Raw genomic sequence first — 111712 nt, 5'->3', positions numbered from 1 at the left:
CGGCACCGCGATCGGCCTGGCCATCCGCGGTTTTCGGCCGGTGTGCGAGATCCAGTTCGACGGGTTCATCTTCCCCGGTTTCGACCAGATCGTCTCGCAGTTGGCGAAGATGCATTTCCGCAGCCAGGGCAAGGTGAAGGTGCCCGTGGTGATCCGGGTTCCCTTCGGCGGCGGCATCGGCGCGGTCGAGCACCACTCCGAGTCCCCCGAGTCGCTGTTCGCGCACGTCGGCGGGCTGAAGGTGGTGTCCTGCTCCAATCCCGCGGACGCCTACTGGATGCTGCAGCAGGCCATCGAGTGCGACGATCCGGTGCTGTTCTTCGAGCCGAAGCGCCGGTACTGGGAAAAGGCCGAGCTGGATCCGACGATCGAGCCGGCTCCTCTGTTCACCTCCAAGGTGCAGCGCACGGGGTCCGCGGTCACGCTGGCCACCTACGGTCCCATGGTGCGCACGTGCCTGGACGCGGCCAAGGCAGCCGAGGAGGAGGGGCGCGACCTGGAGATCGTCGACCTGCGTTCCCTGTCGCCGCTGGACCTCGACCCGGTGTTCGATTCCGTGCGCCGCACGGGACGGCTCGTCGTCGTCAGCGAGTCGCCGCCGGAGTCCTCGGTCACCTCCGAGGTCGCCACCCGCGTGCAGCAGGAGTGCTTCTACTCGCTGGAGGCGCCGGTACTGCGGGTGAACGGGTTCGACACTCCCTACCCGCCGAGCAAGCTCGAGGACGGATTCCTGCCCGACCTCGATCGGGTACTCGAGGCCGTCGACCGTTCACTGGCCTATTGAGAGTCCACGGATTGGCTTGCGTAGGGATCGGGTAGGGGAACCCCCGGCGGTGCCGATTGCGTGCGTGGGAAGAAAGCGGCCGGTGCCGCTTACCCGAGGACCGATGTGACCAAGCAGATGGCTCTACCAATCCGCGCGACCACCAAAGGGAAACGTCGATGTCGCAACTCAAGCATTTCCCCCTGCCGGATGTCGGTGAGGGGCTGACCGAGGCCGAGATCCTGAACTGGCGCGTGCAGCCCGGTGACACGGTGACGCTGAACCAGACCATCGTGGAGATCGAGACGGCGAAAGCCGCCGTGGAGCTGCCCTGCCCGTACGCGGGCACGATCAGCGAGCTGCTCGCAGAGCAGGGACAGACCGTGGAGGTCGGTACGCCGATCGTGGCGATCGATCTCGATTCGGAAGGGGCCGCGGTGGCCGCTGCCGAGGAGCCGGCTGCCTCGGCCGAGAGCACGCAGAACGCGAAGGAGGGTGCGGACGGAGAAGTCGCCAACCTGGTCGGCTACGGTCCGCGCGCCTCGAGTTCGAAGCGCCGCCCCCGCAAGAGCGCGGCCGCGTCGAGCGCCGTGCCGCCCCAGCAGCCCGCGCGGAGTGCGGTGGATTCGGCGGCGTTGCCCGGCTCCCGGGTCGGCGAGCGGGAAGCGCAGGTGCGGGCGGCCGCGCCTGCGGCGGTCAACGGCTCCACAACGCAGCGCAACGGGACCGCTGCTCCCGGCGGCCACGTGCCCCTGGCCAAGCCGCCGGTGCGCAAGCTCGCCAAGGACCTCGGTGTCGACCTGCGGTCGCTGGCGGGTTCCGGTGCGGACGGCATCGTCACGCGCGAGGACGTCGAACGCGCCGCGGGCGGTGGACAGCCACTCGGTGGCGCACCGGCCGCGGGCGGTGCGGACGGGGCAGCCCGCGAACGGCGGGTGCCGATCAAGGGTGTGCGCAAGGCGACCGCGCAGGCCATGGTGGACAGCGCGTTCACGGCTCCCCACGTCACCGAATTCCTCACGGTCGACGTGACGCCGATGATGGAGTTCCGCGAGCGGCTGAAGTCCCACCCCGAGTTCCGGGGGGCGAAGGTGACGCCGCTGGCCGTGCTGGCCAAGGCCCTGTGTCTGGCCGTGCGGCGGACTCCGGACGTCAACGCGGCGTGGGACGAGCAGGCGGGCGAGATCGTCTACAAGGACTACGTGCACCTGGGCATCGCGGCAGCCACGCCGCGTGGTCTGGTGGTGCCCAAGGTTCGCGATGCCGATCAGCTGTCGCTGCGCGAACTCGCCGAGTCGCTGGAAGCCCTGACGGCGACCGCGCGGGACGGCAAGACTCCGCCGGAGGACATGACCAACGGCACCATCACCATCACCAACGTCGGTGTGTTCGGTGTGGACACCGGGACGCCGATCCTCAACCCCGGGGAGTCGGCGATCCTCGCCTTCGGTGCGATTCGCGAGATGCCGTGGGTGGTCGACGGGCAGGTGGTGCCACGCCAGGTCTGCCAACTCGCGCTGAGCTTCGACCACCGCGTGGTCGACGGCCAGCAGGGATCGCAGTTCCTGGCCGACGTCGGAGCACTCGTGTCCGATCCGGGCATGGCCCTGACGTACTGAGGTCGTGTCGACCGGGAGTGAACGGAACTTTCGTCTCCTCCACGGGGATGAAAGTTCCGTTCACTCGCATCGGGTCCACTGCCGCCGGAACTCGGTGACGCCACATGGATGCCAGGGCAGTGCTGTGTCCGGAGCTGTTCGCCAAGAGAGTCCTGAAGTGTTCACCAATACTGTCCGAATCTGTTAACCAGGCTCTTCCGAATTTGTTAGTCTGCCCCTGTGGACAGCAAGTACGTGCCTCGCTTGGCAGACCGCTTCATCGCTGACCTGCTGGCTGACTTTCCTGCGCTTCTGCTTGAGGGCCCACGTGCAAGCGGCAAGACAACGACAGCAGCACGTCACGCACGGAGCGTGGTGCATCTGGATGATCCCCGTGAGGCCGACGTGGTCCGGGCCGACCCGGAGGCGGTACTGACGCGCCGTGCGGAACCCGTCCTGATCGACGAGTGGCAGTTGGTTCCGTCGGTGCTCTGGGCGATCAAGCGCGCTGTCGATGCCGACTACCGTCCGGGGCGCTTCATCGTGACCGGTTCGGTCCACGGTCGAACGGAAGGACCCACCTGGCCCGGGGTCGGGCGATTGATGCCGGTGTCGATGGCGGGTATGACAGTGCGGGAGGTCGCCGGCGAAGACCTGGATCGACCTTCCTTGCTGGAGCGATTCGCTCAGGACGGCATCAACGGATTGCAGGTTCCCACAAGTACGCCCGACCTCGCCGAGTATGTCGAGCTGGCTGTGCGAGGTGGCTTCCCCGAAGCTGTTCGTGCTACCTCGGCACGGAGCCGACACCGGTGGATGACCGCGTACCTGGGCTACTTGTTCGATCGTGAGATCGAGCAGTTGGAAGGGCGGCGTGACCCGACGAAGTTGCGGCGTTTCTTCGAGGCGTACGCGCTCAATACCTCGGGGATCGTCCCATACCTGACATTGGCCGAGGCAGCGGAAATCACCAGGCAAACAGCGGAGGTCTACGAGGGCGCGCTCACCGACCTGTTTCTGGTGGAAACGGTACCTGCCTGGAGCACGAATCGGCTGAAGCGGCTGGTGAAATCACCCAAGCGTTATGTTGTCGATCCGGGCCTCGTCGCCGGGGCGCTGCGGCTGAACACCGCCGGGGTTCTCCGCGATGGTGAGGTGCTCGGCCGCTTACTGGATACCTTCGTCTACTCTCAGCTGCGAGCGGAGACACAATTCGACCAGGAAGCGCCCCGCCTGTTCCATCTCCGCCAGGAGAAGGGCGCCCGTGAAGTTGATCTGATCGCCGAGTTTCCGATGAACAAGATCATCGGCATTGAAGTCAAGGCGACTGCCACCCCGGGGCAAGGTGCCGCCAAGCACCTGCGGTGGTTGCGGGATGAACTCGGTGACCAGTTTCTCGGAGGCATCGTGTTTCACACGAGCCCATATCTGTACCAGCTGGACGACAAGATTGTCGCCGCGCCGATCTGCACTCTCTGGGGCTGATGCTCAGCAGCCGAGCGGGAGTGAACGGAACTTTCGTCTCCTCCACGGGGGTGAAAGTTCCGTTCACCCGCATCGGGTCTACTGCCGCCGGAACTCGGTGACGCCCCGGCCCGGCCGCCACAGCCGGATCAGCAGGTGATCGCCGTCGACGGCGGTGTGCACCACCTCGTCGAGATCGAGCCGGAACAGGTGGAAGTCACCCGGCGGTGGCCCGGTGGCCTCGCGGAAAGCGTCGAGCTCGTCGGCCTCGGTCACCTCGACGGCACGGGCGGTGACCTTCGCGTCCCCACCGTCCATCGAGGCGTCGGTGGGGTGGGCGTGCACCGCGCAGCGGCCGTCGCGCTGCAGATCGCGTGCCTTGAGGGCGCCCCACATCGAACCGATGGTCAGCTCCGGTCCGTGGAACTGCACCTCGGTCCCGCTGACCCGGGGTGATCCGTCGCGGCGCAGGGTCGCCAGCACGTGATGCGTGTGAGCCTCGAAGCGGGCTCGTGCCGAACTCGCGAGGTCGGGAGCTTGTTCGGTGAACTGCTGCCATGTCGCCATGGCGGCAGCTTGGCACCGACCCCTGACACGGTTCCGCGAGCAGCGCGAGAATCAGTCTTCCCTGCGGCGACGTCCTCCGCGCGAAGGGGTCTGCGTCCCCGACGTTTCTCCGGAAGATTCCTCCTGCGCGGTGGAGGTGGCCGAAGGTGTGGAGGCCGCTGTGCTCGCCTCGGTGTCCTCTCCGGCGGCTGCGCCTTCCTCGGAGGTCGCCTCCGCGGAACTCACGGCCTCGCCTGTCTCGGTGCCTTCGAAGGCGGACAGGTCCTTCGGGAATCCGAAGTCGTGTGCCTCGAAGTCGTGCACGTCGATCTCGGGCAGCTCCAACTCCTGGTGAAGCTCACCGAAGATCGGGGTATCGGGGTCGGTTGTGGCCTTGCTCACCGCTTCGCTCTCCCATTCGCTCTCGAAGCCGTGTCCGAAGACACCGGTCCACTCGGGTATCCGGTGTTCCTGACGCCTGTACCCACACACCCGCGCATGAAACTCCCCCGGCGCGGGACCCATACGGTACGTGCGGTCCGTGACGACCGCACGACGGACGGGAAGTGCCGGAACGGTGCTCTCAGCAGTCAGGTGCCCGTTTTGACCCGTTCGGGTGTGGTGCATCCGAACGTCGGGATCCTGTGCTCCTGGAACAGTGCGCCCTTCGAGGAAAACACGGAAGTCCTTCACGTGATTCCGTGGCAAACAACACGCAATGCCCCGGACACCCCGCAGACACTCGAAGGCGAACAGTGGCGATCCGGTGATCCCGCTCACCACGAGGGCAAGCGGTGCGATTCGGCGCTCTCGCTCACTCAGGCGATGTGCCGCCCGGAGACGGCCCTGGCCACCACCAACTGCTGAATCTGCTCGGTGCCCTCGAAGATGTCGTAGATCTTGGCGTCGCGGTGCATCCGCTCGACCGGGAACTCCCGGGTGTAGCCGTTGCCGCCGAGGATCTGAATGGCCCGTTCGGTGGCCCACGTCGCCACCCGGCCCGCCTTGAGCTTCGACATCGAGCCCTCACCGGCGGTGAACGGTTCCTCGCTGCGGCCCATCCACGCTGCTCGCCACACCAGCAGGCGGGCGGCGTCGATCTCCATTTTCATGTCGGCGAGGGTGAACGCGATCGACTGGTTGTCGATGATCGGGCGCCCGAAGGTCTCCCGCTGCCGGGCGTACTCCAGCGCCTCCTCGTAGGCCGCCCGCGCGATACCGATGGCCTGCGCCCCGACGGTCGGGCGGGAGAGCTCGAAGGTGCGCATCGCGGCCTGGCCGCTGGCCTTGCCGCCCTCGCGGGCCCGGGCGATCCGCTCATCCAGCTTGTCCTTGCCGCCCAGCAGGCACCGGCCGGGGATCCGGACGTTGTCGAGAAACACATCGGCGGTGTGCGAGGCGCGCAGCCCGTGCTTGTGGATCTTGCTCGGTGCCGACAGTCCCGGGGTGCCGGGCGGAACGACGAAGGCGGCCTGTCCGCGGGAACCGAGTTCGGGATCCACGACGGCCTGCACCACGTGGATGTTGGCGATGCCGCCGTTGGTCGCCCAGGCCTTCTGGCCGTTGAGGACCCACTCGTCGGTGGCTTCGTCGTAGACCGCGCGGGTGCGCATGGCCGAGACGTCGGAGCCGGCTTCCGGCTCCGAGGAGCAGAACGCGGCGACCTTCGGCTCGTCGACATCGCCGTAGCACTCGGGTACCCACTCGGCGAGCTGATCGGGCGTGCCCGCGGAGAAGATCCCGGCCACGGCGAGGGTCGTGCCGAAGATCGACATCCCGATGCCGCCGTCCCCCCGGAAGAGCTCCTCGTTGGCGATCGGCAGCGACAGGCCTGTTTCGTCGGCCCAGAAGGCGGCCAACGTCTCGAAGCCGTACAGCCCGATCTTGGCGGCCTCCTGGATGATCGGCCACGGCGTTTCCTCGCGCTCGTCCCACTCGCGCGCAGCCGGCCGGATGACCTTGTCGGCGAAGCCGCGCACCCAGTCGCGCAGCTCCTGCTGCTCCTCGTTCAGCTCCAGGGAGAAACTCATGGCCGTCCTTCGGGGGTCGGTCGGTCGGTGTGGCCGGTGGGCGAGTTCACGCCTTCGGGATCTGGAAGAGTTTGGTGAGTCCGGCGGCGAAGCCGACATCCCCGGCGACCTTGAGCTTGCCGGTCATGAACAGCGTCGGGGCGGAGGCGTTGCCGGAGGCGAGTTTGAGGAACTCCACCGGGCCCAGCGTGATCGTGGCGCGTGGCTCGTGCTCGGGTTGCTTGCCGACCGTGCAGGTGCCGCCGGACAGCACGCACTCGTAGCGGAGATGATCGTGCTCGTCGGTGCCGATGCGCCAGCGCACCACGGCCTCGGTCGAACGTGCCTTGTCGGACTTGTAGTGTTCGCCCATGCGCCGGAACACCTCGTCGAGGACGTTCTCGCGCAGTTCCGGGCGCGCCATCACGGCTTCGATCTGTGCGGTCGAGGCCCGGGAGATCAGGCGGGCGAACTGTTCCGCGCCGAGTGAGCTCAGGTCCACCCCGCCTCCGTCGGTGGCCGCTTCGGAAGCGGCTTCGAGCAGGGTGACGAACTCCTCCCGGCTCACTTTCTTCGGGTCGGTCGTACCGAGTGCGGTGATCGGGTCGGAATCCGTCATGACCATCCTCCATTACCTACTGGCGAGTAAGAATACGTTTCGGTAGGTAATGGCGGCAAGACACACGCGCGATCTCTCTGTTCTACTGTGCGAGCGTGCACCATGCGAGAGGTGAGCGGCCACCAGAGGAGCGGCCACCGGACGAACAGCCGCCGAGCGAGCGCTCCGAGCGCCCGAAACCCAAGTCCAGGCGGCTCCCCCGCTCGGTACGGGAGCGTCAGATCCTGGACGCGGCCGTACGGGTCTTCGCCGAGCACGGTTTCCACCAGGCCGCGATGGACGAGATTTCCGAGGCCGCCGGGATCTCCAAACCGATGATCTATGCCTATCTCGGAGCGAAGGACGAACTGTTCGTCGCCTGCATCCGGCGGGAGGCGAGCCGGCTCATCGAGGCCATCGGCGAGGCGGTGGACGAGAGTCTGGCCACCGACGAGCAACTGTGGCGCGGGCTGCGGGCTTTTTTCGAGTACGTCAGCGACAACCGGGCGAGCTGGACGGTCCTGCACCGGCAGGCGAACATCCAGGGGGAGCCCTTCTCCGGAGAGCTCGCCGAGTGGCGCGACCGTGCCGTGGCCCTGATCGCGTCTCTGCTCACGCGTGCCACCGCGGCAGCCGAGCAGCCGGTGCAGACCGAGCAGATGGAGCCGTTCGCCGCCGCGCTGGTCGGTGCGGGGGAGTCGATGATGGACTGGTGGCTCGATCACCCCGAGCACACCGCCGACGGCCTGTCGCGACGGCTGATGAACCTGGTGTGGATGGGCTTCGGTGACATGCTCCACGGGCATCGTTGGAAGCCCTCGTAGGCAGGTCGTCGCCGAGAGGATTCCGATGGTCGCCGAGCCATCGACAAAAACACGTCCGAGCAAGACCGACCTGACGAAAGACACCGAGGAGACGACATTGCGGATCACCCACTTCGGACACTCCTGCGTCCTGCTGGAGACCGATTCGGCACGGATGCTGATCGACCCCGGCACCTTCTCCACCGACTTCGAGGGCACCCGGGAACTGGATGCGGTGCTGATCACCCACCAGCACCCCGATCACCTGGACGTCGAACGTCTCCCGGAGCTGCTCGGGAACAACCCGGGTGCGCGCCTCATCGCCGACCCCGCCTCGGCGGCAACTCTCACCGAGGCCGACCTGACCGTCGAGGCCGTCCACGCGGGGGACGCGCTGGAACTGGGAGGCACGTCGGTCGACGTCGTCGGTGGTGAGCACGCGGTCATCCACCCGGACATCCCGCTCGTGGCCAATGCCGGATACGTGGTCGACGGAGGCGCTTTCTACCACCCGGGAGACGCGTTCCACGTGCCCGAACAGCGGATCGACGTGCTGGGGCTGCCGACCGGGGCCCCGTGGCTGAAGCTGTCCGAAGCGGTGGACTTCCTGCGTGCAGTGGCTCCCCGGGTCACCGTCCCGATCCACGAGGCGGTGCTGGCGATGCCGCAGATGCACTACCGCATGTTCGAGCAGCTCCGCCCGCAGGACACGACGATCACCGTGCTGACCAAGAGCGAGCCCGCCACCGTGTGAGGCCGTGCACGAACCGATCAGGCATCCGGAGTGGGCCAATCGGCGAGATCGCGGCCGGTGATCCGCGTGTAGGCCTCGAGATAGCGGGCGCGGGTGGCGGCCACCACCTCCTCGGGAAGCTCCGGCGGAGGCAGATCGGAAGCCCGGTCCCATCCGGATGCGGGCGAGGTCAGCCAATCGCGCACGTATTGCTTGTCGAAGGACTCCTGGGTGCGGCCGACCACATGGTCGTCGGCGGGCCAGTACCGGGAGGAGTCGGGAGTGAGGACCTCGTCGCCGAGGACGAGCGTGCCCGCGGCCGAGATACCGAACTCGAACTTCGTGTCGGCGAGGATCACCCCGCGGTCCTCGGCGTGCTCGGCAGCGCGTCGGTAGAGCTGCAGCGTTCTCTCGCGCAGTTGCTCCGCGCGCTGCCTGCCCACGGTGCGGGCCACGGCCTCGAAACTCACGTTCTCGTCGTGCTCACCCAGTTCCGCCTTCGTCGCGGGGGTGAAGATCGGCTCCGGTAGCCGCGACGCCTCGGTGAGTCCGTCGGGCAGTTCCACACCGCACACCGTGCCGGTGCGGCGGTACTCGGCGAGCCCGGAGCCGGTGAGATATCCGCGCGCCACACATTCCACCGGCAGCATCTCCAGCCTGCGCACCAGCAGTGCGCGACCGCGCACCTCGCCGGGGATGCGCGGGTCGTCGGCGGAGACCAGATGATGGTCGGAGTCGGAGAGCAGTTCGAACCAGAACACGCTCATCGCCGTCAGCACGCGGCCCTTGTCCGGGATCGGAGTGCTCAGCACGTGGTCGTAGGCGGAGATCCGGTCGGAGGCGACCATCAGCAGGTGATCGTCGTCCACGGCATACAGCTGCCGGATCTTGCCCGCGGCGATGCAGGGGTAGTCGGCGAGGGTGGACACGCAGCGAGTATCCCGCACCGGACGAGCCCGCTCGTACGGCGGGTCCTTCGGGTGCGCCGCTCGACGGTGATCCCGGACCGAGCGGAAATCGCCGATCAAGCACCACACCCGGTCGCGATCACAGGATCGCCGACGGCGAGTAGGCGGCGGCCTGGGGGTACCGTGCCGTGACGCGGGAGATCTCGGCGACGACGTCGCGGACCTGGTCGGCGGCCGCGCCGGTGAAGTCGAGCCGGTCGGCCAGCAGTTCCCCGAGTTGATCCCGGCCCAGCGGCAGACGCTCGTCGGCGGCGAGCCGATCGAGAAGATCATTGCGCTCGATGCCCCGTTCCCGCATGTCCAGCGCGACCGCGACGGCATTCTCCTTGATCGCCTCGTGCGCCGTCTCGCGCCCGACTCCCGTTCGTACGGCGGCCATCAGCACCTTCGTCGTCGCCAGGAACGGCAGGTAGCGGTCGAGTTCACGGGCCACGATCGCGGGGAAGGCCCCGAACTCGTCGAGCACCGTCAGGAAGGTCTCGAACAGCCCGTCGAAGGCGAAGAACGCGTCCGGCAGGGCGACCCGGCGCACCACCGAGCACGACACGTCCCCCTCGTTCCACTGGTCCCCGGCGAGTTCGCCGGTCATGGACACGTAGCCGCGCAGCACGACCGCGAGGCCGTTGACGCGCTCGCAGGAGCGGGTGTTCATCTTGTGCGGCATCGCGCTGGAGCCGACCTGGCCGGGTTTGAACCCCTCGGTCACCAGCTCCTGCCCGGCCATCAGCCGGATGGTCTTGGCCATGCTGGAGGGTGCGGCGGCGAGCTGGGACAGCGTGGTGAGGACCTCGAAATCCATCGAGCGCGGATACACCTGGCCGACGCTGGTCAGTGTCCTGCCGAAGCCGAGGTGTCCGGCCACGCGGCGTTCGAGTTCGGCGAGCTTGTCCGCGTCGCCGTCGAACAGGTCGAGCGCGTCCTGCGCGGTGCCGACCGGGCCCTTGACACCCCGCAGGGGATAGCGGGTGAGCAGCTCCTCCAGCCGGTGGAAGGCCACCAGCAGTTCGTCGGCGGCGGTGGCGAAACGTTTGCCCAGGGTGGTGGCCTGCGCCGCGACATTGTGGGAGCGCCCGGCCATGACGAGTTCACCGTGTTCGCCGGCCAGTTGCCCGAGGCGGGCGAGGACGGCGACCGTGCGGTCGCGCACGTGTTCCAGACTGCGGCGCACCTGCAGCTGTTCGACGTTCTCGGTCAGGTCGCGCGAGGTCATGCCCTTGTGCACGTGCTCGTGCCCGGCCAGTGCGTTGAACTCCTCGATGCGTGCCTTCACGTCGTGCCGGGTCCGGCGCTCGCGTTCGGCGATGGAATCGAGGTCCACCTGCTCCAGCACCCGTTCGTAGTCGGTCAGGGCCTGCTCGGGCACCTCGATGCCGAGGTCGGACTGCGCACGCAGCACGGCCAACCACAACCGGCGCTCCAGGACGACCTTGTGCTGTGGTGACCACAACTCGACCAGCTCGGGCGAGGCATAGCGGGAGGCGAGGGCGTCGGGAATGTTGGGCTTGACCGTCACGAGCAGCCAGGATACTTGCGTGACCGGACGCACGACGAGCCGCGCTCGATACGAACGCGGCTCGCCGTGGTCGGGAAGGGAGTCCGGGGATGGTTACTCGGTCAGGGTGAAAGCCGGGTCGGTGACCAGTTCGGTGAGCTGTTCGTCGGTGAGAGCGGTTTCCCGGCGCAGTTTGCTCGGATCGAGCTGCTGCGGGTTGAAGGTGTAGGCGGAGGCTTGCACGACGGCGCCGTTGGTGCGGAAGTGGCGGACCGTCCGCACGAGCGCTCCCCGCGGTCCCTCGTCGGGGGCGGCCAGCGAGCTCACCAGCGTCGACCCGTCCTCCTGCGAAATCACCCGGCATTGCCGCCGTGTGAGCTCATCGCCGGAGTCGGGTGCACAGATCCGGGAAGGGGACTCCGAGACCGTGCCCGGTGCGTGAATGCTCACCATGGTCGAAGTCGGGCCGACCTCGTCGGTGAATCCCACGGTGATCTCCAGTCTGCGGGTTTTGTCCGTTTCCGGCTTCCCGCGGACCGGGATGGAGGAGTGCACCACGTGCACGTCGTCCATGTTCGGGGCCACCTCGGCCACGGCCTTTCCGGCGTGCTGAGCGAGCGACTTCTCGTGAGGGCCGAGCTTCTTCTCCGGGTAGTTGATCTCGGCGCCCGACTCCTTCTCCGGCTCGGCCGGGTCCATGCCGGGGAGGGGAAGGTCCTCGTCCTTCGACGGAGACGTCTCGACCACCGGTGCGGCAGGTGTCACCGAACGCTGGTCGTAGGCGCCCAGCGCCCCGGGTATCGTGGCGACCCCGGCGAGGACCACCAGGGTCGCCAGGCCGGTGCCGACCATCGCACGCCGTTTGCGCTGCTCCCGGCCGGCCTTGTCGACCACCTGGTCGGGGTCGAATCCCAACGGTGGTTCGCCACCGACGGCATCCCGCATGCCCTCGCGCAGTGTCCGCTCGTCCATCACGCTGTCCCTTCCGCACCGACACCGACGTAGTCGGGATCGTGCTGTGCGATCACGCCCCGCAGGTTCTGCAACCCGCGTGAGGCCTGGCTTTTGACCGTGCCCTCGGAGCACCTCAGTGCCGCCGCCACTTCGGCGGTCGGGAGGTCTTCCCAGTAGCGCAAGACGAGCACCGCCCGCTGTCGTGGCGGGACCTCGGCCAGTGCGCGCAGAACGAGGTTCCGTGTCCGCGCACGCTGGCCTGCTACGGCAGGGTCGGATTCGGAGTCACCGGTGTCCGGAACCACTCCGTCCCGGCTCTCCGCGCGGCGCCAGGGTTTGCGCCGTTCGTCGAGCCACGTTCGCATCAGGGTCTTGCGTGCGTAGGCTTCCTGCGTCTTCTCGTCCACGCGTCTCCAAGCCCGGTAGAGCTTGGTGAGCGTGGTCTGAACGAGATCCTCGGCCAGATGCCAGTCGCCGCACAGCAGGTACGCCGAGCGACGCAATGCCGCAGCCTGGTCCCTCGCGAACACACGGAACGATTCCTCGTGTTGGGTCCGCATCGATGGGTGCTCCTTTCCGCGCTACCACCCCCTACTACGCGGACGTGATCGGCGAGGTTGCCCGGCTCGAGTGGTTGCGCGGACGATCTCCTGCGTGCGGCTGCCCGAGAGGGCGATGCGGAAGTCGCGCCGTCGGTCCGGCGGGGAATTCGGTCCGGCGGGGAGTTCAACCCAGCCGGGAGTGCAGTACCCGGCGAGCCGTGGCGCGCGGGTCGGGGTCGCTTTCGATCAGTGCGTTGACCACCGCGCCGTCGACCAGCATGATCAGTTCGAGCAGGTGCTGCCTGCCGATGTCCACCCCGAAGTGCGCGAGGATCTCGGTGAGCAGGTCGTGCAACCGGGCGGAGAGTTCCCGCATCAACGGCGCCAGGTACGGGCGGCGCGGGGAGCCGACCAGCCGTTCGTAACGCAGCAGCACCTGATCGAGCCCACCGTCTCTGGAGCGGGTGCCCAGCAGCAGGTCCAGCATCAGCTCGATCATCGAGTCGGCGTTGTGGTGCTCTTCGGTAAGCTCGGCGAGCCGCCGGCGTCCCGCTTCGAGTTCCGCCTGTGCCGCGTGCTCGACGGCTGCGGAGATCAGCTCGTCGAGGGAGTTGAAGTAGTAGGTGGTGGAGGCGAGAGGCAATGCCGCACGTTCGGCCACGGCCCGATGCCGGATCGCCTCGAAGCCCCCTTCCGCCAACAGCTGCGCGGCTGCCTCCACCAGTGCCTGCCTGCGTCGCTCACCTTTCGGTGTGCTGGCCGCCGTCATGAGTGCCGGTCCTCTTCGCGTGTTCGCTCTCGACGAGCTCAGTGCCCCGTCCCTGCCAGGTTCAGCCCGATCACCCCGGCCACGATGAGCACCAAGGACACGAGCTTGAGCACCGAGACGCTCTCACCGAGCCAGACCATGCCGATCGCGGCTGTCAGGGCGGCACCGATGCCGGTCCACACCGCATAAGCGGGCCCTGCGGGCAGGACCCGCATCGCCCATGCCAGCCCGGAAAAGCTCATCGCCGCGAGCACGAGGAACCACAGGCTGGGAACGAGCTTGCTGAAGCCCGCGGAGAGCTTCAGGGCGATGGCCCAGCCCGCTTCGAGCACCCCGGAGACCATCAGCACGATCCACGCCATGCGCGATGCCGCCTTCCCGCACGTTCGCTCTCGCCTTACCACTTATTGGGACGACCGTACCAATAAAGGGATGTGCGGCTTGGCGTGCGTGGCGGTGCGGGCGGCGGAACCCCCGGTGGGGTCGAGCGGCCACGGGCCGTTTCCCGGCAGGCGGTCACCGACCACAGCGCCTGCTCGCGATGAGAACGATCCTCAGAAGCGGTCGGCGAGGTGATCCGCGATCGCAGGCAACCGGTCGGCGTAGGGAGCGGCCGAGGACCCGGAGTCGGGGCTGCTGCGCACCATCAGAATGTGCCCGCCGTCCACCTCGTCGGTGACCTGCCGGGTGCCGTCGGGCCGCCGATGCTCGCCGGACCTGCGCTGCTCCGGCGGTACGGACTCGGCAGGAGCCAGGAGCACGGTGACATTGCCCGCCGTCGCGCCCTGCCGCACCTGGAAGGAAGCGGTCCGCGATCCCGTGGGACAGCTGGTCGCGGCCACCGGTGTCGTCGCCCGGGTGGCCTCGGGCAGCTGCTGCGCCAGTGCGTCCGCCAGCTCCCGATCCGGAGGACCGCAGCTGCCCTGCCCGGTCAGGGGCCCTCCGAGCACGGTCGGCCCGGTGCCATTCGGGCCCGTGCGCGGGGGCTGCTCCTGCGACGGCTGCCGGACTCCCCCCGGTGTCGGACCGGCCTGCGTGCTCTCGTCGGGAGTGAACATTCCCGTGCCCGCGCCGAGTCCTCCCACCAGAACCGCGGCGACGGCCAGGGAGCTCCCGGCAGTGGCCATGCGCCTGCGAGCCGTCACGCGGCGCGCTCCTCGGGAGATGTCCTGCTCGTCGAAGGAGGCCGGAGGGGCGGCGCGGGCCGCGTCGCGGAACAGCTCTTCGAGCTCCCGCTCGTTCACTTGCCTGCACCTCCTCCCGATGTCGGGCGCACATGATCGAATTCGTCACCGAGAGCTTCCCGCAGCGTTTCCAGCCCTCGGGCGGACTGGCTTTTCACATTCCCCTCGCTGCACTTCATGATCTCGGCAACCCCCGCTACGTCGAGTCCCTCCAGATACCGCAGCACCAGCACGGCGCGCTGCTTCGGCGGGACCTTCCGCAGGCCCGCCATCAACGTGCGCCGCGTGGCCACGGATGTCGCCACGTCCTCGGAGTCGGAAGGAGTGTCCGGCAGGACCTCGACGGCACGCTCGCGCCGCCAGGGCCTGCGGGACTCGTCGATGACCGCCCGCGTCAAGGTGCGACGGACGTAGGCATCCAGGGATCCCTTGTCCCGCACCTTGCGCCACCGGCGGTGCAACGCGATGAACGCCGTCTGGGCGAGATCATCCGCGCGGTGCCAGTCACCGCACATCATGTACGCCATCCGACGCACCGCCTCTCGCCGAGCCGCGAAGTACTCCGCGAACTCCTGTTCTTCGCGCTCGTCCACGCGGAACTCTCCGCTCCTTGTGTGCTTGCACTTGCTTGGACGGCTCGTCCCCGCCTCACGGTTGCATGTCGCATCGAGGAGATTCGCATCACCCCCTTCGCGCGTTGGCCGGACACGGTTTTTCGAAACCGGATATATATGATGTGATCTGATTGTGACCAAACTGGCGCCGATCGACCTTCGTTCCGACACGGTCACGCGTCCCGACGAGCGGATGGCCACGGCCATGGCCGCAGCCGAGGTCGGTGATGACGTGCTGGACCGCGATCCCACCATGCGCGAGCTGGAGACCAGGGCAGCCAGACTGCTCGGTACCGCCGACGCACTGTGGGTCCCCAGCGGAACGATGGGAAACCTGATCGCGCTGGCGCTGCACCTGCAGCGCGGTGACCGGTTTCTGGCACCGCGCGGCTCGCACGTGCTGACCCACGAGCTCGGCTCCGCCGCATGGCTGGCGGGAGGCATGCCCGAGCCGCTGTCCTGGGATGCGGGTCCGGGCAGACCCCCCGCCGATACCGTACGGAACTACGCCGGTGCGGGCTCGCGCTTCGATGCCCTGCGTACGACACTGCTGTGCCTGGAAAACACCCACAACGGCGCGGGCGGTGTGGTCGTTCCTCCGCACGAGCACGCGCAGCTCGCCGCGGCGGCCCGCGACGGCGGGCTGCGCGTGCATCTCGACGGTGCTCGAATCTGGAACGCCGCCGTCGCCCTCGGTGTGCCCCCTGCCGCGCTGACCGTGGGTGTGGACACGGTGCAGGCCTGCCTGAGCAAGGGACTCGGGGCGCCGGTCGGCTCGGTCGTCGCAGGCAGCGACGAGTTCATCACCGAAGCACGCCGGATGCGCAAGATGCTCGGCGGTGGAGTGCGCCAGGGCGGCGTGCTGGCCGCGGCCGGGCTCGTCGCACTCGACCGTATCGACGCGCTGGCCGCCGACCACGGCAATGCGACCAGGTTGGCCGAAGGACTCACCGAGCTCGGCTGGGACGTCACCCCTCCGCACACGAACATCGTCCTGGCGTCGGTCCCGGACGTGCGCCTGACGTTGGCACGTCTGGAGGATGCAGGCGTGCTCGCGGTGCCGATGGAGGGACAACTGCGCTTCGTCACGCACCGCAACGTCGGCAAGGCCGACATCGAGGAAGTCCTGCGCAGGATCGGCAGCAATCAGCAGTGAAACGGCGCGTGCCGAGCGGGCACGGCGGTGTCCGCTGCTGTCCACAGTGACGGAATCCGGCGCCGATGAACCCCTGTCTGCTTCGGTTCCCGGGGAACCTCGGGGTTGTGACGAGGGGGGACGGTCGACGTTCAGACGGCGGGCAGGGCGACCTCGCCTCGGGCGGCGCGCAGGGCGATGTCGGTGCGGTAGTGCGCGCCGGGCAGGTGCACGCCGTCGACCCGCCGGTAAACCTCCTCGCGGGCCGCTGCCAGGTCCGGACCACCCGCCACGACCGAGAGCACGCGCCCGCCTGCCGACAGCACGGTGCCGTCCTCCCGGCGCCTGGTGCCGGAATGCAGGACGCCCGGGGCATCGCCGCCGGTGATCACCTCGTCCACGCGCGGTCGTCCCGGATATCCCTCGGCGGCCAACACCACGGTCACCGCGGAGCCGGAGTCCCACTCCGGTGCCGGATGGGTGGCGAGTTCCCCGCGTGCGGTCGCATCGAGCAGCGATCCCAGCGGTGTGCGCAGCAACGACAGCACCGCCTGCGTCTCCGGGTCCCCGAACCGACAGTTGAATTCGACCACCTGCGGGCCGCTGGAGGTCAGCGCCAGGCCCGCGTAGAGCAGTCCGGAGAACGGTGTGCCCCGGCGGGCCATCTCGTCGACGGTCGGCTGCACGATCGTGCGCACGACGTCGTCGACCAGACTGTCCGGTGCCCAGGGCAGCGGGGCATAGGCGCCCATGCCACCGGTGTTCGGCCCGGTATCGCCGTTGCCGACGCGCTTGAAGTCCTGCGCGGGCAACAGCGGTACGACGGTCGCCCCGTCGACCAGGCAGAACAGGGAGGCTTCCGGGCCGTCCAGGAAGCTTTCGAGCAGTACCGGGTGGCCCTCCTCGAGCAGTTTGAGCGCGTGCGCCCTGGCCTGGTCGAAGTCGCCGGTGACCAGGACGCCCTTGCCGCCGGCCAGGCCGTCGTCCTTGACCACCCAGGTGGGGCCGAACCGCACCAGCGCCGCATCCAGCTTCGCCGGGTTGTCCACGGTCTCGCCGTGTGCGGTGGGCACGCCGGCCGCGTGCATCACATCCTTGGCGAACGACTTGGAGCCCTCGATGCGGGCGGCGGCCCTCGAAGGGCCGAAACAGGCGATACCCGCGGCCCTGACGGCATCGGCAGCACCGGTGACCAGCGGTGCCTCTGGGCCGAGGACCACCAGATCGGCACGCCAGTCCGTGGCCAGCCCGGCCACCTCATCGGGTTCGGAGACGTTCACACCGTAGGACTCGGCCAGGGCCGCGGTGCCCGCGTTACCGGGGGCGCAGGCCAGGGCGGTCACCGACGGGTCGTGGGACAGCGCCAGCACGATCGCGTGCTCCCTGCCGCCGCCACCAATCACGAGGATGCGCACGGCCAGCAGCGTAAATCCTCCGCCGGTGGCGGGTGGGTCCCGCCCCCGTCCCGTGCGCACCGGTCAGGGGCTCGGAACACGACCCGACAACGTTCGCCCGGGATGTCGACGGGATCTTCACCGACCACCCCGACCGGCCGTCCTCGCGCGGCAGGAGTGGAGCCGGAGCTCCCGGAACTCGGCCTGCCGCCGGGATGCGAGCGAGCTACGCCGGGTTGAGCACGAGCACGGCGCCCAGGGCGATGACGACGACGTGGACGATGCGGCTGAAGCGCTCGGCGGGGATGCGCCGGTGCAGCATCGTCCCCAGCGCGGTCGCGGCGAGGATGGTCGGCAGAGCCAGTCCGTAGAGGCCGAACAGGTCCGGTGTCCACAGCCCACCCAGCCCCTGACCTGTGACCACGAGGACGCCGGAAACCAGAAAGTGGGCCTGGAGAGTGCCGCGAAACCGGTGCGGGTCCCATTGGCGCAGCGTGCCGTAGACGACCACGGGTACGCCGTTGAAGTTGTAGGCGCTGCCCAGGGCTCCGGCGGCGAAGCCGAACGGCAGTGCCCACCCCGGTCGGGACAGCCGTGACGGTCCCGGCCGGGCCAGCGAGCAACCGCCGTAGGCGACGAGGAACACCCCGAGGGTCGTGCCGACCACGGTCGCCGGGGCGAGCGTGACCAGCGCCAGGCCGACGGGGATGCCGGCCACGGTCGCGCAGGCGAGTCGCGCGAGCACCGGCCGGTCCACGTGCCGCCATCCCGTGATCACGGCGAGCAGGGCCACGGTCAGCCCGGTCAGTCCGATCAGGGAAATCGCGGTGTGCAGGCCGATCGGCAGCAGTGCCAGCAGAGGCATGCCCACCACGGCCTCACCGAATCCGAACGTGGCCCGCACCATCGAGGCCACGAACACCGCGGCCACGACCAGCACCACCGTGCCCGGCGTCATGAGCGGGTTCCCTCGCCCCGACACAACATCGGTGGCCTCTGCGCGCTCGGACCGGTCGCCGGGCAAGCGGCGCCGACCGCTTCCTTCTCACGCACGCAACCGCCACCCGCGTACAAGGCCGGCCAGCCCACACATCATCCGGTCATGGTGTGGCGAACAATGGTCTGGTCCCTGCCGGGGCCGACACCGATGGCCGAGATCCGCGATTCGGCCAGTTCCTCCAGACGCTGGATGTAGGCACGTGCGTTCGGCGGCAGATCCTCGAACGAGCGGGCCCCGCTGATGTCCTCCCGCCATCCCGGCATCTCCTCGTACACCGGCACGGCGTGGTGCACCCCGGTCTGCGTCATCGGCATGTCCGACACGCGCATCCCGTCGATGTCGTAGGCGACGCAGACCGGGATGGTCTCCAGACCGGACAGCACATCCAGCTTCGTCAGGAAGTAGTCGGTGATGCCGTTGACATGGGTCGCGTACCGGGCGATCACCGCGTCGAACCAGCCGGTACGGCGGTTCCTGCCGGTGTTGACGCCGACCTCACCACCGACCTGGCGCAGGTTCTCACCCGCCGCGTCGGTCAGTTCGGTCGGGAACGGGCCCGCCCCCACGCGCGTGGTGTAGGCCTTGAGGATGCCGATCACCGCGTTGATCCGTGTCGGACCGATGCCCGAGCCGGCGCACGCCCCGCCCGAGGTCGGGTTCGAGGAGGTCACGAAGGGGTAGGTGCCGTGGTCGACGTCGAGCAGGGTGCCCTGGGAACCTTCCAGCAGCACCGTTTCCTCCCGCGCCAGTGCCCGGTTGAGCATGGTCTTGGTCTCGGCGATCCGCCCGGCGAACTTCTCGCTCTGGGCCAGCACCGTGTCCACGACCTCGCCGGGATCCATGGCCCGGCGGTTGTAGACCTTGACCAGCACCTGGTTCTTGTACTCCAGGGCGGCCTCCACCTTCTGGCGCAGGATCTTCTCGTCGAGCACGTCCTGCGCACGAACTCCGACCCTGGCGACCTTGTCCTGGTAGCAGGGGCCGATCCCGCGCCCGGTGGTGCCGATCTGCTTCTTGCCCAGGTAGCGCTCCGTCACTCGATCGATGGCCACGTGGTACGGCATGACCAGATGCGCGTCGGCGGACAGGGAGAGCTTGCTGGTGTCGACGCCGCGGGCTTCGAGCCCGTCGAGCTCCTCGAGCAGAGCTTCCGGGTTGACGACCACGCCGTTGCCGATGACGTTGTGGACTTGCGGGCTGAGGATGCCGGAGGGGAGCAACTTCAGCGCGAAGTCCTGCCCGTCCGGCAGCACCACGGTGTGACCTGCATTGTTGCCGCCCTGGTAGCGAACGACCCACTGGGCTTGCTCGCCGAGCAAGTCGGTCGCCTTACCCTTGCCCTCGTCGCCCCACTGGGCTCCGATCAGCACGATCGCCGGCATGTGAAACTCCAACCTGTCACTGGAGGTGGTCGCCTGTCTCGGGTCGGGGTGAAAGCTCGGCAGGAGCAGGTCGTTGCCGCGGCCGTGCTTCGCCACGAGCCCCCGGAGTCCACGCTTCCACGCGACGCCTACGCCGAGCGAACAGGGTAAACCAGGAGCCGAACGTGACGACGATCGCACTGTCCTGCGGAAACATCGACCGCGCAACACGTCCCGACACCGGCGGTGTGCGGTGGGTCGATCTGCCCGCCACACCGGACCGGGCGGACGTCGACCCCCTGTTGGCCGAGACGTCCGAACGGCTGGTGGTGCACGGTACCGACGCCGATCTGGCGGCCGTCGTGGTGCGCTTGCTGCGCAAGAATCGGCTGCAGGAGCTCACCGTGGGGTATGTGCCCGCGACGACGTCGCCGGCGAGCCGACTGTGGGGCATCCCGGCAGGGGCTTTCTCGCTCGCACTGCAGGGGCGAGCGCGTCCGGCACCGCTGATTCGGGACGACAACGGCGGGGTCCTCGTCGCCTCCGGGGTGATCGAGCCGATCACAGGACAAGCATACTGCGACGACCAGCGAATCCTGAACGGTCCCGCGCTCGGCCTGGAGGTTTCCCCCGATCCGGACGCCGAGCCGTTGCCCGAGCCCACCGCCGACCCGATCGCGACCGAGCCCGCACCCGTGATGGACGGGCTTCGAGCCACCGTCGTGCGCAGGTGGCTCCTGCTGCGGCAGAGCCGGGAGTCGGCCTACGGCCGTGCGACGCAGGTGAGCTTCCAGGAGGCCCGGGTGGTCTCCGACGGGGTCGCCCACCCACGCCCGATGCGCAAGTGGGCGTGGTACCGCCACACGCAGGACCTGCTGCTCGTGCGGCCGTAGCCGGCACGGAGCTCCCACGTGGCGCCCGGCGGTGTCCTTCCCGGCCGGTGCGCGCAGGGCGTGCCGGAACCATCCGGGACGGAAATCCCTAGCCCGCCTCGTCCTTCTCGTCCTCCTCGTCGTGGGAGTGCAGCGGGGGGAGGGCGGCGTTGGCTTCGGAGCGGCTCAATCCCGTCGCCTGCAGCAGATCCACCGTGATCGAGCGCACCTGCAGGACCACCACCTGCATGGAGAAGTCGGACTCCCCGAGCATCTCCACGGTGGATCGGCGTGCCACGGAACGGGCGGCCTCCCGTGCCTGCAACGGGTCCGTGCCGCCGGCGAGCTCGTCGCGCAGCAGCGTCACCGCCCCCGCCAGCTCCTCCAGCAGCGCAGGCAGTGGACGGGGGACCGGCTCGTCGTCGCGCAGTGCGGCCAGTGCCCGCCGCGCCAGCACACGGGTGTTGCGCAACGCCCGGTCGAGCGGGGTCGACGCGATCTGGTAAAGCTGCAGTTCGCCACGCCGGTGCCAGCGGATCGGCGCGAACCGGGCGATCTCCTGGCCGCTCTGGAGCGCCGAGCGGAACTCCTCCACCGAACGGTGGCTCTGGCGTGCCCGGGCGAGCACATCCGAGGCCAGGTCCACGTCCTCGCTCGAGATCGCGCCCGCGACACCGCGCAGCGCGTCGGCGAGTGCCCCCAGCACCACCCGGCCGTGCCGGTGTGCCAGGGCCAGCGGGTTCTGGGGAAGCAGCGCCGCGACGACGAAACCGACCAGGCCACCGACCGCCGCATCGACCATCCTGTCCAGTCCTCCCGCGGTGCTCGGAGGCAACAGGGTGGCCACGAGCACCGCCGAGGAGGCGGCCTGCATGACGATCACACCACCGCTGTCCAGCAACACCGCGGCGCTCATCGCCAGGGACACGACCAGTGCGATCTGCCAGGGACCGGTGCCGATGGCCGAGATCAGCACATCACCGACGCCGACTCCGATACTGACGCCGACCACCAGCTCCAGCGAACGGCGCATTCGCTGCCCCAGCGACACCCCGAGCGCGATGACCCCGGCGATCGGGGCGAAGAACGGCTGCGGGTGCCCGATCGCGTATCGGGCCAACGCCCACGCGATGCCTGCGGACACGGCGCACTGCAGGATCGGGATACCGGTTCGCATCAGTCGGCGCACACGGCGGGCGAGTTCCTGGCGCAATCGGTGCACGCCGATATTGTCCTTCACGCGAAAGGAGGCACCCGGCGGAGGATGCCGGACGCCTCCTTGCGCCTGCTTCGGGCGAAACCGCCTTCCCGCGATCTCCGCGTGATGCGGCATTCACGTTCGCGGAAGGGCTCTCAGGCCAGGCCGGTGGCTTCCACCGCGGCGGGGTCGCTGTCGGCCAGCAACTGGTGGCAGCGGTCGTACTCGTCGTCCTCACCGATGGCCAGCGCGGCCTTGGCCAGCACCGCGACGGCTCGCAGCACGCCCTGGTTCGGGCGGTGGTTCCACGGCACCGGACCGAACCCCTTCCAGCCGGATTTGCGCAGCGCATCGAGACCCCGGTGGTATCCGGTGCGGGCATAGGCGTAGGCGGCGACGACCTCGCCCGATTCCAGCGCCAGCTCACCGAGCCGAGCCCACGCGGCGCTGAACGTGGGGTGGCGGGCGGCGACCTCGGTGGCGTTGGTGCCCGCGTCCAGTTCGGCCTGTGCCTCGGTGTCCTCCGGTAGCCGGGTCTCGGGGGGTTCGAGCAGGTTCCCGTGCGTCATGGCCCCATCCTGCCAGGGCGGGAATCGGTTGCCGCACCGGTGCCGCGGGCCGGTCTCCGCGGCCGAACACGGCCTTTCGACGGTGCCGGGCCGTCTCGCGCGCACCACCCGGCACCGCCTGCGGCACGGTCAGCCCGCGAGCATCCGCCCGGCCGACTTCAGGGTCTCGCAGCCGTGCGCCACCCGAGCGGACATGGACTGCTCGGCGGCCTTGAGGTAGCTGCGCGGGTCGTAGACCTTCTTGTTGCCGACCTCCTCGTCGACCTTGAGCACGCCGTCGTAGTTTTTGAACATGTGATCGGCGATCGGCCGGGTGAAGGCGTACTGGGTGTCGGTGTCGATGTTCATCTTGACCACGCCGTAGGAGACCGCTTCGTGGATCTCGGACAGCAGCGAGCCGGAACCACCGTGGAAGACCAGATCGAAGGGCTTGGAGCCCGCAGGCAGGCCCAACTTCTCGGAGGCGACCTCCTGGCCCTGCTTGAGGATCTCCGGGCGGAGCTTGACGTTGCCCGGCTTGTACACCCCGTGCACGTTGCCGAACGTCGCGGCCAGCATGTACCGACCCCGCTCGCCGGCGCCGAGCGCTTCGACGGTGTGCTCGTAGTCGCCGGGCGCGGTGTAGAGCTTCTCGTTGATGTCGTTGGACACCCCGTCCTCTTCACCGCCGACGACACCGACCTCCAGCTCCAGGATCTGCTTGGCTTCGGCAGTGGCTTTCAGCAGCTCTTCGGCGATCCGCAGGTTCTCGTGCAGCTCGACGGCCGAACCGTCCCACATGTGGGACTGGAACAGCGGGTTCTCACCGCGGCCGACCCGTTCGCGGCTGATCTCGATCAGCGGCCGGACGAATCCGTCGAGCTTGTCGGCCGGACAGTGGTCGGTGTGCAGCGCGATATTGACCGGGTACTTGGCCGCGACCACGTGGGCGTACTCGGCCAGTGCCGTCGCACCGGTGACCATGTCCTTGACCTTGGTGCCGGAGGCGAATTCCGAACCACCGGTCGAGACCTGGACGATGCCGTCACTCTCGGCCTCGGCGAAACCGCGCAGCGCCGCGTTGAGCGTCTCCGACGAGGTCACGTTGATGGCCGGGTAGGCGAACTCGCCCGCCTTGGCGGTGTCGAGCATCTCCGCGTAGATCTCGGGGGTCGCGATGGGCATCGGTCGTCCTCCTCGGGGTGGAGTGGTGTGGCGGTGACGAGGGAAGCGCACACCGATCCCCGGCCCGCGCGGGGAGAGCGCGGGCCGGAAGCCTCACTGCGTGGCTCGTTCGTCCTTCGTTCGTGCACAGTGAAGGCACGGATCGTGGCGGATGCCAGCCGCTGTCGTGATCCTCACAGAAATGCGATCGGCACAAGCGCCACACGGCGATCGATCCCCGGTGATCAGCTCGCTCGATCGGGCGGGTCTCAGCCGACCCAGCTACCGGTCACGGGGTTCCACTCGCGGACGGTGGTCTCCGCGATGACCTCGGCCTCCGCATAGGGATCCGCGGCGAGTACCTCGCGCAACTCCACGGCGTCGGCCACCTCGTAGATCAGCATCGCGCCCCGCTCGTCGGCGTAGGGTCCCGCAGCCAGCAGGATGCCCCGGTCGGCCAACGCCTTGGAGTACTCCCGATGGGCCGGCCGGACCTCCATGCGGCGCTCCTGGTTGTCGTTGTAGACCAGATCGACCACGAATCTCGCCATCTCGGAGAGCCTTTCGTCCCGCTGTGCTGATCGAATCACCGGGCGACAACACCGGCGGACGATCATGTTGATCAATTACAGTGTGATTCCGGACGCTACCCGGTATGGCGACACGGGCCACCACGGCCGGTACCTTCCACGATGTGGGCAGGGACGGAACAGCAGACATCGAACGTTCGGTCGAGCAGACGCTCGGGCACCTGCGCGCGCTCGACCCCCCCGTCGCCGAGACGGCGAACCAGCCACTGACCCTGGAGGACCTCTACCGCGATCAGCGCATGCGCATGGTGCGCCTGGCGATCCTGCTCGTGGACGATCCCGCGACCGCCGAGGACGTCGTCCAGGAAGCGTTCACGGGCCTGTACCGCAACTGGTCCGGCTTGCGGGACGCGAAAGCCGCGGTCGGGTACCTGCGCACGGCCGTGGTCAACGGCAGTCGTTCGATCCTGCGACGGCGCAAGACCGCCCGCGAATACCAGCCACCGCACCAGCCCGACGCCCGTTCGGCCGAGTCGCTGGCGATGCTCACCGCCGAACACCAGGCCATCGTGGCGGCGCTGAGCGAGCTTCCCGCCCGACAGCGGGAAGTGCTGGTGCTGCGGTACTACGGCGACCTGTCGGAAGCCGAGATCTCCGAAGCCACCGGCATTTCGAAGGGCACCGTGAAGTCCACCGCCAGCCGTGCACTGGAAGCACTGCAGAAGATCATGCGGGGCAGTTGAAGGCCGCAGGCACAGCGCCGGCCTCGTCCCGGCGAGGCGCGGCCCGCGTCGCGGCTCGCCGAATCCCGTGGCGGATGATTGCCCCGTGACCGCCTACACCGCTCCCGCCGGTCCCGGCGCCGCCGGGGCACTCACCCTGACGGGCGGGCACCTCGTCACCCCTCGAGGCCCCGTCGACGGGTGGGTGCACATCTCGGACGGGATCGTCATCGAGATCGGCACGGGCAGTCCCCCGGACACTCCCGCGACCGACGTCGGTGGCCACTGGATCGTGCCGGGATTCGTCGACATCCACTGCCACGGCGGCGGGGGCGGCTCCTTCACCAGCCCCGACCCGCATCAGGTGCGGGCGGCGGTGGCCACGCATCGCGCGCACGGCACCACGACGATGCTGGCAAGCCTGGTCACGGCCTCTGTGCCCGACCTGGTGAGCCAGATCGGCGCACTGCGGGAGCAGGTCAGCGACGGGTTGCTCGCGGGCATCCACCTGGAGGGGCCCTTCCTGTCGGCCGCGCGTTGCGGAGCCCACGATCCCTCCCTGCTGCGGCCGCCGGACCGACGGGCCATCGACCGGATCCTGACGGCCGGGCGGGGCACGGTCCGGATGATGACACTGGCTCCCGAACTGGACGGGGCGATACCGGCCGTCGGACACCTCACCGACCACGGTGTTCTCGCCGCCGTCGGCCACACCGACGCCGTGCTCGAGCAGGTGATTCCCGCTGTCGAGGCGGGTGCGACCGTGGCGACCCACCTGTTCAACGGGATGCCACCGCTGCACCACCGCGCCCCCGGACCCGTCGGAGCACTCCTGGCCGACGAGCGCGTCACGATCGAACTGATCTGCGACCTCGTCCACCTGCACCCGACTGCCGCGAGGCTGGCCGCCCAGCAGGCCGGAGCGGGACGCACGGTCGCGATCACCGACGCGATCAGCGCTACCGCTGCCGGGGACGGAACCTACGAACTCGGCCCCCTCGCCGTCACCGTCACCGAGGGTGCACCGAGGCTGGCCGACGGCTCTCTGGCAGGGAGCACGCTGACCATGGACGCGGCACTGCGCAACCTCGTGACCGGATGCGGGTTGCCGATCACCGAGGCGGTCCTGGCCTGTTCCACGACACCGGCCGCCCTGCTCGGGTTGTCCGGCAGCGTCGGTGCGCTGCAGCCCGGCCTGGCCGCCGACCTGGTGGTGCTGGACGCGGACCTGCGGCCACGACGGATCATGAAAGACGGTTCCTGGGTTCCCGGCACGGGCGGGTGAACGCCGAGTCCGTGCGGAACCGGCACGGCGGGCGACGACCTCCGCGAGCGGTGGACTGCACCGCCGAGGGCGTCCGGTCCACAACGAGACACCCTCTAGCCTGGCAGCGTGAGCGATCCCACCGGTGACGACCCCGAACGGCAGCTGTCCTCGGCGCTGCGCGCGCAGGCGGCGGGCAACACCGGCCCGGGCGCCGAAGCGGGCGCCACTTCCTCGGGCGGCGCCCCGCCCCCGCGGCCGGCACGGCTTCCCGTCCTGCGGCTGCTGCTGTCCGCGTTGGTGCTCGGCCTGGTCGCGGGCGCCCTCGCGGGGATCGTCTCCCTGCTGTGAGCTCTCCCGCGCAACCCGTGCACGAACACCCGCGGATGCCCGGCGAGGTGGGCCTCAGCGGGTGTGCGTGATCCGCACGGTGTCGGAATCGCTGTTCGTGCCCTGTCCGCGGCCGGCCAGATGCTCCGCCACGAGCAGCACCGCCACCACGGCCACGCCGAGCAGGAAGTACAGCACCGAGCCCGTCACGCTCCCGGCCGGGGCAAGCAGCTCGCGGTCAGTGCCCTGCCACGGCCACAATGCGCGCAGGCAACCCGCCATCAGCCCGGTCATCACCACGAGCGTCATCCGGCGGCGGTGCTCCAGCAGCCACTGCAGCACCTTGACGAACAGGGCGAGACCGATCACGGCACCGAGTCCGAAAGTCGCGATGTAGCCGAGGTCCCTGTCGTTGAGCGCGGAAATCGTCGGCTCGTACAACCCCAGCGTCAACAGGAAGAAGGAACCGGAAACCCCCGGAAGCACCAGCGCGCACACCGCCACCGCAGCTGCGAGTGCGACCACCACCGGGTTCGGTGCGATCGAGGTCGGTGGCAGGCCGGTGAGCACGAACGCCAGCGCGGCCATCGCCGCCGCGATCCCCACGTCGAGCAGTCGCCACGGCCACTCGATCATCGAAATGGGCACCCACAGCGAGGCGAACACCAAACCGAAGAACATCGCGCGCGACTGCGTCGGGTAGTGGGTGAGCACCGGCTCCAGCAGTTTGGCCGCCACCAGTGCCGCGCACACCAGGCCGACCAGCAACGGCAGCACCACACCCCAGCGCACACGGCGCAGCTCCGCCCCGGCCCGGGAGAACCCGGCACCGCGCGGAACGTCGGTCACGGTCAGCTTCACCGCGCTGACCACGTGCCCCGCGGAATCGATCAACGCTTCGTAAACGCCGGTGACGAGGGCGACGGTCCCGCCGCTGACACCGGGGATGGTCTCGGCGGTACCGATGAGGCCACCACGGACCGCATTCGCTGCATACGTGCGCACTGACTTGGCCATGACCTGCATTTCTCGTTCGACAAGCGGACTGTGCTCACCGGTACGGGGCACCGCTGCTGAGCATCCTCATGATGCCATCACCGCAGACCCTGTGGACGGGCACACCACCGGTCCGGATGCTCACCAGGCTTCGTCGAGCCGGGCATGCTGGGCCACCCAGGTGTGCATCACGACCCCGGCCGCCACGCCGGCGTTGATCGAGCGGGTCGAACCGAACTGGGCGATGGAGACCACCAGGTCGGCGACGCGGTGGGAGTCCGTTCCCAGTCCCGGCCCCTCCTGGCCGAACAGCAGCATGCAGTCGCGCGGCAACGCCGTCCGCTCGAGCGGCTGCGATCCCGGCGTGTTGTCCACCCCGACGACCGCCAGGCCGTGCTCGACGGCGTAGGCGCGAAGCCCGTCCAGATCGGGGTGGTGGTGCACGTGCTGGTAGCGATCGGTCACCATCGCGCCGCGTCGGTTCCACCGCCGCCGCCCCACGATGTGCACCGCGCTGGCGGCGAAAGCGTTCGCCGTGCGCACCACCGTGCCGATGTTGTGGTCGTGCTGGAAGTTCTCGATCGCCACGTGAAAGCCGTGCCGTCGGGTGTCCAGGTCCGCCACGATCGCGCTGCGGCGCCAGTACCGGTACTGGTCGACGACGTTGCGCCGGTCGCCGTGCTCGAGCAGTTCGGGATCATAGCGATCGTCGTCCGGCCACGGCCCCTCCCACGGGCCGACACCGACACTCGTGCCCCACTCCGTGGGGCCGGGTTCCGCGCTCACCGTGGCTCAGGCCAGGCCGAGGTCGGCCAGATCGAGCAGGGAGCGGTACGGCAGCCCGGCAGCCTCGATCGCCTCGCGGGCACCGGTATCGCGATCGACGACGGTGGCCACGCCCGCGACCTGCGCCCCCTCGGCATGCAGCGCCTCCACGGCGGTCAGCACGCTGCCTCCCGTCGTCGAGGTGTCCTCCACGGCCAGCACGCGCCGACCGGTCACCTCCGGCCCCTCGATCCGGCGCTGCATGCCGTGCGTCTTGGTGTCCTTGCGGACGACGAAAGCGTCCAGCGGCGCACCGGAGGCGTGCAGCATCGCGGCCGCGACCGGATCGGCCCCCAGCGTCAGCCCGCCGACAGCGCCGTAATCCCAATCCGCCGTGAGCCGGCGCAGCAACGTCCCGATCAGCGGCGCCGCCGTGTGATGCAGCGTCGCCCGCCGCAGGTCGACGTAGTAGTCGGCCTCCTTGCCGGAGGAAAGCATCACCCGCCCGTGCACCACGGTGAGCTCCCGCACCAAACGCGCCAGCTCGTCGCGCTGCGCGCCGTCAATCCGCGTTTCATCGGCCTGGTCCACGGGCGGCCAGCATACCGCTCACCAGCGGCGCCGGTTGCGGCCCTGCCTCGCGCCGCGGTGCGGCCCGTCAACGGATCCGGACACAGCCGGGGGCAGAAGTGGCGCCCGCTCAGGCCTTCTCGCCGGCGACCGCCACCTCATCGGGCACCCGAAGCGGACCGGATCCGCGCCGTTCGGACAGCAGCAAGCCCGCCGCCAGGACACACGCCACGGCACCGACGGCGAAAGGTGCCTGCGAGGAACCGAACCACGCCGCCGCATGACCGACCAGCGTCGCCGCCAAGGCACCACCGAACCAGCGGCAGAAGTTGTACCCCGCGCTGGCCACCGCGCGCGGGGCTGAACTCACACTCATCGCGGTCCCCGTGAACAGGGTGTTCAGCAGCCCCGAAGCCAGCCCGCTGGCGATCACACACACGACCACCACCGCCTTGGAATCGATGGTCATCAGCCCGAGCAGCGCCGCGTAGGCCAGCACCGCCAGCACCGTGCCGCAACGCTCGCCGAAGCGGGCGGCCAGCTTCGGCGCCAGCGTCACTCCCGCAACGGCCACGCACAGACCCCACCCGAAGAACACCAGGCCGACCGCGATCGCCCCGTACTCCAGGACGAACGGAGACCATGCCAGCACTGTGAAGAACGCCGCCGTGTACAGCGCCGAACCGAGCGAGGTCCGCAGCAGACCACCGTGCCGCAACGCACGCAACGGGTCGGTGAGCCGCACCGGCGGCCTGCGCTCCCCGCTGTCCGACGGGAGGAACCCGACCGCCAGGACGAGCGCGGCGGCCATGAGCACCGCCGTTCCGGCGAACGGGCCGCGCCAGGACAGATTCCCCAGCAGCGCGCCCAGCAGTGGCCCCATCGACAGGCCGAGTCCCAGCGCCGCCTCGTACAGCAGGATCGCCGCCTGCTGGCCACCACTGGCCGCCCCCACGATCACCGACAGCGCCGTGGCGATGAAGAAGGCGTTTCCGAGTCCCCACACCGCCCGCAGCGCGATCAGTTGGCCGATGGTGCTCGCCAGTGCGCACGCCACGGTCGCCAGCACGATCAGCACGAGCCCGGTCACCACGGTGCGCTTGGCGCCGAATCGCGCGCTGAACGCGCCCGTGATCAGCATCGCCACGACCTGCACACCGAGGTAGGACGAGAACAGCTGGGTCACCTGTTCCGGGCGGGCATTCAGGGAATCGGCGATGGACAGCAGGATCGGATCGACCAGGCCGATGCCCATGAAGGCGATCACCGCGGCGAACGCGGTGATCCACACGGCCTTCGGCTGGCCCTTGAACACGTCCAGCAACCGGACGCCGCCTGTGGCGCTCATCGGTGGCCATCCCTCGTTTCACCGGAAACCTATTCGTTAGCCACACTAAAGGAATGACGAGTGGGGCGCCACATCACGATGAGCAGGCTCACCGCATCCGCACCCCGCACCGAACCGGATGGCCGGCGCACCACACACCGGGCGGAGCCCCGCCCTCTCAGAACCGGCCGCTGCCCATGGACTCCAGCACCGGATGCAGCTCGCGGGCCCAGTCGATGCTGTGCACCGTGCCGTAGTCCACCCGCAGCATGTTGATCAGATCCCGGCCGCCGCCGAGCAACCCGGCCTTCTTGTCGGCCTCCAGCACCACATCCATCCCGTGCTCGTCGGCGACGAAACTCACCTCGAGCTGGTTGAGACGCCGATAATGCGGCGAACCGGAAAACTCGATCTCCTGGTAGAACGGCAGCCGCTGCCGGGTCCCACGCAGCTGCCCCGCCTCCACATCCGCCTTGTGGAACCGGAACCCGAGCCGCTCCACCGCCTCCAGCAGGACGTGCTGGGCAGGCAACGCCCCCACACCGATCGGATCCGTATCCGTGGCGTCGACCGCACCTCGGATGTCCAACGTGGTCCGCACCGAGACCACAGAACCCCGCAAGGGGTGGTCCCGATCATGCGTGATCGGCGTTTCCCACGGCACCGGAAGGCTGAACGGCAACTCGGCGATCCGGCCCGACTCCAGCTCGACACCACCCGCCACCTGAACCCGGTGGAAACCACGCATCGCCTCGACCTCGTCATCGCCGACCTCGTGCTCCACCCGCGTCACCAGCTCGACGAACACCCCGCCGATCTCCTGCGCGACCTCACCGCCCCGCAAACGGACCACACCCTGGACCACACCACCGGGCTGCACCCCGGGCGTGTGCAGCTCCGTCTCGACCTCGGCGCCACCCACACCGACCGCTGCCAGCAATTTCTTGAACATGCCACCACTCTGCCGCCCGAGCGGCCCCGGCGGCGTGCACCACACCAAACCGAGACGCGATCGTGAACATGCCGACGCGATGCCTGCACACCGCGTGCTCGTACCGAGCCACACGGCGACACAACTCCTACGATGAGCCCGTGGAACAGCCAACCGCACACGTACGAGCCGTGATCTTCGACCTCGACGGCGTTCTCGTCGACTCCGAACACCTCTGGGACCGGATGCGACGCGACGTCGTCGCCGAAAACGGCGGCGAATGGGCCGAGGGAGCCACCGAAGCCATGATGGGCATGAGCACCCCCGAGTGGGCCCGCTACCTCGTGGAGCAACTCGGCGTCCAGCTCACCCCGGAGCGCACCGCCGAAGCCGTCATCGACCGGATGGCCCAGTTCTACGCCGACCAGCCGCCCGTCCTGCCCCATGCCGTGGAAGCCGTGCGCATCATCGCCGGTGACTTCCCCATCGCCATCGCCAGCTCGGCACCACCCCGGATCATCCGAGCCTTCCTCGACGTCACCGGACTCGGCGATACCGTGCGCTGCACGGTCTCCAGCGAGGAAGTCGGCGCGGGCAAACCCGCCCCCGACGTCTACCTCCGAGCAGCCCACGGCCTCGGCCTACCCGCACAGGAGTGTGCGGCCGTGGAGGACTCCGGCAGCGGACTGCGTGCCGCCGCGGCCGCGGAGACCACCGTCATCGCCGTGCCCAACCCGCATTTCCCACCGGGCGAGCAGGATCGGCAGCAGGCACACCGCGTGCTCGACGACATCGCCGAACTGCCCGGCGCGCTCCGCGACCTCGCCGCCACAGGCTGACACGTTCGAAGCCGGCAACTTCTCGAAGCGATGGTTGCGCCCGCTGTGATGTGTTCGTGCTCCCGTCTCAGGTGCCGCGAACCTTCTCGAGCGACCGCCGCGCCACACTCGCGACCCTGGAGTCCGGATGCTGCCCGGCAATCACCTCCAGGACACTGCTCGCACGGGAATGCGGCACCCGGGCGATCTGCTCGAGCAGTGCGATCTGATCCGTCGTCGCTGACTCCCGGAGCTCCGACAGGAACGCCTCCACGTCCTCCTCCGCCGCCACCGACATACTGTCCAGCGCGAACATCACCGCATCACCGGGCTGAACCGCCACCTCGCCGTCCGCCACCCGCTCCTGCAGCCACATCCTCACCGCCGGGCCCGCAATGGTGTCCGCGCACAGCTGCCGAACCGCGTGCACACCATCGGAATCCGCGTGCTCCAGCACCGACAGCGCACCCAGCCGCACGAGAGGATCATCCACCGTGCGCAGCAACGCCGTCAGCTCGGCGCAGGCAGCCTGCCGTCCGCGCGCCTCGAACCACGCAGAGATCACCCGCTCACCGGTCCGCGGGGAGCAATCCTGAACCGCCAGCACCATTACCTCCGCCGAGTGCCGAGCCATGTCGTCCACAGTGGGCACCACGAAACCCAGGGCTTCCAGGTGGTGGCGAGCACACTCCCGCCCGAACGGCATCAACTCGACCACCGTGTGATCCGGTTCGGTGTCCTGCGGCACGGCGGAGCCGATCAGCGCGGCCGTCTCACCACGGTCGTCCACGGACGTGCGAACCACTCCGAGCGATTCCCACTGCCGAAGTATCCGCCGCAGCACGTCCCGCAGAGCAGCGCGCTCACCGGTACCGATCTCGACCGCTTCCTGCCCCTCCTCGTTCAACAGGGACTCGGCCGTCAGGGAAACCAGAAGTTCCAGCGGGAGCGGATCGACCCGAGAATGAAGCACGTGCAGCGTGCCCTGCACGAGATGCAGGAACACCGACTCGCCCACCGCGAGCTGCTCGAGCTCCTCGAATTCCTCGAGGAAGACGTCCTCGAGCAGCAGAAAGGACTCCCAGAGCCGCTTGCACAGCACTCCGGGCCGTTCGAGCAGAGGACCGCTGATCCGGGTGCGGACCAACCGTTCGCCGGTGTTGCGAACGAGATGGGCGCGGGTGGCCCACTCGAGCAGCATCCCCACCTGGAACCCGTCGTCGGCCACCCCGAGATCCGCCGCCAGCTCGTCGAGCTCCGAGCCCGCGACCTCACCCGTAGCCGCGAGCTTGCGACCCCGACCGACCCAGTCGAGCAGCCCGCGCATCCACGCCACCACCTGCGCTCCGGAAACGTCGGTGTCCTCCCCGCCGAGGTCGGGCACGGGAGGCAGCCAGTACGCGGGCTGCGGCAACGGTTCGAGCTGCTCCCGGGCCTCGACGGCCTCGACGAGCTCCTCGTCGACCTCCACGGCACCGCTGTCGACCGCCGCGAAGAACCGCTCCACTGCGCTGTCGTCGTCCGTGTCGACGCCGTGCTCGGCCATCGTCTCCGACCAGAACTTCGCCGAGCCCCACTCGACCGGGTTCGCCATCGACTCCAGGTACTCGGGAGTGGCGCGGTCGACGACCGCGTGCAACTCGGACACCGGACAGTGGCCGGAGGTGGGCAGATCGGTCTCGGCGAGGAAGTCGACCCACCGGTGCAGGAGCCCGGGAACCGCCGACCAGTCGTCGAGGATCAACTTCCGGGGCGCCGTCTCGGTCAGGAACCGCTCCAGATCCCGCGCGGACCAGCGCGCGATCAGGCCGTCCCGGACGAGCTTGTCGTCGAGCAGTACCGTGAGCAGCACACGGTCGTCGGCACCGTCCTCGCCGGCGGCCTTGTCGCCGGACCGGGCGCCGAATCGCTCGATCAGTGCTTCCTTCGCCGAGTGGTACTGCTCGATCTCACCGTGGATGAAGACGGTACGCATGGGTCCTGCCCTTCTCCGGCCGGAATGCTCGGACGCCGTCACCCTAGGCGCACCACCGGCCACAGCCGTCGACCGCGCGCCTCGTCCCGCGCGTGTCGGCAATGGAAAGGTGCGTGGGTTGGCTCGGGCGGCGGTGCCGGCTGCATACGTGGAAAGAAGGAGGCTCACGCCGCTTGCCGGGCAACCGCAAACAGCCGGTCGGCCGACCCCGACCCGTACACCCTCTTTTATTCCTGGGCCATGTCGACGAAGCGGCTGTAGTGCAACTGGTGTGCCACGGTCACCGTGGACGTCGGCCCGGCACGGTGCTTGGCCAGGATCAGGTCCGCCTCGCCCATGCGCGGATCGTCCCGCTCGAACGCGTCCGGCCGGTGAATGAGCACCACCATATCGGCATCCTGCTCGAGGGAATTATGCATAACTATACCGTTGGCTGTAAAGTTATGCGTCTCGTCGACGGTGGCATCGTAGACCGGCTGCTCGCCGAGGCTCGTGATCTCCACGATCTCGTCCCAGAAGACATCGCTTGTGGCCAGCGTTTCCAGCTCGGCATCATCGAGGACTGCTGCGGCCTTGGCCAGACGAGAGCGGCTGGGAGAATGCTTCCACATGACCGAACCGCAGAACTTCGTTTCCATGTGAGAGGCGAACTCGCGATGTGTCATCGAGCGATCCGACACCAGTGTGCGAACTCGTTCCCAGACCTCCTTGGGAACAGTGTCGCGATTCGTGTTTCCGATGATGGGAAGCAGCTTCTCGGCTACGACGTCAGCCTGAATTGAACGCATGCCGTAGACCCCTGATTCCTTCAGGAATTTCAGCTGGTTCTCGGCGCCGTAGACCAGAACGTGGTAGGAGTCTCGATAACCGGATTTTCGCACGCGCTTGATCCGTGCGAAAACGTCGATTCGAAGTAGTAGTCGACTGAGGTCGTCTGCGAGACGCCTGCTTGTGGTGGTGTAGTAGATCCGTCCTTGGCCGTACTTCTCGTCCCAGCGCACCGACCCGTCCGTGGCCCAGAGGTGACGCAGGAACAGGGCGATCTGCTCGCGTGGCAGGGAGAAGACGCGCTCGGGAATGAACTTCTCGTAACTGCGCAGACCGAACAGACCCATCTCCTCGAGCCACGCGGCGATGGGGTTGCGCTTGCCGTGCGTGAGCCGGTATGGCGCGGGCAGGCGCAGGGTGGTGACCTTGGCGGCCGCGTACTCGTCCCGAACCGGCGTGATCCCGAAGTGCTCCGCCGCTTCGGTGACAGCTTCGAGGTTGGCCTCGTCGATGCTGGCGTAGCGGATCGGCTGGCGTTTGACGAACGAGCCGTCGCCGATGAGGTGCGCGAGCATGATGATCTCCGGTTCCGGCATCGGCTCGACACCGAGCGGTTCCGGGACACTGCGCGGCACGGCGACGCGGTCGCCCACGTCGAGCTCACCCAGTGGCAGCCAGTCGTGGATGGTCAGCATCGGATGGTTCGCGGTGGCCTCGATCTCGCGGCCGGAGGCAAGCCGGACCTTGAAGACCTCTTTGACCCCGCTGGAGAAGACGTTGGTGATGGGACGGGGAACCATGCGCATCCGCTCGTCCAGGGACCACACGATCGGGCGTTGGCCGGTCTCCATGAGTTCACCAAAAGTGACCTCGGCGCCGGTGTCCGCCCGCAGCAGGCGGGTTCCGCTGGTCAGACACCCCGACTCGCGGAGGTCGGAGAGCTGGGGGCGGCGGTCGTTGCGCTGTTCCGGGCCGCGGTTGAGCTGGGAGATCGCCACGACCGGAATATCGAGTTCCTTGGCCAGCAACTTGAGATTCCGGGAGAACTCCGAGACTTCCTGCTGGCGGGACTCGACCTTCTTGCCGGAGGTCATCAGCTGCATGTAGTCGACGACGATGAGACCGATGTCGTTGCGCTGCTTGAGACGTCGCGCCTTCGCGCGGATCTCCATCATCGTCAGGTTCGGCGAGTCGTCCACGAACAGTGGTGCCTCGCTGATCTCGCTCATGCGCCGGGCGAGCCGGGTCCAGTCGTCGTCGGTCATGCGTCCGCCGCGCATGTCGCCCAGCCGGATGCGGGCCTCGGCCGACAGCATGCGCATGACGATCTCGGTGCGCCCCATCTCCAGCGAGAAGATGACGCTGCCCAGGCCCTGCTTGATCGACGCGGCCCGGGCGAAGTCCAGCCCGAGGGTGGAGTTGTGGGTGGGGATCATCGACCGGCTCGCCAGGTAAAGCCGGTCGCCGGCGTCCACCTCGACGCAGCGCACCGGCACGCTGTCCACCTGCCGGACGTGGTCGATGGTGCGGGTCGGGACATGCGCCCCGGCAGGCCGGTTGTGCTTGTGCAGCCGGTTCTTCTCCGCGAGCCGGAAGACCTCGTCGGTTCCGCTGTCGAAGACCAGCACCGAGGTGTCGAAGTCGGTGTCGCCGGTCGCGGTGTCCTCGCCGGTGCCGTCCCGGGCGGGGACGGCGGTGCACGGATAGCCGAGGCCGAGTACCAGTTCCCGCGCGCGTACGGAGATCGGTTCGCTGACGGTCAGCCGGATCGTGCCGTCGTCGGCCACCGTGCCCCGTGCGTCCAGCAGGCCTGCGAGCAGGGCGCGGCGCTGCTCGGAGCTGCCGCGCAGGTATTCCTCGGGCAGGTGGTGGTCCTGCCAGGCTCCCAGTGCGGCGAGTTGCTCGGTGATCTCACCGTGGAACAGCGGCTGGTCCGTGGCGGGGGCGAGCCCGTCGAGTTCCAGGTTGACCACGAGGTCGGTGCGCTCGGTACGCAGGTTCCCGTCGGCCGGGTTCCCCGCAGCCAGCCACACTCCCAGCGTGTAGGGCGAGACGGGGTGGTGCCGCCGGGGAAGCTGCAGGTCACCGTGCGCGGGTATCGCGAGGCGCGCGTGCGGGAGGTCGGCGAGCTGTTGGGTGGTCAACACGCGGCCGTCGGCGAGGCGCCACTGGTGGTCGGCATCGGCGACGATGACGGTGCCGTCGGAGAACTCGATCTCGTGGCAGACCCGGTCGTGCAGCACCTCGGTGGCCGAGACCACGGTGGTGGGGGCGCCGTCCGCGCCGAGCAGCCGGTCGCCCGCCGTGACCTCGCCCATCGTGGTCCAGCCGTGGGGGGTGGGCAGCGGGGTGTCCAGCGCCAGCGCCTTGCCGACGCCGGGGCGGGCGGCGACGATGACCATCTGGCCCGGGTGCAGGCCGTTGGTGACCGCGTCGAGATCGTTGAAGCCGGTGGCGATGCCCTGGGACTCCCCTCCGCGGGAGGCGATGGCGTCGATCTCGTCCATCGTCGGCTGCAGGAGGTCTTCCAGGGCCGCGTAGTCCTCGCTGGTGCGGCGTTCGGTGACGTCGTAGATGGCGGCCTGCGCGCGGTCCACGACCTCCTCGATCGCCGCCCCTTCGGCGCCGTTGTAGCCGAACTGCACGATCCGCGTGCCCGCCTCGACGAGGCGGCGGAGTACGGCCTTCTCGGCGACGATCTCGGCGTAGTAGCCGGCGTTGGCCGCAGTGGGCACGGTGGCGATGAGGGTGTGCAGGTAGGGCGCGCCGCCGACGCGTGTCAGCTCGTTGCGGCGCTCCAGTTCCGCGGAGACGGTGACCGGGTCGGCGGGTTCGCCGCGGCCGTAGAGGTCGAGGACGCAGTCGAAGATGGCCTGGTGCGCGGGTCGGTAGAAGTCGTTGGGACGCACCGCCTCGACCACGTCGGCGATCGCGTCCTTGCTCAGCATCATGCCGCCGAGGACCGATTGTTCGGCGGCCAGGTCCTGTGGTGGTTGCCGGTCGAAGGTTCCGTTGTGGCCCGAGTGCCCGTCGCCGTTCGGCGAGGAGCCGGCTCCGCGTTCGTCGGTCAGCGCCACTGGTTGTTGCCACCTCCTGGACGCAGTGGTTGCGAGCCGTGCCGGTTTCGGGCTCGAACCCGTGCTGCGACACTTTCTTGCCCGCGTGCCGTCACGGTGCTCACGCCGATGCGGGTTCGCCGATCACGGAAACGTCTCGCGCGGGCCTGCGAGCGGGAAGCTAGACCACCCGGATAGAGCAGGCAAACACGGCTGTGGACAACTTGGGGACAGGCTGTGGACAGGTTGGGGACAACCTGGGGAATTCATCCACCGAGGACGGCACTACTTGGGGACAAGCTGGGGATAATGATCGAAGCTCAACTCAACAGCGCAGGTCAAAGCCTGTGGATAAACTGTGGAAGAAATTCCTGGGCATATCCCGGCGTGTCTCACCGTGTCCACTTCTTCGGCGTGTCGGGCATTGCGCCCGAACCGGAGGCCGAGAAGTGGTGTGCCGACGAATGAGTGAGGAGACTCTGGAGCGGTCCCCACGCGGATGGCCGATCCCGGCGGTTCCGCGCGAGCCGTCAGCAGTACTGCCGCGCGGAACCGCCGGGAAGCGTCCTCAGCTTGCGGACCTGATCTCGAGGTCGAACGAGGCTTGCACGTCCGGGTGCAGGCGCACCGACACCGAGTGCTTGCCCAGCGACTTGATGTGCCCCTTGAGGTCCACCGCTCGCTTGTCCAGGGCCGGTCCTCCGGCCTGGCGCACGGCGCTGACCACGTCGGACTCGCTGATCGAACCGAACAGCTTGCCCTTCTTGGAGACCTTCTTGGACAGCTGCACCGACTCGAGGTTCTGCAGCTGCTCCTTGAGTTCGCGGGCGTGCTCCAGGTCCCGGACCCTGCGGTTTTCCTGGGCCCGACGGATCGCGTGCACCTGCTTCTCGGCGCCCTTGGTGGCCACGATCGCCAGGTTGCGGGGAAGCAGGTAGTTCCGCGCGTAGCCGTCCCGAACCTCGACGATGTCGCCCGAGGAGCCGAGACCGCTCACGTCCGCAGTCAGAATGATCTTCACGGCGTGTTTCCTTTCTTGACGGTCGCGGTGGTCAGCGGGCGGTCGAGGTGTAGGGCAGCAGTGCCATCTCGCGGGCGTTCTTGACCGCGGTGGCCACGTCCCGCTGGTGCTGGCTGCAGTTGCCCGTCACGCGACGGGCACGGATCTTGCCGCGGTCGGAGATGTACTTCCGCAGCAGCGTGGTGTCTTTGAAGTCGATGCTTTGCGCGGACGTGTCCTTGCAGAACGCGCAGACCTTCTTCTTCGGCTTGCGCACAGGCGCCTTGGCCATGGTGCTCCTCCTGAGCGAAAACTTCGGATAAGTCGCGTGTGTGTGAGCTGCGGCCGCTAGAAGGGCGGCTCGTCGCTGAATCCACCGGAGCCGGCAGGCGGAGCGGACCCCCACGGGTCGTTGGCCGGAGCGGCGGCTCCGCCGGCCGAGCCGCCACCACCGCGGCTGACCTTGTTCACCTTGGCGGTCGCATACCGCAGGGAGGGGCCGACCTCGTCGGCCTCCATCTCGACGACGGTGCGCTTCTCGCCTTCCTTCGTCTCGAAGGAACGCTGGCGCAGTCGCCCCTGGACGACCACCCGCATGCCGCGAGTGAGGGTTTCGGCCACGTTCTCCGCGGCCTGCCGCCAGATGTTGCAGCGCATGAACAGCGCCTCGCCGTCCTTCCACTCGCCGGACTGGCGGTCGAAGAACCGGGGTGTGGAGGCCACCGTGAAGTTCGCCACCGCGGCTCCGGAAGGAGTGAAGCGCAGTTCCGGATCGGCGGTCAGATTGCCGACCACCGTGATTACCGTTTCACCAGCCATCGCCTGCGGACTCCCTGTCGTTGGTACGGGTCAACCGGATACTGATCGGATCCTGTGTCGACCGCCCCGGGCAATCAGGCGGATGCGGATGCCTGGGTGCGGCTGGCCCTGGCGGCGGCCCGGGCCGCGCGAGCTTCCTTGCGGGGCTCGTGAAGCCTGCGCAGAACCTTGGTCCGCAGGACCGACTCGTTGAGATTGAGCTGGCGGTCCAGTTCCTGCACGGAGGCGGACTCGCTGTTGATGTCCACGACGACGTAGATGCCCTCGGAACGCTTGTTGATCTCGTAGGCCAGCCGACGGCGGCCCCAGACATCGAGCTTCTCGATGCTGCCCCCGTCGTTGCGGATGACCTTGAGGAAGTTTTCCAGGGACGAAGCGATATTGCGCTCGTCCAGGCTCGGGTCGAGGATGACCATGAGCTCGTAATGACGCATGAAGACCACTCACCTCCTGTGGACTCACGGCCGCGGACTCTCCGCGGCAGGAGGGTCGTCACGTCGACGAACCGGTTCAGGTTAGCAAGCCGACCACCGGCGATCCCGATGCGGGGTGCGTCGGGCCGCGTCGGCGGGCCGGTCTCGTCCGCCCGCTCCGCGCCGGGACGCCGCCCGGCGAACCGCCGCACGTCCCGGCGACGGGATCACGGGCGTCGCAATACCCAGGTGCGCACGAGTGCCGAAGTCGCACCGGCCAGCGCGATCGCGGCGATGAGCACGGGCAGTGCGACGCGCTCGCGCTTGTCGGTGGGCAGCGCTTCGGCACTGCCCGCGGCCCGTACCTGCTCCTGACGGGTCTTCTTCCGGCTGTCCTGTTCGGAGGTTGCGAGCAGGTCCCCGACCTGGGGGGAGGAGCCGGGCGGCTGCCCGAACCGGGTTTGTGACCAGGGTGGCAGCGAACCGGGGATGTAGGCGTAGTCCGAGGGGACCATGCTGCGTGCGGCCGGGGGCGCGGTGGTGCCCGACTTCGGCGCCGTGGGCGTCGAACCCGCCGGGGGCGGCTCCGAGGTCGGGTGGTCGCTGCTCGCGGGCGGTTGCTGCGACGTGGTCCGTGGCTGCGCGGATGTCGTCGTCGGTGCGGAGTCGCGATCCGGTTCCGGTGACGACGACGGGGACGGGGACGGTTCGGGCTTGTCCTGCCCGGGCACCTCGACGCCGGTCAGACAACCGAGAGAAGCCAGGTTGCGCACGTGCTGGTTGACCTCGTCGGCCCGGTCACCGAGCGTGGACAGCTTCGAGATCCGAGGTGCCAGCGCGTCGGCCAGTTGCGCGCCCGAGAAGGTCTGCTCCTCGTCGGTGACCGTGCCCAGCGAGACGGGAGCGGCGTTCAGGAACTCGTTCTTGGTCCGCTCCGCACGGTCGAACTGCAGCGGAAACACCAGCAGTGTGGCTTGCTGCACCTTCGCGTCGAGTGCTTTCGGGCTTGCCACGATGGGTTGGCCGAACGAGTCGCTGGAGGCCTGCTCGGTGCAGGTGTCCACGGTTACGGGGTCGGCGGCCGCGGCTTGGCCCGTTCCGGCGAGGCCGCCTGCGGTGACCGCCGCGCCCACCACGCCGGCTGCGGCGGCCCGGCGGAGTGCGCCCGGCCTGACGAGCGGGTTGCGCGGCCGTTCGTGGTCGTGCTGTGTGCAAGCCGCCTTCGAGGTGGCTGTGGCACCGTTGCCGGTGTGCCTGCTCGTCCGTGCGTCTCTCCCGTCGTGCATGGGCACTCCTTCCGCCGGTGAACACACGCCGTCGCACAATACAACGCGAGAACCCTTCAGGGGTGACGCCGTTCACCGAAGCAGGCCAGTGTCGTGCCGGTGGTGCCGGGCGTGCGGCGGGGAGTTCGGAATCACGTCTAGAGTTGATCCCCATGCGTATCGGGGCTCATGTGCGCGATGACGATCCACTCGCGGCCGCGGCCGAGCGTGGTGCGGAGGTCGTGCAGTTCTTCCTGTCCGACCCGCAGGGCTGGAAGGCTCCGCAGCCGCACCCGCAGGCTCACCAGCTCCGTGATTGCGACCTCGCAGTGTTCGTGCACTCGCCGTATGTCATCAACGTGGCGTCGCTGAACAACCGGGTCAGGATCCCGTCCCGCAAGGCCGTGGTGCAGCAGGCGGCGGCAGCAGCGGAGGTCGGGGCCGAGGGGGTGGTCGTGCACGGTGGGCACGTCACCAAGAACGATGATCCCGCCGAGGGGATCGCGAACTGGCGCAAGCTGTTCGAACGCCAGGCCGCCGAGGGCGGTTTCGCGGTGCCGATACTGATCGAGAACACGGCGGGCGGCGCGAACGCGATGGCGCGCAGTTTCGACGATCTGGCCCGGCTGTGGGACGCGGTCGGTGAGTTCGGGGCGGGGTTTTGCCTGGATACCTGCCACGCGCACGCGGCGGGCGAGGACCTGGTCGATGTCGTCGATCGGGTCCGGGCGATCACCGGCCGGATCGATCTGGTGCATCTCAACGATTCGCGCGACGCTTTCGGCTCGTGGCGTGATCGTCACACCAATATCGGCGCCGGACACATCGATCCGCAGGTGCTGCGTGCCGTGTGCGCCGACGCGGGCGCGCCGGTGGTCGTCGAGACACCCGGGGACGGGCAGGCCGACGACATCGCCTTCCTGCGCGGGCAGGACTCGGGCGGGAATTCCTCTGCATGACCGGGCCGGTCGAGGGGCGCGAGCAGACGCGGAAGCTCTCCGCGATGCGGTGGCGGGGCGGTTCGGGGCGCCGGGGGACGGTGGCGGGCCTGGTGCTGTTGTGCCTGCTGACCGGTGTGGTGCTGCTGGCCGGATATGCGAACAAGGCCCGTTGCACGGGGCCCGAGTTCAACGAGTGGGGGCGTTCGGTTCCGGCCTTTCAGGAACGCGCCTACGGCCACGTCTGCTACTCGGACATTCAGAAGCTGTGGATCGGCCGGGAGGTCGATCGTCACATGTTCCCGTACGTGCACGGGGGGATCACCGAGGACGGTGATCTCTACGGCGGTGTGGTGGAGTACCCGGTGCTGACCGGGATGCTGATGTGGCTCGGGGCGATGTTCGTCGACACCGATGCCGGCTTCCTGGCCGCGTCGGCGTTGTTGCTGGCGCCGTTCGGGGTGGCGACCGCGTGGTGGCTGGGCCGGTTGAGCGGCAGGCGGGCGCTGTTGTGGGCACTGGGGCCACCACTGGTGCTGTATGCCTTCCACAACTGGGATCTGGCCCCGGTCGCGTGCTCGGTGGCGGCGGTGTTCGTGATGCACCGGAGCAGCGGCCGCTCCTTGCGCGGGCGGGCGGTGCTTGCGGCCGTGCTGCTGGGGCTGGGGGCTGCTTTCAAGGTCTACCCGGGCATGTTCGTGCTGCCGCTGCTGCTGTACGTGCTCACCGGCGGGCGCGGTGGCGGGGAACTGCCCGACGGGGTGCGGCGGTTCGACGTCCGGGGGGCGCTGGGGGTGGCCGGTGCTTCGATCGCCACGGTGGTGGCGGTGAATCTGCCGTTCGCCCTGGCCGGGTTCGAGGGGTGGCTGGCCTCGTTCGAGTTCCAGTCCCGGCGCCGGGTGGATCTGAGCACGAACTCGATCTGGTATTGGGGTTTCCGGCCCTACAGTGACACCGAGACGTTCCAGCAGATCATCGGGGTGGTCTCACCGCTGCTGATACTCGTGTCGTTCGCGCTGGCGTGCCTGCTGGGGTGGCGGCGGCGTGCACGCACGGGGACGTTTCCGTGGATCCAGGTGTGTGCGGCGATGCTGTGCGGTTTCCTGCTGCTGCACAAGGTGCATTCGCCGCAGTACGCGCTGTGGCTGCTGCCGTTCTTCGTGCTGGTGTCGGTGCGCTGGGGGTGGATCGCGGCGTATCTGATGGCGGATGCGGCGATGGGGATCGGCATCTTCCGCTGGATGTATCTGATCTCGGTGGGCGAGCCGCGCGGTATCCACGACGGTTTCGCCGCGCAGGCGGTGATGATCGGCGTGTGGGGTCGGGCGGCGCTGCTGGTGGGGCTGTTCGTGGCATTCCTGAACGCGCGCTCCACGGTGGATGAGGACGAGGAGTCGTCCTCGTCGCGTGATCGCCCCCTTGTCGGTGGCCGCCCTGCGGTGTCATCGGAGCAGTGATGGGCGGGTGAACTCCGCTCCTACCCGTTCGGGCCTTCGGAGACCAGCCGGGCGTAGCGCACCCCGGCCGCCAGCAGCACCAGACCCGTGCACAGGAACGCCACCACCCTGGCGAACCCGTCCAGCGTGGCGAGGTCGAACAGGAACAACTTGGCCAGGGACACCGCCAGCAGCACCGTGCCCGCCCTCCGCAGGGCCGGTACGCGAATCCCGCGCAGCAGCAGCACGATCACTCCCAGCACCCAGCTCAGCGTGATCAGGACGTGCCCGGTGACGAACCCGGTGTGGTCCTCCCGCATCAGCAGGACCAGCGCCATCGTGGCGCTCGACGTCCCGTACAGCAGGACGATCCCGGCGATCGCCCACCATGGACGCGTACCCGGCAGTCCGGCGAGCACGCCGAGACGGGACGCTGCCACCGGGATCGCCACGGCGGCGGCCGTGGTCAGCAGACCGGCCAACACGCCGGAAACACCGTTCGCGCTCGACAATCCGAGCAGGATGGTCGGCGGGATGTCGTGCCACTGCGCCAGGCAGAAACCGATGAGGGCGTAGCACAACGCCCCGAGCAGCACCCCGCTGCTACGCAGCCACCGCGCCCCCAGCGTCAGCAGCAGTGCCTCGCAGAGCAGCGCGGTCGCCCACACCGACGAGTCGAGAAACGTCATCGTGGCCTGCATCGCGGCGACCGCCCCGAGTGCGCCTGCTGCCGCCCCGAAGCGCGAGGGCAACAGCAGTTGGGAAGCGAGGAGGAACCGGGCCCCACCCCAGAGCGCGAGCAGCAGCGCGGCCACACCGGTGGCCAGGAAACCGGCTGCGATGCGTTCCAGCAGTGGCGCGGCGAGCAGCGCGGGCGCCGGGGAAGCCACCAGCACCCCGACCGCGGTGCCGTCGTGCGGTCGTACCCGGGCCGTGATCGTGGCGAGCACCACGCCGAACATCGCGGCAACACCCACGGCGGTCACGATGGCGGTGTGGTCCGAGGGAGGCAGCAGGGGCAGTGCGTCGGCGATCGAAGCCCACGCATCGGCGACCAGGGCGGCCACCACGGTCGGGAGGGCGGCTGCCACGGTCAGTCGGCTCCAGCCGTGCCGCAGCTGCACCGGTGTGGCAGCGACCTGCAACAGCACGAGGAATCCGATCAGTACTGCGCCCGGCCACCGGGTGATCAGGGGGGAGCACACGGCACACCCCAGCACGACACCCACTGCCAGGGGCTGGGCTTGCCACCGGTCGGCGAGCAGCAACCCGCCTGCGGCGATCACCAGTCCGGCGCCCAATCCGCCTGCCACCGGCAGGTATCCGTACAGCGCCGTGGCGGCCACGGTATCCAGGTACAGCACGGCGAATCCCGTCGCCGCCAGCGCATATCCCCCTGACCGGCCCAAGGGGCGGCGATGTACCCGGTATCCGATTCCGACCAGCACCGTCCCCAGCACGGCTCCGCCGGTGACCCGGAATGCCGGACTGAGCCAGCCGCGCTGGACCGCGAGCACCAGCAGGAACACCACGCCGACAAGCGTCACCGCACCACCGACCCAGGCAAGCACCCGGCCTGCCGCCCACCGTTGATCGGGACTGTGCGGCGGTGGAATCTCCTCGTGATCGGCCCCCCTTTCGACCGTCTCCTGTGGTTCCGCGGGCTCCTGCGGTGTCGGTCCCTGCGGTTCCGGGGCCGTGGTCCGATGCGGCTGCGCCTGTTGCCGGGCGGCCCGAGCGCGCAACGTGTCACTCAGGTCGGTCAGCCGCCGACCCATGTCGGCGAGCTCGTCGGCCACGAGTGCTTCGTCGCGATCCGGCTGAGACATGGCACCAGGCTGGGACGCGCTCCCGACCGCCCGGAATGGTGGAAATACTCAGATTCGCCCATCGACCGCCCGGCACGGGCCCACTGTCAGCAGTTCGTCGTCACGGTGCGGTCGACGGCGACGGTCTCGCCGGAGGTGATGCGGATGCGCACCTCGGAATTGTTGGGCAGGGAGATGCCGCTGCTGACGAGTCCGCCGGATCCGACGGATCCGGTGCTCTTGGTCTCGCCGTTGGCGGTGACGGTGTAGGGCACGTTCGAGGAGCCCGCGGCCGCCCGGAGGGTGTATCGCACCGTCGGAATGCTGCTCGGGTCCGTGCCGAGCTGTCCGGTCAGTACCGGGAAAGCGGATACGAGCTCCGACAGGTCCCGGCACTGCACCTCGCCCAGTTCGACACGGAGCGGCGCCGTGCCGGGAGACGTCGTGTCGGGCGGTGCCGTACCGGACACCGATGCGGCCTGCGCTACGGGGACGGCAGCCAGCGCTGCCAGACTCGTGGCCGCCGCGATCGTGACTCGGCGAAGCCCCATGCTTACCTCCTCGGGAACGACTGCGTCCCCGAGAAGCTAAGGCTCCGATCGTGGTCGCGCTGCGCTTGTGCGGTCTCTTCCCTCCAACGAGCGAAGCCGGGTAATACGAATCGGTCGGATGTGCCCTCGAGGAACCCGCCGTGCGGGTCGTCGTCGCCGGCGGCGCGAACCGTGTCCCGCGCGGGGCGCAGAATCTCGGACACGACGAGCACGCACAGCGCGATCACCACGAGGTCGCGGGCGACCACGGCGCCGAGGAACCATCCCTCGGGTAGGCCCTTGTTGGCCGTGCCCAGGTAGTAGTACATGCGCGGCGCCCACACGGCCGCGTCGACGATCATCCAGCACACCAGCAGTCGCCACCTCGGCAGCGCCAGCACGGCCAGCGGGACCAGCCACAGCGAGTACTGCGGGCTCCAAACCTTGTTGGTCAGCAGGAACACCGCCACGACCAAAAAGCACAGTTGCGTCAGGCGGGGGCGCCTCGGTGCGGCCAGTGCCAGCCAGGCAATGCCGGCACAGGCCAGCAGGAACAGCGTGAGGCTGACCGTGTTGAGCACGGTGGGTGTCTCCTGTGGACCGAGGGGCCCGTCGAACCCGGCCCAGCCGGTGAAGTGCGCCACCACGTTGTACAGCGAGTCCGGATCGGCAGGCCGCTCGCTGTTGAGCCGGAAGAACTCTTTCCAGCCTCTCGGGTACAGCAGCAGGATCGGCAGGTTCACCGCCAGCCATGTGCCCAGCGCGGCGAGGAACGCGCGGAACCCTGCGGCGAGCCTGCCGGAGCGCAGGCACAGCACGAGAAGGGGCCCGAGCAGGAACAGCGGGAAGAGCTTCGTCGCGCCGCCGAGACCGAGCAGCACACCGGCCAGGGCGGGTCTGCGCCGTGCCCACGCGAGCAGCCCCGTGGTGGCGAACGCGGTGGCCAGCGCGTCGAAATTGGTGAAGGCATGCACGAAAACCAACGGTGAGAGCGCTGCGAGTGCGACGTCCCACACGCGTCTGCGGGACAGCCGGGTCAGTGCCCAGATCGTGGTCAGCCATGCGGCGGCGAGCCAGAACGCGGTGATGTCGAAGTAGACGACGGAGCCGACCTCTCCGGGCAACCATCCCAGGTGCGCCAGGGTCATCCAGCCGTCGGTGATCTTGGCATTGACCCACTGGAACAGGCCGGTGAGCACCGGATATTCCATGTAGCGAACCTGCGCATCGGGGGTGCCCGCGTCCTGCACCCACGACGTCTTGTACGGGAAGGCCCCGTCGGGCGCGAGATCACCCATCCCGTAGCGGGGGATGATGTCGGTGTAGCACATCGTCGTGTACTGGCGGCTGCCGCTCCAGTCGAGCTGCTCCCCCTGTGAGGTTTCGTGGGTGTGCAGGCACGGCGCCTTGAACAGCCAACCTGCCGCGAGCGTGAGCACCGCCAGCAGGAGGATCACGCGCAGCGGCGTCCAGAACCACTGGCGCCCCACCTGTGCGTGCCGTCCCAGGCGCCCTCCGAAGGGACGACTCAGGCGGTGCGCCAGGGGCTCGGTCCAGGTCGGTGCGACGCGCTCGGTGGGACCGAGCGAGCCATGGTCCACCATGGCCGGGTTCGAACCGGTGCTGCCGTGGTGAGTCCGGGTGGTGGTGCTGGAGTCCGGCATCCCGTTCGCAGGGGTGCCGTGCTCGTGTGGTTCCGGCGAGGGGGGCACGGGGCGGATGGTACGGCGCGCACGTCACCGGATGGTGGCAGGCCGTGCGTCTCGGGAACCGTCATGCACGCTCCCGAGACGCACGGCGTCCGCTCAGTACTCGTTCGTGGGAGTGGGACTGGGCCGTACCGCTTGCCGCTCGGGTCTGCGCTGCTCGTTGTACTCCTCGTTGCGATCCGAGTCCGGGCGCTGCTCGGACGAGCGGCTGGGATCCTCGTATCGGCAGGGAGGGCCGAACAGGCCGCCGCAGTTCTCGCCCGGGCCCCGGCCGGGTGGGTATGCCGGCCGCGTGTCGGACATCATCCCGCTGCGGGTCGGTGGCAGCGAGAATGTCGGGGACGTCGGCGCGGTGGGCGGTTGTGACGATGTCGACGGCTGCGTCGGTGTCGGCGGCGGTGTCCGGAACTGCCCGATCGGTTCGGGTTGCGGGAACTGCTCGACCGGCAGTCCCCTGTGGTAGCTGTTCATGAACTTCTGCCAGATCGCTCCGGGCAGTTCCGCACCGAAGACGTCACTGCCGTTGCTGTCCAGCAGCGGCGCCTGACCGTCCTTGTTGTTGGCGCCCATCGCCACGGCGGCTGACAGCTGCGGGGTGTAGCCCACCATCCACGCCTTGGAGTTGTGCCCGGTGTCACGGAGCTGGTGTGTACCGGTCTTGGAGGCGACCGGGCGCCCCTGGTCCAGGGCGCGGTTGGAGTGCGGGGCGACCTTGAGCATGCTCTCGGTGACGTTGGCCGCCAGGTTCTTGCTCTCCTGCGCGCTGTTCGAGAAGGCGGACTCGGGGTCCGAACCGAAGTTCTCGACGACCTCGCCCTCGCCGTCGAGGACCTTGGCGACGAATCGCGGTTCGGCGCGCTTGCCGTCGGCCAGCGCGCCGTAGGCGTTGGCCATGTTGAGCGGGCTGACCGGGTAGGCCCCCAGGGCGATCCCGGCTTGGACCACGCCGTCCGAGTTCGCCAGCGTCGGCTTGCCGTTGGTCTTGCGGGGAATCCCCGCCTCGTAGGCGGCTTCGGCGACCTTGCTCGCTCCGAACTGCTCGAGCATCCTGACGAAGGCGGTGTTGACCGACTTCGTCGTGGCTTCCCGGACACCGCAGTGCTTCGGCCTGTCGCACCGCACGCCCTCGGCGTTGACGTACTTGGTGCCCATGATCGTCTGCGGGGAGGAGCCGTCGTAGGTCTCGCCGAGGCCCTTGCCCTGCTTGAGACCTGCCAGCGTGACGAACGGCTTGAACGACGAGCCCGGTTCCTGCGGGGTGTTCGCCCAGTCGATACCGACGACGTCGCTGCCGTAGTACGCCCGGACCGCGCCGCTCTCGGGGTCGGTGGCCACCAGGGCGGGATTGATGTTGTCCGGCTGGCCCTCCATCACCGTGTTGACCGCATCGATCGCCGCCTGCTGGGCCTTCGGGTCGATGGTGGTCACCACCTGCAGGCCCTGACTGCTCAGCTCGCTGCGGGTGTAGCCTGCTTTCTCCAGTTCGAGCAGCACCTGCTCCTTGATGAGCAGCTGGTTGGCGGTGACCCCTTTGCCGCGCCAGGCGAAGCGTGGCTCGGTGGTCGGCATCTGCAGGGTCTGCTGCTGCTGCTTGGTGATCCAGCCGTTGTCGGCCATCTGCCCGACGACGTAGTCCCACCGGGCCTGGGCCTGATCCGGGTTGATGCGGGGGTCGTTGCCCTTGGGCAACTGCACCATGCCCGCCAGTACGGCGGACTCGGCCGCGTTGAGGTCCTTCGGCAACTTGTCGAAGTACGCGTCGGCGGCGTTGTGGATTCCGTGGGCGCCGCGTCCGTAGTAGGCGGTGTTGAGGTAGGCCTTGAGGATCGTGTCCTTGCTGTACTGGTTGGTCAGCTTGAAGGCGCGGACGACCTCGGTGAACTTGCGCCGCAGTGTGTGATCGTCCTTGCCGGTGCTGAGCTTGACGTACTGCTGCGTGATGGTGGAGCCGCCACCCTGCCCGCCGGTGAGCTGCTTCCACGCCGCGCGCGCGATTCCCAGCGGGGAAAAGCCCGGATTGCTGTAGAAGTTCGCGGACTCGGCGGCCAGCGTGGCGTTGCGCATGTCCTTCGACACCTTGCCGAGGTCCTCGATCAGGACACGAGTCGCACCGTCCGCCTCGGAAAACTTGTTGATCAGGGAGCCGTCGTTGTACTTGAGTGCGAGGCTCGTGTTGTATTCGCGCGCGACCTTCGCCGGAGATTTGACATCGATCTGGAAGTAGAGGACGACGAACGCCACGGTGGGCAGGAGAAACATCAGAGCCGCGCCCACGTAGCAGGTGCGGCGGATCCGACGCCAGATCCTCGCGCGCCGGGCCTTGCGTGCGCGGGCAGCGCTCATCTCGTCGTCCGGGGAGCCGTCGTCATCCGGATCCCCGTCGTCGTAGCCGTCGACATAGCCGTAGTCCTCATCGGAGTAGCCGTCGCCGTAGTGGTCCTGGTCCCCGTCGTGGTGGTCGCTGCTGTAGTAGTCGTAGGCACCCTGCTCCGAGCGATGGGTGAGCAGCTCCGACGCGCGGTCCGCCGGTCCCATGGCCTGTGTGGCCGCACCTGCACCCGCCGCTGCGGTCCCGCCGGCGACGATACCCGTGACGCCCATGCCGGCCGGGCCACCACGCTCATGGGACGTGGGTGCCTCGGCCCCCGTCGCGGGGAGGTGGTCGGTCGGCCGCTCGTCGCGAACACCGCCCGGGTGCCGGGCGGTGAGCTGCGGGCCTCCGGGAGGTGGCTGTGGCGGTGGGGGCCCTTGGGGTGTTTGCCGTGTGGGCTGCTCACCCGGCGGCGGCCCCTGGGGCGGGCGGCCCGCCGGGGGTGGCTGCGGAGCTTGGCTGCCGGGCGCAGAGGGTGAGCCGAGCACGGTCGGCGATTCGGGATGTCTTCCCCCGTCCCCTCCGGCATCCCGCCCTGCCAGCCGGTCTCCGAGCGAGGAAGCATCCCTCGGCTCGTCGTCGAAGGACGCGCTCCGGGCGCTCGTCTGCCCCTGGGGAGGTTCCGCGCCCGGCTGTGCCGGGCCTTGTGGGACGGCCCGATGCTGCGTGGTCTGCTGGTTCGCCCCGTCGGGGCCCGGGAATCCACGCTGGTCGGGCGAGGATCGGTGGCCCTGCGGGGCGGACTCGCCCGGCCATTGTGCGTTCGGATCCGAGGGGGGCCGGCCCTGTTGCCCGGGCCGGCCGTACTGCGGGCGTGGTGATCCGGCCGCGCCGGGAGCACCTTCCTCGCCCGGCCACTGCGGCCCTCCGGAAGAGGCCTGCGGCGGTGGTTGCGGTGGCCGTCCTTGTGCTGGAGGCGGTGCTGCCTGCGGGGGCTGAGGTGGGTACGGAGGTTGACCCTGGGGTGGCTGTCCCTGTGGGGGGTGACCCTGCGGGGGCTGAACCCGCCCCTGCGGTGGTCCCTGCGGGGGCTGCCCCGGTGCGGGATGTCCTTCCTGCGGTCGGGGTGTGCCGGGGGGCTGCTGGGGAGGTTCCTGCAGCCGTCCCCGGGAGCCGGGGTGCGGATTCTGCGGGTTCCCGTGAGGCGGGGGCGGAGGTGATGCGGGGCGCTCGCCGGGGTGATCGGGGTTCGGGTTGTCACCGGTGTTGTGCCACGGGTGGCGGCCGTCGGATCGGTCGTCACGCTCGTCGTTCACGAGTGGTCCTCCAGGACAGGCGTCAACGGACGCCGTGCGGTGCACTTACGTCGGCCGGTTGTCCGCCTCCGGTGCCGTCGGTTCCGCTGGTTCACTCGGCCGCGGTCCTGCGGCCGCGCCGTCGGCCATCGCGGCCGCCGGTTCCCAGGACGTACGACAACACCAGATGGTTCCAGCTACATGTTCGGCAAACCTCGACGACGAAAACGTTGAACTCTTCGAACATGGTGGCCATGCGCTCGAGTTCCTCGGGACTGCGGGCCGAGTTCGAAGCATGCTTGAGCTCGTCCCCGAAGACCCAGGAAACCTGAGTCAGCCGCTCCTTGCGGCAGACCGGACAGGTCACGTCACTGGGTTCACCATGAAACTTTGCCGCCTGCAGCAGGTACGGGTCGGCATCGCAGACCTCCATCACCCCGACTCGGCCAGCGTGAACCTGCGCGAGCAGCGACCTGCGCCGCAACGCGTAATCCACTACCTGCCGTTGGGTCCGCACGACCACAGGGTACGTGCCGAACGCGGATGCTCCAGGACCCGTTCAGGTCATAACCACCACTGCTGTTCGCGATTGTTGCGCGGGACACGTTCGTGAGCTCGATATCGGACCGTCGATCGACTCGTCGATATATCGAGGCGATATAATCCCGGGCCGGGTACGGGTACGCCTGCGCGGATGGCCGCAAGGAGGTGCGCATGCTGGAGCTCGCAGTGCTCGGTCTCCTGCACGAAGCATCGATGCATGGCTACGAACTGCGTAAACGGCTGCACGAAGCACTCGGGACGATCCGTGCCTTCTCCTGCGGCAGCCTGTATCCGACATTGCGGCGACTGTTGCGGGCCGGGCTGATCGAGGAGGAAACGGACGGGCAGAGCCGGGGGCGGCGGTCCCGCCGCGTGTACCGCATCACGGCAGGCGGGCGAGCTCGGTTCCGTGAGCTGGTCGAGGACTGCGGTCCGCAGGTGTGCCAGGATGACGCGTTCGGGGTGCGGCTGGCCTTCTTCTCCCTCACCCCGGCACACATCCGCCTGCGGATCCTGGAGAGCCGCAGGCGGCGAGTCGAGCAGCGGCTCGAGGGACTGCGCGCGGCGCTGTCCGGTACGGGTGAGCGGTTGGACTGCTACACGCGGGCGCTGCACCGCCTGGGGCTGGACAACAGCGAGCGTGAGGTCGTCTGGCTGGACGAACTGATCGAGTACGAATGGGCCGAGCAGGCTGCCTTGTGCGGTGGCCACTCGCGGGGGGTTCGCCCGCAGCGGGACCAGCGGCCACACTGAATGCATACAGGGATGCAAGCGAGACAGGAATCGAGAAGGAGGCCTGCGGGAATGGGCGGAGAACGTCGCGGCGAGGGCACCACGTCGAAGGAGGTCCGGGTAGCGGTCGTCGGCGTGGGCAACTGTGCCGCATCGCTGGTGCAGGGAGTGCAGTACTACGCCGATACCGATTCGGACAGCCGTGTACCGGGTCTGATGCACGTCGACTTCGGTGGTTACCACATCGGTTCCCTGAAGTTCGTCGCCGCATTCGACGTGGATGCCAAGAAGGTCGGACGCGATCTGTCCGAAGCCGTCGTGGCCAGTGAGAACAACACCACGAAGATCACGGACGTCCCTCCGCTGGGGGTCACCGTGCAGCGCGGGCACACCCTGGACGGGCTCGGTCAGTACTACCGGGAGACCATCGAGCAGTCCGACGAGCAACCGGTCGACGTGGCTCGTGCGCTGGCCGAGGCCGAAGCCGACGTGCTGGTGTCCTACCTTCCGGTGGGTTCGGAAGAAGCGGACAAGTTCTACGCCCAGGCCGCGATCGACGCGGGTGTGGCGTTCGTCAACGCGCTGCCGGTGTTCATCGCCTCCGACCCCGAGTGGGCGCGCAGGTTCACCGAGGCCGGAGTGCCGATCATCGGCGACGACATCAAGTCGCAGGTCGGCGCGACGATCACGCACCGGGTGCTGGCCAAGTTGTTCGAGGACCGTGGGGTGCACCTGGACCGCACGATGCAGCTCAACGTGGGCGGCAACATGGATTTTTTGAACATGAAGGAGCCCGAGCGGCTGGACTCGAAGAAGACGTCCAAGACCCAGTCGGTGACCTCCCAGGTGGATCGGGATCTCGGCAAGCGCAACGTGCACATCGGACCGTCGGACTACGTGCCGTGGCTGGACGACCGCAAGTGGGCCTACATCCGGCTGGAGGGGCGCGCGTTCGGTGACGTTCCGCTGAACCTGGAGTACAAGCTGGAGGTGTGGGACTCGCCGAACTCGGCGGGCATCATCATCGACGCGATCCGCGCGGCGAAGATCGCCGCCGATCGCGGCCTCGGCGGACCGATCCTGTCGGCGTCGTCGTACTTCATGAAGTCGCCACCGGAGCAGCACTCCGACTCCGATGCCTACCAAGCCGTCGAGGACTTCATCGCGGGTCACTGAGCAGCGGCTGCTGTGGGCGGACGGAACTTCCGACCACGTCCCTGCGCGCGGGAGTTCCGTCCGCCCACAGCCTCATCGTTTCTCCGGTGGGGTGGAGCGCTGTTGCATCGCGGCGTACGCGTACTGCAGGAAGTCCGCACAGGCCACGGTGGCATAGATGGTGCTCACCGCGCGGGTGAGGCCGGGGACGAACACGTGCCCCGTGAACATCCCGGACGCCACCCACGGGGCCAGGCAGAACGGGCACGAGACCAGCTCTCCCAGCGAGTGCTCCATTCCCGACGCCCGGACCTCCTCGTGCAGCTCGGAGGGCGCCGAGGCGCCCTCGAACCTGGTGAACGGCATCCGCAGCGGACTGGTGATCGGGTCCTTGGCCAGCGACCTGCTGATCTTGTGCGTGGCCAGCGCCATGAGTGCCAGCTCACCCGCTCCGAGCCGTGGCGACGGCCTGCCCGTGGCACGAGCCATCCCCGCCACGCCGGACGCGCCGGCCAGGTAGACGGCAAGGCCGGCCGAATAGCCGGCGATCGGTCGTGATGCGTCTCCGCTGTACTCGGCGCGCTGCTCGGCGAACCATTCGCGGAAAGCCCGTGTCCCCCGGCGCAGTAGCCTCACCATGCGTCTCCTTTCGGTGTCCGACGGTAATAACCCTCGGAAGTGTGCGACCTGTCTGTTTCCGCAGATGCTGTCGCTCAAACGACCCCGGCTCGCGGGGTTCTTTCCGAGGTGCGCGGTCCTTCGGGGCGTGGGACTGTGAAGGCGACCGGCGCGCGTGAGTCGCCTTTCGTGGCGTGACTCGTGGGGCTTTTTCGGCCGCCGGTCGCTTTGTTCTCGACAGTGGGCGCACACCGGTACCGCTCGCGCCGATGGCGTATTCGGTCGTCGTCGGCCGGGTACCGGGCCGGGCGCCGCCGGTGACTCGTCGAAAGGAGTTGCGCACATGGCCGACGATTCCCAGGATCTGATCAAGGTCCGCGAGGTGACCGATATCCATTCCAACTGGAGCGAGCACGGCAGCGGTGAGCCGGGCAAGTTCTCGTTCCAGCTCATTCTCGACGACGGTGCCGAGGAGGCGGTCATCCGGCCGTCGGCGAAATCCGCCAAGGTCCTCGTCGGCGAATTCACGGCCGGAAAGAGTTTCTACTACGACACCGACCGCGAGGTGCTCCTCCTGCGTGACTTGGAGTAGCTCGGCAGGGCGCTGCCCGGCCCGCAGCGCCCTGCGAGGCCCCCCTCGTCTCCGAAGCAGGCGGGAAGCGGGCCCGCCGCTGCCGACGCGGCCCGCTTCCCGCACTCGAGGTCACGCCTGCAGGTCGACGGTGACCTTGATGTCCTCGCCCTCCTGTTCCAGGGCATCGGTCCAGCGCTCCAGCGGGACCTGTCGTGAGAGCAAGCGGCGCAGCCAACCGTGGTCGGCGGCGGCCAGCGTCTGCACGGCCTGCCGGTAGTGTCCCAGGTTGGCGTTGACGCTGCCCACGACCACGTCGTTGTCCATCACCAGTTCGTCGTTGATCGCGCCTGCGGGCACCGAAAGCGTCCGGTGCTGCCCGGAGATGCCGGTCAGCACGGTGATCGCGTTGCGCGCGGTGCGCCGCAGCACGTCGAACACGACACTGCCTGCCCCTGTCGCCTCGATCACGAGGTCCGGTTCGAAGTCCAGATCATCCAGCGAGGTGTGATACCGCGCCCCCAGGTCGCGCACGAGCTCCGGTTTGGGGCCCTCGGTCACCCGGTCCAGCACGTGCACCTCCAGTCCCCGCTGGATGCCGATCAGCGCGGCCAGCAGTCCGATCGCGCCCGCTCCCGTGACCAGGACCCGCTGGGGTGCGAAGTAGGTGCGCTTGCCGATCACCTCGGCCTGTTCCCAAGCCTTGGCCACGATCGAGGTCGGCTCGGTCAGCACTCCCAGCTCGGCGAGGTCGGCATCGACCGGGATGGCGAATCGCGGCTCGATGGTCCAGCGTTGCGAGCCGAACCCGTCGAGTTCCTTGATGCCGCGCTCGGTGAACCGGCCGTTGAGGCAGAAATCCCACTGGCCGGCCGCGCACGCAGGACACGGTTCCGGGTCGGGGCGCCGTACCACTCCCACGACGTAGTCGCCCTCGTGGAAGCCGCTGATCGCCGGGGCATGCAGGACCCGCCCCAGCGATTCGTGGAACAGCACCATGCGGTCCTGCCCGGGCGGGAGTGCGTTGTGGGACTGCTCGATGACGCCCCGGTCGGTGCCACACATCCCGACGAGCAGGCCCTCGACGAGCAGTTCACCCGGTTGGGGTGTCGGGTCGGGCAGCTCGGTGACGGTCGAGAGTTCGGGCTTGCCCGGAACGACGGTCGCGGCTTTCACACCAGCCCCCCTTCGTGGCGTTGGCTGTGTTCGGTCCGAGTGTGCCCGCCGTAGAGCATCGCCGCCGAGTTGACCAGGCCGAGATGAGTGAAGGCCTGCGGGAAGTTGCCCGTGAAGTGCCCATTGGGGATGTCGTATTCCTCGGCGTAGAGCCCCACGTCGTTGGACAGTTCGAGCAGCTTGTCGAACATCTGCTCGGCCTCCTGACGTCTGCCGCACAGCACCAGCGCGTCGACCATCCAGAACGAGCAGGCCAGGAAGGACCCTTCACGGCCGGTGAGCCCGTCGACGGAGTGGGTTTCCCTACCGGTGGTGTAGCGGTCGATGAACACGTCGTGCTGCAGACCCTGCTCCACCGCGCGGACGGTGTTGCGGACCCGCTCGTCGTCCCCGGGAAGGAAACCCACCGCCGGGATCAGCAGCGTGGCCGCATCCAGCATGGTCCCGCCGTAATACTGGGTGAACGTCCCGAGCCGCTCGTTGTAGCCGTGCTCCAGCACCTCGGCGTGCACGGTGTCGCGCAGTTCCCGCCAGCGCTCGACCGGTCCCGGCAGGTCGTGCTCCTCGACGGCGCGTACGGCGCGGTCGAACGCGACCCAGATCATCACACGCGAGTGCGTGAAGTGCCGGGCCGGTCCGCGCACCTCCCACAGCCCCTTGTCGGGTTCCTGCCAGATCGTCTCCAGGTAGTTGAGCATCTTGCTCTGCATCTCCCAGGAGGCCTGGCTTTCGGTCATCCCGTGCTCCCGTGCGATGTGCAGCGCGTCCATGACCTCGCCGAACATGTCGAGCTGGCGCTGATTGAAAGCCGCGTTGCCGACCCGGACCGGTTTCGCGCCCAGGTAGCCGGGCAACCAGTCCGGTTCCCACTCCAGCAGGTGCCGCTCTCCCCGAACGCCGTACATGATCTGCGTGTCGGCCGGGTCCCCTGCCACCGCCCGGATCAGCCAGCGCCGCCAGGCCAAGGCCTCGTCGGAGCAGCCGAAGTTGTCCAGCGCCAGCAGCACCAGTGTCGCGTCGCGGATCCAGCAGTAGCGGTAGTCCCAGTTGCGATTGCCTTCCAGCGATTCCGGCAACGACGTCGTCGGGGCGGCGATGATGCCGCCGCTCGGTGCGTAGGTCAGGGCTTTGAGCGTGGCCAGTGAGCGGAAGAGCGCTTCCTTGTGCGGGCCGTGGTAGGTGATGTGCTTGGTCCAGTCGTGCCAGAAGTCCTCGCTGTCCTGGGTCTCCTGCACCGGGTCCATCGGAGGGGGAAGGTTCTCGTGATCGGGCGCCCACTGCAGCACCCAGGAGTACCAGTCCCCCTCGTGGACCGTGAGCGTCATTTCGTGAGCTCGCTCGTCCTCCTTGCCCCGGGGCAGTCGGTCTCCTCGGAGCACCACCGTGTGCGGTCCGGCGATGGCAAGCAGGTACTCGTCCGGGACGGGGTGCTCTTCCCGGATGTGGCGCAGCCAGGGAATGGAGTGGCCGTAGGCGAACCGCATGACCCAGCGCATGCGGACCTCGACCTCTCCGGAGACACCTTCGAGCAGCCGAACCACACAGGGTTCGTCCTCCTGGTTCTTCTCGTGCGGCGGCATGCTGTCGACCAGGCGGACGACACCGTCCGCGGTGTGGAACTCGGTTTCCAGAACCAGTGAGTTCTCCCGGTATTGCCGTCGCACATGCTGAATCGGCGAGGTCGGGATGATCTGCCAGTGCCCGTGATGGTCGTTGCCGAGCAGCCGGGTGAAGCAGGACGGCGAGTCGAATCGCGGCAGGCACAGCCAGTCGATCGAGCCGTCCTTGCCGACGAGTGCACTGGTGCGCATGTCCGACAGCAGCGCGTAGTCCTCGATCGGCCCCGGTTCGGTGCGCTCCTGCAGTCCTGGGCCGGTGTGCTCGTGATCGTCACTCACATCGTCGAGGCTATGCACTCTCGGCGGCCACAGCTACCTGGTGGAGTGAAGGTGGTGTGCGATTTCGCGGGGAAACGCAGCCGAGCTCAGCCGCGGGAGGCGGCGGTCTCCATGATCACACTGTGCGGAATCACAGCACGCAGCCCCTCGTCGAGATTCAAACCGAGGTCGAGTCCGTCCAGCAACTCCGGCAGTGCACTACCGGGCACCGTGCGATATCCCGGCCAGCCCTCCGGCACCCGTGCCACCGAGGTGCAGGCGGGTACGAGTCGGCTTCCGTCGGTCATCTCCGCCGCGTAGATCGCGTCGTCGTCGGTCTCCGGCGCATACAGCAGCAGGTCGGAGTCCAGCACGGCCGGCGGCAGGTCCGCTTCCGGCGCTTCTCCGGTGGCGACGCGCTGCAGCACCCGCTCCAACTCGTTGGTCGGTTCCGGCATCGTGATCGACTGTTCCGAGGGCTCGTACTCGTCGTTGTGGTGGAATTCCTCGTCGATCTCGCCCTCGGAGTCGATGCGGTAGGCGCCGACGACGCCTTCCGGGGGGATGTTCTCCCCGGACTCCTGGTAACCCGGGTCGACGATGTAGAGCCAGCTGTCCGGGGTCTGCCGGGCCTGCTCCCGCATCTCCTCGGTGATCGGTGGTCCCGGTGGGCGTTCCGGTTGTTGTGACATGGGGCGAACTCCGTTCGGTGTCGACATCAATGTGGATGTACCCGTTCAGGGTGCCATTTTCGGCCTCGCTCCGGCCGGTTCGGCCTCGCTCCGGCCGGTTCGGCCTCGCTCCGGCCGGACGTCTCGATGCTGCAACGGCTCGGTGCCGGTTGTCGCTCTGCGGATGCCGATACCGGAGCGGTGGGGGCAGACTGGGGACTCGGGGAGAGTCGGCGGGTGGGGAGGTGATCGACATGGTCGGTCAGCGAGAAGCACTGCGACTGTTCGGATGTGGGGCGTTCGATCCGTGGGGCCATCGACTCGGCATCGTCGGGCAGATCTTTTTGGACGCCGAGACCGAGCAACCGGCGTGGATCGTGGTGCAGAGCGGATTGTTCGGCACGAACGAGAGGTTCGTCCCCCTGGAGGGGGCGGCGTTCGACGGGGACACGCTGACTGTCGCGGTGCACCGGGAGGCCGTGCGCCGGGCTCCGCACGTCCCCCTGGACCAGGGGGACCTGCCGCTGGAAGAGGTACAGGCGCTGTACCGGCACTACGGCATCGAACCCGGGGGCGGCCCTGCGGAGATCCGTGATGGGGAGTCCGGGACGGGATCGAAGTACGCCGATTCATTTCTGCTGCGCCTGCGCAGGCGGGTCGCTGCGACCTGAGTGCCTGTCTTTGATCTGGTTCTTTCGCTCGGGTGATCAGCCTGAGCAGGGTGACCCGCTCCGGCGTATTCGATCGGAATGCCCGCAGGTGGGCATCAGCAAGGCAGCTGGCCACGTGGCGGAGAAGTGGCTACTCGATGTGGCCTGCAACGCCGCAAGGCGCCGCCTGAGACGACGGTTCAGGCACCACCTGACCAAGTTCCAAGACGGGCTCTGTCTGAGGGACGGAGGAGGGCGCGGTTCTTGGCCGTGCTGGGCGAGCGTCGGACGTTCCCGACGAACGTCCCGCAGGAGAGTTCCCACGAAAGTGGGTTCCGGAGTCCTCGCGCATTGGCTACTTTCCGTTCCGCGGGCGTGCGGTGCTCGTCCGCGTGCCTTCAGGGAGGTGTGCCGCGTTGTCCGCTGACACGGAAGTGGCCGAAGCAACTCGGTCGGCAGCACAGTCGGTGGAGTCCCGGGGGACGCCCGCCGGGGTCGACGTGCTCGGGCAACCCCGGCGGGGGCGGGACACAACCCGGCATGCACTTGCCTCCGTCGCCCGCGTCGCCCGGACACAGGCAGGCGAGAACGATCTGCTGCAGATCGTGCACGGGGCCGAGCGAGTGGGTCGGGTCGCCTACAAGTTGCAGCGCAACGCCTCGGTCATGGTGCGCGGGGTGGTCAAACCACCCTATGCCGCCACCGACTCGCTGGACTCCCTCGAGTGCTTCAAGCTCTCCGAAGGCGTCGGGTATCGGGTGCTCTACGACCGTTCGGCGCTGGCCCGACCACCGCAGCTCGACGTCACCTCCCGGCTGGTCTCGTTCGGTGAGCAGGCACGGGTGGTCCATGCGGCGCCCACCAAGCTGCTGGTGGTCGACGACATGGTGGCACTGCTGCCTCTGATCGCCGACGAGCAGTCCGTGGACAGCGCCGTGGTGATCCGCAGTTCGGCGATGCTGACCGCCGTGCTGCGGATCTTCGACGATCTGTGGCGATTCGCGGCGCCGTTGCGTTCGGAACCGGAAGCGCTTCAGGGCGATGTCGCCCCGTCCGAGGAGGAACGCTGGATCCTGTCACTGCTGGCCTCGGGGGCAACCGACGCCACGATCGGCAGAATGATGGGGTTCAGTGCCCGTACGGCACACCGCCGGGTGCGCGAGTTGATCACCCGTATGGGAGTGGAGACCCGTTTCCAGGCAGGGGTGCAAGCAGCCAAACTCGGCTGGCTGTGAACACGAGTGCATGGGCTGATGTGCATAGTGGGTCCGGTGGCGGAACCTCCGGCGTCGCCTCGCTGCTGGATCCGGAACATCGAGCAGTTACCACGCCACGTTCCGGCTGTCCTCGCGAGGCTGTGCGGCGAGAACCCGCGGCGGTACCGGCTGCCTGGAGGGTGGGAAAGCGCTGGTGCCGCTCACCCGGCAATGAGGGTGTGGGGAGTGCCTGCTCATGCGGCGCGACTCGTAGGCTGCGGCCATGCCTTCCCGCCGTTCCGTGGACCCGCGTGAATTTCGCGAATCCGTCGCGGTGGTGTTGCCGTGGCTGGACGGTGCTGCTTCGGAACCGTCGCGAGGCGAGCTTGCGGTGGCCGTGCGGCTGAGCCTGCGAACCCTGGAACAGCTCGCACCGGGCCGCAGCGTCGAGGTGCGTGTGCCACCGATGGCTGCCGTGCAGTGTGTCGGCGGGCCGCAGCACACCCGAGGGACACCACCGAACGTCGTGGAGACCGACTCGCGCACCTGGCTGCTCCTGGTCGCAGGGAGGCTGAGCTGGGCCGAGGCGTTGGATGAGGGCAGGGTCGAGGCCTCGGGATCCCGTGCGGACCTGTCGCCCTGGTTGCCCCTGCTCGGGCTCCCGTGACCGGCCGGCGGCCGTGCTGTGCCGCGACGACCTCGGCCTCCGCCGAGCACCGCGGTGATGGCTTCACCGGCGGGTGAGAGTTGTCCCACCGGTGCAGGCGGCGGTTTCCCGCGGAACGCCGTTTATACTGAGGTGTAACTTGAGACTCCGTCCTCAGGGAGTTTTCGGTGGTCACCGACCCGTCTGATCCGGGAAATACCGATGCGGCCGCTCCGGCCGATCCGACCGAGCAGGACACACCCCGTGAAGAATGCGGTGTTTTCGGTGTGTGGGCACCCGGCGAGGAAGTCGCCAAACTGACCTTCTACGGCCTGTTCGCGCTGCAGCACCGAGGTCAGGAAGCCGCGGGCATCTCCGTCGGCGACGGCTCGCAGGTGCTGGTCTACAAGGATCTCGGCCTGGTCAGCCAGGTCTTCGACGAGCAGGTCCTGGCCTCACTGCGCGGCGGTGTCGCCGTCGGTCACACCCGCTACTCCACCACCGGCGGGGGGACGTGGGAGAACGCGCAGCCGACCTTTCGCACCACGGCACAGGGCAGCGGCCTGGCGCTCGGCCACAACGGCAACCTGGTCAACACCGCCGAGTTGCGGGATCGAGTGGTGGCCGAAGGCGCCGATGTCGTGTCGACGAACACCTCCTCGCCCGCCAACGGGTGCGACAGCGCCACCACCGACTCCGACCTGGTGTGTGCGCTGCTGGCCACACACGCCGTGGACAAGGGCATCGAACAGGCGGCGCTGGAGCTGCTGCCCACCCTGCGCGGCGCGTATTCGATGGTCTTCTCCGACGAGTCCACCCTCTACGCCGCGCGGGACCCGTACGGGGTGCGCCCGCTGGTGCTCGGCCGTCTCGAACGCGGCTGGGTGGTGGCCAGCGAAACCGCCGCGCTGGACATCGTCGGCGCGTCCTTCGTCCGGGAAATCGAGCCGGGGGAACTGCTCGCGATCGATTCCGCGGGGCTGCGCTCGGCGCGTTTCGCGAACCCGACTCCGAAGGGCTGCATCTTCGAGTACGTCTACCTCGCCCGCCCCGACACGACCATCGCGGGCCGATCGGTGCACAGCACGCGGGTGGACATCGGGCGCAGGCTGGCCGCCGAGTATCCCGCCGAGGCGGACCTGGTGATCCCGGTACCGGAGTCGGGGACTCCCGCCGCCATCGGCTACGCCCAGGAATCCGGCATCTCCTACGGCAACGGCCTGGTCAAGAACGCCTACGTGGGCCGCACCTTCATCGAGCCCTCCCAGACCATCCGCCAGCTCGGCATCAGGTTGAAGCTGAATCCGCTGCGCGAGGTCATCCGGGGCAAGCGCCTGGTCGTGGTCGACGATTCCATCGTGCGCGGCAACACCCAGCGCGCACTGGTGCGGATGTTGCGCGAGGCGGGAGCGCTGGAGGTGCACGTACGGATCGCTTCCCCGCCGGTGCGCTGGCCGTGCTACTACGGCATCGATTTCGCCTCGCGTGCGGAGTTGATCGCCAATGGTCTCGACATGGACGGGGTGCGGCGTTCGATCGGTGCCGACTCGCTCGGTTACATCTCGCTCGACAGCCTGATCGCCGCCTCCGAGCAGCCCCGCAACAGGGTGTGCGCGGCTTGTTTCGACGGCGAGTACCCGATTCCGGTTCCGGAGGAGGACCGGCTCGGCAAGTACGTGCTCGAAGACCCGGGCGAGGGCGCCGAGAGCGCCGCCGCAGGTCCCGCCGAAACCGTTCTGCCCAGCGGGTACGGTGCCGAGGATGCTGTCGGCCGCCCCTGAGACCCGTCGTGACGTCCCGCCGGGCGAAGTCGGTCTCCAGTCCTGCTCGTCATTCCAATGATCCCTCCGCCCGCGTACTGTGGTTCGCGCCACATGCACACAGGAGTACGGATCGCCATCCTCGCATCAGATGTGGAGTCAGTCGTGTCCGAAGACCTGCTTGCAGGGTCGAGTGCCAATACCGACCAGACCGAGCAGTCACCGTCGACCTATGCCGATACCGGGGTCAGTATCGAGGCGGGCGACGAAGCCGTGGACCGGATGCGCCCGTGGGCGCAGCGGGCCACCCGGCCGGAGGTGCTCGGCTCACTCGGGGGGTTCGCCGGGTTGTTCCAGCTCAAGCTGGACCGGTGGTCGGAGCCCGTGCTCGCCTCGTCCACCGACGGGGTGGGCACCAAGCTCGCGATCGCTCAGGCGCTCGATGTGCACGACACGGTGGGCATCGACCTGGTGGCCATGGTTGTCGACGACCTCGTGGTCTGTGGCGCGGAGCCACTGTTCCTGCAGGACTACATCGCCACCGGCCAGGTCGCCCCGGAACGGGTCTCCGACCTGGTCAAGGGAATCTCCGAGGGGTGCGTGCAGGCGGGATGCGCCCTGCTGGGCGGGGAGACCGCCGAGCATCCGGGAATGATGGCCTCGGACGAGTACGACATCTCGGCCACCGGAGTCGGCGTGGTCGAGGCGGACGCGATGCTCGGCCCGGAGAAGGTCCGCCCCGGTGACGTCGTGATCGGCATGGGGTCCACCGGCCTGCACTCCAATGGCTACTCGCTTGCGCGGCACGTGCTGCTGGACGTCGCACGGATGCCGCTGTCCGGGCATGTCGAGGAATTCGGCCGCACGCTCGGTGAGGAACTGCTGGAACCCACGCGGGTCTACGCCAAGGACTGCCTGGCCCTGGCCGCCGAAACCGAGGTGCGCACGTTCGCACACGTCACCGGCGGTGGGCTGGCGGGAAACCTGGAACGCGTCATCCCGCAGGGCCTCACGGCCGTGCTCGACCGCGCCACCTGGACACCGGCCCCGGTGTTCCGGCTGATCGCCCAGCGTGGCCGCGTCGAGGCCGCCGAGATGGAACGCACCTTCAACATGGGTATCGGCATGGTCGCGGTGGTCACCGCCGAGGATGTCGACCGCGCCCTGGCGGTGCTCACGGCTCGTCATGTTCCCGCGTGGGTGCTGGGCGAAGTCGCCAAGCAGCCCACGGTGGCCGAAGCCGGGGAAGACCAGCGTGTCGTCCTCCACGGGGACCATCCGAGGTTCTGAGTGCCTCGAATATTGCGGGCACCCGGGACTTCCCGGTTTCGGTGCCGATGAATACGAGTGGCACGGCCGGTTTCCCGGCCGTGCCACTCTGCATTGTTCGAGTATCCGGTACGCGACCCGCAGGTACGTACCACTGTCTCACGCCCTGTCCGGGCGCCGCGGTGACCGTGTAGCTCGTCAACTCACCCGCTGACTTCGCCGGGTTTGGCACAGCGCCACCGGTGGCACAGATGACCGAGTGAGCTTCTCGGTTGCGCTCACTCGGTCACCCGTCACTCACCGTCGGTGGTCGTCGTACCCGTCGTCGTCGTATGGGTCGTCGCGGTCCTGTTCATACCACTCTCCCTTGACATCGGAGGAGAGCTCGCGCTCCAGAGCCTCGACGTCCATGCTGGGGGAGTTGTACTTAAGCTCGCGGGCCACCTTCGTCTGCTTGGCCTTAGCCCGGCCGCGCCCCATGGCTCGACCCCCTCGCGCAGGTTGCGGGGCGGCCAGGGGAATGGCGGCCCCGCATGATCTCGACAACTTTTCCTGTAACTACCGTACCGTGCCGATGCGGTTCTATGCGACGTGGTAGCGATAGTGGTCGAACATGCCGTGGGTGACGTTGACCCCATATCCTCTCGTGCGCGCCGTGAGGTGGCGTTTGCGCACGCGGCCGACCCGTGGCACGGGTAGCGCGGCCCACATTCCGCGAGCATGGGACCATGCTCGCTGTGCCTGAGCCGTTCGTCGCCTACATGAGGGTGTACGAACCCTTGCCGTCTTTCGAATCCCCCGTACGTGAGCAGTTGGCCGAGGCACTGGACCGAGGCCCGGTCGACCCGCTCGAAGTGGGGACTCGTGAGCAGAACTTGTGGTTGCGTACACAGGTGTCCACACGTCCGCATCTGCTCCCCGGCGAGGCAGCCGGAGGAGGCTCCCAGCAGCAGGAAGAGGTCCTCGCTCTGCGTTCGGAGGACGTGCCCACCGGGCCCGCGTCCTCCGTCGGCCCGGACCCGCTCGTCTGCCCGCTCGACCTGCGTGGCCGCTCGGCGGCGGCACTGGTCGGGTTCATCGGGGCCGCCGAGGTGCCGTTGCGTACCGCGGCACTGACCCTGCCGGAGGAGACCGCGAAGTCCCGCGCCTCGGCGGTGGTCAGTGAGCTCTCCCACAGCGCGGTCCATGTGCTCTCGTCGACCTGGACCGTGCCACTGCCGTGGTTCGCCGTGGTCGACCCGGAACAGCGCCGGATCCAGGCGGACTCCGCCGGGCGCGTCGAGCGGGTGTTCTGGAGGGCTCCGATGGCCGACGCACGCCGCCGCGTGGCCCGGGCGCACACGGTCACGCGGGAGTCGCTGGGAGAGGAAGGACCGCCCAGGATCCTCCGGGAAACGGCACGCTGGCTGGAGCGGTTCCACCCGCACTCGGCGGTGGAGCTCGACTACGGTGGCCTGGTGCAGATGCTCTCCGACGAGGACCTGGAAGCCGACACCTCGGCCGAGGACGTGCACGCGATCGTGGATGCGATGGAAGAGGGCCGCACCACCGAGGTCGGGGAGCGATACGAGGCTCTGCGGGAGTTCTGGTCAGAGTGCGCCGCCCACGAGCGCTACAACTGAGTACCTCGCCGTGCGGAGTCCGTTCGTGCGGTGACCTGTGCAGATGGTGGGTGTGTCCCCGGTGGGATCAGCCGAAGGCGCCGGGGAGCAGCCGTACCGTGCCGACGGGCTTGCCGCCGCCGAGCAGCGGCTCCTCGGCCAGCGCGGTGAGCCACTCGTCGTCCACGCCTCCGGCGTTGCCCGGCCCGAAGGCGCGGAGAGCACCGACCGCGACCGGTACCCGTGCCCGTGCCGCGCCGTCGGAAATCTTGATCGCCACCGCGTGCCCGTCCGGCAATGCCATCGCGAGGACGCCTTCGGCTCCCGACTTCGACAGCAGCCCGGGCACCGCCTGCATCAGCCGGGTGTCCTCGCGTTCGGTGCCTGCGACCAGCCACGGGTGGGCACGCATGGCATCGGCCACCCGTCGTTGCGGGGATCCGCTCGGGACGAGATTCGCGAACGAGCGCGCGAGCCCGGTCAGCGAGATCGACAGCAGCGGAGCACCGCAGCCGTCGACACCGGTTGCCACGATCGGCTCCCCGGCGAGTTCGGCGATCGTATTGTGCAGGGTGACCTGCAACGGGTGCTTCGGGTCGAGGTAGTCCTCGACGGCCCACCCGCGCTGCACGCAGGTCGCCAGCATCGCGGCATGCTTGCCGGAGCAGTTCATCGTGATGCGCTGCTTGCCGGACCGCTCGGCGGCCCGTTCGTCCCGCTCGGTTTCCCGCAGCGGCCAGTCCGTCGGGCACTGCAGGGCAGCCTCGGTCAGACCGTGGCGCTGCAGGAGATCGCGGATGCGCAGCAGATGTGCCGGTTCACCGCTGTGGGAGGCGGCCGCCACCGCCAGGTCCGCGTCCTCGGGCAGGTCGAGCCCCGCCCGCAGCATTCCGGCGGCCTGGGCGGGTTTGTTCGACGACCGCGGATACATCGGGGTGGTCACGTCTCCGGCGGAGTAGCGCACGGAACCGTCCGGGCCGAGCACGACCACCGAGCCGTGATGCACGCCCTCGCGAAGGCCGTTGCGAACCAGTTCCACCAGCGGAATCGGACTCGTCGGGATGGTCACTGCCGCTCTCGCTCCGCAGCCAGCAACTCGTCGACGGAGGCGTTGCCTTCCCGGTAGCGGCGTGCGATCTCCGCATCGAGCCGGTCCATCACCGCCTGCACCTCACGGCGCCGCTGCGACACCGAGTCTTCCTCAGCGGTGTACGCGCGCAGCGCGTCCTGCAGTGTGGCAGCGGACAGCGACATCACGTCGGAGAGGTCGACGTCGGACACGAGCGCCTCCGCATACCTGCGATGCGCTTCGGCGCGAGAGGGTTCGGTCGTCTGGTAGCGGCCCGAACCGGCCGCGGGACCGACCGCGTTGTCGGACAGGATCGCCACCAACTCCTCCACGACGCTCGCGGAACCGTTCTCGGCGCGCCTGCGCTGCTCGGCAAGGACGATGTCGATGCGAGCGTGCAGAATCCGGCGCAGATACGACAGGTCGGTCTCCTCCTGCCGTGCCTCGTCCCGCAGTTGTCGCACCTCGTCGAGTTCGCAGTGCTCGATCTCACTGGTGTAATCCGGGGACAGGACCCTGTCGATACGGCGGCGTCCACCCGGGCGGACTTCGATCACACTTCCATCTTCGTGCACGTTGGGGGGCCTCGCCAAGCCTCTCGTCGGTCTTTCGGAAGGAATTTGTGCCCTGTGCCTTGCCCGGGTGCTCCCGAGGACGGGCCCCGTTGCCGGGGGCACCCGCACCGAGGGAACAAGACCCGGGCGGGCTTGTTGTGCCTACGTGAGGCCGAGAGCCTCGCGTGCTTGCGCGGGTGGCAGGGGCGGGCGCTGGGCGATCTTGGCCACACCCGCGGCTCGGGCGGCCAACTGGGTGTTGTCCCGCACCTCGACACCGTCGGAGTACGCCAGCGTGTCGGCCATCCCGACGCGGACATGGCCTCCCGCGGCGATCGTGGCGAGCATGATCGGCAGGCTCGTCTCCCCCACGCCGGTGGCCGAGAAGGTCGCGCCCTGCGGCAGCTCGGCCAGTGCCGCGGACAGGGTGCCGATATCGCCGGGCATCCCGTTCGAGCCGCCGAAGATGAGGACCGCATGCACGGGGTCCTCACCCTGCAGATGCCGCAACGTGGCCAGGTGACTGAGGTCGCGCGCCTCGTAATGCACCTCCAGGCCGCGCGTACGGGCGCCTGCACGCAGGTCGGCGACGAAGTCACCCGGTGCGTCGAGCGGGCAGGTGAGCACGTCGGCACCGGAGTCGAGCAGCGTCTCCAGTGCCTCGGAGCGGGCGTAGGCGGCGACTCGCACGATCAGGCCGGTACGAGCGTGTACGGCGGCCACGACATCCGGCAGGGCGGTGTCGTGGCGCGGCTGCAGGTCGAGCACGGCCGCGCCGACCCGCTCGCAGTCCGCTGCCGCGCCGGCCACTTCCTCGGCGCTGACCGGCAGGCCCGCCACTTCGGACTTGGCGTGCGCGCCGGTCGGAGCGACCGTGATGACGGTGCCCGCGTGCGAGCCGAACCGCGCTGCGGATGTGCTGGACGGCGCTGTCATGCCCCGCATCCTGGCACACCCGATCGTGGCTACCTGAGTGAGTGCCAACGCCGCAAGGCGCCAAATGAGGCACCGGTTCAGCAACCACCTACGCAGGTCCTCAAAACACTCCTAGTGCCCGCGAACGCGTTGCGCGGCAATCCTGCCCGGCGGCTCGCCGGTGTCCGGCGGCACCGAGTCGGGATCCACCGAGGCCGCGACGGCGCGCTCCTGCTCGGAATCCCCGGCGATGAGGTCGACGTCGACCGGGGCGCTGCGCTTGAGCAGTGCCAGGGCCACCGGGCCCAGCTCGTGATGCAGGACGACACTGCCCACACGCCCGACCTTGCGGTCGCCGTGCCACACGGGGTCGCCGGTTTCGGGCCGGACCTCGACCGATCCGTCCAGGTGCAGCAGGATCATCCGGCGTGGCGGTTTGCCCACGTTGTGCACCTTGGCCACGGTCTCCTGACCCCGGTAGCAGCCCTTCGCCACGTGCGCGGCGAGATGGATCCAGCCGAGCTCGTGCGGGATCGCTCGCTCGTCGGTGTCGAACCCGACCCGGGGACGCAGCGCCTCCACCCGCAGTGCCTCGTAGGCCAGCGTGCCCGCCGGGCGTGCTCCGCTGTCGGTCAGCAGTTTCCACCAGTCGACCAGGGAAGCACGCGGCACCAGCAGGTCGGCGGTGAACAGGCCGCGGAACGGCAGGTACCGGACGATGCCGCCGCCGGGCAATCCGGCCACACCGTAGGGCTCCGCCGGGATGCCGGACACGCCCGCCTTCTCCAGGGCCGCCGCGGCTTCGGGACCGGCGACGGTGAGCACGGCGAGGTCGCCGGTGGCGTCCCGAACCTCCACCTTCGACCAGAAACGCATGGCATCGAGGTACTCCAGCAGGGACTGCCTGCCGTCGGTGCCCATGCTCGGCAGGGCGCTGGTGGCCTGCGCACCCGCATCGGTGTCCAGGTAGACGGTGCCGCCGTGATGCGCCAGGAGCATGTGGCTGTCGATGCGCCCCTGGCTGTCCAATACCAGCGCCTCGGTGCCGCGATCCTCACCGAGCTCGGTCAGATGCTGCGAGAGCACGAGGTGCAGCCAGCTCAGCCGTTCGTCGCCCGTCACCGCGATCACGTCGCGGTGCGAGCGGTCCACGACCACTGCCGACCGGGTCGCCGAACGTTGCTCGGAAAACGGGTCGCCGAAGTGCCACGGCACCCCGGCATCCGCGGAATCCTCCGGTGCGGCGACCGCTCCTGGTAGCTCGAGCAGTGGTGAGTTCATGTCGGCTCCTTGCCGTCTGCGGTGGCAGGCGGATCGGCAGTGCCCGCGTCGGTCTCGCGGCAGTCCCGGCAGGTACCGGACAGCGCGAGATGGCTGGCATCGAGCGCGAAACCGCGCTGCTCGTCGAGTGATCGGGCGAGACCGTCGAGCATTTCGCAGGGGACCTCGTCGATCCCGCCGCATCGATGGCACACCAGGTGTACGTGCTCGTGCTCTTCCACGGAGTACGTGGGGGCGCCGTGCCCGAGGTGGGTGTGGCGCACCAGACCCAGCTCCTCCAGAAGATCCAGGGCACGGTAGACGGTCGTGATGTTGACGGTGGGCGCTGTGTGCTGGATTCGGCGACACACCTGCTCCGGGGTGGCGTGGTCCATCTCCCGCACCGCATCCAGCACCAGCTGTCGCTGCGGAGTCATCCGCATGCCACGTCTGTGCAGGGTGCTGCGCAGCGCCGTCTGATCAGTCCGCGCCGGATTGCTCACTGCCTGCTCCTGTGCTCGCTCGACCCGGGTGGGGACCCTTCGGATGCCTGCCTGCTCGGCCCCTTCGATCGTAGGACGTCACAGGGCCGGTCGGTGCGGCGCGGTAGTACCGGAGGCGGCTTGCGGCGGTGCGCATCCGCGCACTCTAGGCTGCGGGTATGCGCGTACTGGCTCTGCTCGACGGGACCCTGGCCGATCCGGACACGCCACTGCTGCACGCCGACGATCTGGGTGTTCAGCGTGGCGACGGTGTTTTCGAAACGGTCCTGGTCGTCGACGGTCATGCCCGCGAGTTGGTCCCCCACCTCGACCGCCTCGAGCGGTCTGCTCACCTGATGGACCTGTCCCTGCCCGGGCGGGCGAGCTGGCAACGCGCGGTGGACGCGGTGATCGGCGCCTGGCCGTGGGGAACCGACCCCGAGATGGTGCTCAAGCTCGTCTGCACGCGCGGTGTGGAGGGGCGTGACGACGCACCCACCGGTTTCGCGATGGGTCGGCAGATGTCGAGTGAGATACTGCGCAAACGCGCGAACGGGGTTTCGGCGATCACGCTCGAACGTGGCCACGCCCCCGACCTGAAGGACCGCGCTCCCTGGCTGCTGCTGTCGGCGAAGACGCTGTCGTATGCGGTGAACATGGCCGCTCTGCGGGAGGCCGAGCGGCGCGGTGCGGACGAGGTGGTTTTCACCGCCACCGATGGGTCGGTGCTGGAGGGGCCGACGTCCAACGTCGTGCTCGCACGCGGAAACACCCTGCTGACCACACCACCTGCTTCGGGAGTTCTGCCCGGGACCACCCAGGGCGCCTTGTTCCGCGCCGCCGAGCGGGCCGGGTGGCGGACCCGGGTGGAACCGTTCCCGGCCACCGAGCTGTTCCACGCCGACGGTGTGTGGCTGGCTTCCAGCATCCGGCTGGTCACCCAGGTGCACACTCTCGACGGAGCTCAGCTGAAAGCCGACGCCGATCTGCATGCCGAGATCACCGGGCTTTACGAGTCGCAGTACTGAGAGGCTGCGTGGTGCGACACGGCCGCCTGCTGAGCCGTGTCGGTCCCACCTGCTTGATCGTGATGTGCCTGCTCGGAGCAGCGAGGTGACGCCGGAGGTTCCGCCACAGGCACCGGCGCGCAAACCAACCCGGTCGATCTCCTTATCCGACCACGCGCTCCAGCTTCGCCGACAGGCGTGGCTGCATCTCGTGCTCGGAGGTCGCACGCTCTTCCACGTAGGCCAGTGAGCCCTCCACGACGCCGTAGAGGCGGCTCGCTGCGGTCACGTCCTCGGCGGTCGGGGTGCGGAGCACGGCATCGGTCGACAGTTCCCAGGTGGTCTGGTTCTTCGGCTTGCCGAAAAACATCTCCGCGACACCGGTGGAATGCGTGAGCAGCAACTCGATGGTGTCGTCCGGCTGCGGTCGCCACCAGCCGGTCTCACGGAAGGCGGGTTCCACGATCGAACCTCCCGGACCGTCGAGCTTCCATGCGCGACTGGAGTAGGTCAGGAACGGTCGACCATCGTGGGAGAAGGTGACCTCCTGCAGGAAGCGGTACGTCTCGTCCAGGGACGGGTGGTTGGCCTCGCCCTCACCGCGCCACACACCGACCAGCGGCAGCAACGCGAGGCAGGCGCTGTTGAGCTCGGGCCCCATCCGCAGATTGGCGGTGTCGCCGGTCCCCGGCAGATCGTCGAACTCGGGGATGTTGCGTCCCCGGGTCTTCTCGGCACGTTCGGCGGCGGCACGCACCGCCGCGTCACCGCTGCCGGGCTGGGGGCCGCCTTCCGGCTGGTTGGGTGTCGCAGTCATCGCCGTCGAGGTTACCTGCTGGTTCCGTGCCGTCGTCACACGAGCATCAGTCTTGGTGCAGGCGGTAGACCACGTAGAAGGCGAACCAGATGGTGGCCAGGGCTGCGAGGCCGACCAGACTGACCAGACCGTAGTGCAAGAAGTCGATGAGTTCCACGCGCCAAGGATAACCACCGAGGTCGCCGCGTGGGGTGTGGCGTCGGACATGTTCGGGTGGGAGCAGGCAGGCGCAGCGCGCAACGTCGAAAGGGGCCGGCGCCCTCGGGCACCGGCCCCTTCGTGGGAGAAACTACTCCGCTACCGACTGCGCGGATCGGAGCCGACTCCAATCCGCGCAACCTACTTAAGCGACGGCGACATCCACCGGATGTACCCCGGGCCCGGAGGCCGCGACGTCGGACTGGCCGCTGCCGTCGCGATGCAAGGCACGCACGGTCCACGTTCCCTCGCCGGCGTAGAACCGGAAGTCGCCCTCGGCGGAGGAAACCACCTCGGCGGTGAACTCCCCGGACGAATCCAGCAGCCGCACGAACGCGTTGCCGACCGGCTGCTCGCCGGAGCGCACCCTGCCCGCGACGATGACCTGGTCGGTGTCCTCCGAGACAGCGGTCGCCGTCTGCTCGGGTGCTCCGCATCCGCTCATGGTCAGGCCTCCTGCTGCTCGCTCGGGTTTTCGATCGGCACACCCACCAGCGAGCCGTACTCGGTCCACGATCCGTCGTAGTTCTTCACGTTGCTGTGGCCGAGCAGCTCACGCAGCACGAACCAGGTGTGCGAGGAGCGCTCGCCGATCCGGCAGTAGGCGATGGTGTCCTTCGAGTCGTCCAGTCCGGCCTCGCCGTAGATCTTGCGCAGCTCGTCGTCGGACTTGAAGGTGCCGTCCTCGTTGGCGGCCTTGCTCCACGGCACGTTGATCGCCGAGGGGATGTGGCCGCCTCGCTGCGCGGACTCCTGCGGCAGATGCGCCGGAGCCACCAGCTTGCCGGAGAACTCGTCGGGCGAGCGGACGTCGACGAGGTTCTGGTTGTCGATCGCGTCGACGACCTCGTCGCGGAAAGCACGGATCGACCGATCCGGCTCCTGGGCCACGTACTTCGTCGCCGAGCGGCTCGGCTCTTCCTTGGTCAGCTCCCGACCGTCGAGCTCCCACTTCTTGCGGCCACCGTCGAGCAGCCGGACATCGGAATGTCCGTAGAGCTTGAAGTACCAGTAGGCGTAGGCGGCGAACCAGTTGTTGTTGCCGCCGTAGAGGATCACCGTGTCGTCGTTGCCGATGCCCTTGGCCGACAGCAGTTCGCTGAAGCCGGTCCGGTCGACGAAGTCGCGACGCACGTGATCCTGCAGTTCGTTGCGCCAGTCCAGCTTGACGGCCCCCGGGATGTGACCGTTGTCGTAGGCGGTGGTGTCCTCGTCCACCTCGGCGAACACCACACCATCGGTGTTGAGGTTCTGTTCGGCCCAGTCGGTGGAGACCAGGACCTCGTCACGGCTCATCGTGCGACTCCTTCTCGTGTGTTCTCGGATCTCGGTGTCATCGGATGCCGGATGCGGCGGGAGCGAACCGCCGGATCACCAGATACATCCGGCAACCGAGGCAGAAACCGAAAGCGGCGTTGAGCAGGGCGGCGACCAGCGCGAAAGCATTGGCCACGACGCCCAGCGCGGTCCATTCGGCCGCGTATCCCACCGTGGCCACCAGCGCGAAGACGAATCCGACCCCCTGGGAGAAGCGCACCGGAGCGGGAGCCTCCTGCTCCCCTTCGGGGACCGGTGCCAACCGAGGCTGCACCGCCCGCTGGTAAACGTGGCCCCACGGGTTCAGTTTGAGCCCGATGAAGGCGCACAGCGCGAACAGTGCGGTCTGTGCGGCCAGGATACGCCAACTCCCCGTGATCAGGCCCAAAGCGAGAATCACACTGGTGATCCAGGCGGTGAAGCGGATGCCCCGAGGGTCGAGTGTTGCGGCGGACATGAGGATGCTCCTGACCATCAGCTCAATCGGATTGGGCTGCCGAGTCCGTCAGGCGGTGAAGTGTGCGCCTCGCGAGGGTGTGACCGTGCGCGCGTCCGGCATGGGTCTACCGCCGTTGGTCAGTGCCTGCGACACAGGCTGCTGCCCACACGGCACAGGTCCACAGCGCGCCTTCGGGTCAGCAGTACATGCACGTCACGCAGAATAGCGTCCGGGACTGCTCGTCGGAAAGATCGTTCACTGTGTGGGATGACGAAGTGGCCGCCGGAACACCCACCTGCTCTCGGTCCGAGTCGGATGCCGGATGTGGAGCTTTCGGCGGGTTCAGCTCACATGGGGCCGGAGCGCCTCGGAGAGTTCACCTTGTCGGGGGACGCCGCTGAAGCGGAAAAGCTCACGACCGGCGGCGTCGAGCGCCAGCGTGGTGGGGGTGGTGTGCACGCCCAGCGGTGTCGACCACTCGGGATGGTGGGTGAGGTCCACTTCGATGTGCTGCACCCCGTCGGTGTGTCCGGCGAAGTGCGTCAGCAGGGAGCGCGTGTGGCGGCACGGTGCGCAGAAGGTGGTGGACAGTTGCAGCAATGTCACCCGCGTCGCCTCGTCGGCTTCCTCGGTGAGGCGCTTGCGGAGTCCTTCGGGAAGCTGATCGGTCACTGATTCCTCAACGTCGGCGGTAGCGGTCCTGTTCCGCACCCGGATCCGGCCCTGCCGGGCGCGCCAGGCGAAGCCCAGACACAGCGCGGCGGCCACCGTCGCCAACAGGGTCCACCAGCCGGGTGTCACGGGGTGCTCAGTCCCTGGGCGTTGATCGTGACATTTTTCGTGGTCCCCTCGACGACGAGTGCCCCCCGCTCGGCGCGGACGGCCGTCGGGGTCACGGTGAACGGCAGCTTGCCGGGATCGAGGGTGGTGGTGAACCGCTTGAGCACCGACTCCTCGAAGACATCCGGTAGCGGGATCGGGCCGAAGGCGCTGTTGTCGAGTTCCAGTTTGCGTGGAGCGATCCGCAGTTTCCCGTCGACCAGGGACAGGACCGCGATCACCTGCACGTGATTGTCGGTGCCCGCGATGTTGACCGTGCCGTCCAGCTTGATGATCGTGTTGCGCTGGCCCGCCGGATCCCCGGGGGAACTGCCGGTCTCCCCCGAACTCGCACCCCGGTCGGGATTTTTCGAGGATTGCCGGCCGGTGTCGGTGAGCGCCTTTCTCGAGGCGGGGTTGATGTTCAGGTTCTCGACACCGATGAACCGGCCGATGTCGGAATCCTTCAACCGGATCCGACCGACGAGCTTGTCGACGGTGAGTTTCTCGGCGGTTCCCGCCAGGATCTCGGACGTGGAAACTCGGGCATGATGCAGGTTGGCCTGCACGCCGACCTCGGTAAATTCGCCGACCTGCACGCCCTTCGCCCGGATCTGCACGTTGCGGAAGTCACCTGCGATGGCCTGGGTGAGAAACGGGAATCCGTTGATCCGCACGGCAGGGGCCTTGGCCAGGTCGAGCTGGGTCCGCATCTTCTGCGACACCTGGTACTCGGCGACGGCCGCAGCACCGAAGTCCGCCGCGACCAGCAGGCCGAGCATGATCACGAGAGTGATGGCGAGCTTTTTCACCGGGAAGGTCCGTTTCACCGACAAGGGGTCCGTTCTTCGCGGGGATGGCCGGCTCGCCGAGCGCTCCGGGTGAGCGGCGATCGGGCCCACACTGTACCGACCGCCGGGGGCGCTGCGGTCGGGCGGCGCGGAACCGGCGTGCGAGGACGCCGGTCGACCACCGTTTCGAGATCGCACGGCACCGTGTGTACCGGCCGGGTGGGACACAGGTACGCAACATCCGGCTCACCTCGGTTCACACATGTGATTCCCGCTGCTTTCCCCGGAAACACCCACCACGTTTCCGCTATATTGCCCTGTATCAGCCAGGCAACGGAGCCGCCGAGTCGTTCGAGCACTGCCCGACAGTTGCCCGAACGTCCCTGTCCACCCGTACACATTCCAGGTGCGCGCGTGCCCGCCCGGCCCACGCTCCGCTACGGAGGCCTTTCATGAGCTCCGAGATTCTGTTCTTGACTGCCGACGAGGACTGTACCGCGGCGCTGCCTGCTCTGACCCTGCTGCCGCACCGGGTGCGCGTGCTCAAACCGGACCCGTCGGTGATGCTCGGCGTGGGGCCGCACGATGCCGTCCTCGTCGACGCCCGCACCGACCTGGCCGGGGCACGTGATCTGTGTCGCCTGCTGTCGGCGAGCGACTCCGGCGCTCCGGTGATCGCGGTCGTCAACGAGGGCGGCCTGATTGCGGTGAACGACCAGTGGGGCGTGGACGAGCTCCTGCTGCCCACTTCCGGGCCGGCCGAGGTGGAGGCAAGGCTGCGACTGCTGCTGTCCCGCAGTCGCGCCGGGGACACGACAGGCGGTGAGTCACTGACCGTGGGCGACCTCGTGATCGAGGAGGCGACCTACACCGCCAGGCTGAAGGGACGCGCGCTGGAACTCACCTACAAGGAGTTCGAGCTGCTGAAGTACCTCGCGCAACACGCGGGGCGGGTGTTCACCCGCGTACAGTTGCTCCAGGAGGTGTGGGGCTACGACTTCTTCGGGGGGACCCGCACGGTCGACGTGCACATCCGGCGCCTGCGCGCCAAGCTCGGCCCGGAATACGACGCGATGATCGGAACCGTGCGCAACGTCGGCTACAAGTTCGTGGTCCCCTCGCGCGGCGGCAGGGGTTCGTCCCTGCGGGCTCCCGCCGGTGAGGCCCCGGTCGACGAAACCCCGGTCGACGAGCGGGACACCGGGAACGCGGGCGCCGTCGAACCGATCGATGCCTCCCTTCGCCGGTGAGCGCTCGACAGTTCCGGATCGCCGTGGTGGTCGGGCAACCGACGGAGAGCGAACACCGGTAACGTCGGTGCCGTGGTGCAGCTGACGTGGCGCAACGGGTTGGACGAGAGTGAAGCGGCCGAGGTGACGGCGCTGCTGTCCGAGGCAGCCGACGCCGACGGCGTGGCTCCCGCGGGCGAGCACGTGCTCCTGCGGTTGCAGGCGCACCGGGGAGTGGTCGAACAGATCGAGCCGGTGCAGGCCGATGTGGGTGGCTCGGAGCATTTCGTGGTGCGCGGTACCGATGGTGCCCTGGTCGGCTACGCGCATCTGGACACGGCGGGCGAGACGTCGGGTGACGCGCTGGTCGCCGAACTGGCGGTGCACCCGCAGCACCGCAGGCGGGGCATCGGGGCAACGCTGATCGAGGCGCTGCTGGAGCGCGCGGAGTTGCCCGCCGACCCGGATGCGCGGTCCCGGGACACCGAGGACGAGCCGGCCGGGGCGGCGTCCGCCCGCCTGCTGATCTGGTCACACGGCCAGCACCCGGGGGCATTGCGACTGGCCGAGCGGTTCGGTTTCGCTCGCTCCCGCGAGCTGTGGCGCATGGGTCGGGAACTGGCCGGGGCGGAACTCCCGCAGGAGTCGCTCGCCGACGGTGTGTCGATCCGTGCTTTCCGGGTGGGGCAGGACGAAGCTGCCGTGGTGCGGGTCAATCACCGCGCGTTCCGGTGGCATCCGGAACAGGGCGACATGACCGAGCGGGACCTTCGCGACAAGCAGCAGCAGGACTGGTTCGACCCGGCGGGTTTCCTGCTGGCCGTGGACGACTCGGACGAGCTGCTGGGGTTCCACTGGACGAAGATCCATCCGGACGGCACCGGTGAGGTGTACGTCGTCGGGGTGGATCCCGCCGCGCGCGGCAGCGGATTGGGACGGTCGCTCACGGCTGCCGGGTTGCGTCACCTGCAGGAAGCCGGATGTCGCCAGGTCATGCTGTACGTGGAGGGGGACAACGGCCCGGCGATCAGCGTGTACGAACGTCTGGGTTTCCAGCGCTGGGACAGCGACGTGCAGTTCGGTCGCTGACTCGTCCGCCGTGGATCACGGTACGCAGACGGAGGAGTTACGGGCGGGTGGATGATCACCCGGCAAGATGTGTTCCTGCTTACTCAGCGTGCCGTGTTCATCTGCTGTTCACTTCCATGGAGATCCCCATCAACCGGAGTTCCTTACCGTTTCGGGACGAGCGGCACACGCCGCGATCCCCACCTGGCTCCCGAGTGGAGGAACGACGTGAAGATCAAGCGGCACAGAGCTGCGCTCGGCTTGCTTGCAGCGAGCACTCTCACCCTCACCGCGTGCGGGACGGACCAAAACGTCTCCTCGGCCGAGATGAACCCCGCGTTGAAGAACCTGAAGGTCGAGTGCGGGACGCAGCCCGTGGTGGCCGAGGGATCGTCCGCGCAGAAGAACGCCATGGACATCTTCGCCCGCGCCTACGGGCTGAAGTGCCAGGGACAGCAGCTCAACTACACCGCGTCGGGGTCCGGCAAGGGAGTCGCGGCGTTCACCGCCGGCCAGGTCCAGTTCGCCGGTTCCGACGAGCCGCTCAGCAAGGAAGCCGGTGAGGTCGCCGCGGCGCAGGAGCGCTGCAAGGGCAACCCGGCGTGGAACCTCCCGATGGTCTTCGGCCCCGTTGCGGTGACCTACAACCTTCCGGGCGTCGAGAACCTGGTACTCACCCCCGAGGCGATCGCCAAGATCTACCAGGGCGAGATCACCAAGTGGAACGATCCGGCGATCGCCGAGCTCAACCCGAACGCCCAGCTACCCGCCATCGACATCGTCCCGTTCTACCGCTCGGACGAGTCCGGTACCTCGGCCAACTTCCAGAAGTACCTGGCCACCGCGACCGACGGCCTGTGGACCGGTGAGGGCAAGACGTTCCGCCCCGGCCCCGGAGTCGGCCAGGGGCGCTCGGGCACCGACGGCGTGACCTCCTCGGTCGAGCAGACCAAGGGCGGCATCACCTACGCCGCCTGGGCCTTCCCGAAGAACGCGGGTCTGGGGATCGCCTCGATCGACAGCGGCAGCGGGCCGGTCGCGCTGACCAGCGAGTCGGTCGGCAAGGCCATCGACGGTGCCAAGATCAAAGGGCAGGGCAACGATCTGCGGTTGAACCTGGAATCGATCTACGGCAACAGCCAACCCGGTGTGTACCCGCTCGTGCTCGCCACCTACGAGATCGTGTGCTCGAAGGGGTACTCCCCGGAGGTCGCCAAGGGAGTCAAGGCCGCACTGAAGGTCGCCGCCAACGCCGACCCCGAGGAGCTGGAGCAGGCGGGATACGTGGCACTCCCCCCGAAGTTCAAGAGCAGGGTCGTCAGTGCGATCGAGGACATCGAGGCGTGACGGTGAACGCGCAGGGTGTTGCCGGACACGACACACCTCTCGGGTCTCGACGGAACAATGTCACCGCACAGCACCGGAAGTGAGAGGCTGCCAGCAGCAGTGACCGACTCTACGAAGCCCGAGCAACGTTCCGAGGGCACCGGCACCGCCGGTGCCCTCCGGGGCGTTCCGGAGGAAGCCCCCGGCCCGGAGAATCCCACTCCCGAATCCCCGTCGGACAAGTCCGTGGTTCGGCTCGGCGATCGCATCTTTCGCTCGGTCGCCACCGGCTCCGGCATCTTCGTCATCGCGACGATCGCCGCGATCGGGATTTTCCTGCTCATTCGCGCGATTCCCTCGCTGCAGGCCAACGAAGTCAGCTTCCTGTTCAGCAGGGAATGGCAGACCGGCGATCCGAGCAACCTGCGCTTCGGGATCCTCGACCTGGCCTGGATCACCGTCGCGAGTTCGCTGGTGGCGCTGATCCTGGCAATGCCGATCGCCTGCGGTATCGCCCTGTTCCTCACCCAGTACGCGCCGCGTGTACTCGCCCGCCCGTTCGCCTACCTCGTGGACCTGCTCGCTGCGGTCCCCTCGGTGGTCTACGGGTTGTGGGGGGCACTGGTCCTGGCTCCCGTGATCAGCCCGTTCGCCGTCTGGTTGAACAACAACCTCGGCTGGATTCCGATCTTCGCCGACGGCAACGTCCCCGCGGGTAGCGGAGCCAACGTGTTCACCGCGGGCATCGTGCTGGCGGTGATGATCCTGCCGATCATCACCGGGGTGACCCGTGAGGTCTTCGCTCGCACCCCCACCGCGCACATCGAAGGCGCGCTCGCGCTGGGTGCGACCAAGTGGGAGGTCGTGCGCACCACCGTGTGGCCCTTCGGGCGCAACGGTTTCATCGGTGGCTCGATGCTGGGGCTCGGCCGTGCGCTCGGTGAAACGGTGGCGCTGACGATCATCCTCAGCTACACCTACACCCCCCCGAACTACAGCATCTTCGACGCCGGTGCCACGTTCGCCTCGCGGATCGCGCTGGGTTCGGCGGAGTTCAACAACAACCTGTCGGTCGGTGCCTACATCGCGGCCGGCCTGGTGCTGTTCATCGTCACGTTCGCCGTGAACGCGCTGGCCCGCTGGATCGAGAGCAGCAGCGGTAAGGGGAAAGAATGAGAACGGACACCGCTGACGTCGAGCAGCCCGCCGCCGACCCGGCATTCCAGTACCTCAGCCTCGGGCGGAAGCTGAAGAACAACGCCGCGACGGTCGTGTTCACCGCGGCGTTCCTGATCGCGGTCGTCCCGCTGCTGTGGGTCCTGGTCACCCTTCTGCAACGGGGCCTGCCCCCGCTGCTGAACGCGGACTGGTGGAACCACTCGTTCTACGGCCTGCTGCCCTCCGACTTCGGCGGCGGCATCTACCACGCACTGGTCGGCACCATCGAGCAGGCGCTGGTGTGCGCGCTCTTCTCGGTGCCGCTGGGCGTCACCGTCGGAATCTTCCTGATCGAATACGGGCAGAATTCCCGGCTGGCCAAGACCGCCACGTTCATGGTCGACATTCTCAGCGGACTGCCCTCGATCGTGGCCGGCCTGTTCATCTACGCGCTGTGGATCACCACGTTCGGTTTCGACCGCAGCGGTTTCGCGGTGTCGCTGTCCCTGGTCCTGCTGATGCTGCCGCTGGTCGTGCGGACCACCGAGACGATGCTGCGCATCGTGCCGGACGAGCTCCGGGAGGCCTCCTACGCACTGGGTGTGCCGAAGTGGAAGACGATCCTCAAGGTCGTGTTGCCGACGGCACTGTCCGGCATCGTCACCGGGGTGATGCTCGGCCTGGCCAGGATCATGGGCGAGACGGCTCCCCTGCTGATCCTGGTCGGATACTCCCGTGCGATCAATTTCAACCTCTTCGAGGGCCCGATGGCCTCGCTGCCGTTGACCGTGTACACGGCGCGCAAGACCTCCACGGAAGCCGGGGAGTACCGAATGTGGGGTGCGGCGCTGACCCTGGTGCTGCTCATCATGCTGATCAATCTCCTGGCAACGCTGATCTCCAAGTTTTTCGCCGTCAAGACCAAGTAGGGCGGTATTCGAACCATGGCCAAACGACTCGACATCAAGGACCTGAACCTGCACTACGGCAAGTTCCATGCCGTCGAGGACGTGACCCTGCAGGTACAAGCCCGCAGTGTCACCTCCTTCATCGGACCCTCCGGGTGCGGCAAGTCCACCGTTCTGCGAGCTCTGAACCGCATGCACGAGGTCATCGCAGGTGCTCGCGTGGACGGCAAGGTGTTGCTCGACGGCGAGGACATCTACGCGCCCAGCGTGGATCCCGTGCAGGTCCGGCGCACCATCGGCATGGTCTTCCAGCGGGCCAACCCGTTCCCCACCATGTCCATCCGGGACAACGTGGTGGCCGGTCTCAAACTGACCGGGGAGAAGAACAAGAAGAAACTGGACGAGATCACCGAGCGGTCCTTGCGCAGCGCGAACCTCTGGGAGGAGGTCAAGGACCGCCTGCACAAGCCCGGTGGCAGCCTCTCCGGTGGGCAGCAACAGCGGTTGTGCATCGCGCGGGCGACCGCGGTGCAGCCCGATGTGCTGCTCATGGACGAGCCCTGCTCGGCACTCGACCCGATCTCGACGCTGGCGATCGAGGACCTCATCGCCGAACTCAAGAAGGACTACACGATCGTCATCGTCACACACAACATGCAGCAGGCGGCGCGGGTGAGCGATCAGACGGCGTTTTTCAACCTGCGTGCCGTCGGTGAGCCCGGGCAGCTGGTCGAGATCGAGGAAACCGGGAAACTCTTCTCGAATCCGAATCAGAAGGCCACCGAGGACTACATTTCCGGCCGCTTCGGGTAGGAGAGCGTTGCTGATTCCGTGCGGGTTGCGTGCGTGGCAGAAAGCGGTTGACGCTGCTTGACCGCGGCCTCCTCGTTAATTGCTCCACTGGTCGGCGATGGTGGAGATGAGGGCGTTGGAATCCTTGGGAGGCAGCGCCGCGGCGCACACGCTCTCGAAGACCGACAGGTACGGCCGGGTCTCGGCAAGGTCGTCCAGGAATCGCGAGTTGACCGAGTCCCCGACGTGCACGACCTGCGGATCGGCCGGGTCCGGAAACGAGAAGACCGCCACCCGATCACCCATCAGCGGATGCGCACCGGCAGTGAACGGCAGCACCTGCAGCGTCACGTTCCGCCGGTAGCCCATGAGCACGAGATGCTCCAGTTGCGCGCGCATCACCGCAGGACCACCCACTGCCCGGCGCAGCGCCGACTCGTCGAGCACCGCCCACAGCTCGAGCGGGTGTTCGCCGAGCAACCGCTGTTGTCGCTTCGAGATCACGGTGAGGCGCTCGTCGATTCCGCCCCCATCGAGCCCGGGATCCTCGGCTCCGAGGAGCGCCCCGCTGTACTCGGCGGTCTGCAGCAGCTCCGGGACGGGATCGGCACCGAAGCAGCTCACTGCCGTGGCCGCCGTCTCCAGACCGAGGTATGTCTCGAACCCGGCGCGCTGTGCGGTGCTCGGATACTCCTGCCACCAGCCGCGTTGTTTGGAGCCCTGGGCCAGTTCGATCAGACTGCTCGCCTGATCGGTGTCGGCCCCGTAGAACTCGGCCATCAACCGCACATCGGAGGTTCGCACCGGCACCCGGCCGAGCTCGATCTGGCTGACCTTGCCCTGGGAGCAGTCCAGATACGCAGCCACCTCGCGATGGGTGCGCCCGGCCGTCTCCCGTAACCGGCGCAGCGCACTGCCGAGGCGCCTGCGATGTACCGTCGGACTCTCAGGCACCCCGCCCCCTCCTCCGGTGGCAGAGTCGCCGGTGCGGGGCCGATCATCGCCGGACGGCGGGGGCGAGCCGGGCACGCGGATACGGTGGCGCACTCGCCGTAGCGTGCCACAGGAGATCAGCGGTATCGAGCAGTGACACCGGTTATCAAGGACACCGGCCGTGAACAGTGTGCTCGCGGGTGTCCTCGGCCGTGGGGTCGGCCACGGCCGGTCTCTCAGTTGTTGTTGCTGCCGGGCATGGAGCCGGTCACGATGTAGACGATCCTCCGGGCCACGGATACGGCATGGTCGGCGAAGCGCTCGTAGAAGCGACCCAGCAGAGTGATGTCGACGGCCGCGGAAACCCCGTGCTCCCACTCCGGGCTCATCACGACGCTGAACAGGTGACGATGCAGATCGTCCATCTCGTCGTCGTCGTCTTCGAGCCCCCGGGCCTCCTGCACGTCCTGCGTGCGCATGACGTGATTGACACGATTGGACAGCTTGACGGCGACCTGGCCCATCCGGGAGAAGTACGACTTGACGTCGTCCGGCAGTACCGGCTGCGGATGCCTGCGACGGGCGGCCTTGGCGACGTGCAGCGCCAGATCTCCCATGCGTTCCAGGTCCTCGGCGGCGTGAATGGTCGAGATCACGGTACGCAGGTCTCCGGCCACGGGCGCCTGCAGCGCGAGCAGTCCGAAGGCGTGCTCCTCGCAGCGCGAGCGCGCCTCGTCCACCTGCATGTCCTCGTCGATCACCTGCTCGGCCAGGGAAAGATCGGCTTCCAGGAGCGCCTGGGTAGCATGCTCCATCGCGGTGCCGACCATCGTCGACATCGAGGCGAGTTCATCGGCAAGCTTGCCGAGCTGTTCCTGGTAAACCTCACGCATGGGTGCCAGCTTACTTCCCGACGGAATACGGCAGGGTGCACGGTGGTAAACCCACAGTGAACGTGCACGGTTGCATCCGTGATTCGGCTCACTCGGAAGTGTGATATCGCGGCGGAACGCAGCATCAACCGTGGGCCCGCGCCGGAGATCGGCTCAGCCGCAGACGTCCTTGCCCGCATTGACCGTCGCGAGATTGTCCGGCACATCCGGTGTTCCCGTCTCCGGTTCCCGCACCGTTTCCTCGTAGCCGGTGCCCAGTTCCAGCCTGAGCACCTCACCGGCGGAAGCATCCTCGACGAGAGTGGCACCGGGGATCGAGGTGGCCAGTATGCGAGCGGCTTCGGCATTGTCCGCCGAGTGCCGGATGACGGTGCGCTCCACCGTCTGTTCCATGTCGCCGACACCCGTCACGGTATAGCCGACCTGCTGCAGTTTGTCCCTGGTGCGCCCGGCCAGGCCGGCCCGATCGGTCGTGTTGAACACCTTGATGGCGACATCCGGTGGTTGGGTGGCCTGTGCCGGGAACACTCGAAGTGCGCCACTCCCGGCCGAAGCAGCCAGGGCGGGAGCGGTCGACGCGGCCTCGTCGGAGAGAGAGTCCTGTGTCATCGGATCGGTGCCGGCACTCCGCGCGCTGGAGGCGGTTTCGGATTGCTCCGTTCCGGAATCCTGCTGGTGCGGCGCGATCGGAGTGTCCTCGATGATCGCCCGGAACAGGGCGTCGGCGTCGGATTCGCGGAGTTCCTCGTTGCCGTTCTCATTGGCTTCCCCGGTCGTGGGCACGGTGATGAACGTGACCTTGCCGGGTTCGAGCCCCTGCAGGGATCGCCCGAGTCCGATGAGCTGGTCGGTGCCGATGTTCTCGCCGAAGGTGTTGGAGGTGACCGCGTTGACGAAATCGGTGAGTTTGCCCGGATCGAGCAGCACCTGAGCCGACATGGCCTTGCGCAGCAGCGCGGACAGGAACAGTTGCTGGCGTTCCATTCGGCCGTAGTCGGCGGTCGGATCACCCGCGACGTGGCGGGCACGCACATACTGGAGCGCTTGCTGCCCGTTCAGCGTATGACGCCCGGCTTCCGGCAGGATCGTGCCCAGGACACTGTCGACGATCGGCATCGTGCTGCAGATACGCACTCCACCCACTGCATTGACCATGGCCTGGAACCCGCGGAAATTGATGCCCAGGAAGTTCGTGATGGACAGTCCGGAGATTTGTTGGACGACCTTGGTGGTGCACTTCGGGCCGCCGACGGCGTAGGCGGTGTTGAACTTGACGTTGTTCACCGCGGGCAACCGGTTGTCGGAGTAGTCGCCGGTTTTGGCGTCCCATTCCCGGCATGTCGGCCGGTCGATTTCGAGGTCGCGCGGAAAGGAGACGATCAGGATCCGGTCACGGTCGGCCGGGATGTGCGCGACCATCGTCGTGTCCGAGCGCGCGCCCGGGTGACTCTTGACAGTGCCCGCACTGTCATCGGCTTCCGCGCCCGCGCGAGTGTCCGAGCCGACCAGCAGGAAGTTCAGGTCCCCGGTCTGCATCTGTGAATTCCGGATCGCGGCCGAGTGTGGATCCAGCGCCGAGACCTCGCGGAACTTCGCATCCACCCACGTCTTCGCGCTCCAGCCGACACCGGTGGCCACGAACACCGCCACTGCCGCCGCGATCGCAAGTACCTTGCCCAACCGGACCGTGCGTTGCTTGCGTTGCTGCTGTTTCCATTCCACCCGGGAGGCGTCCCCGTTCCGACCACCCTCGATGAAGTCGAAGGGCATGTCCTGGCCGAGTTCGGGTTCCTTGCGCTTGCCGAGCAGCCGGCCGAATCGGTTCCTGCGCCGGGCCTCCTCTTCGGCGATCTGATCGTGGACGGCCGAGAACCGGGCCAGCGTGGCGTCGATCGCTTGCGTGTAGGGATCCGGCTTCTCGGTATCGAGCTCGCGCTCGTCGCCCCCGTCCTCGTCGCCGCCGGAGCTGCCTCCGGATCGGCGCTGCTCTGTGGAGCCCGTCTCGCCCGACTGTTCGTCCGGCTCGTCGTCCCACACGGCTCCGGACATCGCGGCGTTGCCCGGCTCGGCCTCGTCGCGGATGTTGCCCGCTGCGTCCACGGCGGGCACCGATTCCGTCGGATCGGCAGGCTCGTTGCGGCCACCGGAAGCCGGCGCGGTGGCGCTCGGTGCGTTGCCGAGCGGGTTCGGCGGCACCGGTGGGTTCGGCGGCACCGGTGGGTTCGGTGGTGCCGGTGGGTTCGGTGGTGCCGGTGGCACCGCCGGTTGCTGCGCCGTGACTTCGGCATCCTCGGTCTGCTGCTGCGAGGCGGGTGTCGCGTGACCGGGTTGCTGCGGCCGCCGTGGTGGCCCTGCGGGTTGGCCGGGCCTCGCCGGAGCACGGCCTGCCGTGCCGTCCGTGACGGGGGCTCCCGACAGTGCGGTGGCGATCCGGGTCTGTTCGGCTTCTCCTCCGGTCGGTGCTCCGGCCGAGGTGGTACCGGAGGTGCTCGGTGCCGGTGTCGCTGCGGCACCGGGTGAGGCGGATGGAGAGCCGCCGTTGCTTTCCGGGGGCAACGGCCTGGGGGGTGGGGACGCTGCGGGGGGCTCGGCACGATTGCCGGGGAGGGGAGCGTTCGGCCGTCGCGGAGCACCCCGGTATTCCGGATGCGGCGGCGTGCCGTTCTCGGTCTGCGGAGTGGGGTGGGGAGCTATGTGCCCCTCCACAGGGGATGCCCAGGCATCGGGCGGTGCCCCGTGCTGCGATGCGGTCGGTGGCCGGCCCTGGCGAGCGGCCTCCTCGTGCGGAGGCTGCGATGGAGGACCGTTCCGGGATGGCTGTGCCCCGTTGGTGCCCGGCGGAACTCCCGGGGGTTGCTGGGAAGGCTGCCGGGGGGCGTGCCTGCCGGGCTGCTGAGGGGTGGGGGATTGTGCCGGAGACCATTGCCCTGCCTGCTGCCTGCTGTGGGGCGATTGCTGCTGGGCGGCTTGCGGGTGCGCCGGGGCCTGCCCCGCGCCGGGTTGTTGCCCGGCGGAGGGTTGTTCTGCCTGCTGAGGACGGGGCGGTTGGGCCGGCTGTTGCTGGGGCGGTTGGGCCGGCTGCTGCTGGACGGGCTCCTGGTGTTCCTCGGGAGACTCCGGTTGCCGCCGCCGGTGGGAGGAGCCCTGCCCGGAGGGCTTGCCGTGCTTGGACAGCAGATCGAAGACGCGGGTGCCGCCCGTGCCGTCGTCGCCCAGAGCGCGCCTGCGGCGTCCGGCGGGTGACGACTCCTCACCGGACGGTTCGACGTGGTCCGGTGGGGAACTCCGGTGCCCGAAACTGCCTTGCCGGGGATCCTGCGGCACCCGTGTCCCTCCCATCCCTCGACGTCGATGCGCTTACTCGAACGTTGGCGATGCCCCACCCCCCGCATGTCTCGCCCACTCTGCCGCGATAGTACGACTGGTCGCTCGAACTGACGACAGTGTGGGCGATTTCTTCACAATCGGTACACGAGGCTCCCGATGTCTATCGCCCGACTCGCCTGCATGTGTTACCCGGCCGGCCGTTGGCTGTCACTGGCTGCCGTGCCGACACGCCGGGATCCCCGTGTGTTACGTCACCATCCGCGAGCGGCTCCGAGTGTCTCCGAGCCCGTTGCGTACCCGGCCGACCGGCTTTCCCCGGCCGAACGATAGACCACGGTGTTGCGTCCCGACTGTTTCGCCGTGTACAGCAGCACGTCCGCGTTGAGGATCTGCTGCTCGGCCGTCGCCCCCGGGGCGTGGGGCCTGCCCTCGTGGCTCAGGCCGATGCTGACCGTCACGCGCAGGCCCGGAGCCATTCGCGACCACGGGAAGCGTTCGATGCGGGCGCGGGCGGATTCGCAGATCGCCACGGCGTTGGCCGTGTCGATGTCGGGCAGGACGAGCGTGAACTCCTCACCTCCGTAGCGTGCGCAGAACCCGTCCGAGGGCAGCGCCTCCTGCAGCAGCTCGACGACCCGCTGCAGCACTCGATCGCCGAGGACATGGCCGTGGGTGTCGTTGACACTTTTGAACCAGTCCAGGTCCACCAGCGCGACCCCGAGTCCGCCGCCCGTGCTGTGGGCGAGCAGTTCCGTCAGGCGTTCGTCGAGGTAGCGCCGGTTGTAGCTCGCGGTGAGACTGTCGCGCAGGCTCTGTTCACGAGCGTGGGCGTGCTCCCTGCGGAGCCGGTCGACCTCGTGACGCAGTTGCTCGGGAATCTGCGGTCTCTCGTGTGTCGATCTGATGTCCAGCGCCGAGCGCAGATGCCGATAAGCCTGCTGCCACTGGCCACGTGAGGCCAGTAGTTCCGCGGTCGTCTCGTGCAGTTCGATCAGACCGGCTTCGCCCGACGTGTCGTCGCCCGGTTCGCCGTCCTCCCGCGGATCGGGGTCCGGCTCGTCCGTACCCGTCGAAGGTGGTGGATCGCTGGAGCTGTGTTCGGCCGGATTCGCCGCGCGCGGCATCGGTGCCGTCGCGGAGCCGGAAGGCGGAGCGAGGGCCGTGCAACGCGCCCCTGCGGCATCTGCACGCCGTGGTTCGGGATCGGTGGCCTCGTTGCGCAATCCGTTCATCGCACTCACCTCCCGTCCGTGGTGTCGTCGGATGAGACGGATCGCTTGAGCGACTTGTACTCGGATGCACTCGAATTCGCTCAACCGGTTGACCTGACTTCTCGCTCCCGGTTTGTCCGTCGCGGTCCGTGGCCATGCGGTGATGCTGCGAGCCTTGCGAATCGCACTTGCCGAAACTGCATGGTTGTTTACCGGGACGGCGGGTCTGTGCGGAAGCGAAATGCTGCGTTCCCACCCGCACGGACGAGTACAAAGTGTGTGTTTCGCTACATTGATGGAGCAAACGCGAAGGAAAGCGCCGACGTATCGGCAAGGACGCAATGTAGCCGAACGCACCCGGATCGGGTGGCCCGGTGACCGGTCTCAAGTGGGACAGGGAGCGAAGCCGTGGGCCCGTCGGTTCAGGAACACGATGTGCTGCGAGCCGATCTGATTGCCGATCACCACGCCGTGGCGGCGGACAGTAACTTCCACGGCCACCACCCACGAACGGCCACGTGGTGAGACACCATCGAGTGAGAATCCGGGGTCCGGGCGCAATGTGGACATGGCCGGGTCGAGTTCGACCGTCGTGGCCCCGAGTTCACAGGTTTGCCCACCGAAGTCCGGGTGCTGCGTGCGCCGTAGGAACTCCTGCTGGACCCGAGGACCTTTGCGGGCCGCCGCGTTGTTGTCCCGGAAATACTGCCGCGCGAGTGCACGCTCACCGGCGTCCGGTGGTGGTTCCGCAGTGGATGAGCAGCCCGTGGAGGTGACGAGGAGTGCCAGCCAGCCGAATACCGCCCGGATCGGGAGCCGTGGACGGCGGCGCTGCGGGGCGGAGGCCATGTGATGCGGCTTCAGCCGCCGTTGTGATCGAGTTCGGCGCCGACCGGAACGCTCGCGTCTTCCGGGTCGTCCAGCCAACCCTCGGGCAGGACCACCTTTCCGGGTGAACCCTGGCGTCCGCGTGGCCCTTCCGCGTCGCTCGGGAACGGCACATCGGGGTCGAGCCGGCCCAGCAGGTCGTCGAGTTCGGCGAGCCCGGACACCAGCCCGAAACGGTGCCGCAGGTCCGAACCGATCGGGAAGCCCCGCAGGTACTGCGCCATGTGCTTGCGCAAATCCCGGAGGCCTTTCTGTTCACCCATGTGGTCGGCGAGCAGTTCGGCGTGGCGCCGCATCACCCGCGTGATCTCGCCGAGGTTCGGCCCTTCGGGAACGGGCTTTCCGGCGAAGGCGGCCTGCAGGTCGCGGAACAACCACGGCCGTCCCAGGCAGCCGCGGCCGACGACAACACCGTCACAGCCGGTCTCGGCGACCATGCGCAACGCGTCGTCGGCGCTGAAGATGTCACCGTTGCCCAGGACCGGGATGCTGCGCACCGTCTCCTTGAGCCGGGAGATGGCCGTCCAGTCGGCCTGGCCCGAGTAGCGCTGCGCCGCCGTGCGTCCGTGCAGTGCCACTGCGGCCGCGCCCCGGTCCTCGGCGATGCGGCCCGCGTCGAGGTGTGTGATGTGCTCGTCGTCGATACCGATGCGGAACTTGACCGTGACCGGTATCCCCGCCGGTTCGGCCGCCCGCACCGCCGCCTCGACGATGTCACCGAAAAGCCGCCGCTTGTAGGGCAGCGCGGAACCACCACCCTTGCGAGTGACCTTCGGCACAGGGCAACCGAAGTTCATGTCGATGTGGTCGGCGAGATCCTCGTCGACGATCATCCGCACGGCGTCGCGCATGGTGGCCGGGTCGACCCCGTAGAGCTGCATGGAACGTGGGCGCTCGTCGGTGTCGAAGGTGATCATCTGCAGCGTGTTCGGGTCCCGCTCCACCAGCGCCCGCGTGGTGATCATCTCGCAGACGTAGAGGCCGGCGCCGTACTCCCGGCACAGGCGGCGGAACGCCACGTTGGTGATCCCGGCCATCGGGGCCAGCACCACCGGGGGATCGATCTCGTACCGGCCGATCCGCAGGGCGTTCGCGGGAGCCGGGGCGGTCTCCGCAGAGGCAGGCATGGTCGCGGTCATCATCGCCCATTGTCCCCGATTCGGGTAGGTGGCTGTCGATGACCTGGCTTTTCGGGGAGCGCGGAGGGTGGCGGGCCGAATGGCTCAGCAGGATGGCCGATCGTGTGGGTTCTCCTGCTGAGCATCCTCGGCGTGGGACTGCGGATCGGGGCGGCTGTCGAGAGCCGTGGCAGCGGGAGGGCGTCAGAACCGGACGTTGATGCAGGCCAGACGTGGACCGGCCTCGCCCGCGACGCCGGGGGCGGTCTTGGTGAGGTTCTCGTGGATCACGATCGAGTTCGCTTCCCGCTCCCGGAGTTGCCAGTCGCCGAAGGCGGCGCTGACGGCCTCGCCGTCGGAGTCGGTGCGGAAGTCCAGCCACACCTCGTTGTCCGGGTTGGCGTAGTCGGGATCACCCGAGACGCCTTCCGGTGCTTCGACCTGCTGGAAGTGCGGTCCCGCGTCCGAGCCGGTCGGGCCGCACGGCCGGGTGTGCACGTGAGCGCCGTAGCTGCTGTTCGGCTGCAGGCCGCGCAGCGCCATGATGACACTGGTGTGGCCACCGGGTATCGGGGTCGACACGACGCGCGCCTTCGCGCCGGCGGGCACTTGATCGGTGTCGTAGGTGACGGCGACGGCATCCTCGCTGTACGCGCCGAACGTGCCCGCCGAGATCCGGGGCACGTGGTCGCCCGCCTGTGCGGAAACGCCGGGAGCGGCGGAGACGGCGGGAGCGGTCACGGTCATCGCGGCGAAGGTGGCGGCGATCGCGGCAGTCGAGATTCGAGGCATGGCGCAAGATCTACCCAAACCGGGCGAGCTCTGCATCCGCTGTCACCGGATGAGGTGGGATCTTGTCGCGTCGCGGCGTGGCGTCCTGCCGGGAGGTCGCAGTGCGTCGCGGCAACGCGTGTGGCGATCCGGTATGTGGACGCGATTCGGAATCGGCATTCGACGGCGATAGGTTGGCCGCGTGGCCGAGACTGGACGGGACCGGACGTGGTTGGTGGCGCTGGCGACCGCGATGTGGGGCACCGACGCGCTGTGGCGGATGCCGTTGGCCACCTCGCTTCCGGCGGGCAGCGTGGTGTTCTGGGAGCACCTGATCATCGTGTTGTTGCTGTCGCCGTTCCTGGTGAAGGCATGGCGGGCATTCGCCGCCTGCGATGCGCGCGAGCGGGTGGCGGTGCTGGTCATCGGGGGTGGTTCCTCCGCGTTGGCGACCGCGCTGTTCACCGCCGCTTTCCAGGCGGGTGATCCGGTCACGCCGCTGGTGCTGCAGAAACTGCAACCGATCTTCGCGGCGCTCGCCTCGTTCGTGCTGCTGGGCGAGCGGGTCCGTGGTCGCTACTTCGCCTTTGCGGTGCCCGCGCTGATCGGTGCATGGATGCTGGCTTTCCCCGATCCGCTGGACATCCGGGTGTCGCAGGTGAAGCCGGCTCTGCTGGCGGTGGGCGCCGCCGTGCTGTGGGCGGCCGGAACCGTGCTCGGGCGGATGCTCAGCCGTCGCATGTCCACAATGGAAGTCACAACGCTGCGCTTCTCCGTCGGTCTGCCCACGGCTGCGGTGATCCTGCTGGCCAAGGGCGACCCGGTTGCCGTGGGGTGGGGAAACCTGCCCGGATTGCTGCTGCTCGCGCTGATTCCCGGCCTGATCGCGCTGAGCTTGTACTACCTCGGGTTGCAGACCACTGCGGCGGCACGCGCGACGCTCGCCGAGCTGTCCTTTCCGGCCACGGCGGCGATCGTCGGTGTCGGGGTGCTCGGTGAGGATCTGACCGCCACCCAGTGGACCGGCTTCCTGCTCGTCGTCGCCATGGTCGCCGGGATGAGCTGGCACGAACGTGTCACCCGCAGCACGATGGTCACCGCCCCGTCCGTTTCACCCAGCCCGGAGGAACACACGATCACGCGGCCCTTGTAACCTGTACCCGAGGGCCGTTAGCTCAACCGGCAGAGCAGTGGACTTTTAATCCACGGGTTCGGGGTTCGATCCCCCGGCGGCCCACCATCCCCCAGGTCAGCGCCATGATTGGTGATCAGGCGAAGATCGCCACCCCAGTTTATCCCCATGATTCGGCGCTGACTCTGTATCAAAGGCAGCTTCCAAGGGGGCACCATGCCGGAGACACCCAAGCATTCGGTCAGCGTGGCTGGTGTCGTCCTCGACGAGGCCGAGCGCGTGTTGCTCATCCAGCGTCGCGACAACGGCCGCTGGGAGCCGCCGGGTGGTGTCCTCGAACTCGGCGAAGGCTTCACCGAGGGGGTCTGCCGCGAGGTGCACGAGGAGACCGGCCTGATCATCGACGTCGAGCAGCTCACCGGTGTGTACAAGAACATGATCCGCGGAGTGGTGGTTCTGGTGTTCCGCTGCCGAGCCGTCGACGGAACCATCCGTCCCACCGACGAGGCCGCACGGGTGGAGTGGTTCGGGCTGTCCGAGGCGCTTCCTCTGATGGACGAGGCCTACGCCGTGCGCGTCACTGACGCCTACCAGGACACCCCGGCAACGCGCGAACACGACGGAGTCCGCCTTACCGCATACACCTGAGCCAGAGTGCGTGTGTGCAGAGTTCCTTTTCTTCGTTCGAGGGCGGCACCTCCGGGGCCGCCTGCCTGCTGTATGCAAGTCCGGCCAAGCCGGCGCCGGGCGTGCGGTTGGCGCCGGCCACGGCGCCGACGGCTGGACGCGAAGTGGAGGGCGGTCGGCATCACCGAACGCCAAGGGGAAGGCAGGCGACCCCTGGGGGCGCCCACTCAAAGTAAGAACTAGCCGACAGGGGCAACGGGCAGAGCAGCAAGAAGCCGGTTGAGCTTGTCAGACCTCGACTTAGCTTTGATGAAGTAGCTCGGGTAACGCTCCTTCACCACATTGAGACTTTCGGCGCCAACAAGGAGGACATCCACTTCGGGATCTGAGCCGCCCAAGTCTCGACGGAACTTCTTCTCTGTCTCACTGTACGCATCAGCTGCAAGACCAGGGTCGTCGTACTCGTAGACTTGAGTCGTTCCCTTGTGTCGGTACTGGACCAGCAAGAACCAGGTGTCGTTCCGTGTCATGCACGCACCTCCCGCTGAGCCCACGTCCGTAGGGCTGTTGTTGCTTCTTGCAAGGCAGCCCCATCTATCGACGAGTGTGCCATACCAGTGTCGAGCAGACTGTAATAGTTAGCAAGCTCACGAAAGTATGTCAACACCTCGACAGGTGCCATTTCGTGTTTAAGATCAATCCCGAGGGCTTCATCCCACTCTTCGACCAGCTCAGCCCACTGCTGCTGCCGCTCGGTGCGTAGCTGGACCTCGATCTTGAACTCATCGCGACGACACCAGTGATGTAACGCACGGTAGCCACCAGGGTGCGGGTCCTCATTGTAGTCTCTCGTGTTGACGATGTTGAGGAGCCGCGCGTTAGCCAGTTGCTGACTTGCGTCTCGTACTGTGGCGAGGTCCGGCAGAACGGCTCGACAGCCAGCAATGTCCTCGACCTCGCCGAGCCTCGGCTTATCTCGAACTAGCTTCGCCACAATACTGTCGAACCGTTTCAGCCTCTGAGTAACCAAGCCAGCCTGGGAATCCAGGCCTTGGATGCGCATCACGATCTGTCCAAGGCCAATACGGGTCTTCACCAGTGCCGCAGAATGAGCGGAACGCCACCGTTTTATGAGTGCCGCGTCGTCGGCAGCTTGCTGACCGTCGAGATCAAGAGCGCCAGTGACACGCTTCCGGAAACGATCCCCAGCTTTCTTTAGCTGATTCTTGGAGGGCAGCTCTTCCGGCGCCATAGCTTGCAAGGCTACCGCTTCCTGGAACGCTCGCCGCCCCCAGACCCCAGGCAGCTCACCGGGATGAGGACACAGGCCCCGCTCTGGTGGGGAGAGGACCAAGGCCACGAGTGCACTTCATGTGTACGAAACGATGGCAGACGTCCGTAGACAACCATCCTCAGTAGGCACTATCGAAAGTGCTTCCTGCCGACGCGCGGCAACCAGAGGAGCCGTCCGACAGACGACAGCAACTGTGGATCATTGATTCACAGGTTCGGGGTTCGATCCCCCGGTGGCCCATCAAATCACCAGTACACGGGATCGGCGATCGATCAGGGCGAGATCACCGTCCTGTTTTATCCTCATGATTCGACGCTGACTCTGTATCGAAAGCGGTGTCCAGGGCCTCAGCCGTATCCCGATCGATTGCCTTCCGACCCGTGTACACGTCCTGGGGCAGCGAAGGTCGCAAGTGCCCGAGCTGATCGGCAACCATCCGCGCGGAGAGCCCCGCCTCATCCAGGATCGTGGCCGCCGCCCTGCGGAACACGTGCGAGGTCGTCCACGGGAAGCCCTCGATGCCACGAGCATGTCGGAGATCGCGTCGGGGTTCGAGGGATCACGCAGTCCACCGAGGTTGCCCGGAAGCCGAATCAGGTAAAGCTTGCTTGACATTGCGACAAGCAAATCGCGCAACTCCCGCAGGCCGAGCCCTACATGGTCGTCGGGCTGGGCGCGTTCTCCTGGGCGCTGGCCCACGGAGCACGTTCCGAGAAGTATCTGTAATGCACAACCGTCTGCGCGTGTGGCGCGCCGAGCGGCGCTGGAGTCAAGAAGCGCTGGCCGGCATGCTCGGCGTGTCCCGGCAAACCATCAACTCGATCGAGACAGGCAAGTACGACTCCAGCCTGAAACTGGCGTTCCGGCTGGCCCGGGCATTCGACTGCCGGATCGAGGACATCTTCGACGACAGCCAATGACATCGCCGCCCGTGCCCGGCACGAGCCCTACTTCGCGGGATGCCCGGGCGTGGTCGAAGTCAGGCGGCGCCGTTGATCTGCCGGGCGAAGTCGAGTGCCGCTGTCGCCGTCCTGTCGATCTCGTCCGGCCTGCAGCGCTCGTGAATATCGGCTGCCGCCTGTAGCCACAGCACCAGCACGGGAGTGACAGCGGGGGACATGGTGACGATCCAGCGGGCATCAGCGGCCAGGTCGACCTCTCCCAGTCGCTGTTGAGCACCCGCACTCTCGCGGTTCGTGGTCCGGATCTCCCCGCCCTGCCGGTACCACTGCTTCCCCGTGGCAGTGTCGGACAGGTCCCGCAGCATGTCGGCTGCCTGGCGAAGTTCGTCGGCGGGACTTGCCATCGCTCCTCCTGGTCGGTCCGTCTTCCGGCGCCTTCTCCACAGGCATCGAACCCGGTACTACTTCTTCCGTTCTCCGCCTCGGAGCCGCACGTCGTGCAGCGTGCCATGTCCACCCGGTTGTCGCGCTTCGGCGCGGAGTCGTTTTCGGGGACGGTCCGCCGCGTGCTGTCGACCTCGTGCAGGTCGCCGGTTGCGTGGAACCACCCTCGAGGTTCTTCCGCGCCGCGTTGCGGCAGGCAATTCGGGCTGTGGCAGCGGGACGATTCCGCGAGACTCATCGGTGTCAAGCGAGACGGCCACGATGATTCGGGCGGTCGGGATCCTTTGTTCGTCGACCCGCCCGCTGCGTGACAGACGGGTCGCGCAGCCATGTCCGAGCTTGTCGGGCCACGCCGAAAGGTTGCGACTATGGACTGGAAGCTCGAGCTCGTACCCGTTCCGGTGACCGACGTCGACCGTGCCAAGGCCTTCTACGTCGAGCAGGTCGGTTTTCGTGCCGACCACGACCACCGCGTCTCCGAAGCGCTGCGCTTCGTACAGCTCACCCCGCCCGGCTCTGCTTGCTCGATCGTGATGGGCACCGGCATCACGGAGATGCGGCCGGGTTCGCAGCAGGGCCTGCAGGTGGTCGTCGAGGATGTCGCGGCCGCCCGGCGGGAGCTGCTCGCCCGGGGTGTGCAGGCCGGTGAGATCGACGTTCAGCCGTGGGGATCCTTCGTCGCCTTCAGTGACCCGGACGGCAACACGTGGTCGCTGCAGCAGCTCCCCCTGAGCGCCTGACCTCTCCGGACCACACCTCGCCGCTCGAACGGCCCGAGCACCCTTGCCGACTTCAGCCGCTCCGGTGAGGAATGTGCACGTGAGGAGGTGAGGGGCCCGGATGTTCGGGAAAAGTGTCGGTCCCGCCTCATAGGCTCGTCGCATGGCGTTGTCCGTACACGAGCGCGAGCAGTTCCTGGCCGAGCCGCACGTCGCGGCGCTGTCCGTCTCGGCCGAGCACAGTCGCGGACCGGTGACCGTGCCGATCTGGTACCAGTACGTGCCGGGTGGCGAGGTGTGGATACTGACTTCGGCCGAGTCCCGGAAGGCCCGGCTCATCGAGGCAGCCGGGCGCTTCAGCCTGATGGTCGACCGGATCGAACCGACCGTTCGATACGTCTCCGTGGAAGGGCCGGTCGCGCGAACCGTCCCGGGGACCGACGAACTGCTGCGGGAGATGAGCGAACGCTACCTGCCGCAGGAGAAGGTCCCGGCCTACCTCGAGTTCGCCAGGGCCGAGCTCGGCGAACAGGTCGCCATCCACCTGCGGCCCGCGAGATGGCTCTCGGCGGACCTCGGCGCGAGCTGACCCGCGGTACACACTTCTCAGCGGTTTTCGACGGTCCTTTTGATGCCCTTGACGGTCTGTCGCAGCCCGTCCTGCAGCTGAGCGCGACGGTCTTCCAGGAACGTTTCGGCCTTTTCCGGTGGCATCCGTTCCATGAGGCTGCGGAGACCATTGCGCAGCCCGCGCATGACGTAGCGCTGGGTCAGCAGCGATCCGTGGTCGGCGGCTTCGATGTCGAAGGACCATACCGAAGTGTCGGCATCGTCCACCGGGCTCAGGACGACCCACGCGAAACGGCGACCCGGAACAGGCGTCTCAGCGGATCTCGGCCTCGGCTCGGGCGAGCTGTGCGGGCTCAGAGCTCGCGGGTGACGCGAGCGGGATTGCCGACGGCGACGACATTGGCGGGCAGGTCACCGGTGACGACCGCTCCGGCGCCGACGACGGTGTTCTCCCCGATGGCCACTCCGGGGCAGACGATGGCCCCGCCGCCGAGCCAGGCGTTGTCGCCGATCGTGATCGGCCGGCTCGCCTCCCGCTTGGCCCGCCGTTGCTCGGGATCGATCGGGTGGGTGGGGGTGAGCAGCTGGACATGGGGGCCGATCTGCACGTCGGCACCGATGGTGATCGTGGCGACGTCGAGCAGGACGGCACCGAAATTGACGAACGTGCCCGGCCCGATGCTGATCCGGTAGCCGTAGTCCACGTGCAGCGGTGGCCGCACTTCCGCGCCCTCACCCAGCCCATCCAACAGCTCGGTCAAGGCCGCGCGCCGGGCCCGGGGATCGCCGGCGGGGGAGGTGTTGAACGCCTCGCTCAGCTCGGCCGCGCGCAGACGGTCGGCGGCCAGCTCGGGGTCGTCGGCGATGTAGAACTCGCCGGCGAGCATCCGCTCCTTCTGACTGGCCATGACGTCCTTTTCGAGTGATGCGACTGGTCGAAACGCCTGCCCGGCATCTGCGGAGTGACCTACGCTGAGTCTTCCAGTGCGGACCATGCCGACCCGCGGAGGGCTGATGGAGTTCGGTGTCTTGCTGGCATTCGTCGGAGTCGTGACGGTCATCAGTCTTGCGCCTGGTCCTGACACGTTTTACGTCATGGCCAACGGTATGGCTTCCGGAGCGCGTGCAGGTGTCGTTGCCGCAATCGGTATGTCGACCGGTCTGTCCCTCCACACTCTTGCCGCCGTGTTCGGCTTGAGCGCTCTTCTCCAAGCAGCTCCCACTGCCATGGACGTCGTCCGAGTCTTCGGGATCGTCTTCTTGCTGTATCTGGCGTTCCAGGCTTTCCGGTCGCCGGGCTCTGCGATGGACGGCGTCCGGGCCGATGTTCCTGGGCGATCTCTGCGTCGTGTCTACACGATGGCGGTCCTGACCAACCTCGCCAACCCGAAGATCATCCTGTTTTACCTGGCATTCGTGCCGCAGTTCACCAGCCCGGAGTTTTCCTGGCCGGTACCGATGCAGCTGCTCACCCTCGGGGGCGTATTCATCCTGGTGGGCGTCGTTGTCGACGGTCTGACCGGGTTGGCCTCCGGAAAACTGTCGGAATTCCTCAGCCGTCGCCGTAGTGTCCGAAAGTGGTTGGATCGTGTCTCCGCCGGTGTCTTCGGCGCTCTTGCCGTGCATCTCGCCACAAAGGTCGCGAGACCCTGATCACTCGAAGATCACGTAATGCCCCGGAGGAGTTCGCCGCCCGGGCCTCAGGCAGGTCGGGCGGGAAGAGGGCAACGCCGCACTGCTGCGGTTCGGTCGTGATCGAGAGGTTCTTGGCTGGGGCTGAGGCGGCAAAGCCGTCCTGCTGATCAGGCCGGCTCAGGAGGCTTCCACCTTGAACGGGTCGTGCTCGGCGAGCAGCTTGTCCAGGCGTGCCTGGTCGACCCTGTTGACCAGCGTGGTGCCTTCCTGCCGGTCCCGGATGCACTTGGCGAGGGTGAACGTGGAGGTCACCGCGTAGAGGACACCGAGACCGAGAAACCCCCGGACCCAGCCGTCGACGGGCAGGTACACGATTCCCACGACGACGGCCAGAACCGCGATGCCGAAGGAGATCGCGGCCTGGGCGAAGAACGCGGTGGTCGTCGGTGAGGCAGACGATGTCGGCGTAGTCATGCGACATACGATCCGGCACGCGCCCCCGGAAGTCTTGAGTACGGTTACTCAACCGGTCCCGCGAGACGGTACGTGCCCGTCTCCGGCATCGCCGAGGCCGGTCGAGGTTACCGGACGCGTTGTCCGGAGGAACGGCCCGCGGGCGGCGCGACACGTTGCCCGGAAGGGCGTGCCGAGGAGCCACCGGCCCCTCGACCTCGATACGGTTCGGCGGCACGCCCCGAGGATCGCCGGGTGGTTTCCCAGGGCTTGGGACGGTTGACCCACACATCGAAGAGCAGGAACACGAGCGCCATACTTCCGATGCCGATGCCCAGCCACAGGATGCCGCTGAAGACCAGCAGCACCGCGGTGAGGAACATGGTCCCCACCGGCAGCCAGCAGAAGGGGTCGATCCGTCCGAAAACCCCGGGAGCGGGCTCTCCCCTGTCCACATCGCGTGCCATCGACCTGCTCGCTTCCACTCGGTACCGGGCTTCCCCTGGTCCATCGACGGGAGGCACCGCTTCGTTAGTACCCCAGGGCAGTCGCACCACGCCCACCCGAGGCGACGCATGCCTGCCACGGATGCGGGTCCCGTCCCGTCCATTTTCGGGCAGGGCCGAATCTTCCGGCGAGGACCGTCGGAAACGCGATTCCGGCGGTGAGCATCGCCTGTCTGCTTCGTGCGAGGTGGCTACCGGCCGCTGCGGTCACTGCACCGCGGTCGGGTCCATGTACATCACTTCCCACAGGTGCCCGTCGAGGTCGTGGAAGCTGCGCCCGTACATGAAGCCCTCGTCCATCGGGTCGTTGGCGGGTTGCCCGCCCGCCGCGAGGGCCCTGTCGGCCAGCTCGTCGACCTGATCCCTGCTGTCGAGGCCCAGGCACATGATCGCCTCCGTGCCCTTCGTGGCGTCGACGACGTCCCTGCTGGTGAACGACTGGAAGAACGACTCCACCAGCAGCATGACGTAGATGTCGTCGCTGATGACCACGCTCGCCGCTTTCTCGTCCGTGAATTGCTCGTTGATCGAGTAGCCGAGATCGGTGAAAAAAGCGATCGACTTGTCGAGGTCTTTGACGGGGAGGTTGACGAAGATCTTCGTGGACATCGGTGCCCTCGCTTCTCTTGAGCTGATCGGGCCCGCCATCGGGCCCGCGTGTTGTCCTGTGTCACGGGGACATCTGCGCCGCTCGAGACGTTCTCCTCGAGTCGGCCTCGATGTCCGCGCTCACAGGAGTGGACGGCGCGGCGGCCCGAAACTCATCGGTGCCGGGAGAAAAGCTCATCGGTGACAGGGTCTCGGACTGCGGTGGTGGGAGTTCCTCCCGTGGTGGAAGAGGACGGATTGCCACGGGCGCGGTGGATGTCTGCGTCGGGTTCCGGCCTCTCGTAGTGTGGTTCGCATGAGCGATGGTCCGGCGCAGCGCGCGGAGCATGTGGAGCCGCACGGCAACGTGCCGGGGACTTCGCTGAACCGGTTGCGGGCCGGGGTGCTCGGCGCCAACGACGGGGTGGTGTCCACGTCCGGTCTCGTGGTGGGGGTGGCCGGGGCGACCGCATCGGTGTCGACGATCCTCACCGCCGGGGTGGCCGGGCTGCTTTCCGGTGCGATCTCGATGGCCGCGGGCGAGTACGTCTCGGTGTCCAGCCAGCGTGATGCCGAGCAGGCGATGCTCGCGCAGGAACGTCGTGAGCTGGAAGAAGAGCCCGAAGCCGAGCTGGAGGAACTGGCCGAGCACTACCGGGGCAAGGGGATTCCGGAACCGCTGGCCCGGGAGGTCGCCGAACACCTCACCCGGCACGATGCCCTGGGCACGCACGCCGAAACCGAACTGGGCATCACTCCCGGAGAGTTGACCAATCCGTGGCATGCCGCGCTGGCCAGCTTTCTCGCCTTCACCATCGGGGCAGCGCTGCCGCTGCTGGCGATCGTGCTGACACCCGGGTGGGTGCGGGTCCCGGTGACGGTCGGCGCGGTCGTGCTGACCCTGGTCGTGACCGGCTCGGTGAGTGCGCGCCTCGGGAGGGCCTCCGTTCCCCGCGCGATCGTGCGCAACGTCGGTGGCGGCCTGCTCGCCATGGGGGTCACCTACGGTGTCGGCACGCTGGTCGGGCACACCCTCGTCTGAACTCGTGTGGAGACCGGCTCCCCGACGGTGCGCACGCGCGGATGCCGGGCCTTGCCCGGCATCCGCCGGTGGAGGTGGTGCGCGCGGTCGGGGAAGAGGCCGGCGTCAGAACGTGAGCACCAGGCGTCCCCGCGTGCCACCCGCTTCGAGGAGGCGATGCGCTTCGGCCGCCTGTTCGGCGGGCAGGCTGCGCGCGACTCGCAGCGTGAGCTGGCCGCTTTCCGCCTGAGCGCGCAGCCGGTCGAGCTTGGCCTGCTCCTGCGCGTAGTCGGCGATCAGGACGGGATGGTAGGTGATGCCGCGCTCGGGCTCTCCGGCGAATCCCCGCACCGTGGCGATGCCGCCGCCGTCGCGGATCGCCCCGATCACCCGGTGATCGAGTACGGCACCGTCGGCGAGCCCGTCGACACCCTCGGGAACTTCCTTGCGGATGCGGTCGGCGACGTCGGCTCCGCGCTCGACGACGATGTCGGCACCCAGTTCGCGGACGAGGTTCTCATCGGCAGGTGAGGCGTCGGCGACCACCCGCAGACCCTCGGCCTTGGCCAGTTGCACCACGTAGCCGCCGAAACTGCCCGCGGCCCCGGTGACGGCGATGGTATGCCCGGCCCGCAGTTTCAGCGCGTCGAGGGCCAGCCGGGCGGTCAGCCCGTTCATCGGCAGGGTGGCCGCGGCCACGTCGTCGGCTCCGGACGGTATTCGTGCGACGGACCCGGCCGGGACGACGATCTGCTCGGCGTAGGCACCGTGCGAGCCCTGGGGCACGACGATCGCCATGACGTGCTCGCCCACCGTGAGGTCGGTGTCCACACCTTCCCCGATCTCCTCGAGGACGCCCGCGGCGTCCATGCCGGGCACGTACGGCGGCGGAACGCTGCTCAACGCTTTGGCCCGGTCGCCGTTGCGCAGCACGGTGTCGGTCGGGTTGACCGTGGCGGCATGCACCCGGATTCGCATCTCACCGGATCCGGCGTGTCGTTCCGGTAGGTCGAGTTCGTGCAGCGCGTCCGGTCCACCGAATTCGGTCACTCCCACAGCCTTCATACGAGGATTGACGCCGGCGGTGATCGGGATATTCCCCGAAGGGCACCGGATGCCCACCGGCCGGGCCGCGGAGCACGTCGGTGAAAATCGGTTTCGAGGAGGTGAACGGTGGTGATCGACGTGACCGACGCCCGGTGGCTGCGTGAACCGATCCGGGACGACGTGATGGACCTGTGGTGGCTCGGCGAGGTGTTGCACGAGAGCAGGACCCCTTACCAGCATCTGCTCGTCGCGCGCACGCGGCTCGGGACCACCCTGTTCTGCGATCACAATCCGCAAAGTGCCGAGTGTGGTCAGCTCGCCTTCCACGAGGCCGAGTTGGTGCCCGCGATGCTGCTGGCCGAGCGGGTCCGCAGCGTGCTGGTCATCGGGTGCAGCGAGGGCACCGTGTGCCAACTCGCCGAAGAGGCGGGCGCCGAACGGATCGATCACGTCGACATCGACCCGGACTGCGTGCGGGTCTGCGCTCGGCACCTGCCGTACGGCTACACCCCCGAGGAAGCCGAGGCGGCCGAACGCGGCGCGGGACCCGTCCGGCTGCACTACGGCGACGGGGACCGGTTCGTGCAGCAGGCCCTGCGGTCCGGGACCCGCTACGACCTCGTCGTGCTGGACCTGCCGGAGGAGCAGGACGATCCCGGGGCCCAGCACAATGTGCTCTACGGCAGCGAGTTCCTCACCTCCTGCCGGGAGTTGCTCGCCCCCGGCGGAGTGGTGAGCACCCACGTCAGCCGCCCGTACCTGAGTGTGCCCATGCCGGACTCGACGGAAAGCCTCGCGCGACCCTGGCGCCGGTTCGGCGAGATCTTCGGCACCCGGGTGTACTTCCGTTCCGACGAGCAACCGTGGGCGGCGATCATGCTCGGGCGAGCCGAGGCCGTGGACGATCCGGTGCAGCACATGCGCGAGACTCTGGCGGAGTTGCCGTACCGTCCCCGCACCCTCGATGCTCCCGCGCTGCTCAGCGCTACCCGCCTGCCTGCGGTGCTGCGCGACACCGAGGGGCAGGGACCGCCGTATCGCGCCGCGTCGTGAGAGGCAGAGCCCGGCTCGGTGAAGGGTTCCGAACAAGACCACCGTGGCACTTCACTCGTCCGGGTGAGCCGCGTGGCGCTGTGCTGCTGCAGGACTACCGTGTTTTCTGATGGCGGCACGGGAGTCGGGCACGGTCGACGAGATACCGTGGCAGGCGGTCTGCGACCAGGCTGCGGGCCCGGTGGCGCTGCTCGACCTGGACGGGCGCATCCTGTACGCCAATCCCGCACTGTGCAGCATGCTCGGCTACGACTGTGAGGACATCCTGCACCGTCGCCCGCCGGAGTTCACGCACCCGGACGACCCGCCTCTGGACCGCGCTGCCATCACCAAGCTCATCGAAGGCCCGTCGGACACCTCGGAAGCGGAAAAGCGCATGGTGCGCTCCGACGGCACCGTGGTCTGGATCCTGATCAGCGGTTCGATCATCCGGGACACCGACGGCAACCCGCGCGGCTTCCTGTCGCAGATTCACGACATCACCGACCGCCGCAACTCCGAGCTGCTCTGGCGCCGGACGCTGACCAGCGCCCCGATCGGCATGGCTCTGATCGACCTGACCGGACGTTGGACGGAGGTCAACGAGAGACTGTGCGAGCTGATCGGCTACGACCGCGACGACATGCTGGCGATGCATTTCACCGACCTGACCTACGCCGGCGACGACAAGCGCGGGGAAGCAGTGCTCACCGACCTGCTGTCCGGCCGCGAGAACGCGACCACTCTGGAGATGCGGTACCGGCACAAGGAGGGGCACCCGATCTGGATGCTGGTCCGCATCAGCGTCGTGCCGGGTGCGGATGATCATCCCGCCTACCTGATCAGCCAGTACGAGGCGATCGGCGACGGGCGGATGGGCGATGCGCACCTGGCGCACATGGCACTGCACGATCCGCTGACCGGCCTGGCCAATCGTGCCCTGCTCGACGACCGGTTCAAACAGGAACTCGCCGAGCTCCCCGGTACGGGAGGCGTGTTGGCGGTACTGGTGGCCGATATGGACGGGTTGAAGCGGGTCAACGACAACTACGGGCACAGCGTGGGCGACCAGTTCCTGACCATCGCGGCCGACGAGCTGCTGAACACGGTGCGTTCGGGCAGCACCGTGGCACGGTTCGGCGGTGACGAGTTCGTCGTGCTCAGCCGGGCGGAAAGCAACCAGCAGGCCGAGGAGCTGCGCGACAGGGTGGTCGAGCACCTCCAGACCGAGCTCGTCGTCTCCGGCCATCACGTCAGCGTGCGTGCCAGCGTCGGGCTCGCCGTCACCCGGAACCCGGCCACCTCGGCGCAGGCCCTGCTGCACAGTGCCGATCGGGACATGTATCGCCGCAAGAGAGGTGCCCGGACCTGACGCGCGGCAAGCCGTGCCACCCCGGCACGGTCGGCGGCTCTTCCATGGGCGGTAGTGGGTTGCCTGCTTCCGCCCTGTGCGTGGGAAGGTCGGCTCTTACGGTATGGGAGGGCTGCGCGCCGGTGGTGCGATGCCGGCTGCCGGCGGAGGCGAGCAGGAGGAGAGGGTCCGTATGCAGGAGAGAACGGCCGTCGTCGACGGCATCCCGATGCGCTGGCTGGAGCAGGGCGAAGGCAGCGCGGTGGTGTTCGTCCACGGCATCCCCACGTCCGCGGAGCTGTGGCGCCACGTCATCCCCCGGGTCGGCAATGGGCGTCGCCTCGCCTGGGAGATGCCCGGATACGGCGCGAGCATCCCGGCGGGACGCGACCGTGACATCTCCGTCGCCCGCCAAGCCGACTACCTGAACGCCTGGCTCGACCATCTCGGCATCGAGCGTGCCGTACTGGTGGGGCACGATCTCGGCGGGGGCGTGGTGCAGAACCTGGCGGTGCATCACCGCGATCGGGCCGCGGGCATGGTGTTGACCAATGCCATCGGCTACGACTCCTGGCCGGTTCCCCCCGTCAAGGCCATGCAACGGGCCGCGCCCGTGCTGCGGTGGTTCCCCGATGCGGTGGTGTACCCGCAGTTCGCGGCACTGCTGCGGCTCGGCCACGACAACGCGCAGCTCGCGCGGGAGTCGGTCGGGGAACACTGGCGGCACTACGTGACGCACGGTGCGGCACAGGCCCTGGCTCGCCAGGCCGGTGCACTGGATGTGCACGACACTCTCGCCGTGGCGGACCGGCTGCCGGAGCTGGATCTGCCCGCTCGGGTGGTCTGGGGTACTGCGGACGGGTTCCAGAAGGTCGAGTACGGCCGGCGGTTCGCCCGCGATCTGGGCGCCACCCTGCAGCGCATCGAAGGCGGGCGGCACTTCACCCCCGAGGACCATCCCGAACCCATCGCCGCCGCGGTCGACGAGCTCCTCGCTCGCTCCGCCTGAGCCGCCGCGCCCGCGCGGGAGCGCGCCCCCCGCGCGCAGCTGCCATCGGCCTCGTGCCGCAGTCCGTCGAGCCCGTCGAGCCCGTCGAGCCCGCCGGGCACGCGAGGTGTGCGGGCCTGCCTACCGGCCGTCGACCCAGGTTCGGGGCACGATCACGTGCAGGGCGTTGCGTGCCACCGACAGGTCCTGCGGGGTGTGGGCGACGAGCTCACCGTCGATGTTGACCGGCATCTTCGGTGTGGTCTCCACCCGAACCCGCCGGGTGCGGAAGAAGTCCGCCTGATCGGTGTTCAGCAGGTTGCCGTTGCGGAAACCGCGCGCCACGGTGACGAGTTCGCGGTAACCGCCGTGCCGGATCACCGAGATGTCCAGGGTGCTGTCGTCGATACCGGAATCCTGCGCGGCGATCTGCCCGCCCCCGTAGTAGCGCCCGTTGGCCACCGAGATCTGCATCAGGCTCGGGTACTCCTGCGGCTCGTGATCGCCATCGGGAAAGGTCAACCGGGCGAAGAAGGGCTTGTGATCGAACCACGCTCTGATGGTGGCCACCGGATAGGCCAGCGCGCCGATGCGCTTTTTCAGCGCCGGCGACATCGCCTTCGCCACACTCGCGCCGAGCCCGATCGAAGCCCGATTGGCGTAGTAGTTGTTTCCGGACAGGCCGAGGTCGATGTCGACGATCTTGCCATGGGCGATGGTCCGGCAGGCCTGCTCCAGATCGGTGGGCACGTGCAGGGTCCGTGCGAAGTCGTTGGCCGTGCCCAGCGGCAGCAGGCCCAGCGGTACTTCCCGATGGGCCAGCATGTCCACGATCGAGCTGATGGTGCCGTCTCCACCGCCGACGACGACGAGGTCGTTGCCCTCGTCCACCGCCTCCTGAACGGTTTCCGGCAGGCGCGTGGGATCCTGCAGCGGATGAGCCGACGTGATCGGCAGTCCGAATCCGCGCAGAAGCTCCAGGGCCCGGTTGTAGGCTCTGCTTCCGGTGCGTGAGCGAGTGTTGACCACCAGGGCAACCCGGGTGATGGAACCGTCGCGAGCGATCGGTACCTCCTTCAACGCAGCAACTCGGACAGCGCCGAGTCTAGCCACGATACGAGCACGGTCCCCGTTCCCGACGAATCCGGTGACGACCTCAGTGGGGCGCGGACCTCTCGTACGGGTACATGAGGCTGTCCTTGCGCGTGAGCATGGCGCGGTCGGCGTGTTCGAGTGCGCAGGCCACATCGTGTATGTCGGTCAACTCGCCCCAACCGATGGTGATCGACACCGGAGTACCGGTGACCAGTGCTTCCCATTCCTCCTCGGCCACTGCGGCGATGAGCCGGTCGCCGAGGTCGTGGGCGGTGGCCGGGTCGGTGTGCGGAAGCGCGACGATGAATTCGTCGCCGCCGTAGCGGGCCACGAAGTCCCCGCCGCGGACGGTGCGGGCCAGTACCGCCGCCGTACGCTGCAGCACCAGGTCGCCGCCCAGATGCCCGTGAACCGTGTTGACGGTCTTGAAGTCGTTGAGATCGATGATGCCCACAGCCGTGCGGATGTTCTGCTCGGCGAGTCCGGCCACCCACCGGTCGAAGTGTCTGCGGTTGGGCAGGCCGGTCAGCGGGTCGGTGAGCGCCTCCGAGGCGTACTGCTCGACCGTGCGACGCAGGCTTTCGTGGTCCAGCTGTACCCGCGTCCCGTCGATCAACTGCTCGCGCAGCAGATCGGCGACTTCGGTCGCCCGGCGCATCGCCTGGCGATCTTCCGACCATGCCGCGCGGTGATCGCCATCGGCCGCATGGGCCAGCGCGCGCACTCGGTGAAGCTCCGCGGCACCCAGCGTGTAGGGGTTGATGTGCCTGTCGGCGAGCCGGTTCAGCGCCTGCCGGGGATGTCCCTCGGCGATCGCGGAGCAGGCCCCGGCCAACAACCGCAGATCCTCCAGCTCCCAACCGTCCGAGTCGGCGGCAGGCAGCGCCGGTATCGGTGTCACGTCCTCGCCGAGCGCGGCCAGGCGGGTGGTCGCATACCTGTAGTAGTGCTGCTCGGCGTAGCGCAGTCCGGACGGCGTGGTGCGCTGTGACCAGGTCTCCAGCACCTCGTGCAGGAGGCGAGCACAGCTCTCGGTGTCGCCCCGGTGATCCAGGGAGACCGCTCGGCGCACCGCGATCTCGGGCAGGGCGTGCTCTCCGCTGGACAAGCCGATGGCCTGCCCGATCAGATAGCCACGCTCGGCAACGTCCATCGCCTGCGCGTGGAATCCGGCGTAGGAGAACGACACCGCGAGGTTGTGCCAGGCTTCGACAGCTTCCACTCCCGGGCTGTGGACCTTGTCGAGTGCGCGGCGGCCCTGGACCAGGTGCCGCACGCAGCGTTCCGGAGAGCTCTGCGCGGCGACAAAAGACGCCAGGGCGTGCACCCCACCGACCAGGGCGTACTCGCGTGTCCCCTCCAGGACTTCGAAAGCCCGGTCCAGCAGCGCCGGGCACTCGCCGAGGCGGCCGAGATTGATCGACGCGCCGAGTCGGAGCATCAGGGCGGTTCCCACCACGTGCGGATCGCGGGCCCGGTTCGCCACGGCGGAGGCAAGGGTGATGGCTCCCTCGTCGTTACCGTCACGTGCCCGTCGTCGGATCTCGTCGAGGGCGGCCTCGCAGCCACTCACCGGCATCTCCGCGTCGTCCATCACCCCTCCGGGACGATCCGCTGCAACGAGCAACGATACTGCCACCGTCCGAGCGAGTGTGTTCGAGCACGCATCGCATCGGACACCTCTCCCAGAGTCGCCGACAGCGGCGGACGTGACAAGAAGGAACTTCGTATTCACGGTATTCGCAGGCGACCGTGGGCGCCCGGAGACGAGAATCCCCGGGTGCGGGTTCGGCCGCACGACCGAACCCGCACCCGGGGAAATGGGTGTCTCCCGGTGGACCCCGGTTACGCCGTGGTCGGCGCGTCGGTGGGGGTCTTCTCGATGTTGGCGATCGCTTCCTGCGACGGCAGGCGCACCGCCATGGCGTAGTAGTAGATCACTCCGCTCCAGATGGCGATGGCGACGGCGCCGAGTCCGACGCCGAGCGGACCGTCTCCGCCGTTGAGGAATATCCCCGGCGCGGCTTGCCCGTTCGGAGTGAGTTCGCTGAGGTAACTGAAGACCAGCATGCCCGCGAGCCAGATCGGGAACCAGGAACCCGATTTGAAGTTGATCGGCGGAGTCGGATGCTTGGCGACCATGTGGTAGATGACGAAGACCACGTAGCCGGCCAGCAGCGCGATGAGCATCTTCTCGTTGATCGACCAGGTCGACCAGAACACCAGCAGGTTCGCGCAGAAGAACGCCAGCAGCGGGATGATGTCCCCACCGGGCAGCTTGAACGGCCGGTCCTGGTCGGGGATCTGGCGACGCAGCGCGCCGACGACCAGGCATCCGGGACCGAACGACAAGGCGGTTGCCGCGGTGAGGAAGCCGACGAACTGCGCCCAGCCCGGGAAGGGCAGGAAGAAGAAGCAGCCCACCACGAACATCAACAGCACCGACACCCACGGCACGCCGCGGTTGTTGAGCTTGGTCAGTGCCTGCGGGGCGTTGTCGTTGCGGGCGTTGGCGTACGACAGCCGCGCGGTGACGCCGGCGTAGATCAGTCCGGTGTCGGCCGGGGAGATGATCGCGTCGAGGCGCAGCAGCCAGGCCATCCAGCCGACCCCCAGCAGCAGCGACAGGCCGGCCAGCGGTCCGGCGGCATCCTCGAAGGACAGGTTCGCCCAACCGTTGCCGAGCACCGCCTCCGGTAGCCCGGTGATGAAGGCGATCTGCAGCAGCACGTAGATGATCGCCGTGATCACCACCGAGCCGACCAGTGCGAACGGCACGTTGCGCTGCGGGTTGTCGGTCTCGCCCGCGAACTCCACACCGTTGCGGAAACCCAGGTAGGAAAAGGCCACACCCGCGGCGGGGATCGCGGTGAAGATGGTGCCGTAACCGTTCGGGGCGAAGCCGCCGAAGTCGGTGAGGTTGCCCGGGTTGAACGACACGGCGAACAGCACGACGATCAGCAGCGCGATCACCGCGAGTTTCCACCACACCAGCGCGTTGTTGAGCTTGGCGAACAGGTGCACACCGAGCACGTTGACCGCGCTGTACAGCGCCATCAGAACGACCGAGACGACCAGGCCGGGGCCGGTCACCACCCAGACGCCCTCGTCCTCGAGGTGGTTCATCAGCCAGGGGACGTAGGGGTCGGTGTACTGCAGGGTGGCCAGCACCTCGATCGGGGTGACGGCCGCGGCGGCCAGCCAGCTGATCCAGCCGGAGCTGAAGCTGGCGAAGGAGCCGAACGAGTAGTGCGGGAAGCGGATGATGCCGCCGACCACGGGAAACATCACGGCCAGCTCGGCGTAGGCGAACCCGATGAGCATGATCATGATCGCGCCGATGATCCAGGAGAAGATCGCGGCGGGACCGGCGATCTGCGCACCGTTGAGTGCGCCGAACAACCAGCCGGAGCCGATGATCGCCCCCACCCCTGTGAACAACAGGCTGATCTTGTTGACGTCCCGGCGCACCCCGTGGTCCAGCTGCACGTCGGCCCGTGTCGGTGGCGCAGTTGGTGTTGCCATCCGCTTGCCTCTCCCGTGTGTGATGTGCGTTACTTCGGTGCACAGGACTCTCGTGGACCGGGTCGGCATGGTCAATACAGAACGAGGGTTCGCTTCATCTTTTCGTGTAACATTTGCGCACATACGACACTGTCCGTGACAAGCAGCACACGATACGTAGAGATGTGTTGCCGTCGCCGGACAGTCCTTTCCGTGGTGGCGCACAAAAATCTCCCCGGGGCGGTCCCGGCCGAGAGGCGACCGGACCGTCCCGGGGAGAATTGTCACCGCCGGAGTGGCCTCCGGTTACGCCGTGGTCGGCGCGTCGGTGGGGGTCTTCTCGATGTAGGAGACCGCGCGCTGGGCGGGCAGCCGTACCGACATCGCGTAGTAGTAGATCAGCACGCTCCACACGGCGATGACGATGGCGCCGAGACCGATGCCGATCGGGCCGTCACCGCCGTTGAGGATGAGACCCGAGGATGCGGCGCTCGACGGATCCATCTCACCGAGGTAACTGATGATCAGCATGCCCGCGAGCCAGATCGGGAACCAGGAACCCGATTTGAAGTCGATCGGCGGCGTGCTGTGCTTGGTCGTCATGTGGTAGACGACGAAGACCACGTAGCCGACCAGCAGCCCGATGAGCATCTTCTCGTTGATCGACCAGGTCGACCAGAACACCAGCAGGTTCGAGAAGTAGAACGCCAGGATCGGCAGCAGGTCTCCACCGGGCAGCTTGAACGGCCGCTCCTGGTCGGGGATCTGGCGCCGCAGCGCGCCGACCACCAGGGCCCCCGGTGCGAAGGACACCGCGAAGGCGGAGGTGATGAAGCCGATGAACTGCGCCCAGCCCGGGAAGGGAAGGAAGAAGAAGCAGCCCACCACGAACATCAGGATGATGGAGATGTACGGAATGCCCCGGTTGTTGAGCTTGGTCAGCGCCTGCGGGGCGTTGTCGTTGCGGGCGTTGGCATACGACAGCCGCGTGGTCACACCGGCGTAGATCAGTCCGGTGTCGGCCGGGGAGATGATCGCGTCGATGCGCAGCAACCAGGCCATCCAGGCCAGTCCGAGCAGCAGCGACAGGCCGGCCAGCGGCCCGGCGCTTTCCTGGAAGGCCAGGTTCGCCCAGCCGTCGCCGAGCACCGCCTCCGGCAGCCCGGTGATGAAGGCGATCTGCAGCAGCACGTAGATGATCGCCGTGAGCAGCACCGATCCGATCAGTGCGAACGGCACGTTGCGCTGCGGGTTGTCGGTCTCACCGGCGAACTCCACACCGTTGCGGAAACCCAGGTAGGAGAAGGCGATGCCCGCGGCCGGGATCGCGGCGAAGACCGCGCCGACACCGCTGGGAGCGAAGCCGCCGAAGTTGGTGAGGTTGCCCGGGTTGAACGACACGGCGAAGAACACCACGATGACCAGCGCGATCACCGCGAGCTTCCACCACACCAGCGCGTTGTTGAGCTTGGCGAACAGGTGCACACCGAGGACGTTGATGGCGCTGTACAACGCCATCAATGCGATGGCCACGACCAGGCCGGGGCCGCTCACGAGATATTGGCCCTCCTCCTGATACATCAACCACTCGATGTAGGGGTCGGTGTACTGCAGGGTGGCCAGCACCTCGATCGGGGTGACGGCCGCAGCGGCCAGCCAGCTGATCCAGCCGGAGCTGAAGCTGGCGAAGGAGCCGAACGAGTAGTGCGGGAAGCGGATGATGCCGCCGACCACGGGAAACATCACGGCCAGCTCGGCGTAGAC

Annotated in this window: 113 protein-coding genes and 1 tRNA gene (1 of these 114 cut by a window edge); 41 read left to right on the top strand and 73 right to left on the bottom strand. The window is 68.0% G+C overall.

The window, feature by feature from the left end:
* From DFQ14_RS02265 to DFQ14_RS02255, 3 genes are all read left to right on the top strand, one after another.
* A protein-coding gene (locus DFQ14_RS02265) for an alpha-ketoacid dehydrogenase subunit beta (protein ID WP_114451305.1) crosses the window boundary here: on the top strand, positions 1 to 784 show its 3' portion. 236 nt of this gene lie to the left of the window's left edge; the window shows 784 of its 1020 coding nt (coding positions 237-1020); its start codon lies off the left edge, out of view; the stop codon is at positions 782 to 784.
* A gap of 158 nt (positions 785 to 942) precedes the next feature.
* The gene (locus tag DFQ14_RS02260) at positions 943 to 2382 is read left to right on the top strand and encodes a dihydrolipoamide acetyltransferase family protein (RefSeq protein WP_114451304.1); all 1440 of its coding nucleotides are present in this window, start codon (positions 943 to 945) and stop codon (positions 2380 to 2382) included.
* Positions 2383 to 2601: 219 nt separating this feature from the next.
* Positions 2602 to 3846, top strand: a complete 1245-nt coding sequence (locus tag DFQ14_RS02255; protein WP_114451303.1) for an ATP-binding protein — start codon at positions 2602 to 2604, stop codon at positions 3844 to 3846.
* Between the two features lie 78 nt (positions 3847 to 3924).
* Here DFQ14_RS02255 and DFQ14_RS02250 read toward each other — a convergent pair whose 3' ends face one another.
* From DFQ14_RS02250 to DFQ14_RS02230, 4 genes are all read right to left on the bottom strand, one after another.
* Positions 3925 to 4392, bottom strand: a complete 468-nt coding sequence (locus tag DFQ14_RS02250) for a pyridoxamine 5'-phosphate oxidase family protein (RefSeq protein WP_114451302.1) — start codon at positions 4390 to 4392, stop codon at positions 3925 to 3927.
* A gap of 51 nt (positions 4393 to 4443) precedes the next feature.
* On the bottom strand, positions 4444 to 4773 hold the full coding sequence (locus DFQ14_RS02245) for a hypothetical protein (protein ID WP_179951465.1): 330 nt from the start codon (positions 4771 to 4773) through the stop codon (positions 4444 to 4446).
* A 416-nt stretch (positions 4774 to 5189) separates the two neighbouring features.
* Complete coding sequence (locus tag DFQ14_RS02235) at positions 5190 to 6401, bottom strand: acyl-CoA dehydrogenase family protein (protein ID WP_114451300.1); 1212 nt, start codon at positions 6399 to 6401, stop codon at positions 5190 to 5192.
* Between the two features lie 46 nt (positions 6402 to 6447).
* The gene (locus DFQ14_RS02230; protein ID WP_114451299.1) at positions 6448 to 6999 is read right to left on the bottom strand and encodes an SCP2 sterol-binding domain-containing protein; all 552 of its coding nucleotides are present in this window, start codon (positions 6997 to 6999) and stop codon (positions 6448 to 6450) included.
* 95 nt (positions 7000 to 7094) lie between these two features.
* On the opposite strand from DFQ14_RS02230, the gene DFQ14_RS02225 reads away from it, so the two are divergent.
* Both DFQ14_RS02225 and DFQ14_RS02220 read left to right on the top strand, forming a co-directional pair.
* Positions 7095 to 7802, top strand: coding sequence for a TetR/AcrR family transcriptional regulator (locus tag DFQ14_RS02225; protein WP_114451298.1), 708 nt, complete (start codon positions 7095 to 7097; stop codon positions 7800 to 7802).
* Between the two features lie 97 nt (positions 7803 to 7899).
* Positions 7900 to 8535 carry an MBL fold metallo-hydrolase gene (locus DFQ14_RS02220; protein ID WP_114451552.1) on the top strand — a complete coding sequence of 212 codons (636 nt, stop codon included), beginning with the start codon at positions 7900 to 7902 and terminating at the stop codon, positions 8533 to 8535.
* A gap of 17 nt (positions 8536 to 8552) precedes the next feature.
* On the opposite strand, the gene DFQ14_RS02215 is transcribed toward DFQ14_RS02220, so the two are convergent.
* The 8 genes from DFQ14_RS02215 to DFQ14_RS02180 all read right to left on the bottom strand — a co-directional run bounded on the left by DFQ14_RS02215 (position 8553) and on the right by DFQ14_RS02180 (position 15016).
* Positions 8553 to 9443, bottom strand: coding sequence for a phosphoribosylaminoimidazolesuccinocarboxamide synthase (locus DFQ14_RS02215; RefSeq protein WP_114451297.1), 891 nt, complete (start codon positions 9441 to 9443; stop codon positions 8553 to 8555).
* Between the two features lie 118 nt (positions 9444 to 9561).
* On the bottom strand, positions 9562 to 10995 hold the full coding sequence (gene purB / locus DFQ14_RS02210) for an adenylosuccinate lyase (protein WP_114451551.1): 1434 nt from the start codon (positions 10993 to 10995) through the stop codon (positions 9562 to 9564).
* A gap of 93 nt (positions 10996 to 11088) precedes the next feature.
* A complete protein-coding gene (locus tag DFQ14_RS02205; protein ID WP_114451296.1) occupies positions 11089 to 11946 on the bottom strand; it encodes a hypothetical protein in 858 nt (285 codons plus the stop codon).
* Entirely contained in the window at positions 11946 to 12488 is a 543-nt protein-coding gene (locus tag DFQ14_RS02200; protein WP_114451295.1) for an RNA polymerase sigma factor, read from the bottom strand. The genes DFQ14_RS02205 and DFQ14_RS02200 overlap by 1 nt, the downstream gene beginning before the upstream one ends.
* Before the next feature lie 166 nt (positions 12489 to 12654).
* On the bottom strand, positions 12655 to 13239 hold the full coding sequence (locus tag DFQ14_RS02195; protein WP_114451294.1) for a TetR/AcrR family transcriptional regulator: 585 nt from the start codon (positions 13237 to 13239) through the stop codon (positions 12655 to 12657).
* A 38-nt stretch (positions 13240 to 13277) separates the two neighbouring features.
* Positions 13278 to 13601, bottom strand: coding sequence for a DMT family transporter (locus DFQ14_RS02190; RefSeq protein ID WP_114451293.1), 324 nt, complete (start codon positions 13599 to 13601; stop codon positions 13278 to 13280).
* A gap of 192 nt (positions 13602 to 13793) precedes the next feature.
* A complete protein-coding gene (locus tag DFQ14_RS02185; RefSeq protein WP_114451292.1) occupies positions 13794 to 14483 on the bottom strand; it encodes a hypothetical protein in 690 nt (229 codons plus the stop codon).
* On the bottom strand, positions 14480 to 15016 hold the full coding sequence (locus DFQ14_RS02180; RefSeq protein ID WP_114451291.1) for a SigE family RNA polymerase sigma factor: 537 nt from the start codon (positions 15014 to 15016) through the stop codon (positions 14480 to 14482). The genes DFQ14_RS02185 and DFQ14_RS02180 overlap by 4 nt, the downstream gene beginning before the upstream one ends.
* 154 nt (positions 15017 to 15170) lie before the next feature.
* On the opposite strand from DFQ14_RS02180, the gene DFQ14_RS02175 reads away from it, so the two are divergent.
* Complete coding sequence (locus DFQ14_RS02175; RefSeq protein ID WP_114451290.1) at positions 15171 to 16193, top strand: threonine aldolase family protein; 1023 nt, start codon at positions 15171 to 15173, stop codon at positions 16191 to 16193.
* Between the two features lie 131 nt (positions 16194 to 16324).
* On the opposite strand, the gene purD is transcribed toward DFQ14_RS02175, so the two are convergent.
* The 3 genes from purD to DFQ14_RS02160 form a co-directional block, all read right to left on the bottom strand.
* Entirely contained in the window at positions 16325 to 17587 is a 1263-nt protein-coding gene (gene purD, locus DFQ14_RS02170) for a phosphoribosylamine--glycine ligase (protein WP_114451289.1), read from the bottom strand.
* A 205-nt stretch (positions 17588 to 17792) separates the two neighbouring features.
* A complete protein-coding gene (locus tag DFQ14_RS02165) occupies positions 17793 to 18524 on the bottom strand; it encodes a sulfite exporter TauE/SafE family protein (RefSeq protein ID WP_114451288.1) in 732 nt (243 codons plus the stop codon).
* 134 nt (positions 18525 to 18658) lie between these two features.
* Entirely contained in the window at positions 18659 to 19948 is a 1290-nt protein-coding gene (locus tag DFQ14_RS02160; protein WP_114451550.1) for an adenylosuccinate synthase, read from the bottom strand.
* 164 nt (positions 19949 to 20112) lie between these two features.
* Here DFQ14_RS02160 and DFQ14_RS02155 point away from each other — a divergent pair, with 164 nt between their 5' ends.
* Positions 20113 to 20820: a hypothetical protein gene (locus tag DFQ14_RS02155; RefSeq protein WP_246195748.1), complete on the top strand. Its 708-nt coding sequence runs from the start codon at positions 20113 to 20115 to the stop codon at positions 20818 to 20820.
* A gap of 88 nt (positions 20821 to 20908) precedes the next feature.
* Here the strand turns inward: DFQ14_RS02155 and DFQ14_RS02150 are convergent, their stop codons facing one another.
* The 4 genes from DFQ14_RS02150 to DFQ14_RS02135 all read right to left on the bottom strand — a co-directional run bounded on the left by DFQ14_RS02150 (position 20909) and on the right by DFQ14_RS02135 (position 24260).
* Positions 20909 to 22039, bottom strand: a complete 1131-nt coding sequence (locus DFQ14_RS02150) for an FUSC family protein (RefSeq protein WP_246195747.1) — start codon at positions 22037 to 22039, stop codon at positions 20909 to 20911.
* Positions 22040 to 22152: 113 nt separating this feature from the next.
* Complete coding sequence (locus DFQ14_RS02145; protein WP_114451287.1) at positions 22153 to 22566, bottom strand: DUF3151 domain-containing protein; 414 nt, start codon at positions 22564 to 22566, stop codon at positions 22153 to 22155.
* Between the two features lie 129 nt (positions 22567 to 22695).
* Positions 22696 to 23730: a class II fructose-bisphosphate aldolase gene (gene fbaA, locus DFQ14_RS02140; RefSeq protein WP_114451286.1), complete on the bottom strand. Its 1035-nt coding sequence runs from the start codon at positions 23728 to 23730 to the stop codon at positions 22696 to 22698.
* A gap of 248 nt (positions 23731 to 23978) precedes the next feature.
* Positions 23979 to 24260, bottom strand: a complete 282-nt coding sequence (locus tag DFQ14_RS02135; RefSeq protein ID WP_114451285.1) for a YciI family protein — start codon at positions 24258 to 24260, stop codon at positions 23979 to 23981.
* A 104-nt stretch (positions 24261 to 24364) separates the two neighbouring features.
* Here DFQ14_RS02135 and DFQ14_RS02130 point away from each other — a divergent pair, with 104 nt between their 5' ends.
* From DFQ14_RS02130 to DFQ14_RS02120, 3 genes are all read left to right on the top strand, one after another.
* Complete coding sequence (locus DFQ14_RS02130) at positions 24365 to 24982, top strand: SigE family RNA polymerase sigma factor (RefSeq protein WP_114451284.1); 618 nt, start codon at positions 24365 to 24367, stop codon at positions 24980 to 24982.
* Positions 24983 to 25067: 85 nt separating this feature from the next.
* The gene (nagA, locus tag DFQ14_RS02125) at positions 25068 to 26246 is read left to right on the top strand and encodes an N-acetylglucosamine-6-phosphate deacetylase (RefSeq protein ID WP_114451283.1); all 1179 of its coding nucleotides are present in this window, start codon (positions 25068 to 25070) and stop codon (positions 26244 to 26246) included.
* 108 nt (positions 26247 to 26354) lie between these two features.
* Complete coding sequence (locus DFQ14_RS02120) at positions 26355 to 26576, top strand: hypothetical protein (RefSeq protein ID WP_114451282.1); 222 nt, start codon at positions 26355 to 26357, stop codon at positions 26574 to 26576.
* 54 nt (positions 26577 to 26630) lie between these two features.
* On the opposite strand, the gene DFQ14_RS02115 is transcribed toward DFQ14_RS02120, so the two are convergent.
* From DFQ14_RS02115 to DFQ14_RS02095, 5 genes are all read right to left on the bottom strand, one after another.
* The gene (locus tag DFQ14_RS02115) at positions 26631 to 27572 is read right to left on the bottom strand and encodes a DUF368 domain-containing protein (RefSeq protein ID WP_114451547.1); all 942 of its coding nucleotides are present in this window, start codon (positions 27570 to 27572) and stop codon (positions 26631 to 26633) included.
* Positions 27573 to 27692: 120 nt separating this feature from the next.
* On the bottom strand, positions 27693 to 28337 hold the full coding sequence (locus DFQ14_RS02110) for a TrmH family RNA methyltransferase (RefSeq protein WP_114451281.1): 645 nt from the start codon (positions 28335 to 28337) through the stop codon (positions 27693 to 27695).
* A gap of 6 nt (positions 28338 to 28343) precedes the next feature.
* Positions 28344 to 28907, bottom strand: coding sequence for an orotate phosphoribosyltransferase (gene pyrE, locus DFQ14_RS02105; RefSeq protein WP_246195746.1), 564 nt, complete (start codon positions 28905 to 28907; stop codon positions 28344 to 28346).
* Positions 28908 to 29016: 109 nt separating this feature from the next.
* Complete coding sequence (locus tag DFQ14_RS02100; RefSeq protein ID WP_114451280.1) at positions 29017 to 30234, bottom strand: MFS transporter; 1218 nt, start codon at positions 30232 to 30234, stop codon at positions 29017 to 29019.
* 157 nt (positions 30235 to 30391) lie between these two features.
* Positions 30392 to 31165 (bottom strand): sporulation protein, encoded by a 774-nt coding sequence (locus DFQ14_RS02095; RefSeq protein ID WP_114451279.1) that lies wholly within the window; start codon positions 31163 to 31165, stop codon positions 30392 to 30394.
* 140 nt (positions 31166 to 31305) lie between these two features.
* On the opposite strand from DFQ14_RS02095, the gene DFQ14_RS02090 reads away from it, so the two are divergent.
* Positions 31306 to 31983 (top strand): HAD family hydrolase, encoded by a 678-nt coding sequence (locus DFQ14_RS02090; protein ID WP_246195745.1) that lies wholly within the window; start codon positions 31306 to 31308, stop codon positions 31981 to 31983.
* Between the two features lie 67 nt (positions 31984 to 32050).
* Here the strand turns inward: DFQ14_RS02090 and DFQ14_RS02085 are convergent, their stop codons facing one another.
* From DFQ14_RS02085 to DFQ14_RS02055, 7 genes are all read right to left on the bottom strand, one after another.
* A complete protein-coding gene (locus tag DFQ14_RS02085) occupies positions 32051 to 33937 on the bottom strand; it encodes a hypothetical protein (protein ID WP_114451278.1) in 1887 nt (628 codons plus the stop codon).
* Between the two features lie 227 nt (positions 33938 to 34164).
* Positions 34165 to 37782, bottom strand: a complete 3618-nt coding sequence (locus DFQ14_RS02080; protein ID WP_114451277.1) for a replicative DNA helicase — start codon at positions 37780 to 37782, stop codon at positions 34165 to 34167.
* Between the two features lie 547 nt (positions 37783 to 38329).
* Complete coding sequence (rplI, locus tag DFQ14_RS02075; RefSeq protein WP_114451276.1) at positions 38330 to 38782, bottom strand: 50S ribosomal protein L9; 453 nt, start codon at positions 38780 to 38782, stop codon at positions 38330 to 38332.
* Positions 38783 to 38813: 31 nt separating this feature from the next.
* Positions 38814 to 39053 carry a 30S ribosomal protein S18 gene (rpsR, locus tag DFQ14_RS02070; RefSeq protein WP_114451275.1) on the bottom strand — a complete coding sequence of 80 codons (240 nt, stop codon included), beginning with the start codon at positions 39051 to 39053 and terminating at the stop codon, positions 38814 to 38816.
* A 56-nt stretch (positions 39054 to 39109) separates the two neighbouring features.
* On the bottom strand, positions 39110 to 39580 hold the full coding sequence (locus DFQ14_RS02065; RefSeq protein WP_114451274.1) for a single-stranded DNA-binding protein: 471 nt from the start codon (positions 39578 to 39580) through the stop codon (positions 39110 to 39112).
* Positions 39581 to 39654: 74 nt separating this feature from the next.
* Positions 39655 to 40014 (bottom strand): 30S ribosomal protein S6, encoded by a 360-nt coding sequence (rpsF, locus tag DFQ14_RS02060; protein ID WP_114451544.1) that lies wholly within the window; start codon positions 40012 to 40014, stop codon positions 39655 to 39657.
* A 206-nt stretch (positions 40015 to 40220) separates the two neighbouring features.
* Positions 40221 to 41279, bottom strand: coding sequence for a hypothetical protein (locus tag DFQ14_RS02055; RefSeq protein ID WP_179951463.1), 1059 nt, complete (start codon positions 41277 to 41279; stop codon positions 40221 to 40223).
* A gap of 152 nt (positions 41280 to 41431) precedes the next feature.
* On the opposite strand from DFQ14_RS02055, the gene DFQ14_RS02050 reads away from it, so the two are divergent.
* Both DFQ14_RS02050 and DFQ14_RS02045 read left to right on the top strand, forming a co-directional pair.
* A complete protein-coding gene (locus tag DFQ14_RS02050) occupies positions 41432 to 42217 on the top strand; it encodes a deoxyribonuclease IV (protein WP_114451273.1) in 786 nt (261 codons plus the stop codon).
* A gap of 44 nt (positions 42218 to 42261) precedes the next feature.
* Positions 42262 to 43653 carry a glycosyltransferase family 87 protein gene (locus DFQ14_RS02045; protein ID WP_179951481.1) on the top strand — a complete coding sequence of 464 codons (1392 nt, stop codon included), beginning with the start codon at positions 42262 to 42264 and terminating at the stop codon, positions 43651 to 43653.
* A 20-nt stretch (positions 43654 to 43673) separates the two neighbouring features.
* On the opposite strand, the gene DFQ14_RS02040 is transcribed toward DFQ14_RS02045, so the two are convergent.
* The 5 genes from DFQ14_RS02040 to DFQ14_RS02020 all read right to left on the bottom strand — a co-directional run bounded on the left by DFQ14_RS02040 (position 43674) and on the right by DFQ14_RS02020 (position 51808).
* Positions 43674 to 45461: a DUF2339 domain-containing protein gene (locus DFQ14_RS02040; protein ID WP_114451272.1), complete on the bottom strand. Its 1788-nt coding sequence runs from the start codon at positions 45459 to 45461 to the stop codon at positions 43674 to 43676.
* Between the two features lie 86 nt (positions 45462 to 45547).
* Entirely contained in the window at positions 45548 to 45991 is a 444-nt protein-coding gene (locus DFQ14_RS02035) for a hypothetical protein (RefSeq protein WP_114451271.1), read from the bottom strand.
* Between the two features lie 2 nt (positions 45992 to 45993).
* The gene (locus tag DFQ14_RS02030) at positions 45994 to 47574 is read right to left on the bottom strand and encodes a glycosyltransferase family 87 protein (RefSeq protein ID WP_246195767.1); all 1581 of its coding nucleotides are present in this window, start codon (positions 47572 to 47574) and stop codon (positions 45994 to 45996) included.
* 201 nt (positions 47575 to 47775) lie between these two features.
* A complete protein-coding gene (locus DFQ14_RS02025; RefSeq protein WP_114451542.1) occupies positions 47776 to 50280 on the bottom strand; it encodes a transglycosylase domain-containing protein in 2505 nt (834 codons plus the stop codon).
* 1117 nt (positions 50281 to 51397) lie between these two features.
* Positions 51398 to 51808, bottom strand: a complete 411-nt coding sequence (locus DFQ14_RS02020) for a DUF5318 domain-containing protein (RefSeq protein WP_114451269.1) — start codon at positions 51806 to 51808, stop codon at positions 51398 to 51400.
* Positions 51809 to 51999: 191 nt separating this feature from the next.
* Here DFQ14_RS02020 and DFQ14_RS02015 point away from each other — a divergent pair, with 191 nt between their 5' ends.
* Together DFQ14_RS02015 and DFQ14_RS02010 are read left to right on the top strand one after the other, a co-directional pair.
* The gene (locus tag DFQ14_RS02015; protein ID WP_114451268.1) at positions 52000 to 52581 is read left to right on the top strand and encodes a PadR family transcriptional regulator; all 582 of its coding nucleotides are present in this window, start codon (positions 52000 to 52002) and stop codon (positions 52579 to 52581) included.
* Between the two features lie 51 nt (positions 52582 to 52632).
* Positions 52633 to 53736: an inositol-3-phosphate synthase gene (locus DFQ14_RS02010; RefSeq protein ID WP_114451267.1), complete on the top strand. Its 1104-nt coding sequence runs from the start codon at positions 52633 to 52635 to the stop codon at positions 53734 to 53736.
* Between the two features lie 72 nt (positions 53737 to 53808).
* Here DFQ14_RS02010 and DFQ14_RS02005 read toward each other — a convergent pair whose 3' ends face one another.
* Entirely contained in the window at positions 53809 to 54354 is a 546-nt protein-coding gene (locus DFQ14_RS02005) for a DUF1360 domain-containing protein (RefSeq protein WP_114451266.1), read from the bottom strand.
* Between the two features lie 322 nt (positions 54355 to 54676).
* Here DFQ14_RS02005 and DFQ14_RS02000 point away from each other — a divergent pair, with 322 nt between their 5' ends.
* Positions 54677 to 54925, top strand: coding sequence for a hypothetical protein (locus DFQ14_RS02000; protein ID WP_114451265.1), 249 nt, complete (start codon positions 54677 to 54679; stop codon positions 54923 to 54925).
* A 111-nt stretch (positions 54926 to 55036) separates the two neighbouring features.
* Here the strand turns inward: DFQ14_RS02000 and DFQ14_RS01995 are convergent, their stop codons facing one another.
* From DFQ14_RS01995 to DFQ14_RS01985, 3 genes are all read right to left on the bottom strand, one after another.
* Complete coding sequence (locus DFQ14_RS01995) at positions 55037 to 56080, bottom strand: glucose 1-dehydrogenase (protein WP_114451264.1); 1044 nt, start codon at positions 56078 to 56080, stop codon at positions 55037 to 55039.
* Entirely contained in the window at positions 56077 to 57978 is a 1902-nt protein-coding gene (locus tag DFQ14_RS01990) for a glycoside hydrolase family 15 protein (protein ID WP_257233544.1), read from the bottom strand. The genes DFQ14_RS01995 and DFQ14_RS01990 overlap by 4 nt, the downstream gene beginning before the upstream one ends.
* Positions 57979 to 58064: 86 nt before the next feature.
* Positions 58065 to 58649, bottom strand: coding sequence for a type VII secretion system-associated protein (locus DFQ14_RS01985; RefSeq protein ID WP_114451262.1), 585 nt, complete (start codon positions 58647 to 58649; stop codon positions 58065 to 58067).
* Between the two features lie 233 nt (positions 58650 to 58882).
* On the opposite strand from DFQ14_RS01985, the gene DFQ14_RS01980 reads away from it, so the two are divergent.
* The 5 genes from DFQ14_RS01980 to purM all read left to right on the top strand — a co-directional run bounded on the left by DFQ14_RS01980 (position 58883) and on the right by purM (position 64170).
* Positions 58883 to 59299: a PRC-barrel domain containing protein gene (locus DFQ14_RS01980; protein WP_114451541.1), complete on the top strand. Its 417-nt coding sequence runs from the start codon at positions 58883 to 58885 to the stop codon at positions 59297 to 59299.
* 395 nt (positions 59300 to 59694) lie between these two features.
* Complete coding sequence (locus DFQ14_RS01975; protein WP_179951461.1) at positions 59695 to 60513, top strand: helix-turn-helix transcriptional regulator; 819 nt, start codon at positions 59695 to 59697, stop codon at positions 60511 to 60513.
* 244 nt (positions 60514 to 60757) lie between these two features.
* Positions 60758 to 61141, top strand: coding sequence for a sterol carrier family protein (locus tag DFQ14_RS01970; protein WP_114451261.1), 384 nt, complete (start codon positions 60758 to 60760; stop codon positions 61139 to 61141).
* Between the two features lie 167 nt (positions 61142 to 61308).
* The gene (gene purF / locus DFQ14_RS01965; RefSeq protein WP_114451260.1) at positions 61309 to 62901 is read left to right on the top strand and encodes an amidophosphoribosyltransferase; all 1593 of its coding nucleotides are present in this window, start codon (positions 61309 to 61311) and stop codon (positions 62899 to 62901) included.
* 144 nt (positions 62902 to 63045) lie between these two features.
* Entirely contained in the window at positions 63046 to 64170 is a 1125-nt protein-coding gene (purM, locus tag DFQ14_RS01960; RefSeq protein WP_114451259.1) for a phosphoribosylformylglycinamidine cyclo-ligase, read from the top strand.
* 276 nt (positions 64171 to 64446) lie between these two features.
* Here the strand turns inward: purM and DFQ14_RS01955 are convergent, their stop codons facing one another.
* On the bottom strand, positions 64447 to 64629 hold the full coding sequence (locus DFQ14_RS01955; RefSeq protein WP_114451258.1) for a DUF3073 domain-containing protein: 183 nt from the start codon (positions 64627 to 64629) through the stop codon (positions 64447 to 64449).
* 257 nt (positions 64630 to 64886) lie between these two features.
* On the opposite strand from DFQ14_RS01955, the gene DFQ14_RS01950 reads away from it, so the two are divergent.
* Positions 64887 to 65771 (top strand): DUF8083 family protein, encoded by an 885-nt coding sequence (locus DFQ14_RS01950; RefSeq protein ID WP_114451540.1) that lies wholly within the window; start codon positions 64887 to 64889, stop codon positions 65769 to 65771.
* Between the two features lie 67 nt (positions 65772 to 65838).
* On the opposite strand, the gene DFQ14_RS01945 is transcribed toward DFQ14_RS01950, so the two are convergent.
* From DFQ14_RS01945 to DFQ14_RS01925, 5 genes are all read right to left on the bottom strand, one after another.
* Complete coding sequence (locus DFQ14_RS01945) at positions 65839 to 66819, bottom strand: asparaginase (RefSeq protein WP_114451257.1); 981 nt, start codon at positions 66817 to 66819, stop codon at positions 65839 to 65841.
* Positions 66816 to 67376, bottom strand: coding sequence for an RsiG family protein (locus DFQ14_RS01940; RefSeq protein ID WP_114451256.1), 561 nt, complete (start codon positions 67374 to 67376; stop codon positions 66816 to 66818). Before DFQ14_RS01940 ends, DFQ14_RS01945 begins: the two co-directional genes overlap by 4 nt.
* A 159-nt stretch (positions 67377 to 67535) precedes the next feature.
* The gene (locus DFQ14_RS01935; RefSeq protein WP_114451255.1) at positions 67536 to 68309 is read right to left on the bottom strand and encodes a beta-keto acid cleavage family enzyme; all 774 of its coding nucleotides are present in this window, start codon (positions 68307 to 68309) and stop codon (positions 67536 to 67538) included.
* Between the two features lie 111 nt (positions 68310 to 68420).
* Positions 68421 to 69569, bottom strand: coding sequence for a CAF17-like 4Fe-4S cluster assembly/insertion protein YgfZ (ygfZ, locus tag DFQ14_RS01930; protein ID WP_114451254.1), 1149 nt, complete (start codon positions 69567 to 69569; stop codon positions 68421 to 68423).
* Positions 69566 to 69991, bottom strand: coding sequence for a Fur family transcriptional regulator (locus DFQ14_RS01925; protein ID WP_114451539.1), 426 nt, complete (start codon positions 69989 to 69991; stop codon positions 69566 to 69568). Before DFQ14_RS01925 ends, ygfZ begins: the two co-directional genes overlap by 4 nt.
* Before the next feature lie 218 nt (positions 69992 to 70209).
* Here DFQ14_RS01925 and DFQ14_RS01920 point away from each other — a divergent pair, with 218 nt between their 5' ends.
* Positions 70210 to 71058: an aminodeoxychorismate lyase gene (locus tag DFQ14_RS01920; protein ID WP_114451253.1), complete on the top strand. Its 849-nt coding sequence runs from the start codon at positions 70210 to 70212 to the stop codon at positions 71056 to 71058.
* A gap of 142 nt (positions 71059 to 71200) precedes the next feature.
* Here DFQ14_RS01920 and DFQ14_RS01915 read toward each other — a convergent pair whose 3' ends face one another.
* From DFQ14_RS01915 to DFQ14_RS01890, 7 genes are all read right to left on the bottom strand, one after another.
* Positions 71201 to 71854, bottom strand: a complete 654-nt coding sequence (locus DFQ14_RS01915; protein ID WP_114451252.1) for a heme-binding beta-barrel domain-containing protein — start codon at positions 71852 to 71854, stop codon at positions 71201 to 71203.
* A gap of 343 nt (positions 71855 to 72197) precedes the next feature.
* Positions 72198 to 72497 carry a DUF1416 domain-containing protein gene (locus DFQ14_RS01910; RefSeq protein ID WP_114451251.1) on the bottom strand — a complete coding sequence of 100 codons (300 nt, stop codon included), beginning with the start codon at positions 72495 to 72497 and terminating at the stop codon, positions 72198 to 72200.
* Between the two features lie 2 nt (positions 72498 to 72499).
* Positions 72500 to 73348: a sulfurtransferase gene (locus DFQ14_RS01905; protein WP_114451250.1), complete on the bottom strand. Its 849-nt coding sequence runs from the start codon at positions 73346 to 73348 to the stop codon at positions 72500 to 72502.
* A 37-nt stretch (positions 73349 to 73385) separates the two neighbouring features.
* Positions 73386 to 73826 carry a DUF4395 domain-containing protein gene (locus DFQ14_RS01900; protein WP_114451249.1) on the bottom strand — a complete coding sequence of 147 codons (441 nt, stop codon included), beginning with the start codon at positions 73824 to 73826 and terminating at the stop codon, positions 73386 to 73388.
* A gap of 119 nt (positions 73827 to 73945) precedes the next feature.
* On the bottom strand, positions 73946 to 74020 hold the full coding sequence (locus DFQ14_RS22590) for a putative leader peptide (RefSeq protein WP_420810127.1): 75 nt from the start codon (positions 74018 to 74020) through the stop codon (positions 73946 to 73948).
* Between the two features lie 130 nt (positions 74021 to 74150).
* Positions 74151 to 74609, bottom strand: a complete 459-nt coding sequence (locus DFQ14_RS01895; protein ID WP_114451248.1) for a thioredoxin family protein — start codon at positions 74607 to 74609, stop codon at positions 74151 to 74153.
* Positions 74606 to 75457 (bottom strand): LmeA family phospholipid-binding protein, encoded by an 852-nt coding sequence (locus tag DFQ14_RS01890; RefSeq protein ID WP_246195744.1) that lies wholly within the window; start codon positions 75455 to 75457, stop codon positions 74606 to 74608. The genes DFQ14_RS01895 and DFQ14_RS01890 overlap by 4 nt, the downstream gene beginning before the upstream one ends.
* 413 nt (positions 75458 to 75870) lie before the next feature.
* On the opposite strand from DFQ14_RS01890, the gene DFQ14_RS01885 reads away from it, so the two are divergent.
* From DFQ14_RS01885 to pstB, 6 genes are all read left to right on the top strand, one after another.
* Entirely contained in the window at positions 75871 to 76668 is a 798-nt protein-coding gene (locus DFQ14_RS01885) for a winged helix-turn-helix transcriptional regulator (protein ID WP_114451247.1), read from the top strand.
* A 123-nt stretch (positions 76669 to 76791) separates the two neighbouring features.
* Entirely contained in the window at positions 76792 to 77736 is a 945-nt protein-coding gene (mshD, locus tag DFQ14_RS01880) for a mycothiol synthase (RefSeq protein WP_420810126.1), read from the top strand.
* A gap of 207 nt (positions 77737 to 77943) precedes the next feature.
* The gene (gene pstS / locus DFQ14_RS01875; RefSeq protein ID WP_114451245.1) at positions 77944 to 79062 is read left to right on the top strand and encodes a phosphate ABC transporter substrate-binding protein PstS; all 1119 of its coding nucleotides are present in this window, start codon (positions 77944 to 77946) and stop codon (positions 79060 to 79062) included.
* Positions 79063 to 79161: 99 nt separating this feature from the next.
* Positions 79162 to 80217: a phosphate ABC transporter permease subunit PstC gene (gene pstC, locus DFQ14_RS01870; RefSeq protein ID WP_246195743.1), complete on the top strand. Its 1056-nt coding sequence runs from the start codon at positions 79162 to 79164 to the stop codon at positions 80215 to 80217.
* A complete protein-coding gene (gene pstA / locus DFQ14_RS01865; RefSeq protein ID WP_114451243.1) occupies positions 80214 to 81128 on the top strand; it encodes a phosphate ABC transporter permease PstA in 915 nt (304 codons plus the stop codon). Before pstC ends, pstA begins: the two co-directional genes overlap by 4 nt.
* Positions 81129 to 81143: 15 nt before the next feature.
* Entirely contained in the window at positions 81144 to 81920 is a 777-nt protein-coding gene (gene pstB, locus DFQ14_RS01860) for a phosphate ABC transporter ATP-binding protein PstB (RefSeq protein ID WP_114451242.1), read from the top strand.
* 75 nt (positions 81921 to 81995) lie between these two features.
* Here the strand turns inward: pstB and DFQ14_RS01855 are convergent, their stop codons facing one another.
* The 3 genes from DFQ14_RS01855 to DFQ14_RS01845 all read right to left on the bottom strand — a co-directional run bounded on the left by DFQ14_RS01855 (position 81996) and on the right by DFQ14_RS01845 (position 85939).
* Complete coding sequence (locus tag DFQ14_RS01855) at positions 81996 to 82853, bottom strand: helix-turn-helix domain-containing protein (protein WP_170206373.1); 858 nt, start codon at positions 82851 to 82853, stop codon at positions 81996 to 81998.
* Between the two features lie 215 nt (positions 82854 to 83068).
* Entirely contained in the window at positions 83069 to 83725 is a 657-nt protein-coding gene (gene phoU / locus DFQ14_RS01850; protein ID WP_114451241.1) for a phosphate signaling complex protein PhoU, read from the bottom strand.
* A gap of 153 nt (positions 83726 to 83878) precedes the next feature.
* Positions 83879 to 85939, bottom strand: coding sequence for an LCP family protein (locus tag DFQ14_RS01845; protein ID WP_170206372.1), 2061 nt, complete (start codon positions 85937 to 85939; stop codon positions 83879 to 83881).
* Positions 85940 to 86668: 729 nt separating this feature from the next.
* Between DFQ14_RS01845 and DFQ14_RS01835 the strand changes: the two genes are divergently transcribed.
* The gene (locus DFQ14_RS01835) at positions 86669 to 86968 is read left to right on the top strand and encodes a hypothetical protein (RefSeq protein WP_114451238.1); all 300 of its coding nucleotides are present in this window, start codon (positions 86669 to 86671) and stop codon (positions 86966 to 86968) included.
* A 335-nt stretch (positions 86969 to 87303) separates the two neighbouring features.
* On the opposite strand, the gene DFQ14_RS01830 is transcribed toward DFQ14_RS01835, so the two are convergent.
* The 4 genes from DFQ14_RS01830 to DFQ14_RS01815 form a co-directional block, all read right to left on the bottom strand.
* Positions 87304 to 88284, bottom strand: coding sequence for a GGDEF domain-containing protein (locus DFQ14_RS01830; protein ID WP_246195742.1), 981 nt, complete (start codon positions 88282 to 88284; stop codon positions 87304 to 87306).
* 363 nt (positions 88285 to 88647) lie between these two features.
* Positions 88648 to 89112: a hypothetical protein gene (locus tag DFQ14_RS01825; RefSeq protein ID WP_114451237.1), complete on the bottom strand. Its 465-nt coding sequence runs from the start codon at positions 89110 to 89112 to the stop codon at positions 88648 to 88650.
* Positions 89113 to 89123: 11 nt separating this feature from the next.
* Positions 89124 to 90290 carry a tRNA dihydrouridine synthase DusB gene (gene dusB / locus DFQ14_RS01820; protein ID WP_246195741.1) on the bottom strand — a complete coding sequence of 389 codons (1167 nt, stop codon included), beginning with the start codon at positions 90288 to 90290 and terminating at the stop codon, positions 89124 to 89126.
* A gap of 183 nt (positions 90291 to 90473) precedes the next feature.
* The gene (locus DFQ14_RS01815) at positions 90474 to 91061 is read right to left on the bottom strand and encodes a superoxide dismutase family protein (RefSeq protein ID WP_246195740.1); all 588 of its coding nucleotides are present in this window, start codon (positions 91059 to 91061) and stop codon (positions 90474 to 90476) included.
* Positions 91062 to 91242: 181 nt separating this feature from the next.
* On the opposite strand from DFQ14_RS01815, the gene DFQ14_RS01810 reads away from it, so the two are divergent.
* The 3 genes from DFQ14_RS01810 (at position 91243) to DFQ14_RS01800 (ending at position 92820) form a co-directional block, all read left to right on the top strand.
* Entirely contained in the window at positions 91243 to 92193 is a 951-nt protein-coding gene (locus DFQ14_RS01810; protein WP_257233540.1) for a DMT family transporter, read from the top strand.
* Positions 92194 to 92204: 11 nt separating this feature from the next.
* Positions 92205 to 92280, top strand: a tRNA-Lys gene (locus tag DFQ14_RS01805).
* Positions 92281 to 92388: 108 nt separating this feature from the next.
* The gene (locus DFQ14_RS01800) at positions 92389 to 92820 is read left to right on the top strand and encodes an NUDIX hydrolase (RefSeq protein WP_114451236.1); all 432 of its coding nucleotides are present in this window, start codon (positions 92389 to 92391) and stop codon (positions 92818 to 92820) included.
* A 218-nt stretch (positions 92821 to 93038) separates the two neighbouring features.
* On the opposite strand, the gene DFQ14_RS01795 is transcribed toward DFQ14_RS01800, so the two are convergent.
* Positions 93039 to 93329, bottom strand: a complete 291-nt coding sequence (locus DFQ14_RS01795; RefSeq protein ID WP_114451235.1) for a hypothetical protein — start codon at positions 93327 to 93329, stop codon at positions 93039 to 93041.
* A complete protein-coding gene (locus DFQ14_RS01790) occupies positions 93326 to 94051 on the bottom strand; it encodes a RelA/SpoT domain-containing protein (protein ID WP_114451234.1) in 726 nt (241 codons plus the stop codon). The genes DFQ14_RS01795 and DFQ14_RS01790 overlap by 4 nt, the downstream gene beginning before the upstream one ends.
* Before the next feature lie 767 nt (positions 94052 to 94818).
* On the opposite strand from DFQ14_RS01790, the gene DFQ14_RS01780 reads away from it, so the two are divergent.
* Positions 94819 to 95013, top strand: coding sequence for a helix-turn-helix transcriptional regulator (locus DFQ14_RS01780; protein ID WP_114451233.1), 195 nt, complete (start codon positions 94819 to 94821; stop codon positions 95011 to 95013).
* Positions 95014 to 95072: 59 nt separating this feature from the next.
* Here the strand turns inward: DFQ14_RS01780 and DFQ14_RS01775 are convergent, their stop codons facing one another.
* Entirely contained in the window at positions 95073 to 95399 is a 327-nt protein-coding gene (locus DFQ14_RS01775) for a hypothetical protein (protein WP_114451232.1), read from the bottom strand.
* Positions 95400 to 95807: 408 nt separating this feature from the next.
* Between DFQ14_RS01775 and DFQ14_RS01770 the strand changes: the two genes are divergently transcribed.
* Positions 95808 to 96179 carry a glyoxalase superfamily protein gene (locus DFQ14_RS01770; RefSeq protein WP_114451231.1) on the top strand — a complete coding sequence of 124 codons (372 nt, stop codon included), beginning with the start codon at positions 95808 to 95810 and terminating at the stop codon, positions 96177 to 96179.
* Positions 96180 to 96321: 142 nt separating this feature from the next.
* Entirely contained in the window at positions 96322 to 96747 is a 426-nt protein-coding gene (locus DFQ14_RS01765) for a pyridoxamine 5'-phosphate oxidase family protein (protein WP_114451230.1), read from the top strand.
* A gap of 17 nt (positions 96748 to 96764) precedes the next feature.
* Here DFQ14_RS01765 and DFQ14_RS01760 read toward each other — a convergent pair whose 3' ends face one another.
* Together DFQ14_RS01760 and DFQ14_RS01755 are read right to left on the bottom strand one after the other, a co-directional pair.
* Positions 96765 to 96995, bottom strand: coding sequence for a hypothetical protein (locus tag DFQ14_RS01760; protein ID WP_114451229.1), 231 nt, complete (start codon positions 96993 to 96995; stop codon positions 96765 to 96767).
* Between the two features lie 86 nt (positions 96996 to 97081).
* Positions 97082 to 97636 (bottom strand): sugar O-acetyltransferase, encoded by a 555-nt coding sequence (locus DFQ14_RS01755; protein ID WP_114451228.1) that lies wholly within the window; start codon positions 97634 to 97636, stop codon positions 97082 to 97084.
* Positions 97637 to 97742: 106 nt separating this feature from the next.
* On the opposite strand from DFQ14_RS01755, the gene DFQ14_RS01750 reads away from it, so the two are divergent.
* On the top strand, positions 97743 to 98381 hold the full coding sequence (locus tag DFQ14_RS01750; protein WP_114451532.1) for a LysE family translocator: 639 nt from the start codon (positions 97743 to 97745) through the stop codon (positions 98379 to 98381).
* Positions 98382 to 98540: 159 nt separating this feature from the next.
* On the opposite strand, the gene DFQ14_RS01745 is transcribed toward DFQ14_RS01750, so the two are convergent.
* The 3 genes from DFQ14_RS01745 to DFQ14_RS01735 form a co-directional block, all read right to left on the bottom strand.
* Positions 98541 to 98837 carry a YiaA/YiaB family inner membrane protein gene (locus DFQ14_RS01745; protein ID WP_114451227.1) on the bottom strand — a complete coding sequence of 99 codons (297 nt, stop codon included), beginning with the start codon at positions 98835 to 98837 and terminating at the stop codon, positions 98541 to 98543.
* A 107-nt stretch (positions 98838 to 98944) separates the two neighbouring features.
* Positions 98945 to 99283, bottom strand: coding sequence for a hypothetical protein (locus tag DFQ14_RS01740; protein ID WP_114451226.1), 339 nt, complete (start codon positions 99281 to 99283; stop codon positions 98945 to 98947).
* A 246-nt stretch (positions 99284 to 99529) separates the two neighbouring features.
* A complete protein-coding gene (locus DFQ14_RS01735) occupies positions 99530 to 99931 on the bottom strand; it encodes a VOC family protein (RefSeq protein ID WP_114451225.1) in 402 nt (133 codons plus the stop codon).
* Between the two features lie 295 nt (positions 99932 to 100226).
* On the opposite strand from DFQ14_RS01735, the gene DFQ14_RS01730 reads away from it, so the two are divergent.
* Entirely contained in the window at positions 100227 to 100952 is a 726-nt protein-coding gene (locus DFQ14_RS01730) for a VIT1/CCC1 transporter family protein (RefSeq protein ID WP_114451531.1), read from the top strand.
* 105 nt (positions 100953 to 101057) lie between these two features.
* Here DFQ14_RS01730 and DFQ14_RS01725 read toward each other — a convergent pair whose 3' ends face one another.
* On the bottom strand, positions 101058 to 101996 hold the full coding sequence (locus DFQ14_RS01725; protein WP_114451224.1) for an NADP-dependent oxidoreductase: 939 nt from the start codon (positions 101994 to 101996) through the stop codon (positions 101058 to 101060).
* Between the two features lie 108 nt (positions 101997 to 102104).
* Between DFQ14_RS01725 and DFQ14_RS01720 the strand changes: the two genes are divergently transcribed.
* The 3 genes from DFQ14_RS01720 (at position 102105) to DFQ14_RS01710 (ending at position 105370) form a co-directional block, all read left to right on the top strand.
* Positions 102105 to 103031 (top strand): spermidine synthase, encoded by a 927-nt coding sequence (locus tag DFQ14_RS01720; RefSeq protein WP_246195739.1) that lies wholly within the window; start codon positions 102105 to 102107, stop codon positions 103029 to 103031.
* Between the two features lie 109 nt (positions 103032 to 103140).
* Positions 103141 to 104382 (top strand): sensor domain-containing diguanylate cyclase, encoded by a 1242-nt coding sequence (locus tag DFQ14_RS01715; protein ID WP_114451223.1) that lies wholly within the window; start codon positions 103141 to 103143, stop codon positions 104380 to 104382.
* 172 nt (positions 104383 to 104554) lie between these two features.
* Positions 104555 to 105370, top strand: coding sequence for an alpha/beta fold hydrolase (locus DFQ14_RS01710; protein WP_114451529.1), 816 nt, complete (start codon positions 104555 to 104557; stop codon positions 105368 to 105370).
* 120 nt (positions 105371 to 105490) lie between these two features.
* Here DFQ14_RS01710 and DFQ14_RS01705 read toward each other — a convergent pair whose 3' ends face one another.
* The 4 genes from DFQ14_RS01705 to DFQ14_RS01690 form a co-directional block, all read right to left on the bottom strand.
* Positions 105491 to 106429: a lipid kinase gene (locus DFQ14_RS01705; protein WP_246195738.1), complete on the bottom strand. Its 939-nt coding sequence runs from the start codon at positions 106427 to 106429 to the stop codon at positions 105491 to 105493.
* A 76-nt stretch (positions 106430 to 106505) separates the two neighbouring features.
* Positions 106506 to 108038, bottom strand: coding sequence for a GGDEF domain-containing protein (locus DFQ14_RS01700; RefSeq protein ID WP_114451222.1), 1533 nt, complete (start codon positions 108036 to 108038; stop codon positions 106506 to 106508).
* A gap of 251 nt (positions 108039 to 108289) precedes the next feature.
* The gene (locus DFQ14_RS01695; protein WP_114451221.1) at positions 108290 to 109969 is read right to left on the bottom strand and encodes an APC family permease; all 1680 of its coding nucleotides are present in this window, start codon (positions 109967 to 109969) and stop codon (positions 108290 to 108292) included.
* A gap of 285 nt (positions 109970 to 110254) precedes the next feature.
* Positions 110255 to 111712, bottom strand: a 1458-nt coding sequence (locus tag DFQ14_RS01690; RefSeq protein WP_257233538.1) for an APC family permease, incomplete at its 5' end; no start/stop codon positions are given.

Source organism: Halopolyspora algeriensis, from assembly GCF_003337235.1.
GTDB lineage: Bacteria > Actinomycetota > Actinomycetes > Mycobacteriales > Pseudonocardiaceae > Haloactinomyces > Haloactinomyces algeriensis.
This window is presented reverse-complemented; position numbering and strand designations above follow the sequence as displayed.

Coding starts and splice junctions, on each gene's coding strand:
- rpsF (WP_114451544.1), bottom strand. CDS start 40,014: ATGCGTCATTACGAGCTCATGGTCATCCTCGACCCGAGCCTGGACGAG.
- pstA (WP_114451243.1), top strand. CDS start 80,214: ATGAGAACGGACACCGCTGACGTCGAGCAGCCCGCCGCCGACCCGGCA.
- DFQ14_RS01700 (WP_114451222.1), bottom strand. CDS start 108,038: ATGGACGACGCGGAGATGCCGGTGAGTGGCTGCGAGGCCGCCCTCGAC.
- DFQ14_RS01920 (WP_114451253.1), top strand. CDS start 70,210: ATGCGCGTACTGGCTCTGCTCGACGGGACCCTGGCCGATCCGGACACG.
- DFQ14_RS01905 (WP_114451250.1), bottom strand. CDS start 73,348: ATGAGCCGTGACGAGGTCCTGGTCTCCACCGACTGGGCCGAACAGAAC.
- DFQ14_RS01925 (WP_114451539.1), bottom strand. CDS start 69,991: ATGCGGATGACTCCGCAGCGACAGCTGGTGCTGGATGCGGTGCGGGAG.
- DFQ14_RS01970 (WP_114451261.1), top strand. CDS start 60,758: ATGCCTTCCCGCCGTTCCGTGGACCCGCGTGAATTTCGCGAATCCGTC.
- DFQ14_RS01780 (WP_114451233.1), top strand. CDS start 94,819: ATGCACAACCGTCTGCGCGTGTGGCGCGCCGAGCGGCGCTGGAGTCAA.
- DFQ14_RS01725 (WP_114451224.1), bottom strand. CDS start 101,996: ATGAAGGCTGTGGGAGTGACCGAATTCGGTGGACCGGACGCGCTGCAC.
- DFQ14_RS01935 (WP_114451255.1), bottom strand. CDS start 68,309: ATGACAGCGCCGTCCAGCACATCCGCAGCGCGGTTCGGCTCGCACGCG.
- DFQ14_RS02200 (WP_114451295.1), bottom strand. CDS start 12,488: ATGCGGACCCAACACGAGGAATCGTTCCGTGTGTTCGCGAGGGACCAG.
- DFQ14_RS02055 (WP_179951463.1), bottom strand. CDS start 41,279: ATGCACGACGGGAGAGACGCACGGACGAGCAGGCACACCGGCAACGGT.
- DFQ14_RS01765 (WP_114451230.1), top strand. CDS start 96,322: ATGGCGTTGTCCGTACACGAGCGCGAGCAGTTCCTGGCCGAGCCGCAC.
- DFQ14_RS02145 (WP_114451287.1), bottom strand. CDS start 22,566: ATGACGCACGGGAACCTGCTCGAACCCCCCGAGACCCGGCTACCGGAG.
- DFQ14_RS01885 (WP_114451247.1), top strand. CDS start 75,871: ATGAGCTCCGAGATTCTGTTCTTGACTGCCGACGAGGACTGTACCGCG.
- ygfZ (WP_114451254.1), bottom strand. CDS start 69,569: ATGAACTCACCACTGCTCGAGCTACCAGGAGCGGTCGCCGCACCGGAG.
- DFQ14_RS02035 (WP_114451271.1), bottom strand. CDS start 45,991: ATGGGGCTTCGCCGAGTCACGATCGCGGCGGCCACGAGTCTGGCAGCG.
- DFQ14_RS01745 (WP_114451227.1), bottom strand. CDS start 98,837: ATGACTACGCCGACATCGTCTGCCTCACCGACGACCACCGCGTTCTTC.
- rpsR (WP_114451275.1), bottom strand. CDS start 39,053: ATGGCCAAGGCGCCTGTGCGCAAGCCGAAGAAGAAGGTCTGCGCGTTC.
- pstB (WP_114451242.1), top strand. CDS start 81,144: ATGGCCAAACGACTCGACATCAAGGACCTGAACCTGCACTACGGCAAG.
- DFQ14_RS02190 (WP_114451293.1), bottom strand. CDS start 13,601: ATGGCGTGGATCGTGCTGATGGTCTCCGGGGTGCTCGAAGCGGGCTGG.
- DFQ14_RS02235 (WP_114451300.1), bottom strand. CDS start 6,401: ATGAGTTTCTCCCTGGAGCTGAACGAGGAGCAGCAGGAGCTGCGCGAC.
- DFQ14_RS02115 (WP_114451547.1), bottom strand. CDS start 27,572: ATGGCCAAGTCAGTGCGCACGTATGCAGCGAATGCGGTCCGTGGTGGC.
- DFQ14_RS02000 (WP_114451265.1), top strand. CDS start 54,677: ATGGCCGACGATTCCCAGGATCTGATCAAGGTCCGCGAGGTGACCGAT.
- DFQ14_RS01775 (WP_114451232.1), bottom strand. CDS start 95,399: ATGGCAAGTCCCGCCGACGAACTTCGCCAGGCAGCCGACATGCTGCGG.
- DFQ14_RS01980 (WP_114451541.1), top strand. CDS start 58,883: ATGGTCGGTCAGCGAGAAGCACTGCGACTGTTCGGATGTGGGGCGTTC.
- DFQ14_RS01755 (WP_114451228.1), bottom strand. CDS start 97,636: ATGGCCAGTCAGAAGGAGCGGATGCTCGCCGGCGAGTTCTACATCGCC.
- DFQ14_RS02195 (WP_114451294.1), bottom strand. CDS start 13,239: ATGACGGCGGCCAGCACACCGAAAGGTGAGCGACGCAGGCAGGCACTG.
- fbaA (WP_114451286.1), bottom strand. CDS start 23,730: ATGCCCATCGCGACCCCCGAGATCTACGCGGAGATGCTCGACACCGCC.
- DFQ14_RS02065 (WP_114451274.1), bottom strand. CDS start 39,580: ATGGCTGGTGAAACGGTAATCACGGTGGTCGGCAATCTGACCGCCGAT.
- DFQ14_RS02135 (WP_114451285.1), bottom strand. CDS start 24,260: ATGGCGAGATTCGTGGTCGATCTGGTCTACAACGACAACCAGGAGCGC.
- DFQ14_RS01915 (WP_114451252.1), bottom strand. CDS start 71,854: ATGACTGCGACACCCAACCAGCCGGAAGGCGGCCCCCAGCCCGGCAGC.
- DFQ14_RS02015 (WP_114451268.1), top strand. CDS start 52,000: ATGCTGGAGCTCGCAGTGCTCGGTCTCCTGCACGAAGCATCGATGCAT.
- DFQ14_RS01710 (WP_114451529.1), top strand. CDS start 104,555: ATGCAGGAGAGAACGGCCGTCGTCGACGGCATCCCGATGCGCTGGCTG.
- DFQ14_RS01735 (WP_114451225.1), bottom strand. CDS start 99,931: ATGTCCACGAAGATCTTCGTCAACCTCCCCGTCAAAGACCTCGACAAG.
- DFQ14_RS02040 (WP_114451272.1), bottom strand. CDS start 45,461: ATGTCTCAGCCGGATCGCGACGAAGCACTCGTGGCCGACGAGCTCGCC.
- DFQ14_RS01800 (WP_114451236.1), top strand. CDS start 92,389: ATGCCGGAGACACCCAAGCATTCGGTCAGCGTGGCTGGTGTCGTCCTC.
- DFQ14_RS02005 (WP_114451266.1), bottom strand. CDS start 54,354: ATGGTGAGGCTACTGCGCCGGGGGACACGGGCTTTCCGCGAATGGTTC.
- DFQ14_RS02030 (WP_246195767.1), bottom strand. CDS start 47,574: ATGGTGGACCATGGCTCGCTCGGTCCCACCGAGCGCGTCGCACCGACC.
- dusB (WP_246195741.1), bottom strand. CDS start 90,290: ATGACCGCGACCATGCCTGCCTCTGCGGAGACCGCCCCGGCTCCCGCG.
- DFQ14_RS01795 (WP_114451235.1), bottom strand. CDS start 93,329: ATGACACGGAACGACACCTGGTTCTTGCTGGTCCAGTACCGACACAAG.
- DFQ14_RS02165 (WP_114451288.1), bottom strand. CDS start 18,524: ATGACGCCGGGCACGGTGGTGCTGGTCGTGGCCGCGGTGTTCGTGGCC.
- phoU (WP_114451241.1), bottom strand. CDS start 83,725: ATGCGTGAGGTTTACCAGGAACAGCTCGGCAAGCTTGCCGATGAACTC.
- DFQ14_RS01695 (WP_114451221.1), bottom strand. CDS start 109,969: ATGGCAACACCAACTGCGCCACCGACACGGGCCGACGTGCAGCTGGAC.
- DFQ14_RS01740 (WP_114451226.1), bottom strand. CDS start 99,283: ATGGCACGCGATGTGGACAGGGGAGAGCCCGCTCCCGGGGTTTTCGGA.
- DFQ14_RS01910 (WP_114451251.1), bottom strand. CDS start 72,497: ATGAGCGGATGCGGAGCACCCGAGCAGACGGCGACCGCTGTCTCGGAG.
- DFQ14_RS02095 (WP_114451279.1), bottom strand. CDS start 31,165: ATGTTCAAGAAATTGCTGGCAGCGGTCGGTGTGGGTGGCGCCGAGGTC.
- DFQ14_RS01900 (WP_114451249.1), bottom strand. CDS start 73,826: ATGTCCGCCGCAACACTCGACCCTCGGGGCATCCGCTTCACCGCCTGG.
- DFQ14_RS01750 (WP_114451532.1), top strand. CDS start 97,743: ATGGAGTTCGGTGTCTTGCTGGCATTCGTCGGAGTCGTGACGGTCATC.
- DFQ14_RS02230 (WP_114451299.1), bottom strand. CDS start 6,999: ATGACGGATTCCGACCCGATCACCGCACTCGGTACGACCGACCCGAAG.
- DFQ14_RS02025 (WP_114451542.1), bottom strand. CDS start 50,280: ATGGGCGTCACGGGTATCGTCGCCGGCGGGACCGCAGCGGCGGGTGCA.
- DFQ14_RS01985 (WP_114451262.1), bottom strand. CDS start 58,649: ATGTCACAACAACCGGAACGCCCACCGGGACCACCGATCACCGAGGAG.
- DFQ14_RS01715 (WP_114451223.1), top strand. CDS start 103,141: ATGGCGGCACGGGAGTCGGGCACGGTCGACGAGATACCGTGGCAGGCG.
- DFQ14_RS01825 (WP_114451237.1), bottom strand. CDS start 89,112: ATGGCCTCCGCCCCGCAGCGCCGCCGTCCACGGCTCCCGATCCGGGCG.
- DFQ14_RS01730 (WP_114451531.1), top strand. CDS start 100,227: ATGAGCGATGGTCCGGCGCAGCGCGCGGAGCATGTGGAGCCGCACGGC.
- DFQ14_RS02160 (WP_114451550.1), bottom strand. CDS start 19,948: ATGCCGGCGATCGTGCTGATCGGAGCCCAGTGGGGCGACGAGGGCAAG.
- DFQ14_RS01955 (WP_114451258.1), bottom strand. CDS start 64,629: ATGGGGCGCGGCCGGGCTAAGGCCAAGCAGACGAAGGTGGCCCGCGAG.
- DFQ14_RS02100 (WP_114451280.1), bottom strand. CDS start 30,234: ATGAGCGCCACAGGCGGCGTCCGGTTGCTGGACGTGTTCAAGGGCCAG.
- DFQ14_RS02130 (WP_114451284.1), top strand. CDS start 24,365: ATGGCGACACGGGCCACCACGGCCGGTACCTTCCACGATGTGGGCAGG.
- DFQ14_RS02085 (WP_114451278.1), bottom strand. CDS start 33,937: ATGCGTACCGTCTTCATCCACGGTGAGATCGAGCAGTACCACTCGGCG.
- DFQ14_RS01815 (WP_246195740.1), bottom strand. CDS start 91,061: ATGCCTCGAATCTCGACTGCCGCGATCGCCGCCACCTTCGCCGCGATG.
- DFQ14_RS01770 (WP_114451231.1), top strand. CDS start 95,808: ATGGACTGGAAGCTCGAGCTCGTACCCGTTCCGGTGACCGACGTCGAC.
- DFQ14_RS01790 (WP_114451234.1), bottom strand. CDS start 94,051: ATGGCGCCGGAAGAGCTGCCCTCCAAGAATCAGCTAAAGAAAGCTGGG.
- DFQ14_RS02010 (WP_114451267.1), top strand. CDS start 52,633: ATGGGCGGAGAACGTCGCGGCGAGGGCACCACGTCGAAGGAGGTCCGG.
- DFQ14_RS02250 (WP_114451302.1), bottom strand. CDS start 4,392: ATGGCGACATGGCAGCAGTTCACCGAACAAGCTCCCGACCTCGCGAGT.
- DFQ14_RS02205 (WP_114451296.1), bottom strand. CDS start 11,946: ATGGACGAGCGGACACTGCGCGAGGGCATGCGGGATGCCGTCGGTGGC.
- DFQ14_RS02050 (WP_114451273.1), top strand. CDS start 41,432: ATGCGTATCGGGGCTCATGTGCGCGATGACGATCCACTCGCGGCCGCG.
- DFQ14_RS01830 (WP_246195742.1), bottom strand. CDS start 88,284: ATGAACGGATTGCGCAACGAGGCCACCGATCCCGAACCACGGCGTGCA.
- DFQ14_RS02045 (WP_179951481.1), top strand. CDS start 42,262: ATGCGGTGGCGGGGCGGTTCGGGGCGCCGGGGGACGGTGGCGGGCCTG.
- DFQ14_RS02260 (WP_114451304.1), top strand. CDS start 943: ATGTCGCAACTCAAGCATTTCCCCCTGCCGGATGTCGGTGAGGGGCTG.